This window comes from Agromyces hippuratus (genome assembly GCF_013410355.1).
Classification (GTDB): domain Bacteria; phylum Actinomycetota; class Actinomycetes; order Actinomycetales; family Microbacteriaceae; genus Agromyces; species Agromyces hippuratus.
This window is the reverse complement of the sequence record NZ_JACCFI010000001.1, coordinates 170,205-282,959: the sequence shown is the minus strand read 5'-3', so window position 1 is coordinate 282,959 and position 112,755 is coordinate 170,205. Positions and strand designations below refer to the sequence as shown.

Here is a 112,755-nt window from a genome sequence, read left to right as displayed (position 1 = left end):
CAGCGTTTTCACGCTGTCGGCCGATTCGCCCCAGTCACCGGTCGCGGCGAACACGCCGGTCGGCGCGACGATCGCGTGCAGGTACGTGAACATCGGCCGCAGCGCGTAGTCGAGTGCGAGCGAGTGGCGCGGCGTGCCTGCTGTCGCGCCGATCACGACCGGCAGCTCGGCGAGCGCCGCGCTGTCGATCACATCGAAGAACGACTTGAACAGCCCCGAGTAGCTCGTCGTGAAGATCGGCGTGACGGCGATGAGCCCGTCGGCGCCGGTCACGGCCTCGATGACGGCCTCGAGCTTCGGGCTCGGAAAGCCCGTGAGCATGTGGTTCATGATGTCGGTCGCGACATCCCGCAGCTCGAAGGTCTCGACGGTCGTGTCGATGCCCTGCTCGGCCAGCTTTGCGACGGTGGCGTCGCTCAGCTTGTCGGCGAGCATGCGCGTCGACGAGGGCTGGCTGAGTCCGGCCGACACGACGGCGAGGGTACGGGTCGTCATGGTCAGGCTCCCTTCACTGCCGCGGCGCCGAACGCGGCGCCCTTCGGAGCTGCACCCGTGTCACCGGCGGCCTTCGCGGCGTTGCGCGCAGCAACGAGCGAGTCGTGCGTCGGGGCATCCGGAACCGTCGCGGGGCGATTCTCGCCGAATTCCCTGCGCAGCACCGGCACGACCTCGGAGCCGAGCAGGTCGAGCTGCTCGAGCACGGTCTTCAGCGGCAGGCCGGCGTGGTCCATGAGGAAGAGCTGGCGCTGGTAGTCGCCGACGTAGTCGCGGAAGCCGAGCGTCTTGTCGATGACCTCCTGCGGGCTGCCGACGGTGAGCGGGGTCTGCGAGGTGAACTCCTCGAGACTCGGGCCGTGGCCGTACACCGGCGCGTTGTCGAAGTAGGGGCGGAACTCGCGCACGGCGTCCTGCGAGTTCTTGCGCATGAAGACCTGGCCGCCGAGTCCGACGATCGCCTGCTCGGCCGCGCCGTGCTCGTAGTGCTCGAACCGCTGGCGGTAGAGGGCCACCATGCGCTGGGTGTGCGAGGCGGGCCAGAAGATGTGGTTCGCGAAGAAGCCGTCGCCGTAGTACGCCGCCTGCTCAGCGATCTCGGGGCTGCGGATCGAGCCGTGCCAGACGAACGGGGGCACGTCGTCGAGTGGGCGGGGCGTCGACTGGAAGCCCTGCAGCGGCGTGCGGAACTGGCCCTCCCAGTCGACGAAGTCCTCGCGCCACAGGCGGTGCAGCAGGTTGTAGTTCTCGAGGGCGAGGTTGATGCCCTGGCGGATGTCCTTGCCGAACCACGGGTAGACGGGCCCGGTGTTGCCGCGGCCGAGCATGAGGTCGACGCGGCCGTCGGCGACGTGCTGGAGCATCGCGAAGTCCTCGGCGATCTTCACGGGGTCGTTCGTCGTGATGAGCGTCGTGGAGGTCGTGAGCTGGATCCTCGACGTCTTCGCCGCGATGTAGGCGAGCGTCGTCGTCGGCGAGGAGGAGAAGAAGGGCGGGTTGTGGTGCTCACCGAGCGCGAAGACGTCGAGGCCGACCTCTTCGGCGTGCTGGGCGATCGTCAGCACATCGGTGATGCGCTCGTGCTCGCTCGGGGTGCGCCCCGTCGTCGGGTCCTGAGTGATGTCGCTGACGGTGAAGATTCCGAACTGCATGGTTGCCCTCCTGGGCTCTTCCTCGTGGGAGATTCCGCGTTGCATGCTTTTGCATACATCTCCGACAACGGATGCCCCACGCCCACTATTCCCGATCGACCGCGATCGCGCGCACGCGAAGGGCGGGGGTGCCGGTCGGCACCCCCGCCCCGAACCGAACGAACTACCCGACGTCGCCGTGGGCGTGGCCGCCGCCGCTGCCGACGGTGCCCTCGGGGCCCGCGGGCACCGGCAGGGAGAGCCCGCCGGGAACGGGCTTGCCGACCACGCCGTTGACCGATTCGGTCGAGTAGGCGTAGGCCAGCACGGCGAACGCGATCGCGTCGACGTTCACGTCGAGTGCGTACTCGTCGACGTTGTCGAGGTCGTCGCACGCCTGGTGGTAGCACTGGTCGAGCATCTCGCCCACCTCGCCGCCCCAGATCGCCTGCTGCTCGACGGTCTTGATCGCATCGGCGCCGGTGAAGAGTCCGCCCGCGGCGATGCCGTTGAGGATGAACGCCTCGTAGTCGCTGCGACCGCTGAACTCCGCGTCGTCATACGGCACGCCGGCACCCGTGAAGTAGCTCTCGAACAGCTTCTCGATCTGCACCGAGCCTTCGGGAACCGTCACCGGCGCCTCGAAGCCCGACTCGTCACCGTCGTAGATCATGAACATGTAGTTCGGCGAGGCGATCATGTCGAAGTTGAGGTACAGCGCGATCTCGTCCTTCTGAGCCTGTGAGAGGGCCGCGACGTAGGCGGCCGAACCGAGCAGGCCGTCTTCCTCGGCGCCCCACCAGGCGAGGCGCACGGTGTTCTGCGGCTTGACCTTCGACATCTGCTGGGCGATCTCCAGCAGTGCGGCCGAGCCGCTGCCGTTGTCGCTGATGCCTGCGCCCTCACGCACCGAGTCGAGGTGCGCACCGGCCATCACGACATTGTCGTCGTTCGTGCCGGGCAGTTCGGCGATGATGTTCTTCTGGGGGCGCGGGTCGGGCGCGGGCACGAAGACGTGCGCCGACGAGCCGGGCTCGGCGAGCGCGACGCCTTGAGCGAAGCTCGCTCCGACGACCGGGATGTTGTGCGCGACCGGGGTGCCGTCGGTGCGTGACGAGGCGTCCGCGACGACGAGTCCCTCACGGTCGGGCGTGTTGCCCTGGTTGAAGATGATGACGCCCACGGCGCCCGCCTGCTCGGCGAAGAACGCCTTGTCGCCGAAGTTGCAGCTGCCGCGCTGCACGAGCGCGATCGAGCCTGCGGGGAACCCGGCGAAGTCGGCGGCCTCGCAGCCGCTCGTCGACGCCCGCGGCGGCGTGAGGTTGATGTCGACCGGAACCACCGCGGCGGTGACGTCGCCGTCGCCGCTGCCGGTGAACGCGCCGGTCGGGTAGTCGGCCACGACCGGGGTGAGCTGCGTGAGCGTCGAATCCCCGATGAAGTCGTAGTCGAACGTCTCGATCGAGACGTTCCAGCCGGCGTCTTCGAGCGTCTCGACGACGTAGTCGACACTGGCCTCGTAGCCCGGAAGGCCGGCCGCACGATTGCCGCCGTTCTCATCGGCGATCGCCTGCAGCGCCTCGAGGTGCTCCATCGCGCCGTCGGATCCGACGCACTCGAGCAGCTTCTGCACGGTGTTGTTGTTGCGGGTCTCGCAGCTCTTCGCAGCCGGTGCTGCGAAGGCGGCGCCATTGGGTATGAGCGCCAGTCCGGCGATCGCCGCGGTCGCGATCACCGCCGTCGTGGCGCGCTTGGAAAGTGTTGCAGATGGGTACATCGTCTCCCCTTCCATTCCGGTTCGTCTCCATTGACCCCCGGTCGCGGGCCAGCATATGTGGTGCGTCGCGCAGACGACAGCCCCCTTTCCGAATCGGGCGCCTCGACGCACGGATCGGGCGTGGCGCGACCGCCTCGTGGCTAGACTCGCCGTGATGGGCACGATTTCGGTCATCATTCCGAGCCTGAACGACGCGGACTTCCTCGCCGCATGCCTCGCTGCGCTCGCGAGCCAGACGCGGCGCCCCGACGAGGTCATCGTCGTCGACAACGGCTCGACGGATGCCACCCCCGACGTCGCCCTCGCGGCAGGCGCACGCGTTGTGCACGAGCCGCTGCGCGGCATCTGGCCCGCGACGGCCGCAGGGTTCGACGCGGCATCCGGTGACGTACTCGCCCGCCTCGACGCCGACTCGCTCCCCGCACCCGACTGGATCGCCGAGATCGAGCGGCGCATGGCCGAGTCGGATCGCCCCGCCGTCGTCACGAACGGCGGCGTGTTCTACGGCCGCAACGCGGTCGTGCGCTGGATCGCCCGCAACATCTACATCGGCGGCTACTTCACCGTCATCGGCGCGCTGCTGGGGCATCCGCCCATCTTCGGCTCGAACTACGCGATGCGCGCCGACGCGTGGACCCGGCTCCGCGACCTCGTGCACCGCGATCGCGCCGACGTGCACGATGACCTCGACCTCGCGTGGTGGATGCAGCCCGGTATGAACGTCGTTCGCGACCGCCGCATGCTGGTGCGCGTCTCGGCGCGCCCGTTCGACAGCTTCGACGGTCTCGCGCGACGAGTGCGCATGGCCTTCCACACGATGTCGGTCGAGTCGCGCGAGTGGCCGCCGCTGACGCGGCGCGCGGAACGCCGTCGGGCGCCCGTCTGGGTGTGGGAGGCGAGCGGGCTGCCCGCAGACCCCGATGGCGTCGACGTGGCCGAGACCGATGGTGAGGAACCGCTGCCCGCGTGACCGCGGGCAGAACGCCGCCGACGACTAGGGCGTGAGATCGGTCGCGGCGAAGAGGGCCAGCATGTCGCGCACGAGCTGATGCGGCGCCGTCTCGCACGGGCTGTGCCCGGTGGGATACACCGCGAGGTGCGCCCCGATGCCGCGTGCGAACCGCTCGTGGAGTTCGCGCGGCCAGAGGTCGTGCTCGCCCACCGCGACGAGCTTCGGAATCGCGGACGCAGCGAGATCCGCCCGCAGGTCGGGTGTCGCCATCATGAGCGCGATGATGTCGTCGACGCTCTCGCGCCGCGTCAGCGCGAAGCGTTCGCGCACGAATTCGAGCCGGCGCGGCGGCACCCGGTTGAGGTTGTTGCGAATGCCCCAGAGCATGAGCGCCGCGCCCTGCTGCGGCGAGGTGAACGAGCTGATCGGTCCGATGCGCTTGACCCCGCGGAACGCCTGGCCCGGCTCGGGAGGGGCGCTGAGGAGCGTGAGGCTCGCGAACCGATCGGGCCGTTCGAGCAGGGCGAGCTCGGCGAGTGTACCGGCGAAGCTGTAGCCCAGCACGTGCGCGGGCGCCGTGCCGTCGTCGAGCACGGCGAGCAGGTCGTCGAGGAAGAGCCGTTCGTCGTAGCGCGGGCGCGCCGGATCGAGGTTCCACGGCCCGGCTCGCCACGACTCGTACTGCCCGGCGAGATCGAAGGACTCGACCCGGTAGCCCGCCGCGGCGAAGAGCGGCATCATGAGCACGAAGTCCTCTTTGGACCCCGTGGCTCCGGGTACGAGCACGATGCGCGGGGCCGCAGGCTCCCCCAGCGCGACCCGAGCGAGCGTGCCGCTCGGCGCCGCGAACATCGAGTGCTCGGCGCCCTCGGGGAACACCCGCCAGTCGAGGTCGGGGATCGACTCGTCGGCACGGCGCGCCTCGTCGACGGCGACCTCGGAATCCGACGGAGCGTCGGCGACCGGGCCGCGTCGACGGAATGAACCGCGCGCGCCTCCGAATGCGACCACGCCTTCACGATACCGGCGACGGCCCACACGAGGTGAGGAAACCCCCCCGTCGGCGCGCCCGGCCGTCGAGCCGGCTCACACCTCGCGCAGAGCGAACACCGGGCGCGGCCACAGACTGCGCGTTTAGGCTGGAGGCATGGCTACCGTGGCGCTCACCCTTGACACCTTCGAGAAGACGATCCTCGAAGGCGGCACCGTCTTCGTCGACTTCTGGGCCGGATGGTGCGGTCCCTGCCTGCAGTTCGCACCGAACTACGAGGCTGCCGCCGAGGCCAACCCCGACCTCACGTTCGCCAAGGTCGACACCGAAGACCAGCAGCAGCTCGCCGCAGCCATGAACATCACGTCGATCCCGACGATCATGGCTTTCAAGGACGGCATCGGGGTCTTCGCGCAGGCCGGCGCGCTGCCCCGGCCGATGCTCGACGAGCTCATCTCCCAGGTGAAGGCGCTCGACATGGAGCAGGTTCGTGCCGACCTCGCCAAGCAGGAGGCCGAGGAGGCCTCGGCCTGAGCCGACGCCTCACCATGCGCGGCCGAGTCGTTCCGGCGACCGCGTGGCGCGTCACTCCACCGGTGCGGCGCCGAGCCGTTCGAGGCCGCTGAGGTCGAGTTCGACCCGGTACGGTCGCGAGTCCCCCGTGATGAGCGCCGGCACCCGCGCGTACCGGCCGCGCTCTCGCAGGCCGTCGAGCAGTTCGCGCCAGCGGTCATCGGCCGCGGGGCTGAGGAATCCGGCATGACGCGGGCGGTCGCCGCCGACCAGCTGCACGCCGATGCGGTAGCGCCGCGACAGCCAGCGGCTGGCACGGGGCACGAGCACCGCATGCTGCTCGGGGCCGCCGTGCAGCCGCGCGAGCTCGATCGCCGGCTGGTGCCGGTGCTCGTCGACCACCGGCGCGACGGCGCGCACGCCGCGCTCGACGCGCTCCGCGTCGACGAGTTCGAGCCCGTCGAGGCTCGTGAGGTCGCCCCACTGGTCGGGGTTCGATCGTCGCGACCCGCGCACGAGGCCGACGATGAGCCAGGCGACCGCCGCCGCGAGGATCGCGAGGAACGGCCAGAGCAGCCACGGCGGGCCCTCGGGGCGCACGACACCCGTGAGCAGGAGCAGCACGAACACGACGAGGTACGGGAGCGGCTCCCAGGCGAGCAGGGGCTTCGAGCGGGGCGCGGGCATTGCCTCAGGGTATCGCGGGCAGCAAGACGCCGGGTCCCGCGGATGCCTCGGCGCCCGTGATCAGCGCAGGCGCGGCATGAGCTCGGCGACCTCGTCGAGCACCGACTCGTCACCCGCATAGAGCCCGTGCTCGCGCGGCCAGTGCGCGACGACGTCGGTGAACCCGAGTTCGGCGGCACGCCCGACGGCGTCTTCGAAGGCCGCGGCGCTCGCGAGGCTGTACCGCGGCTCCGAGTCGAGCGAGAGGATGCGATCGAGGCTCGCCGGGTCGCGGTCCTGTCGCGCACAGGCGTCGTCGAGCCGTGCGCTCAACTCGGCGAGACGCTGCCACCAGGCGTCGGTGTCGTCGACGGTGGTGCCCGTCGTCACCCAGCCGTCGCCGAGCCGCGCCACGAGATCGAGGCTCTTCGGCCCCTCTGCGGCGAGGTGCAGCGGCATGCGCGGACGCTGCGCCGGCTCGCCGACCATGCGGGCACCGGACGCCGCGAACCACTCGCCCTCGAACGAGATGCCGCCCGATTCCGGCTCCTCGAAGCGCAACAGCACGTCGAGTGCCTCGGCGAACTCGACGAACCGCTCGAGGCGCTGCCGCGGCGTGCACTCGGACTGACCGAGCACGAACGCGTCGAACCCGGTGCCGCCCGAGCCGACCCCGAGCAGCAGGCGCCCACCCGAGATCTGGTCGAGCGTCGCGACCTCCTTCGCGAACGGCACCGGATGCCGGAAGTTCGGGCTCGCGACGAAGGTGCCGAGCCCGATGCGCTCGGTGACCATCGCGGCCGCCGTGAGGGTGGGCACCGTGGCGTGCCAGCGCTCCCCCGCGAGACCTCGCCACGAGAGGTGGTCGTAGGTCCAGGCGTGATCGAACCCGAGTTCCTCGGCACCGCGCCAGTAGTGCACCGCCTCGGGCCATTCGTGCTGCGGGAGGATGATCACGCCGAATCGCATGATCAGATTCTAGGCAGTGCCGACCGGGCCGTTCAGCCGGCGAGCGTCCCCACCGCGACATCGAGCGCCTGCCGCAGGTCGGCGATCAGGTCGTCGGCATCCTCGAGGCCGATCGAGAAGCGCAGGTGCCCGAAGGTCTTGAACCCGTCGGGGTAGAACGCCACCCGCGGCCCGGTCGTGCCGACGTGCACGATGAGCGACTCGTCGTGCCCGAGCGAGACGGCGGAGGTCACGATGCGCAGCGCGTCGACGAAGGCGTTCTGCACCTCGGGGCCGCCGTCGACGGCGAACGACATCACCCCGCCGTAGACGCCGTCGAACTGCGTCGTCGCCAGGTCGTGCTGCGGGTGCCCCGCGAGCCCCGGGTAGGCCACGAACGCGATGCGCGGGTCGGCGTCGAGCGCCTCGGCGACGCGCAGTGCGGTCGGGAACGTCTGGCGGAGGCGCAGCGGCAGCGTCACCGAGCCGCGCATGATGAGCCACGCGTTGAACGGGCTGATGACGCCGCCCACGTCGACCATGGCATCGGCCTTCAGCCGGCCGATGAGCTCGCGCCGGCCCGTGACGGCCCCGCCCATGGCGTCGCCGTGGCCGTTGATGTACTTCGTGAGCGAGTGCACCGAGAGGTCGGCGCCGTGATCGAGCGGGCGGAAGAACGGCGGCGGGGTGAACGTCGAGTCGACGCTGAGCAGGGCACCGGCGTCGTGTGCGATCGCGGCGACCCCCGCGACATCCGTCACCTTCGTCGTCGGGTTCGCGATCGCCTCGATGTGCACGAGACGCGTGTTCGGCCGCAGTGCCGCTCGCACCGCGTCGAGGTCGCTCGTGTCGACGAAGTCGGCCGCGATGCCGTACTTCTCGGGGAACAGCTCGGTGAAGAGCCGATAGGTCGCCTCGTACGAGACATCAGAGACGATGACGTGGTCGCCCGACTTCAGGAAGGTGAAGAACACGGCGTGCAGCGCCGCGACGCCGCTGGCGAGCACGACCGAGTCCTCGCCGTGCTCGAGCAGTGCGAGCTTCTGCTGCAGCCCGATCTGGTTCGCCCCCGAGTTGCGGGTGTAGAGCGGGCTCTCGGTGCCCGACCAGCTCATCGTCGACGGATCGTCGGGCAGCGCGTAGGAATTGGCCATCACGATGGGCGTGCGGATCGCCCCCGACCCGCCGTCGACGGCGTTGCCGGCGTGCACCGCCTGGGTCGTGTCGGCGAGTTCGGTCCAGTCGGCGCGTGTCATGCCTCGACGCTACGCCCGGCTCATCGAGTATTACGGCCGGTTTCGGGCGTCGCTACTCGCGGGCGTCGACCGCCACCGGCACGAGATCGATGTCGAGGGCGACCGCCGCGGCATCCCTCGGCCGTTCGAAGCGCACGAGCACGATGCCGCCGAGGATGAGCAGACCGCCCGCCGCCTGCAGCGGGCCGATCGCCTCGCCGAGCACGAACCACGCCACGATCGCGGCGAAGATCACCTCGGAGAGACCGAGGAACGACGACAGGCGCGTGCCCAGCATGCGGATCGCGCTGATGCCCGCGACGTAGGCGAACGCCGTCGAGACGAGGCCGACCGTCAGCACCGGCACCCACCACGGCGCGACCGTGCCGAAGTACTGCACTTCGACGAACTCCGCCGAGAACGGCACGACGCCGATGATGCCCAGGGCGCCGAGCACGATCGCGCCCACCACGAAGCCGCTCGCGGCGAGCGCGATCGGGGGCACCGAGGCATCCGCTCGCTCGCCGAGCACGTAGTAGACGCAGACGCCGACCATCGCGACGCCCGCGAGCAGCAGGCCGACGACGTCGAGCCCATCGCCGCCCGGGCCGATCACGAGGTAGAGGCCCGCGATCGCGAGCACCGAGCCCGCGATGACGACGAGCTGCGGCGCCCGGCGCTGGCGCGCCCAGGCCACGAGCACGAGGGCGACGGGTGCAAGGTACTCGATGAGCAGCGTCGTGCTGACGGGGATGCGCGCGATCGAGGCGTAGAAGGCGACCTGGGTGCCGACAACGGCGATGAGGGCGTACGCGAGCACCGTCCACCGGGCGTGCCAGAGCGGTCGCAGGTCGAACTTCAGGGCGATGAGGCCCGGCACGATCAGCGCGATCGCGGCGACGCTGATGCGGGCGAAGACTGCGGCGCCCGGCGACCAGCCCGACTCGAGGAGCGGCTTGACGACCACGCCGCCGGCGCCGAACGCGAGCCCCGCGGCGAGGCCGATCACGATGCCGATGAAGCCCTTCGAACCGCGCATCGGCGTCTCCTTCTCGTGGTGTGGATCTCGTGGCGGCGTCATGACCGAACGACGTTATGCTCGTGACAGTAGCGGCAACGGACGTCAGGAGTCAAATGATCTTCACCGATGACACGATCGCAGCGCTCGGCTTCGTGGCCGCACTGGCCGACACCGTGCCCGAGGCATCCGAATCAGGCGCGGACGAGCTCTCGACACCCGAGCAGCTCGGCGCCATCCTCGACGCCTGGTGGTACTCGGGTCGGCGCGACGGCACCGCCGCCGAAGTCGCCGAGGTCGCCGCCGCGCGCGACCGGCTGCGCGCGCTCTGGAGACTCGATCGCGACGACGCCGTGGCCGAGGTGAACGCGATCCTCGACGAGGCGAACGCCCTGCCCCGACTCGTGCGGCACGACGACCTCGACTGGCACGTGCACGCGACCAGTCAGGACGCCCCGCTCGCCTCGCGCATCCTCGTCGAGGCGGCCATGGCGTTCGTCGACGTCATCCGCGCCGACGGCATGGATCGCCTGCGCGTCTGCGAGGCCGACGACTGCGCGGGCATCTACGCCGACCTGTCGAAGAACGCGTCTCGTCGCTACTGCAGCACGCGCTGCGGCAACCGCATGGCCGCTCGGGCGCACCGCGCGCGCGCCGAGTAGCGCGGCATCGATCCACCCCATGGTTGCCCAGGGGCTCCGCTCTCGTTCAGCGTGACCGAGGGCGACATCACGTCCCCTTAGAATCGGCCGGGTGACCCGACGCCGCTCCCGCCACGACGACGACTCCGCGTCTGCGCCGACCCCTGCGGCTGCCGATCCCGCGTCGTCGATGCCCGATGACGCCCTCCGCGACGACCGGCCGCGGCACACCCCGCTCTGGGCCCTGCTCTCGGGCTGGCTGCTCGGGCTCGAGGCGTGGCTGCGCAGCCACGGCGGGCGCGGGCTCCGGCGCGGGCTCCGCCTGTTCTGGGCCGTTGTCGCCACTGCGGGCGTCGTGCTGCTGGTCGGCCCCGTCATCAATCCGCCGCTGACCCTCGACGACATCACCTCGTCGGCCTCGCACGCGACCGACGACTGGATCGCCCGCGAGTTCGCCGCGGACTACCGCATCGAGCGCGACGCCGACGGCCGGCTGCGCGCCGAGGTCGAGGAACGGATCGCGGCGAACTTCCCCGACGATGTCGCGGCGACCGGCATCCAGCGGGTGCTCGCCGCCGAATACGAGGGGCACTCGCTCGCTCCCTCGTCGATCACGGCGACACTCGACGGCGAACCCGTTGATGCCGAGATCAGCCGGAGCCCCACGCAGGTCACCGTCACGATCGACGCCGGCGAGCGGCTCACCGGCGACCACGACTTCGGACTGAGCTACCGGATGTCCGACCTCGCGTACGTCGCCGTCGACGAGGCGAGCGGCGCGAGCATCGACCTGCTGGAATGGGACGTCTTCGGCCCCTCCTGGCCCCAGGCGTTCTCGGGCCTCGACGTCGCGATCACCCTGCCCGACGAGCTCGCCGACCGGCTCATCCGCGAACCGCGCGGCAGCCTCGCCTGGACGCTCGTCGGCGGCGGCGAGTGGCTCGAGGCCGAAGCCGACGGCGAGCCGGGCCATTCGACGTACCGCCTGACGAACGAACAGAACATCCCGCCGCACGCGCAGGCCTGGTTCACCATGAGCTTCGAGGCCGGCACGTTCGAGATGCCGCCGCCGTCACCACTGTTCATCGTGCAGTCGTTCGGGCCGCTGCTGCCGCTCGCCCTGCTCGCGATCGCCCTGCTGTTCGCGCTGGCCGCACGCGCAGTGGCCTGGGCCGACGCCCGGGGGCGCCCGTGGTTCGTGGCCCAGCACGAGCCGCCGCAGGTGACCCCCGGCATCGCCGCGCACGTGCTGGGTGCGCCGCGGGCGGTCGAGCTCGGCGAGGCGCTCGAGGGGCTCCCGCGGTGGAAGCGGGCCCGCCCGGCCGAGGTCGGACGTGCCCGCGTGCAGGCCGCCCGTGCCGCGCGCCGCACCGGGCGGATCGGCGACCTGCCCCGCGCGCTCGCACGGTACTGGTTCGGCGGCGACCGGCGGAGGATCGTCGCCGACGGACTCCGCCGCGTGCCGGCGGGGTTCGTGCGCGACGCGTTCCTCGCCGCTCCCCCCGCCCTCGTGCTCGTGCAGTGGGGACTCGTGCGCCAACTCTCGCACCAGGCGAAGCTCGCCGTCGTCTGGTGGCCGGTGGCGTTCGTCATCGCCTCGACGGTCATCGCTGCGATCGTGATGTGGATCGCCTGGTCCTCGCGCCCGCTCACCCGCCGCGGGGCGCTCCTCAAGCAGCACCTGCTCGGCATCGACGCCTACGCTGACCGCACGCAGCTGCTCGACCGCGGCCCATCGAACGATCCGGCGCTCCCCTATGCCGTGCTCGCGACCGACGCGAGATCGGCCGGGCGCCGCGTGACGGCCCTGCTGGACGCCGAGATCGGCGACACCTCGGCCGAACGCGGATGGCGCACGCCCGGATACCTCACGTGGCCGCGCCTGCTCGTGATCGGCGCATCCCTCCTGCTGCTGCCCGGCATGATCGCGATGATCGCGCTCGTGCCGAACCCCTACGAGCGCGGCATCCGCTACGCCGCGTTCGACCAGGATGTGCCCGGCTCGCTCTGGACGACCGTCGAGACCGCGGACATCGTCGGCGAGCTCTCGCGGGCGTCCGACGGCCGTGCCGTGCTGCACGTCACCGAGCGATTCGAGGTCGCGTTCGATGATTCGAGCAGCCGGGTGCCGCAGTTCGCCGACCAATGGCGCAATCGTGTCGAGGGCCAGACCCTCGACCTGCGCGTCGACGCGGTGCGCATCGATGGCGACGACGTGCCGTTCGCGACCGAGCAGGTGCGCGACACGCTCCTCATGCACACGACGCTGACCGAGGTGCTGTCCGGCACGCGTGACGTCGAGGTCGAGTACACGCTCGGGTCGGCCGCCGTCGCGGCGACCGGCGACGAGGGCGGCTACGGGACTGGGCCGACCGTCGATCGCGTGCGCTGGGCGGCGCTGATCGAGAACTGGGATCTCGCCTCGTCGTGGCGCGACCACGACACCCAGGAGTTCGCCCCTACGCGGATCGAGTTCCGCGTGGCCGACGACCTGTACGCGCTCGCGACCGAGTCCGGCTGGATCACGCGCGACACCGACGCCGCCGACGAGGCGCGCGACTGGCCCGAGTCCGTCGTGCCGTTCGGCGGGGTCGACGAGGCCGTGGCCGACCTCGAAATGCACGGGGTCGAGGAGACGACCGAGCATTCGGACGGCACCCTGGTCGCCTCGGTCTCCTTCGAGGACACCGAGTTCGGCGTACCGCTCGTGCTCACCGTCGACGATCTCGGCGTGCGACTCGACTTCCCGGCGGGCACCTTCGTCGGCCCCGATGAAGACGACCGGCGCGCCTGGCAGGCGATCTCCGTACTGCCGTTCGCAGCGACGCTCGCCCTCGAGGTGCTCGCGATCCTCATCGCAGGGCTCGGCATCCTCGCCGGCCTCGCGCAGGTGCCGGCCGCGTTCCGTCCCGGCGTGTTCCGCGACCTCGTCGTCTGGTTCGCGCCCCTGGCGACGCTGACGGCCGCGGTCGGGTTCTTCTGGCTGTGCGGCGACATGGTGCCCGACCATCCCGTGCTGCCCATGCTGGGGTGGCCGCTCGTCGCGGCGATCGCCGCGGTCGTCGCCGCGCTCGTGCTGACCGCGCGCAAGCGGGCTCCCGAGGAGATCCGGGACGAACTCACCCGGGGATGACGAAAGCCCCCGGCCGGCTCGTGAGAGCTGGGCGGGGGCTTCCGCAAGAAGTTCGCGGATTCAGCGAGAGTCGATTAGCGGCGCAGGCCGAGACGCTCGATGAGCTTGCGGTAGCGGTTGATGTCCACATCGGCGAGGTAGCCGAGCAGACGACGACGCTGACCGACGAGGAGCAGCAGGCCACGACGCGAGTGGTGGTCGTGCTTGTGCTCCTTCAGGTGCTCGGTGAGGTCCTTGATTCGCTTCGTGAGGAGCGCGATCTGGACCTCGGGGGATCCAGTGTCACCGGGGTGCGTCGCGTACTCTTCGATGATCGCCTTCTTGACATCGGCTTCAAGTGCCATAGATGGGATCCCCTTTCTTCTTGTTGCGCGCTGCCCGTGGCAGAATGCCCGGGCTCTCTTTGTGCGCGGCCGTCATGACGGCAACCTCAATACTCTACCAGAGCGGATGCCTCGCGGCCGACCCCTGCACCGTGCAGCAATGGTGCCGGAGCGCCCCGATCGCTAGAGTCATCCGCATTGTCGCCGTCATGGGGCGCCGGTTCCCGAAGGGTTGTCGAACATGTTCCAGGGCTTCATCGGGTGGCATGCATTGATCATCCTCGGCGTGCTCGTGCTCTTCGCGGCGGTCGCCGTCGGGGTGCTGCTGCTCATCCGGTGCGCCGCGAAGTCGGGCAACAGCGCGGCGCTCGAGCGCGCCGGGTCGCCGCCGGGCGCGGGCGAACGGCTCGACCGGCTCGAACGGCTGCGCTCCGAGGCGAGGATCACCGACGCCGAGTACGCCGCGAAGCGCGCGGAGATCCTGCGCGGGCTCTGACCGCGACGGCCTTCGGCCACGACGACGTCGGTCTCTCGACCGCGTCGGTCTCTCGACCGCGTCGGTCTCCACCTCGTCGTCGGTGTGGCCGCTCAGCCGAGCCCGATGACGGCCTTGCCGAGCACGGCACCCGAACGCAGCCGCGCGAGCTGCTGCGGCACCTGATCGAGCGGGTGCGGGCCGTCGATGAGCGCCCGCAGCTCACCGGCTGCGGCGAGCGCGGCGATCTCGGGGAGGTCGCGGTTCGGCACGGCCGCGAGCAGCGCGATGCTGTGGGCGGGCCCGGGCTCGCCCTCAGCATCGTCATCGACACCGTCATCGACACCGGCCTGACGGACGGCGCGGCCCCCCGCGAAGAGCACTTGGGCGATACGGCGCGGGCTCCCGCCGATGTACGCAGCGCGTCCGCCGTCGGCGAGCAGTTGCTTCGCCTGCGCCGGCAGCAGTGCCCCGACCACGTCGATCACGAGATCGAAGGCGTGGCGCGAGTCGGCACCGTCGGGTGCACCCGCGGCCACGACGTCGCCACCGAGCTCGGCGAGCGCCTCGAGCTTCCACATCGCGCGCTCGACGGCGGTCACGTGGGCGCCGCCGCGCTTCGCGAGCTGGATCGCGAAGGTGCCCACTCCCCCGCCGGCGCCGACGATGAGCACGCGCCTGCCCTGCAGCGCGCCGCCCGGCGCCACCGCCTCGGCTCCTCCGAGCGCCTGCCACGCCATGCTCGCGGCCTGCGGCAGCGCAGCGGCCGTGAGGTCGTCGACCCCGGCGGGTCGCGCAACGACGGCGTCTTCACGTGCGACGACGCGCTCGGCGAAGCCGCCCCAACCCGACGCCGAGAGTTCCCCGAAGACGGCGTCGCCGACACGATGCCGGGTCACGCCTCCACCGACGGCGACGACGGTGCCCGCGACATCCGAGCCGATCACCCGCCGCTTCGGACGGAACGGCCCTTCGAGACGAACGAGCATCGCCCCGGTGGCGAGGTCGACGTCCCACGAGTTGAGCGAGACCGCGGCGACCCGCACGACGACTTCGCCGGCACCGGGCACCGGATCCGCGAGCTCGGCGAGATGCATGACCTGCTCGGGCGGGCCGTAGCGGTCGAGTACGATCGCGCGCATTCGCGGCATCCTCTCGTCGGCGTCGGGTGGTCCGAGGATACCGAGCGTCCGGCCGGGCGGCAGCCGGTCCTTGCGGCACGACCCCCGGTGCGGGATGCTGCCCGCATGCGAAAGCCAGTTCTCGTCGCGATCGGAGCGCTCGTCGTCGTCATGGGCGTCGTGTTCATGTTCCAGGGCATCGGCCTCATCGGCGGCAGCGCCATGACCGGCTCCCTGCTCTGGGCGATCCTCGGACCGATCATCGCGCTCGGCGGCGTCGCGCTCATCGTGGTCGGATTGCGGAGCCGACCGAAGAGCTGACGCCGTCGGCACGGCGGTCGGCACGGCGCCGCTTGGCACGACGGATGCCCCGGGGCAGACTGACCCCATGGGGTTCGTCATCAAGCGGGTCTACGACCGGGCCGAGCCATCCGACGGCTATCGCGTGCTCGTCGACCGACTCTGGCCGCGTGGCGTGAGCAAGGAGCGCGCCGAGCTCGATCTATGGGACAAGGACGTCGCACCCTCCTCCGAGCTGCGCACCGAGTGGCACCACGACCGCGAGCGCTTCGACGAGTTCGCCGAGCGGTACCGCGGCGAGCTCGACGCGAACGACGCCGCGCGGGCGCTCGTCGCGCTCGGCGAGGAGCACGATCGGGTCACGCTGCTGTTCGGCGCGCGCGACGAGCAGGTCAACCACGCGGCGGTGCTGCTCGAATGGCTCGGCGAGCACGGGGCATCCGTCGACCAGGGCGAATGATCCAGAGCCCGCCGCCCTACGGCGCCAGCAGGAAGATCGCCGGCCACCCGGTGTGCGCGTACACGATGACCGCGAACACCACGGCGTCGAAGAGCATGTGCACGACGAACACGTAGGTGAGCGACTTCGTGAGCTTGAACGTGTAGCCCTGGATCAGTGCGAACGGGATCGTGAGCAGCGGCCCCCACGACTGGTAGCCGAGCTCCCACAGGAACGACACGAAGACGATCGACTGCAGCAGGTTCGCCTGCCACGACGGGAAGTGGCGGCGCAACAGCACGAAGATCGTGCAGATGAAGAAGAGCTCGTCCCACGTGCCGACGGCGGCGACGCCGACGAAGAGGCGCGCGATCGTGTCGGGCTCGGTCACCGTCGGCCAGTTCGTGTAGACGCCCGAGCTGATGAAGTAGAACGGCAGGATCAGCCAGCCCGCGAGCGTCACGAAGATCAGGTAGAGCCACTGCGTGCGGTTCCAGCGCCGGCCGGTGCGCCACGGGAAGCGGATGACGTGCTCGCGGTACACGAACCGCGAGATGACGTAGGGCACGAGCACGGCGAGCCCGAGCACGACCGCGAAGCGCACGATGCCCTCGTCACTGAGGTCGGCCTTCAGCGACACCGTCGAGATGATGACCTGCCCGATGGCGATGAGCGCGAGGTCGGCGAGCAGCCGCTCGGTGCGGCCCGAGCGGTCGCAGAGCCACGCGGCGAGGAGTCCGACGGCGAGCATCGCGTAGCCCGCGATCGGCACCATGAACCCGAAGAGCAGCACCGCCGCCCCGCACACGAGCACGGCGGGCACGAGGGCGATCGGATGCGTCCGCAGCTCGGGTTGTTCGACCGTCTCCACGAGGTTCGCGCTCGGCATCGGCGGCCCGCTACTCGTCGTCGCCGAGGTCGCCGCGCCGCGACGCCTCGGCCCATCGGGAGAGGAACACGGCGCCGGCCTCGTCGTGGATGAGGTCCCCCGCGGTGAGCACGGGATACGCGGTGGCCGGGACGCCCTCGGCCGGGCGCACATCGACGTGACGTACCCGCTCGCCGCGTTCGGCGAGCCAGTCTGCCATGCGGTAGTCGCCGCGCGAGTCGCCCATCGTGCGCCAGTGCTGCGGGCGGATGCCGCGCTCCTCGAGCAGTTCGACGGCCCGGGCCGCGCCGAGGTCCTTGCCGAGTCGCACCGACTCGACGTCGGTCGAGATGATCGTCGGGTCGATGCGCCAGTGCACGCGCCCCGCGGCATCCGGTCGCTCGTCGCCCTCCCGCACGGTGCCGAAGCCCCTGGCCGCGAGCCGTTCGTGCGCGTGCGCGTCGAAGCGCGGCTGGGCCCCGAGATAGTCGTCGGATGCCACGTGCACGTGCTGCTCGACCGAGACCATCGCACGCTTCGTGTCGTCGAAGAAGGCGAACTCGTCGAAGTGCTCCTCGACGTAGGCGCGCATGTCGGCGGCGAAGTCGGCGGGCATCGCGAGCTCGAGGTCGACGAAGACCTCGCCGAGGCCGTTCCGATCGATGGCGGCCCAGACCGCCCCCTTCTCGCAGATCGCCCAGACGGGTGCGCCCGGCTCGAGGCCGGCGGCGAGCAGCGGCGGCACGACCTGCTCGGCGATGAACGCATCGGATCGCCCGGTGTTGAAGATCACGGGATTGCCGGCGTTCGCGAGGGCCGCGAGATCGCGGGCGATCGACGGGATCGCGATCGACCGGGTCACGGGGCTCGCGATGGGGCCGTCGACGTCGAGCAGAAGGCCGAGGAGCGGGGCGGTGGTCACGCATCCAGCCTATGGCGCAGTGCCCGGTGCGGCGCTCCGCCGAGGTCGACGACGGCGCGACGACTCGTGAGCGCGGTTCCGTGCCGATGTCGCCGGCAGGTGCGAGCATCGAGGCATGCAGCAGATCGTGCCTCCCTACCTGCTCGACCGCATCGCCCACGCGGCCGGCCCGCGGTTCCCGATCGCCGCCGAGGCGGCGCGGCGCGCGCTGCTGCGCGAGCCACCGGCACGTCTCGGCGTCGAGACGCCGCCCGAGCTGCCGACCGTGCTGCCCGACGCCCCGTCGACGCCCGACCGCCGCATCTCCGACGCCGAGGGCCGAGAGAAGCTGCCCGGCCGTCTCGTGCGCCGCGAGGGCGAGCGCGCCACGGGCGACGAAGCCGTCGACGACGCGTACGACGGCCTCGGCGACACGCATCGCATGTTCGACCGCGTCTTCGGCCGCGACTCGATCGACGGCGCCGGCATGCCCCTCGAGGCGACCGTGCACTTCGGCGACCGGTACGACAACGCGTTCTGGGACGGCGAGCGCATGGTGTTCGGCGACGGCGACGGCGAGGTCTTCACGGGCTTCACCGATTCGCTGAGCGTCATCGGCCACGAGCTGGCCCACGGCGTCACCGAGCACACGGCGAAGCTGCGCTACCAGGGGCAGTCGGGGGCGCTCAACGAGCACGTCTCCGACGCCTTCGGCGCGCTCGTCGAGCAGTACGCGCTCGGCCAGGATGCCGAGGCGGCGAGCTGGCTCATCGGCGAGGGCATCTTCACCGACGAGGTGCAGGGCCGGGCGCTGCGCTCGATGCTTGAACCCGGCACGGCCTACGACGACGACGTGCTCGGCCGCGATCCGCAGCCGGCGCACATGCGCGACTACATCGAGACCGACGACGACAACGGCGGCGTGCACCTGAACTCGGGCATCCCGAACCGGGCGTTCGCCCTCGCCGCGATCGAGCTGGGCGGCTTCGCGTGGGAGCATGTGGGGCGCATCTGGTACGACGTGCTCACGTCGGGGCGCCTGCCCGCCGACGCGGACTTCGCGCAGTTCGCCGCCGAGACGGTGCGGGCGGCACGTGCGCGCTTCGGCCCCGAGAGCGCAGAGGAGCGCGCCGTCGCCCGCGGCTGGGCCGCGGTCGGCATCGAGGTGCCGCCCGTCGAGTAGCGCCCATCCGGTGCTGCCCGACCGCGCTCGTCGGCCGCGGAGTACGATCAGCCCATGGACGTCATCGTGTCCCGGAGCGGTGGCCTCGCCGGCACCAGGCTCACCTGGGAGGTTCGCGTCGACGAGCAGCCCGACCCCGACGAGTGGTACATCCTCATCGACGAGATCCCGTGGGGCGAGCCGCCACCGCTGCCGCCCGAACCCGACCGCTTCGTCTACCGCATCCGCTGCGAACCGCACGAGGCGACGCTCGCCGAGCGCCAGCTCACGGGGCCGTGGCGTCAGCTCGTCGATCGGGTGCAGGAGACGACGGATCCGCAGCGCCGCGGCCCCCACGAGTCGCGGCCACCACGCCCCACGCGATGAGTCCCTGCGCCGCGAGGTAGGTCGACATGACGACGAAGTCGTGGGCGGCGAACTCGTACCCTGGCAGGAACCTGCCGAGGGCGAGCACCGAGTCGGAGACGACGAAGAACACGCCGCCGAGCACGATCCACCGGCCGTGCATCGACGCGCACATCGCCATCGTGCCGATGGCCGCGGCGTAGAGCACGATCGGGGCGGCGAGCACGCCGGCGTGCGGCAGGAGCAGGCCGAGCACGACGACCATCCAGGCCCAGTAGAGGTACGACCAGGCCGGCGGGCGGCGCCGCGCCCGCGGCATGCGGAGGAACAGCACGATGTAGGCCACGTGGGCGAGGAGGAACGAGCAGAGGCCTGCCGCGAACCATCCGTCGCCCGGGAAGCTGAGCAGCACGTCGCCGCCCCACGAGAGCGCGATGCCCGCCAGCAGCAACGGCACGGGCGGCCGCACGGGACGCACGAGGAGCACCACCGCGAGCGCGAGCAGCGGCATCAGCAACGCCTTCGTCGCCGTGACGCTCCATGCCGGGCCGAGGTACAGCAGTACGAGGTGCAGTGCCGACGCGATCAGGTACGGGGCGAACGCCATGAGTGGCGATCTGAAGCGGTTCACGTCGTCGCGCCTTTCGAGTTCCGGCCGTCGACCGGCCGCATGCCAGACTACCGAAATGCTGCTTCCGGCGATCGACGTCTCGTCCCTCACCCTCCCCGTCTCGAGCGCCGAGCTCGCGGCGCAGCGTCAGCGGGATCGCGCGGCTGCACGCACCAATCGAGGCAGGATGATCGCAGCCGCGGTCGGTCTCGGGGTGTTCGGCGTCGCATTCCTTGCCCTGTTCGTGTACGGGATCGTCGCGGCGCTCGACACGGGATGGACGTTCACCTTCGCGATCCTCGCCGCGTGGGGTGGGTTCGCGGCGATCGCGGTCGCCCGCCTCGCGAGCCTGCCCGCAGCGACGGGCGAACCGGCGAAAGCGGAGGCTCGACTGCATCGACTGGCGGAGCGGAACGGCCTCGTGTACGAGCCGAACGTCGAGCCGCGGCTGCCCGGCCACCTGTTCGAGCGCCTCGGCCGACGGCGGCGCAACTCGCGCTTCACGACGACGTCGGGGCGCACCGTCGAGGTCGGCAACCTGCTCTACCCGCAGGCGAAGGCCGGCACGTCGGTGTCCGTCACGATCCGCGCGGGCGGCGTCGCGAGCACGACGGCCGACGCCGGTTCGTACTGGCACTACGTCGCCGTGCAGCTCGACGCGCCGCTGCCCCACATGGTGCTCGAACCCGCGGCGGTAACGATGGCGAGCACTTGGCGCCGCGCATTCCCGGTCGACTTCGACGACGACCAGCACCTCTCGCTCGAGGGCGACTTCGACCGGTCCTTCCGCCTGTTCGTGCCGAAGGAGTACGAACGTGACGCGCTCTACGTCTTCACGCCCGACCTCATGGCGGCGATGATCGACGAGGCGCCCGGCATGCACATCGAGATCGTCGACGACTGGGTGATCTTCAGCCGCAACGGCCGTGCCGACTTCGCGTCCGACTCGACGTGGGCGGCGATCGAGCGCACCGCGAACCGCGCGGCATCCCGAATCGTCGAACGCGGCGGCCGCTATCGCGACGAGCGCACGGCCGGTGGAACGCCGACGGCCGGCAGGGAGACGGTGCTGCGCACCGTGGCCCCTGCCGGCCGTCGACTCGAGAGGTGAGCGCTCAGCTCACGCCGAGCAGGTCGATCACGAAGATGAGGGTCTTGCCCGACAGCTGGTGACCACCGCCCGCGGGGCCGTAGGCCTGGTGCGGGGGCACGGTGAGCTTGCGGCGACCGCCGACCTTCATGCCGGGGATGCCCTCCTGCCAACCGCTGATGAGCGCCTGGAGGGGGAAGTTGATGGACTGGCCACGACCCCACGAGGAGTCGAACTCCTCGCCGCTGTCGTACTCGACGCCGAGGTAGTGCACGTCGACGGTCGAGCCGGGCAGCGCCTCGGCGCCGTCGCCGACGACGATGTCTTCGATCACCAGCTCGACGGGAGCCGGCCCCTCGGGAGCGTCGATCTCGGGCTTGCTGTTCGTATCGGTCATACGTCAACCCAAACAGGTTCGCGGCGGCGTCGCAATCGCGGACAACCGTCCACCCCCCTCTTGCGCTGACTGCGAACACGTTGCAGTCTGGAGACCTAGAACTCGTCGCCTGGTAGAGATGTCGGCAGTGCCACACCACAGGGCGGCGAGTTTTTGTGTGCATCAGGGGCGCCGGGCGGGCGGCGGATGCCTCAGCCCAGCAGCACCCGGCGGTCCTCGACGACCGCGGCGAGCAGCCCCTGCTCCTCGACGATCGTGCGCTCGCTCGCGAGCCCGGTGGCGATGCGCTGGCGGGTGAACGCGAGGTGCGTGGCATCCGTGATGAGCTTGCGCATGACGCCGGTGCGCGGCGGAATCTGCGCCTTCGCCCAGGCCTTCGCCTGTCGCCGTCCGGCGGGCGTGGCGAGCATCTCGACCTCGGCCGGGCTGAACCAGCCCGCAGCGCCGTACTCGGCGAGCCGATGACGGGTGACCCGCACCTCCTGCCGCCGCAGCAGCACGGTGAGCACGATCGCGGCGATGAAGATCGGCACCTGCACCGTGAGGTAGAGGCCGATCGCGTCGTCGGCGAAGGTGAGCGACCCATTCCAGAGCGCGTGCAGCGCGACCGCTCCGAGGAGGCCGAGCAGGAACCATCCGACGACGCCGGCTCCCCCGCCTCGGCGGGCGCCGATGCCGATGGCGAGCCCCGTGCACGCCGTGAAGAGCACGTGCGCGAACGGCGAGAAGAGGCCGCGCACGATGAAGGTCGCGCCGAGCGTCTCGGCACCGCCCTCGACGAACGCCTCGCCGAAGTACAGCACGTTCTCGGTGAAGGCGAAGCCGGCGGCGACGGTCGCGGCGTAGACGAGCCCGTCGACTGGGCCGTCGAAGTGCGACCGCGAGAAGGCGAAGATCAGGAGCACCCCGATGCCCTTCGCGACCTCCTCGACGATCGGGGCCTGCACGACCGCCTGCAGCGCTTCGTTCGGTGCGCCGCCGGGCTCGGCGTACGCCATCGCGAGCTGCACGCCGAGGTCGACGATGAGCGCGATCGCCACGGACACGGCGGCGCCCCAGAGGAAGGCGAACCACAGCGCCCAGCGCGGCTCGGGCTCCCAACGGTCGACCCAGCGCACGGCGAGCAGCACCATCGCGAGCGGCACGAGGGCGAGGAGGGACCCGATGAGGAGGGTCGACACGCCGAGTCCGACGGCGAGGTAGGCGAGCACCAGGAGTCCGACGAACCCGGCCACGACGATGCCGATAATCGCGAAGAGCAGGCCGCCGCCGCGCGGCTTCGGCGGCGCCGTCCAGATCGGTGGCGCCGGCGACGGGTTCGGAGCGGGGTCGGGGGCTGAGTTCGGGGCCACGGAGGTCACGCGGGCAGCCTATCGAGCGGGTGCCTCCGGCGCGTCGGAAGACACGGATGCGTCGAACATGACCCCCGGGTTCAGGATGCCGCTCGGGTCGAACAGCGCCTTGATGCCGCGTTGCAGCGCGAACGAGTCGTCGCCGAGCTCGTCGGCGAGCCAGCGCCGCTTCAGCACGCCGACGCCGTGCTCGCCGGTGAGCGTGCCGCCGAGCGCGACCGCGGTGCGGAACATGTCGTCGGCCGCGGCCCACACGTGCTCGGGCACCTCGTCGCCCGTGAACACGAAGTTCGGGTGCAGGTTGCCGTCGCCCGCGTGCGCGATCGTCGGGATGTCGATGCCGTGGCGTCGGCCGATCTCCTCGATCGCACGGAACATCTCGGGCAGGCGCGAGCGCGGCACGGCGACGTCTTCGATGAGCACCTGGCCCGAGGCCGCGAGCGCGGGGTGCATCGCCCGGCGGATGCCGAGCAGGCGATCGCCCGTCGCGGCATCCGTCGACACCGTCACCCTGGCACCCGACTCGGCGAACAGGCGGGCGACCTCGGCCGCCTCGTCGGCGGCGCCGGCACCGTCGCACTGCGCGAGCAGGAACGTCTCCGACTGGGCGAGGGTCTCGAGCGGCGTGCCGGCGACGCCGTCTGCGCCGAGGTACGCGGCCACTCGTGCGAGTCCGGAGGCATCGATGAGTTCGAGCACGGCCGGCCGCAGTCGGGCGGCAGTGACGGCAGCGGATGCCGCGGCCGCGGCCTCGACGTCGGGAAGCACCGCGGCGACGGTGACCGTCTCGCCCGGCGTGATCGGCCGCAGCCGCACCGTCGCCTCGACGATCACGCCGAGCGTGCCCTCCGAACCGGTGAAGAGCGCCGTGAGGTCGTACCCCGTGACCCCCTTCACGGTGCGATGCCCGGTGCGCAGCAGCCGCCCGTCGGCGAGCACGACCGCGAGGCCGAGCACCGCCTCGCGGGTGACGCCGTACTTGGCGCAGAGGAGGCCCCCGGCGTTGGTGGCGATGTTGCCGCCGATCGACGAGATGGCGCGGCTCGCGGGGTCGGGAGCGAACCAGAGTCCGCGCGAGGCGAGCGCGTCGTTCAGGTCGCCGTTCAGCACGCCGGGCTCGACGACCGCGAGCTCGTCGGCCTCGGAGACTTCGAGCACCCGATTCATGCGCGAGAGGTCGAGCACGATGGCGCCGGGGCTCGCGATGGCCCCGCCGGCGAGGCCCGTGCCTGCGCCGCGCGGCACCACGGGAGTCGAAGTCTCGTGGGCGATGCGCATGACGGCCTGCACCTCGGCGACGGATGCCGCGTGCACGACCGCGATCGGCGGGGTCGCGCTCCGCCACCCCGAGCGGTCTTCGCGGGCGGCCTCGAGATCGGCCGATGCGGTGGAGACGGATGCCCCGAGGGCGTCTTGCAGGAGGGTCACGACGACGTGCGGCATCCCTCCACCATACGGCGCGGCGCCCATGTCCGATTCCCGCTGGTCGGTGTCGCCGGGGCGTGCGAGGCTGGTCCCATGACGAGCACCGCGACCACCGCGACCACCCGCCGCCGACTGCACGGCGACCCGCTCGACGACCCCGAGTTCGCCGAACGGTACCGGGCGATGCAGGCGCGAGACGCCCGCTTCGACGGGCAGTTCATCACGGGCGTGCACTCGACGGGCATCTACTGCCGGCCGAGCTGCCCGGCGGTCGCCCCGAAGGCGTCGAACGTCAGCTTCTACCTGACCGCGGCCGCCGCGCACGAGGCCGGGCTGCGGGCGTGCAAGCGGTGCCTGCCCGATGCCGTGCCCGGCTCCCCCCAGTGGGACCTGCGCGACGACCTCGCCGCCCGTGCCATGCGGCTCATCGCCGACGGCGTCGTCGAACGCGAGGGCGTGCCGGGGCTCGCCGCCAAGCTCGGCTACACCCCGCGGCACCTCACCCGGGTGCTCACCGGCGAACTCGGCGCCGGCCCGCTCGCACTGGCTCGCGCGCATCGCGCCCAGACCGCTCGAGCGCTGCTCACCTCGACCACGCTGCCCGCCGCCGATGTGGCGTTCGCCTCGGGGTTCGGCAGCATCCGCCAGTTCAACGAGACGATCCGCGAGGTCTACGAGCGCAGCCCGCTCGAGCTCCGCGCCGCAGCGCGCGTGCGCGAGCGGCAGCCACTGGCGTCGGGCTCCGTGACCGAGTCGGGGCTCGAGGGCGGGGTGGTGCGGCTGCGGCTTCCGGCGCGGCCGCCGTTCGATGCCGCGGGCGTCTTCGGCTGGCTCGCGGCCCGAGCCCTCGACGGCGTCGAACGAGCGGGCGACGGCCACTACGAGCGCACGCTCCGCCTGCCCGGCGGCCCCGCTGTCGTCGCCTTCTCCGCGGTGGGCGACGCCGCCTCGCCCGCGATCGAGGTCGACGCGCGCCTCGCGACCCTCGCCGACCTGCCGCCGCTCGTCGCCCGCGTGCGGCGGCTCTTCGACCTCGACGCCGACGCCGTGGCGATCGATGCCGCACTCTCCCGCGACCCGGCGCTCGAGGCATCCGTCGCCGAGACGCCCGGCATTCGCGTGCCCGGATGCCTCGATCCCCACGAGCTCGTCTTCCGCGCGCTCATCGGGCAGCAGGTCTCGGTGAAGGCGGCCCGCACCGCCCTCGCCCGGCTCGCCGCCGAGCTCGGCGAGCGCGTGGCTCCGCACGACGACGGCGCCCCGTCGACGCTCTTCCCATCGGCCGCGGCGATCGCCGAGCACGGGCCTGAGGTCCTCAGGGGTCCCGCTGCGCGGGTGCGCACCATCGTCGACGTCGCGAGTCGGCTCGAGTCGGGTTCCCTGGTCGTGGCGTCCGAGCGCGAACGCGTCGAGCTGCAGTCCGACCTGCTGGCGATTCCCGGCATCGGACCGTGGACCGCCGGCTACGTCGCGATGCGCGTGACCCGCGCCCCCGACGTGCTCCTCACCGGCGACCTGGCGCTGCGGAACGGCGCCGAACGACTGGGTCTGCCCTCGACGGCGAGCGAGCTCGCCGCCCTCGGCACGCGGTGGGCGCCCTGGCGCAGCTACGCGTCGATGCACCTCTGGCGCGCCGCGGGCACAAAGATCTGATGTCTCGGCCGGGTGTCGGCTATGATCGCCGTCATGGCGGTCACGGACGAAGCGATCCTGAAGATCAAGGCGATGATCGTCTCGGGCGAACTGCGCCCGGGCGACCGCCTCGAACCCGAGAAGGAGCTCAGTGAGCGGCTCGGATTGAGCCGATCGTCACTGCGAGAAGCAGTCAAGGCCCTCGAGGTCATCCGCGTGCTCGACGTCCGTCGCGGCGACGGCACCTACGTCACGAGCCTCGAGCCGACGCTGCTGCTCGAGGCCATGAGCTTCGTCGTCGATCTGCACAGCGACCAGTCGGTGCTCGAGATCTTCGCGGTGCGCCGCGTCCTCGAGCCGGCGACCTCGGCGCTCGCCGCCCAGAACGCGAAGCCCGAAGACCTGGCGCACCTCCACGCACTGCTCGAGGGCGTCGACGTGGCATCCGACATCGAGTCGCTCGTCGCGCACGATCTCGACTTCCATCGCGGCATCGCCGCGGCGGCCGGCAACACCTACCTCGCGAGCCTGCTCGAGTCGATGTCGAGTCACACCGTGCGTGCCCGCATCTGGCGCGGCATCACCCAGGAGGATGCGACCGGTCGCACCATCGCCGAGCACGGGGCGATCCTCGTCGCACTCGAGCAGCACGACCACGAACTGGCGCGCGCACTGACCCTGACGCACATCGCGGGCGTCGAGAACTGGCTGCGTGCAGCCCTGTGAATCCGCGCCGTCACGGCGCCGGATCGGGCGCGTTGCGACCCTCGGATCACCGTGACGAACTTGTGATCATGACTGCTTGACAATGATCTGATGTTCGCCCATCGTTGACGTGATCCTATTGGATATTTCATTTCTCAACGTGGAGGACATCATGGCTGTTCGCACCAAGGCCGCTCGCGGGCTGCTCGCAACCGCGGCGATCGCGCTCGCACTCACCACTGCGGCATGCACCAGCAAGGCCGCCGACACCGGCGCCGGCTCCGGCGAGGCGGGCGATCTCGCCTCGGTGAACGTCGCACTCGTTCCCGGCGGCTCCCACCCCTACTTCCAGCCGTGGGCAGCGGCAGGCGAAGCGGCCGTCGAGGAGTTCGGCCTCGGTTCGACCGTCTTCAACGAGACCGCCGAATGGGACCAGGCCAAGCAGAACGAGGTGCTGAACTCGCTCGCAGCCCAGGGCGTCAACGCCTTCGGCATCTTCGGCGTCTCGCCGACCGACATCAACACCACCTTCAAGATGCTGAAGGACCAGGGCTTCGCCGTCGGCTCCATCGCCTCCTGCCCCGCAGGTGACGTGAACGAGGCCGACTTCTGCCTCTCGACCGACACCGAGGTCGCCGCGTACAAGGCTGCAGTCGCCGCGATCGAGGCCATGGGCGGCACGGGCAACCTCGTGCACCTCACCGGCAACAACGTCGACTCGAACACCCAGCGTCGCATCGCCGGCGTCGAGAAGGCCGTTGAAGAGACCGGCGGCGCGGTCACGCTCCTCAGCACCGTCACCGACATCGACGTCGACCTCGGCACGGCGCAGAAGGCCGTCGCCGACCTCCTCGCGGCCAAGGGCTCCGAGATCAACGGATTCGTCTCGACCGCGTACAACCCCGCTGTCGCCTCGGCCTCCGCAGTGAAGGAGTCCGGTCTGCCGATCAAGGTCGTCGCGATCGACGACGACGCGGTCATCCTCGACGGCATCGCCGACGGTTCCGTCTCGGCGACCGTCGTGCAGAACCCGACCGGTCAGGCGTTCGTCGGCTCGTGGGTGCTCGCGCAGCTGCAGACCAAGGCCTGCACCGTCAAGGACCCGGGTGTGATCGTCGACTCGGGTTCGTTCGTCGTCACGACCGACAACGTCGAGACCTACACCGACGAGCAGGATGCGGAGTCCGACTCGATCATGGACCTGTTCGAGAACGACCTGCTCGACTGCAAGTAACCACGGAGCCGACCGACACCATGACCACCATCACTGCGGCACGCGCCTCACTCATCGACCTCGAGGTCGAGACGATGCGCACCGACGCCGTCCAGAGCTTCATCAAGCAGGAGACGATCTTCCTCGAGATCGACACTGCAGACGGGCTCACGGGTGTCGGTTACTCCTACACGATCGGAACCGGTGGTCGCGCAGTCCTCTCCATGCTGCGCGACCACCTGGTCCCCCTCCTCCCCGGACTCGACAGCAGGAACGTCGAAGGCATCTGGATGGAGCTCTTCCGTTCCACCCGCGCCACCACCGTCGGCGCGATCACCTCCCTCGCCCTCGCGGCGGTCGACACGGCGCTCTGGGATCTGCGATCCCGCCGCGCGGGCGAGCCGCTCTGGCAGGTGGCCGGCGGCTTCCGCCAGCGCGTGCCCCTCTACGACACCGAGGGCGGCTGGCTCCACCTGCCGACCGACGACCTCGTCGCCGGCGCGCTCGCATCGCAGGCGAAGGGCCTGCGCGGCGTCAAGCTCAAGGTCGGCAAGCCGTCGGTGCGCGAGGACCGCGAGCGCCTGCTCGCGGTGCGCGAGGCCGTCGGCGACGACCTGCACATCATGGTCGACGCCAACCAGTCGATGACGTCGGCCGAGGCGATCCGCCGCGCAGCGGCGTTCGAAGACGCCGACCTCTACTGGTTCGAGGAGCCCCTGCCCGCCGACGACGTGAGCGGCCACGCGCGCCTCGCCGCATCGACGAGCATCCCGATCGCGGTGGGCGAGTCGATGTACTCGATCGCACAGTTCCGCGACTACCTGCACCGCGGTGCGGCCGGCATCGTCCAGGTCGACGTCGCACGCATCGGCGGAGTGACCCCCTGGCTCAAGGTCGCGCACCTCGCGGAGGCGTACAACGTCGCCGTCTGCCCGCACTTCCTCATGGAGCTGCACGTCAGCCTCGTCGCCGCCGTGCCCAACGGCGCCTACGTCGAGCACATACCCCAGCTCCGCGGCATCACGAAGACGGAGCTCGTCATCGAAGACGGCTCCGCGGTCGCACCGTCGACGCTGGGCCTCGGCATCGACTGGGATGCCGACGAGATCGACCGGAGGCGAGTCGCATGACGCGCGGATCCAACCGACTGACCGGCGTGCTCAGCGACAACCGCGTCGGGCTCCTGCTCCTCATCGTCGTGCTCGTGGTGCTCATCGGCAGCCTCAAACCGATGTTCTTCTCCCCCGCCTTCGTGATCGGTCCGATGCTCACCAGCATCGCCATCTTCACGGTCGTCGGTCTCGCCCAGATGGTGGTGCTCTCCGTCGGCCAGATGAACCTGGCCGTCGGCGGCATGGCCGCGATCGGGGCGATGGGTTCGGCGATGGTCTTCCAGGCGTTCGACGTGCCGCTGATCGTCGGCATCGCCGTCGGCCTCGTGTTCGGCGGCGCCGTCGGCGCGCTCTGCGGCGTGCTGATCGCCTACGCCGGGGTCAACTCCTTCGTCGTGACGCTCGCGATGAGCTTCGCCCTGCTCGGCCTCGTTCCCGCCGTCTACTCCTGGGTCAGCACGGGCAACGCCATCACGGTGCAGACTCCCGGTCTCGCCGAGCTCGGCCGCTCGAAGCTCTCCGACCTCTGCATCGGCGACACCTGCGGCCCCGACGGCATCCCCCTCATCCTCTTCGTCGCCGTGGCGGCGATGATCGTGATCGGGCTCCTCTACTCGAGGTCGCGCATCGGCCGCGAGATCCTGCTGACCGGCTCGAACGATCGCGCCGCGTTGCTCTCGGCGATCCCCGTGCCGCGCCGCATCATCACCGTGCACACCCTGTCGGGCATGCTGGCGGCGCTCGCGGGCTTCATGCTCGGAGCGAGCACCGGATCGTTCACCCCCGGCATCGGCCAGGAGTTCATGCTGCAGTCGTTCCTCGGCCCGATCCTCGGCGGCACCCTGCTCGCCGGCGGGTACGTCTCCGTGATCGGCACCTTCCTCGGCATCACGATCACCGTCGTGATCCGACAGGGCCTCCTGCTCTTCGGCGTCGGCATCGAAGGACTCAACATCCTGCTCGGCACCATCCTCCTGATCGCCCTCTCCGCCGACCGCATCCGTTCGGTCGCTGGAGCCCGATCCCGTCTGCGAGCGTCGCGACAGCACTCGCCCGCTCAGTCCAAGGAAGAGGCGGTGGTGTCATGAGCGCGCGTATCGCACGACTCGCCCGCGACCAGAACACGATCCTCGCCGCGGTGATCGTCGCCGGCGTGATCGTGCTGACGATCAGTTCGAGCGGCGGGTTCCTCTCGCCGATCTCGATCGAGACGTTCTTCCAGTTCCTCGCGATCCCGATCGTCATCGGCCTCGCCCAGATGGCGGCCCTCGCCGTCAACCAGATGAACCTCGCCGTCGGCGCGATCGGCGGATTCGCCGCCTGCTCCGCAGGAGTGCTCATCGCCGACTTCGGCGTGCCCCCGTGGCTCGGCGGGCTCATCGCGATCCTCATCGGCCTGGCCGCCGGCGTGCTGAACGGCCTCATCGTCGTGCTGACCCAGATCAACGGCTTCATCGTCACCCTCGCCACGATGACCATCCTGTCGGGCGCCCAGTACGCGATCGTCGGCACCCGCACGATCACCTCCGCCTCATGGCCCGAGATCGCGGCCATCGGCACCGCGCGACCGCTCGGCATCCCGCTGATCTTCTGGATCGCCGTGGGCATCGCCATCCTGCTCTCGGTCGCTTACCGCCAGACGCTCCTCGCCCGGAACATGCTCGCGAGCGGCGGCAACCCCCTCGCCGCGACCCTCTCGGGCATCTCGAACAACCGGAGCCTCATCACCGCGCACGGCCTCTCCGGGCTCCTGTGCGGCGTCGCGGCATTCCTCGTGCTCGCCTCGCTGCCCGGCGTCAACAAGAGCATCGGCGAGGACTGGCTGCTCTCGAGCTTCGCCGCACCGATCATCGGAGGCGTCTCGCTGACCGGTGGCACCGTGGCCGTGCTCGGCACCGTGCTGGCCGCGACGATCGTCCGCCTCGTCGACAGCGCCCGCGCGCAGTTCCAGCTCGAGCCGAGCTGGGTGAACTTCGTCATCGGCGCCGTCGTGCTCGGCACGGTCGCCCTCGACCGGGTGCGCACGCGTCGCCCTGCGACCCGCCAGCGGAGCCGCCGCACACCTCCCGATGCTCCGCCCACCGCAGCATCGCGAGCCATCGATCCAGGAGCACCGGCATGACCGACACGGCCTACGCGCTCGAAGTGCGCGGCATCACCAAGACGTTCCCCGGGGTCAGAGCCCTCGACGAGGTCAACCTCCGTCTGAAGCCCGGAGAGGTGCACGCGCTCCTCGGCGAGAACGGGGCGGGCAAGTCCACGCTCATCAAGATCATCACGGGCATCCAGCCGCAGGACTCCGGCGAGCTCATCGTGAACGGCGACGCGCGGACCTTCCGCTCGGCGCACGAGGCCACCCGTGCCGGCATCGGCGTGGTGCACCAGGAGCGCAACGTCATCACGGACTTCACGGTCGCCGAGAACATCGTGCTCGGCAACACTCCCGTCAAGGGCGGTCGCGTGCAGTGGCGGGAGGTCCGCGACGGCGCGAAGCGCGTGCTCGACCTGCTCGACTTCCCGATCGACCCCGCGACGCCGACGAGCCTCCTCTCCCCCGCGCAGACGCAGCTCGTCGAGATCGCGCGCGGTCTCTACACCGACAGCGCCGTGCTGCTGCTCGACGAGCCGACGGCCTCGATCAGCGAGACCGAGTCGAAGCTGCTGTTCGATGTCGTGCACCGGCTCGCCGCACAGGGACGCGCGATCCTCTTCGTCAGCCACAAGCTCGAAGAGGTGTTCGCGCACTGCGACACCGTCACCGTCTTCCGTGACGGACGTTCCGTCGCGGAGTCGGAGCCGCTCGCGAACTACTCGAAGGACACGATCGTCGACCTGCTGGTCGGCCGCACGCTCGCCAAGCTCGAGGTGCCCGATCGCGCGCCGTCCGAGGCCGGCACCCCGGCGCTCGAACTGCACGAGGTGTCGACCGCCGGCGGCCACCGCGACATCTCCTTCGCCGTGCACCCCGGACAGATCCTCGGCATCTACGGACTCGTCGGCGCAGGCCGCTCTGAGCTCGCCAAGGCCGTCCTCGGCCTCGACCGCATCACGAGCGGCGAGGTGCGGGTCAACGGCGCCGCCGCGCAGATCCGATCGGTCGGCGACGCACTGGGTCGCTACGGCATCGGCTACGTGACGGAGGACCGGAAGGCGGAGGGGCTCTTCCTCGATCAGACGGTCGCCCGGAACCTGACGGTCACGGTGCTGAAGCGCCTGTCGAACGCATTCGGCTTCGTGCGCGAGCGCGCCGCCCGCGCGACCGCCGACGAGTACATCGCCTCGCTCGACGTCAAGGTGTCGAACCGCGACCAGCTCGTGGGCCAGCTCTCCGGCGGAAACCAGCAGAAGGTCTCGCTCGGCAAGTGGCTCGCCGCCAACACCGACATCCTCATCATCGACGAGCCCACCGTCGGCATCGACGTGCGCACGAAGGGCGCGTTCTACCAGCTGATCTGGGCCCTCGCCGAGCAGGGCAAGGCGGTGCTCGTGATCTCGAGCGATCTCGCCGAGATGGTCACCCTCGTCGACCGCATCGTCGTCATGCAGGACTTCGAGGTCACCGGCAGCGTGGCGAACACGCACGACTACGATGAGATGAGCAAATCGGTGATCCGCCTCATCCACGAAGAGCGGATCGATGTGGTGGAGGGTTGATGAGGGTCGCACTCCACTCCGTCATCCGAGCAGGAGCGATCGACGGGTATCGGTCCGAGCACGCCGTCATCCCCGACGACCTCGAGCGATCCTTCGCGCGTCTCGGCATCCACGACTGGACCATCTGGCGCTCGGGCGATCGGCTGTTCCACGTCGTCGAGTGCGACGACTTCGACGCCGCGATGCGCGAACTCGACTCCGACCCGGCGAACCTCGCCTGGCAGCAGACGATCGGCGAGTTCGTCGAGACGTTCCGCGACGCCGACGGCGACCGCGGATACGCGCCGATCGAAGAGGTCTGGGACCTCAGGCGGCAGCGCGGTGACGAGCACCGACCATGACCGGAGTCGTCGACGCGCACGCTCATGTGTGGGACACGACGCGACTGGACTACCCGTGGCTCGCGGGCCTCGACGTGCTCGATCGTCCACTCCTGCCGCGCGATCTCGACCGCGCCGACGGACAGGTGACCGCGGCGATCTTCGTCCAGGCCGGATGCGCGTCCACCCAGTCGCTCGATGAGGCGAACTGGGTCGCCGGCCTCGGCGAGGAGTGGCCCGAGCTCGCCGCCATCGTCGCGGCGGCCGATCTGCTCGACCCCGAGACGCTGGAAGCGCACCTCGACGCGCTCGACGGCATCGGCCGGGTGGTCGGCATCCGTCACCTGCTGCAGGGCGAGTCGCCCGCCGTGTTCTCCGACCCCGTGCTGCTCGAGAGCCTGCGCCTGCTCGCCGTGCGCGGCCTGAGCTTCGACGCCTGCGTCACCCACCCGCAGCTCCCCGACCTGATCGCCCTCCTCGGCGAGGTGCCGGAGCTCGACGTGGTGCTCGATCACCTCGGCAAGCCGCCGGTCGACGCCGGCATCGGCACCGAGGCCGGGCGCGCATGGGCACAGGCGGTCACCGAGCTCGCCGCCCGCCCCCGAACGACGGTGAAGCTCTCAGGGCTCGCTGCCGAGGCATCCGGAACCGAGACGTTCGACGCGAACGCCGACGCGTTCATCGAACACGGCTTCGCCGCATTCGGACCCGCGCGCTCGATGCTCGGCAGCGACTGGCCCGTGAGCCGCTACCTTGGTGCCGGGGGCACGTTCTCCGACTGGATCGACCGCGTGCACCGGGTCACGGCCGCGACCGGATCGGAACGGGAGCAGCTCGATCACGGCACCGCCCTCCGTTTCTACCGTTCGAAGACAGTGGGGCACGAATGAGCACGACGCTTCCCGAAGGGTCGCGCATCGCGCGCTCGGTGCTGTCCGACGAGACGTACGGGGTGATTCGGGACCTCGTGCTCGAACATCGCATCGCTCCCGGCAGCCGGGTCAACATCGACTCCCTCTCGGCCGAGCTCGGGGTCTCCCCGACCCCGGTCAGAGAGGCGCTGGCCCGCCTCGAATCCGACGGCCTCGTCGTGAAGGTGCCGCTTCGCGGGTACTCGACCACGCCGCTGCTGACCGTGCGCGAGTTCGTCGAGCTGACCCAGTTCCGCGTGCTCATCGAGCAGTGGACCGCCGCGCAGGCGTCGGCCTCAATCGATCCGGCGACGACCGCGGCGCTTCGCGCCGAACTCGAGACCGGGCGCGCGGCGACCGGCGCCCGTGAAGCCGGCCCCGAGGCGTTCCGCGCACTGACCGACCACGACGCCCGCTTCCACGCGCTCATCGCGAAGTCGGCCGGCAACGACCTGATCGCGCAGTCGTTCGAGCGCACGCACTTCCACCTGCACTTCCTGAGGCTCTACCTCGCGTCCCACTCCGCCGAGGTGGAGGGCGACGCCGATCATCGGCGACTGAACGCGGTGCTCGAGGAGTACGACCGGTCCGGCCAGGTCTCGCGCACGATCGACAACCATGCAGCCATCGCCGAGGCGATCATCGCCGGCGACGCGGCCGAGGCGTCGCAGCTCATGCGCGAGCACATCGAGCTCTCGCGGGTCCGCTTCCTGCCGGTCGTCGAGCTCATCGCGTCGCTGCGCTGATCCGTCGGTCGTCGATCCGGTCGCGGTCGTCGATCCGGTCGCGGTCGTCGGCTCAGGCAGGGATGAGCCCGCGCTCCTCGAGCGCGCTCCAGAGCTCGTCGGGGATCGCGGCCGCCATGTTCGCCACGTTCTGCCGCACGGCATCGGGACGCGAGGTGCCGACGACGACGGTGGCCACGAGCGGGTGCCGCAGCGGGTACTGCAGCGCCGCCGCAGGCAGTTCGACGCCGAACTCCGCGCACGTCGCCGCGAGCGCCTGCGCGCGCTCGAAGACGGTGTCGGGCACGGCGCCGTAGTCGTACGTCGCGTCACGGCGCGGCGTCGCCGTCGCGAGCAGGCCGGAGTTGAACACGGCGGCGTCGACGATGCGCACGCCGCGCTCCTCGCACGCCGGGAACAGCTCGACGAGCGCCGGCTGCTCGAGCAGCGTGTACCGCCCCGCGATCATCACGAGGTCGAGGTCGCCCTCGCGCACCGCGCGCGCCGCGACATCCGCGTGGTTGACGCCGACGCCGATCTGCCGCACGAGGCCCTCGTCGCGCAGGGTGGCGAGTGCCGGCAGGCCCTCGGCAAGCCCCCGCTCGAGGTCGTAGACGTCGGGGTCGTGCAGGAACAGCACGTCGATGCGGTCGAGGCCCATGCGCTCGAGGGATGCCTCGAGGCTGCGCCGCACGCCGGACAGGCTCGGGTCGTAGACCCGCACGTGGTCGTCGGGCACGTCGAACCCGTCGGCGAGGTCGCGGCCGCCGGCGAAGTCGGGGTTCGGCGCCAGCAGGCGGCCGACCTTCGTCGAGACGACGAACTCGTCGCGCGGCCGCTCACGCAGGAACGCGCCGAGGCGGCGCTCGGAGAGGCCGAGGCCGTAGTGCGGGGCCGTGTCGAAGTAGCGGATGCCGCCGTCCCACGCCGCCTCGAGGGCACTCCGCGCCCGGTCCTCGTCGACCTCGCGGTAGAGGTTGCCGATCGATGCGCTGCCGAAGCCGAGCGGCCCGAGGTCGACGGGCGACGCCGACCGGCTCATCGGGCGACCGCTTGCGGCTCGCGCCACGTGAACTCCGCGACGGATGCCGGGAACATCTCGGTGCCCGCGCCGGGAGCGCTCGGAGCCAGGTATCGACCGTGCTCCACGACCGTCGGGGTCACGAAGTGCTCGTGCAGGTGGTCGACGTACTCGACCATGCGCCCGTCCATCGTGCCGGAGACGGCCACGTAGTCGAACATCGAGAGGTGCTGCACGGCCTCGCAGAGTCCGACGCCGCCGGCGTGCGGGCAGACCGGAACGCCGAACTTCGCCGCGAGCAGCAGGTTCGCGATGTTCTCGTTGACGCCGCCGACGCGGGTGGCGTCGATCTGCATGACGTCCATGCCACCGGCCTGCAGCAACTGCTTGAAGACGACGCGGTTCTGCACGTGCTCGCCCGTCGCCACGCGGATCGGCGCGACGCCACGGGCGATCGCGGCATGTCCGAGGATGTCGTCGGGACTCGTCGGCTCCTCGATCCACGCGAGGTCGAACTGCGCGAGCGCATTCACCCAGCGGATGGCGTCGGCGACGTCCCAGCGCTGGTTCGCGTCGATCGCGATCGGGAAGTCGGGACCGACCGTCTTGCGCGCGATGGCGAGGCGGCGGATGTCGTCGTCGAGGTCGGCGCCGACCTTCAGCTTGATCTGCGGGAAGCCGTCGGCGACCGCCTCCCGGCAGAGGCGCTCGAGCTTCTCGTCGGAGTAGCCGAGCCAGCCGGGACTCGTCGTGTACGCGGGGTAGCCGGTCTCCTGCAGGCGCGCGACGCGCTCTGCGCGGCCGGGCTCCGCTGCGCGGAGGATCTCGAGCGCCTCTTCGGGCGTGAGCGCGTCGGTGAGGTAGCGGAAGTCGACGAGCGAGACGATCTCTTCGGGGCTCAGGCTCGCGAGGTGGAGCCACAACGGCTGGCCGGCGCGCTTCGCACGGAGGTCCCACAGCGCGTTCACGACCGCGCCGATGGCCATGTGCATGACGCCCTTCTCGGGGCCGAGCCAGCGCAGCTGCGAGTCGTGCAGCAGCATGCGCGATGCAGCGCCCATGTCGCCGAGCAGCTCCTCGACGTCGCGGCCGACGAGGTGGCCCCGGAGCGCCTCGAGTGCAGCGACCTCGACGTCGTTGCCGCGACCGATCGTGAAGACGAACGCGTGCCCTTCGAGGCCGTCTTCGGCGTCGGTCCGGATCACCACGTAGGCCGCCGAGTAGTCGGGGTCGGGGTTCATCGCGTCCGACCCGTCGAGTGCGAGCGAGGTCGGGAATCGGATGTCGTGGGTGTCGACGGCGATGATTGCGGTCATGGGGTCCTTTCGTGACAGGTTCGATCCTAAACATCGGATGTATAGGTGTCAATCTCGACGAAATGTGCCAGAATCGGCGAAGTACCTGCGAATTCGTCGGAACGATCAGACTTCAGAAAGAGCACAGCATGAGATTCGCCCGCCTCGGCAACGTCGGCACCGAGATCCCCGTCGTCCTCGACGGCGATCGCACCCTCGACCTGCGATCGATCACCGCCGACGTCGACGGCGCCTTCCTGAGCGGCGAGGGCGTCGAGCGCGCCCGCGCTGCGATCGCCTCCGGCGAGCTCCCCGAGCTTCCGGACGCCGCGAGCCTCCGCATCGGCGCACCGATCGCCCGCCCCTCGGCGGTCTACTGCATCGGCATGAACTACGCCGCCCACGCCGCCGAGTCGGGCTCCCAGCCGCCCGAGCAGATCGTCATGTTCATGAAGTCCCCGAACACCGTCGTCGGCCCCTTCGACGACGTCGCGATCCCCCGCGGCAGCGAGGAGACCGACTGGGAGGTCGAGCTCGGCATCGTCATCGGTCGCCGTGCGAGCTACCTCGACTCCCCCGCCGACGCCCGCGCCCACATCGCCGGCTTCGTGATGGCCAACGACCTCTCCGAGCGCGACTGGCAGATCGCGGTCTCGGGCGGCCAGTGGTCGAAGGGCAAGAGCGCTCCGGGCTTCTGCCCGACGGGGCCGTGGCTCGCCACGAACGACGAGCTGAACGCCGACGACGTGCGCCTGCGCAGCTTCGTCAACGGCGAGCCGCGCCAGGACTCGCGTACGGGCGACCTCATCTTCGACATCGACACGATCGTCTGGACGCTCAGCCAGTACCTCGTGCTCGAGCCCGGCGACCTCGTGCTCACCGGCACCCCCGAGGGCGTCGCCCTGTCAGGCCGGTTCCCCTACCTCGCCGTGGGCGACGTCGTCGAACTCGACATCGAGGGTCTCGGCAGCCAGCGCCAGCAGTACGTCTCCGCCTGACCCGATCGACCCCACGCAGAAGGATCACCCATGAGCAACGAATTCACCGGCCTCGTCGCGATCGTCACCGGCGGGGCCTCGGGCATCGGCGCCGCGATCGCCGACCGCCTCCAGCAGGGCGGCGCCCGTGTCGCCGTCTTCGACCTGCAACCGGATGCCGCGGCGCACGCCGATCTCGCGATCGCGGTCGACGTGGCCGACGACGCCAGCGTGCGTGCGGGCGTCGACCGCGTCGCGGCCGAACTCGGCCGCATCGACATCGTCGTGAACAACGCCGGCATCGGCGCCCAGGGCACGATCGAGTCGAACCCCGACGAGGAGTGGCACAAGGTGTTCGACATCAACGTGCTGGGCATGATGCGCGTCGCCCGCGCGGCACTCCCCCACCTGCGGAACTCCCCTGCGGCGTCGATCGTCAACACCGCCTCCATCGCGGCGACCGCCGGGCTCCCCCAGCGCGCGCTCTACAGTGCGAGCAAGGGCGCGGTCGCCGCGCTCACGCGCGCCATGGCCGCCGACCACCTGCGCGAGGGCATCCGGGTGAACGCCGTGAACCCCGGCACCGCCGACACGCCGTGGATCGGCCGCCTGCTGGCATCGGCAGCAGACCCCGCAGCCGAGCGCGCCGCCCTCGAGGCGCGTCAGCCGCACGGCCGCCTGGTGAAGGCCGACGAGGTCGCCGGCGCGGTCGCATACCTCGCGAGCCCCGCGTCGGGCTCGACCACCGGCGTCGAACTCGCCGTCGACGGCGGCATGCAGGAGTTGCGCCTCCGCCCGGCCGGCAGCTGACGCGGCATCCCGCTCGATTTGTCGACGTGGCGGTGCATCCGGCTGTGTTCGTTGTACATCGTGCACAGCCGGTTCGCCGTGCCGCCCGATAGCCTGAAGCAGTGAAGTTCGCGCACCTGAGAGCCGAAGGCCAGACGACCCCTCGGCTCGCGGCGGTGATCGCGGACGCGGCGCTGTTCCTCGACGAGTTCATGGAGCGGCCGCCGCGCGACCTGCAAGACCTCATCGAACGGGGCCCCGAGGGCCTCGCCGAGGTGCGCGAGGTCGTCGACACGGCCGTCTCGCTGGGCGCCGAGCTGACGCCGGTGGCGGCGCTGCGGCACTCCTCGGCGGTGCTGCGCCCCGCTCAGGTCATCGCGATCGGCGCGAACTACGCGGCGCACGCCTCGGAACTGAAGCTGCGCTCCGAGACCGCGATGACGATCTTCTCGCTCTGGCCGAACTCGCTCACGGCGCACGGCGCGACGACGACGTGGCCCGAAGACCTCACGACCCAGGTCGACTACGAGGCCGAACTCGGCGTCATCATCGGCCGCCCGGCCCGCGGCGTGCACGTGCGCGACGCCCTCGACTACGTGTGGGGCTACACCGTCGTCAACGACATCACGGCTCGCGACATCCAGTTCAGCGAGGCCCAGTGGTCGCGCTGCAAGTCGTTCGACGGCTTCACCCCCACCGGCCCGGTGGTCGTCACGGCCGACGAGATCCCCGACCCGCAGAACCTCTGGCTCACCACGAACCTCGACGGCAGCATCATGCAGGACGCCTCGACGAACGAGATGGTGCGCAGCGTCGCCGAGATCATCTCGCTGCTCTCGCGTTCGGCGACGATCCCCCCGGGCACTCTCATCTCGACCGGCAGCCCCGGCGGCGCGGGCTACTCCCGCAAGCCCCCGGTGTTCCTGCGCGACGGCTCGACCGTCACCGTGACCATCGAGGGCATCGGCTCGCTGACGACGCACTGCCGGGTCATCTGACCCGAGCGGTGCCGCCGCCTCGCGGCCGCGGCACCGACGGCGAGCCTCACTCCGAGGGCTCGCCCTGCAGGTCGATGAGCGGGATGGCCATCGTGATCGGGCGGATGCCCGAGAGCTTCGAGGGCTGCAGCTGCGCCATCACGGCCTCGCGGCTCATGAGTCCGGCCTCGACCACGAGGTCGGCGACGGGCCGGCCCGTCTTCAATGCGAGCTTGGCGATGTTGGATGCCTCGGTGTAGCCGATGAACGGGATGAGCGCGGTGATCACGCCGACGCTCGAGGCGACCATCGCCTCGAGCCGGTCGACGTTGGCCGTGATGCCGTCGACGCAGTTGACTCGGAGGGTCCAGCAGGCCTGGCGCATCCACGTGATCGACTGCAGGAGCGAGTGGGCGATGACCGGTTCGAAGGCGTTCAGCTGCAACTGGCCGCTCTCGGCCGCCATCATGACCGTGACGTCGGCTCCGGCGACCGCGTAGGCGACCTGGCTGACGGCCTCGGGGATCACCGGGTTGACCTTGCCGGGCATGATGCTCGAGCCCGCCTGCCGCGGCGGCAGGTTGATCTCGCCGAACCCCGCCTGCGGGCCCGACGAGAGCAGGCGCAGGTCGTTGCAGATCTTCGAGAGCTTGATCGCGCTGCGCTTGAGTGCGCTCGAGAACGTCATGAACACGCCGGTGTCGCTCGTCGCCTCGATAAGGTCGGGTGCCGACTCGAGGCGGAGCCCAGTGATCGCGCTGAGGTGGCGCACGGCGGCCGCAGCGTAGCCGGGGTCGGCCGTGATGCCCGTGCCGATCGCGGTGGCACCGAGGTTCACCTCGGAGAGGAGCTTGATGGTCTCGTTCAACCGCTCGTAGTCTTCGCCGAGCGTCGTCGCGAAGCTGTGGAACTCCTGGCCCAGAGTCATCGGCACGGCGTCCTGCAGCTGGGTGCGGCCCACCTTCAGCACCTCGTGGAACTCCTGGCCCTTGCGGCCGAACGAGACGCGCAGCAGGTCGAGTTCGCGCATCATCGACGTGAGCGAGAACGTCATCGCGAGCTTGACCGCGGTCGGGTAGGTGTCGTTCGTCGACTGGCTGCGGTTGACGTCGTCGATCGGGTGCAGCACGTCGTAACGGCCCTTGGGGAACCCGGCGATCTCGAGCGCGAGGTTCGCGATGACCTCGTTGGCGTTCATGTTCGTCGAGGTGCCCGCGCCGCCCTGGATGACGCCGACCACGAACTGCTCGTGATGCTCGCCGTCGATGATGCGCTGGCAGGCCTCGTCGATCAACGCGGCCTTCCGGTCGGTGAGCACGCCGACCTCGCGATTGGCGCGGGCGGCAGCCTGCTTGACCGAGGCGAGCGCCACGACGAGGTCGGGATAGACCGAGATCGGGCGCTTCGAGATCGGGAAGTTCTCGAGCGCACGCATGGTGTGCACACCCCAGTAGGCGTCGGCGGGAACCTCGACCGAGCCGAGCGAGTCGGTCTCGGTGCGGGTCGGCGGCTGCACACCGTTGCCGACGAGCGTCGGATCGGTGTACGTGTCGTCGGTGGACTCGGGCTCGTGCATGTCTTCCTCCACGGAGTCGTGCGCGAGTGGACGTCGAGGGTGTCGACGCCCCCGCAGCCGGCTCCATCGCCTGGGGTCTGCGCGGGGTCGCCGCGCTCGTACTCGTCAACGAGCCTATCGCCGCCGGTGCGACGAGACGAATGCGACGAAGGGCCCGGCCGTGTGCGGCCGGGCCCTTCGACGTGCCGATCGACACCACAGGAGGAGGCACCGCTCGGCGACGACGGGCGCCCCCACGCCCGCCGCCCGCTCCGATCAGACCCGGTCGGTCTCGTCGACGCCGTCGGTGGCGAGCAGTTCGCTCTCGACGGCGCCGCCGTAGCCCTCGGACTGAGGGTCGCCGTGCAGTCCCCCGGACACGGCGTACTCCTCTTCCGGCGACAGGATCAGCCGGTGCCGGCCCCACAGCGCGAAGATCGCGAGCATCACCGCGTAGACGACGCCGATGGCGATGATCGCGGGCACGAACGTCGGATTCAGCAGGAAGCCGAGGAAGATGAGCGCGGCGATCAGCGCGGCGACCACGGCCCCAGGCACGCCCCACGGGCTGACGTAGGGGCGCTTGGCGTTCGGATATCTGCGGCGGAGGATCACGAACGCGACCATCTGCAGCAGGTAGGCGAGCACCGCGCCCCACACGGCGATGTTCAGCACGATGGCGCCGGCGACCGCGCCCGCGCCCTCGGCGTCGACCTGGGCGAGCACGTCGAGCACGACGAGCGCGACGAAGCCGATGATCGCGCCTGCGACGAGGGCGACCCACGGCGTCTGGCGCTTGCCCGTGAGGGAAAGGAACTTCGGGTAGTAGCCGGCCCGCGAGAGCGAGTACATGTTGCGCCCGTAGGCGAACATGATGCCCTGCAGCGACGCGAGCAGTCCGATGAGCGCGAACAGCGCGAGCACCGCGGCGAGTTCGTCGCCGACGATGGCCCGGAAGCCGTCGAGCAGCGGCTCGCCCGCCGTGCCGGTGGCCTCGGCCCCGACGACGCCGGTGTTGAGGAACAGCACGAGCAGGCCCGTCACGATGAGCGTGGCACGGGCGATCAGGCCGGCCTTCGGGATGTCTCGGACGGGGTCCTTCGACTCCTCTGCCGCGAGCGGCAGCTCCTCGATGCCGAGGAAGAACCACATCGCGAACGGCAGCGCGAAGAGGATCGGCAGCACGCCGTGCGGCAGGAAGGCGGTCTGCCCGGCGTCGGGCACGATGTCGAAGAGCTTGTCCCACGAGAACTGGCCCGAGAAGATCGCCATCGCGCTGAAGACGAGCAGGATCGCGATCGAGATGATCGAGACGACGATCGCGAACTTGAACGAGATGCTCGCCCCGGCAGCGTTGATGCCGATGAAGACGAGGTAGAGGATCACCCACCACACCCACTGCGGCATCGAGAACCCGAGCAGTTCGCTCGTGATCGCGTCGGCGTAGGAGCCGGAGAAGAACACGATCACCGCGGTGGTCGCGACGTACTCGATCGTCTCGGCGAGTCCGGTCACGAAGCCGCCCCACGGCCCCATCGCGGCCCGGGAGAAGGAGTAGGCGCCGCCCGTGTGCGGCATCGCCGACGACATCTCCCCGATCGAGAAGATGAGCCCGTAGTACATGACGACGAGCACCGCGAAGGCGATCAGCATGCCGCCGAAGCCGGCGAAGTCGATGCCGAAGTTCCACCCCGAGAAGTCGCCCGAGATGACGGCCGCCACGGCGAGGCCCCAGAGCCCCCAGACCCCGGCCGTGCGGGTGAGCTTGCGTTTCTCGAAGTACCCGGCCTCGGCGGTCGTGTACTTCACTCCCGACACCTTCAGCGTGTCCTTGGTCATGGCGGTTCCCTTGCTCTCTCGAAGCGCGCGGCCGCAGCAGCGCGGGGGGTGGGATGCGTTGGCCTGAACTATAGGGCGCCCAATGGTTGCCCGTACAGACCTTTTTGAAATGCATGTCGATGAATCTCATCGGAACGACGGGGAATCCGACGATCATGTTCGGTCGCGCCTGTGATGTAATGGTCGGGCACACCGACCATTCACGACTCGAGGAGGCGTCAGCGGATGACGGCACCCACCGGATACCTCACCCTCGACGCCCTGCACGGTGCGGTCGCCGACGGCCACGTCGACACCGTCATCGTCGCCTTCACCGACATGCAGGGCCGGCTCGTCGGCAAGCGCGTCTCGGCGCGACTCTTCCTCGAAGACGTCGCCGCGCACGGCGCCGAGTGCTGCAACTACCTGCTCGCCGTCGACGTCGACATGAACACCGTCGACGGCTACGCCATGTCGAGCTGGGAGCGCGGCTACGGCGACATGGCGATGATCCCCGACTTCTCGACGCTCCGCATGGCGCCCTGGCTCGAGGCGACGGCGCTCGTCACGGCCGACCTGCAGTGGCTCGACGGCACCCCCGTCGAGGCCTCGCCCCGGCGCATCCTGCAGCGGCAGCTCGAACGACTCGCCGAGCGCGGGCTCACCGCCTTCGTCGGCACCGAGCTCGAGTTCATCGTCTTCGACGACTCGTTCCGCGCCGCCTGGCAGAAGGGCTACCGCGAGCTCACGCCGGCCAGCGACTACAACATCGACTACGCACTGCTCGCGTCGACCCGCATGGAACCCCTGCTCCGCGACATCCGGAACTCGATGGACGGCGCGGGCATGTACTGCGAGGGCGTGAAGGGCGAGTGCAACCTCGGCCAGCAGGAGATCGCATTCCGGTACACGGATGCGCTCGGCACGTGCGACAACCACTCCGTCTACAAGAACGGGGCGAAGGAGATCGCCGACCGGCACGGCAAGTCGCTGACCTTCATGGCGAAGTTCAACGAGCGCGAGGGCAACAGCTGCCACATCCACATCTCCCTGCGCGGCGAGAACGGCGAGGCGGTCTTCAGCGACCCGGATGCCCCGCACGGCATGTCGACCCTCTTCCGCCGGTTCCTCGCGGGCCAGGTGGCCGCGATGCGCGAACTCACGCTCTTCTCCGCGCCGAACATCAATTCGTACAAGCGCTACGTGGCCGGCAGCTTCGCCCCGACCGCGATCGCCTGGGGTCTCGACAACCGCACCTGCGCGCTGCGCGTCGTGGGACGCGGCCTCGGCATGCGCGTCGAGAACCGCGTGCCCGGCGGTGACGTGAACCAGTACCTCGCGGTCGCCGCCCTCATCGCGGCGGGTCTCGCCGGCATCGACGGCGAACTCGAGCTCGACGAGCTGTTCGAGGGCAACGCCTACGAGAGCGACGTGGCGCGCGTGCCCGCGACGCTGCGGGAGTCGGCCGAGCTCTTCGCCGGCTCGGCGATCGCCCGCGAGGCGTTCGGCGACGAGGTCATCGAGCACTACCTGAACAACGCACGCATCGAGCTCGCCGCCTACGACGCGGCCGTCACGGACTGGGAGCGGGTGCGTGGCTTCGAACGACTCTGAATCGACGACGGATGCGCCGGCCGCGGCACCGGCACCGGCACCGGTGATCGGCATCACGACCTACCTCGAGCAGGCGCAGACCGGGGTGTGGGACGTGCGCGCGTCGTTCCTGCCGAAGGTCTACATCGACGCGGTCACCGACGCGGGCGGCATCGCCGTGCTGCTCCCGCCGCAGCCCGCCGACCCCGCGATCGCGCGGGCCGTGCTCGGCACGCTCGACGGGCTCATCGTCTCGGGGGGCGCCGACGTCGACCCCGCGCGCTACGGCCAGGCGCCGCACGAGCGCACCGGCGCGCCGCGCACCGATCGCGACGAGTGGGAGGACCACCTGCTGACCGCGGCCATCGACCTCGAGCTGCCGTTCCTCGGCATCTGCCGCGGCGCGCAGATGCTGAACGTGGCGCTCGGCGGCACGCTCGTGCAGCACCTGCCCGAGGTCGTCGGCAGCGACGCGTACCAGCCGGGCCCCGCGCAGTTCGGCGAGACCGCGGCGACCGTCGAGCCCGACTCGCGCCTCGCGGCCGTGCTCGGCGACGTTGCGACTCCCCTGCCGATCCACGTCTACCACCACCAGGCGCTCGACGAGGTGGCCGACGGCCTGCGGGTCACCGCCCGCACCGACGACGGCGTCATCGAGGCCGTCGAGCTCGAGACGGTGCCGTTCGGCATCGGGGTGCAGTGGCATCCCGAAGAGAACGCCGCCGACCGCCGGCTCTTCGCCGGACTCGTCGACGCGGCGCGCGAGCACCGCGCCGCACGCTCCGCGACCGCTGCCTCCGAGGCGAACGCCCTCTCCGAAAGGACCGCCCAGTGACCCACACGATCGTCAACCCCGCCGACGAGAGCGTCGTGACCACGGTCGCCGCCGCCTCGATCGAGGACGCCGATGCGGCGATCGCCCGGGCCTCCGCCGCGCAGCGCGACTGGGCCCGACTCGCGCCCGTCGATCGTGCACGCCTCCTCCGACGATTCGCCGACGCCGTCGACGGTGCCGTCGAGGAACTCGCGGTCATCGAGATGCGCAATTCGGGGCATCCGATCTCGCAGGCACGGTGGGAGGCCGGACACGTGCGCGACGTGCTCGAGTACTACTCCGCCTCGCCCGAACGCCTCTTCGGCCGTCAGATCCCCGTGGCCGGCGGCCTCGACGTCACCTTCCAGGAGCCGCTCGGCGTCGTCGGCGTGATCACGCCGTGGAACTTCCCCATGACGATCGCGGCCTGGGGCTTCGCGCCCGCGCTCGCGGCCGGCAACGCCGTCGTGCTGAAGCCCGCCGAGTGGACCCCGCTCACGAGCATGCGCCTCGCCGAGCTCGGGCTCGAGGCGGGCCTGCCCGACGGGCTCTTCCAGGTGATCCCCGGCCAGGGATCGGTCGTCGGCCAGCGCTTCGTGACGAACGAGACCGTGCGCAAGATCGTCTTCACCGGCTCGACCGAGATCGGCAAGCAGATCATGTCGGGCTGCGCCGACCAGGTGAAGCGCGTCACGCTCGAACTCGGCGGCAAGAGCGCGAACATCGTCTTCGCCGACGCCGACCTCGAACGCGCCGCCGCAACCGCGCCGTACGGCGTCTTCGAGAACGCCGGCCAGGACTGCTGCGCGCGCAGCCGCATCCTCGTCGAGCGGAGCGTCTACGAGCGCTTCATGGAGCTGCTCGAACCCGCGGTCGCGGGCGTTCGCGTCGGCGATCCCGCCGACGAGGCGACCGAGATGGGCCCACTCGTCGCGGCCGCCCACCTCGACCGCGTGCGCTCCTTCGTTCCGGATGACTCGGAGCTCGCGTTCCGCGCCTCCGCCCCGACCGGCCCGGGCTTCTGGTTCCCGCCCACGGTGCTCACGCCGGCGCGCGACTCGCGCACCGCTCGCGAGGAGATCTTCGGCCCCGTCGTCTCCGTGTTCCCGTTCGACGACGAAGACGACGCGGTGCGCTTCGCGAATGCGAGCGAGTACGGACTCTCGGGCTCGATCTGGACCCGCGACCTGAGCCGCGGCATCCGCGTCGCCCGGGCGATCGACTCGGGCAACCTCTCGGTGAACTCGCACTCCTCGGTGCGCTACTCGACGCCGTTCGGCGGGTTCAAGCAGTCGGGCCTCGGCCGCGAGCTCGGCCCCGACGCGCCCCTCGCCTTCACCGAGACCAAGAACGTCTTCCTCGCCGTCGACTGACGACCCGAACCCTACGACAGGAGCACCATGACCGACCTTCCACGCATCGACCTCACCCAGCGCCTCGCCGGCCGTGTGGCCGTGATCACCGGCGGCGCCTCGGGCATCGGCCTCGCGACGGCCAAGCGCCTCGCCGCCGAGGGCGCGCACGTCGTCATCGGCGACATGGACGCCACCACCGGCCCGGCAGCCGCCGAACTCGTCGGCGGCCTGTTCGTGCAGGTCGACGTCACCGACGAGGCCCAGGTCGACCACCTCTTCGACGAGGCCGCCCGCGTTTACGGGTCGGTCGACATCGCCTTCAACAACGCGGGCATCTCGCCGCCCGACGACGACTCGATCGAGACGACCGAGCTGCCCGCCTGGCAGAAGGTGCAGGACGTCAACCTGAAGTCGGTCTACCTGTGCTCGCGCGCGGCGCTGCGTCACATGGTCGCGCAGGGGCGCGGCTCGATCATCAACACGGCGTCGTTCGTGGCGGTGCTCGGGTCGGCGACCTCGCAGATCTCGTACACGGCGTCGAAGGGCGGCGTGCTCGCGATGAGCCGCGAGCTCGGCGTGCAGTTCGCCCGGCAGGGCATCCGCGTGAACGCGCTCTGCCCGGGGCCGGTGAACACGCCGCTGCTGCAGGAGCTGTTCGCGAAGGACCAGGAGCGCGCCCAGCGCCGACTCGTGCACATCCCCGTGGGCCGCTTCGCCGAACCCGAGGAGCTCGCGGCGGCGGTGGCGTTCCTCGCGAGCGACGACGCGTCGTTCATCACCGGCTCGACGTTCCTCGTCGACGGCGGCATCAGCTCGGCCTACGTCACGCCGCTCTAGGCTCGAAGCATGGGCGATGCGGTGGACGACGAGCAGGTCGAGCAGGCCGAACCGGCCGAGGTGCTGAGCGCCGGGCTGCTGCTCACCCCGGCGCGACCGGCCAACGCCTTCGAGGAGACGGTGCAGCGGCTGCTGCAGTCGATCCGGCTGGGGCTCATCGGCCCCGGCGAGCGGCTGCCCGCCGAACGCGAGCTGGCCGCCATGCTCGAGGTCAGCCGCGACACGCTGCGCGAGGCGATCGCCTCGCTCGCCGAGGCCGGGTGGGTCGTGGCCCGCCGCGGACGCTACGGCGGCACCTTCGTCTCCGACGAGTTGCCCGTGGCGCTCCCCGCGTCGCCGGGCACGGCCGACGATCCGTTCGTGACCTCCGGCCGGCTCGAGGACACGCTGGCGCTGCGCTCGGTGATCGAGGTCGGCGCCGCGCGGCGGGCCGCCGAGAGCGAGCTGTCGGGCAACGATCGTGAGCGGCTCTGGCAGGCCTACGAGGAGTGCAGCGCCGCAGCGGGCGAGCAGTACCGCATGGCGGACTCCCGCCTGCACCTGCTGATCGCCGAGGTGCTCGGGGCGCCGAGCGTGATCCCCCTCGTCGCCGACGTGCGCATGCGGGTCAACGAGCTGCTCGACGGCATTCCCCTGCTCGCGCCGAACATCGCGCACTCGAACGAGCAGCACCGGGCGATCGTCGGCGCGATCCTCCGGGGCAGCCCCGACGACGCTGCAAGCGCCATGGCCGAGCACCTCGAGGGCACCGAGGCGCTGCTGCGGGGCTTCTACGCCTGAGCGGATGCCGCGGCATCCGCTCGCCCCGCCGCCGTGAACGCGGAGACGGGCCGCCTCCCGAAGGAGGCGGCCCGTCTCATGCGGGAGCTCAGAGGAACGCGAACGGCAGCATCGCGAGGCCGAAGACGATCGCGAGGAGCCCGAAGAGCACGGCGCCCGCGAGCATCACGGCGTTCAGCACGATGCCCCAGATGGCCATGGTGCGCGACGCGGGTTCGCGCTTCAGCGCCAGGATGCCGAGCACGAGCCCGGCCACCGGCACGAAGAAGGTGGAGCTCGCCACGATGGAGACGATGCCGAGCACGAGGCTCGCGATGCTGAACCCGTTCGTCTCCGCGGCCGGCGCGGCGTAGGGGTTCGGCTCCGCGAACGGCGCCTGGGTTGCGGTGTCGGTGACGGTGGTCATGTGATTGGTCTCCTGTTCGTGGATGCCCGTTGTGGGCGTGCTTCCACGCTACGGACCCGCGGAATCGCGCGGTATGGGGCTATCCCCCCGATACGATCGGATGGATCCCCACCCTTCCACTCCCATGAAACGGAGCAGCATGACTCTGCCCTGGACCATCCACGGCGACGGCAAGAACGTCAACCCCGGCGAAGTCGTCGCCCCCGGTGAGCGCCTCAGCTGGCCCCGCACGATCGGCCTCGGCGCCCAGCACGTCGTCGCCATGTTCGGAGCGACCTTCCTCGTACCGATCCTCACGGGCTTCCCGCCCGCGACGACGCTGTTCTTCTCGGGTCTCGGCACCATCCTCTTCCTCGTGATCACGAAGAACCGGGTGCCGAGCTACCTCGGCTCCTCGTTCGCGTTCATCGCGCCGATCAGCGCCGCGATGGGCGCGAAGGGCATCGGCGACCCCATGGGCGCCGCGCTCTTCGGCATCGTCGTCGTCGGCGTGCTGCTCGCGCTCGTGGGCCTGCTCGTGCAGTGGGTCGGCACGCGCTGGATCGACGTGCTCATGCCGCCCGTCGTCGCGGGTGCGATCGTCGCCCTCATCGGCTTCAACCTGGCGCCCGCCGCGAAGAACAACTTCATGCTCGCCCCGCTGACCGCGCTCATCACGCTGGCCGCCGTCATCATCGCGAGCGTCGCCTTCCGCGGCATCCTCGGTCGCATGTCGATCCTCGTCGGCGTCGTGATCGGCTACATCGCCGCGGCGATCCAGGGCGAGATCGACTTCGCGCGCATCGAGGACGCCGCGTGGATCGGCCTGCCGACGTTCCACCTGCCCGCGAACCCGTTCGCCGACGCCGCCGTGTGGGGCTTCCTCCCCGCCTTCCTGCCCGTCGTGCTCGTGCTCATCGCCGAGAACGTCGGCCACATCAAGGGCGTCGCGCAGATGACCGACCCTTCGGTCAACGCGTCGACCGGACGCGCGCTCTTCGCCGACGGCCTCGCCACGACGATCGCCGGCTTCTTCGGCGGCTCGGGCACCACCACCTACGGCGAGAACATCGGCGTCATGGCCGCGACGCGCATCTACTCGACCGCCGCCTACTGGATCGCCGGCATCGTCGCCGTGCTGCTCGGCCTCTCCCCCAAGTTCGGCGAGGTCATCAACACGATCCCGGCCGGCGTGCTCGGCGGTGTCACGACGGCGCTCTACGGCCTCATCGGCATCATCGGCGTGAAGATCTGGCTCGACAACAAGGTCGACTTCTCGAAGCCCGTGAACCAGTTCACGGCGGCCACGGCCCTCATCATCGGCATCGCGGACTTCACGTTCGCGGTCGGCGGCGTCTCGTTCAACGGCATCGCGCTCGGCACGATCGCCGCCATCGTGATCTACCACCTCATGAACGGCATCGCCAAGGCGCGCGGCACGAACTGACCGCGCGGCTCGTATCGAGCCGAAGCACGAACGACGGATGCCCCGGGGCCGATCGGCCCCGGGGCATCCGTCGTCTGAGCGGAAGGTCAGGCGAAGAGCGCCTCGATCGGTCCGCGTGCGAAGTAGACGAGGAAGCCGGCTGCGACGATCCAGAGCAGCGGGCTGATCTCGCGGGCCTTGCCCGACAGCGAACGCACGACGACCCAGGCGATGAAGCCCGCGCCGATGCCGTTGGCGATCGAGTACGTGAGCGGCATGACGGTGACCGCGAGGAACACCGGCAGCAGCACCGAGAACTCCGAGAAGTCGATGTACCGGATCTGCGCCATCATGAGCGCACCCACGATGACGAGGGCGGCCGAGGCGACCTCGGTCGGCACGATCGAGACGAGCGGCGTGAAGAACATCGCCGCGAGGAACAGCAGGCCCGTCACGATGTTCGCGAGACCCGTGCGCGCGCCCTCGCCGATGCCGGCGCCCGACTCGATGAAGACGGTGTTCGACGACGCCGACGCGTAGCCACCGGCGACGGCGCCGACGCCCTCGACGATCAGCGCGGACTTCAGGCGAGGGAAGTCGCCCTTCGCGTCGGCGAGCTGCGCCTCTTTCGAGAGACCCGTCATCGTGCCCATGGCGTCGAAGAAGTTCGTGAAGACGAGCGTGAAGACGAGCATGACGGCGGCGAGCACGCCGATGCGCTCGAAGCTGCCGAACGAGACCTGTCCGACGAGCGACAGGTCGGGCAGGCTCACGATCGAGCCGGTGAGCTCGGGCACCGAGAGGCTCCAGCCGCCCGCGTTGAACTCGTCACCGGCGAACATCGGGCCGAGGTTCCAGATCGCCTCGACGACGACCGCGAGCACGGTGCCGGAGACGAGGCCGATGAGGATGCCGCCCTTGACCTTGCGAGCAACGAGGATGCCCGTGAGCAGCAGGGTGAAGATGAAGACGAGGGTCGGCACGGTGGCCACGGAACCGGCGATGCCGAGGCCCACGGGCGGCGAAGCGGCGCCGGTCGCGGTGACGAACCCTGCGTTCACGAAGCCGATGAAGGCGATGAAGAGGCCGATGCCGACGGTGATCGCGAGCTTCAGCTGGATCGGCACGGCGTCGAAGATCAGGCGGCGGAGGCCGGTCGCGGCGAGCAGCACGATGATGAGGCCGTTGATGACCACGAGGCCCATCGCCTCGGGCCAGGTGACCTGGCCGACGACCGAGACCGCGAGGAACGAGTTGATGCCGAGGCCTGCGGCGAAGCCGAACGGAAGCCGGGCGACGAGGCCGAACAGGATCGTCATGACACCGGCGGTGAGTCCCGTGACGGCAGAGACCTGGGCGAACCCGAGCTGGTTGCCGTCGACGTCGACGCCGGCCGACAGGATGATCGGGTTGAGGATCACGATGTAGGCCATCGTCACGAAGGTGACGATGCCGCCGCGCACCTCGGTGCCGACGGTGGAGCCGCGCTTGGTGATCTCGAAGAAGCGATCGACGGGATGCCGCGGCTTCTCGCTCTGCGGTGCCGTCTCAGGGGTCGACTCGGTCGTCGTTTCAGTGGTCATCCGGGAACCTTCGATGAGGGACGCGCCCGGGTGGGCGCGACGGGTGGACTGGAGTGGCTCAGGTGAACAGCTTGATGACGTGCTCGCCGACGATCAGGTAGATGCCGTAGATCACGGCCGCGCCGCTGACGACGAAGCACGCCCACGCGCCGACGAGCGCGGCGCGCTTCTGCCCCTCGCTCAACGGGCTCTTCTTCGCCGCCTTGGCCGCCCGCTTCTCAGCCTGGCGGATCTCGGCGGGCGTCACCACGGTGATCGCGTCGGTGAACTCGGCGGGCGTGACGATGGGCGTGCGGCCCGACAGCGTGAGAAGCCGGACGCCGAGCGCGTAGGCGGAGACCACGACGATCGTGCCGATCATGGCCGAGACGAACACGAGGAGGAACGCACCCATGTCGATCACGAGGTCACCTTCTTCTTCGGCTTCGGGTTGCGCTTGATCTTCACGGCACGGCCCGAGTGGGCGACCTCGCTCACCACGTTGTGGTGGGAGACCTCGTTGCGACGCGACCAGAGGAAGATGCCGACGATCACGGAGACGCCGACGATGGTGTCGATGATGATGCCGACGACGCCGAGGTGTGCGACGACCGCGGCGAGCGCGCCCACGCCGCCCGCTGCGGGCAGGGTGAGGAGCCAACCCACGCCGATGCGGCCCGCCGTGCGCCAGCGCACCTTCGAGCCTCGACGGCCGAGCCCGGACCCGATGACCGAGCCCGAGGCGACCTGCGTGGTCGACAGCGCGAAGCCGACGTGGCTCGAGGCGAGGATGGTCGCGGCGGTCGCGGTCTCGGCGGCGAAGCCCTGGGCGGGCTTCACGTCGGTGAGTCCCGTGCCGAGGGTCTTGATGATGCGCCAGCCGCCCATGTACGTGCCGAGTGCGATCGCGATGGCGCAGGTGACGATGACCCAGAGCTGCACCTCGGCGCCGGCCGGCTGCAGGCCCGCGGCGACGAGGGTCAGGGTGATGACGCCCATCGTCTTCTGAGCGTCGTTGGTACCGTGCGCGAGGGCGACGAGCGAGGAGGAGAAGATCTGCGCGTGGCGGAACCGGTCGCGCCCGTCGGGCTTGCCGTCGTAGCGCCGCGTGATGGCGTAGGCCAGCTTCGTCGCGCCGTAGGCGATGAGCCCGGCTGTGAGCGGAGCGAGCAGCGCGGGCAGGATGACCTTCGACATCACGACCGCGAAGTCGATCGCACCGACGCCGAAGCCCACGAGCGCCGCACCGATCAGACCGCCGAAGAGCGCGTGGCTCGACGACGAGGGCAGACCCAGCAGCCACGTGATCATGTTCCACACGATCGCGCCGATGAGGCCCGCGAAGATGAGCTCGGGGGTGATGAGCACCCCGCCGTCACCCTCTTTGATGATGCCGCCCGAGATGGTCTTGGCCACCTCGGTCGAGAGGAACGCGCCGATCAGGTTCAGGATCGCGGCGAGGCCGACGGCGACCTTGGGTTTCAGCGCACCCGTGGCGATGGGAGTCGCCATCGCGCTGGCGGTGTCGTGGAACCCGTTGGTGAAGTCGAAGAAGAGCGCCAGTGCGATGACCAGCACGACGATGAGGGTGAGATCCACCGGCGTCTTTCTCTGGGATCGGCGACTCCCCGATTGAGGGAGTTCACCAGATGTTCAAGGGACGTGCCTTGCAGAAGCAAGTCCGCCATGCACGAATCGATACTACGTGACGGTGCTGCGCTCCTCCACCACAGTAGCGAGGTCGGCGCCGAACACGAAGGTGCGCCGCACCGTGCCGCCGGCGAGCACGTCGGGGAGCCACCGGCTCGCGTCGTCCCACATCTCGTCGAGCGGGATATCGCGCACATCGAACCACTCGGGGTCGAGCTCGTCGGACGGCGCGGGGTCGCCCGCCCAGCGACGGCACACGAACACGTTGGACTCCTGGCTCCACGCCTGCCGGTGCGGGAAGAGATAGCTCAGGATGCCGCGCGGCTCGAGATCGGCCGCCGCGACGACGAGACCCGACTCCTCGAAGATCTCGCGCACCGCGGCATCCGTCGCCGACTCGCCCGGCTCGAGCTTGCCGCCGGGCGCGACGAAGTAGCCCATGCCGAGCCCGTGCTTCTTGCGCCCCAGGAGCACCTCGACGCGCCCTCCGTGCTCGCGCAGGAGGTAGCAGACGCACACCTGGGGCAGCGGCACGCTCAGCCGAACAGGATCTTCGCCTCGTCGTAACGCGACTGCGGCACCCGGTTGAGGGTGCCGACCGCGTCGGCGATCGAGACGGTCTCGATGTCGGTGCCGCGGAGGGTCACCATCGATCCCCATGCGCCGTCGTGGACCGCGTCGACCACGGCCATGCCGAGGCGCGTCGCGAGCACGCGGTCGAACGCGGTCGGCTCGCCGCCGCGCTGGATGTGCCCGAGCACCGTGGCACGGGACTCGATGCCCGTGCGCTCCTCGATCATGGGCGCGATGAGTTCGGCGATGCCGCCGAGGCGCGGGCGGTTGAACGCGTCGAGGCCCTTGTGCGAGTGCGCCTCGGCCATGTCGTCGAACTTGAAGCCCTCGGCGACGACGACCAGCGGCGCCCGGCCGCGGTCGCGCACCGACTCGACCCACTCGGCGATCTGCTCGATCGACTGCGGCTGCTCGGGGATGAGGATCGCGTGCGCGCCGCCGGCCATGCCCGAGTGCAGGGCGATCCAGCCGACGTGGCGGCCCATGACCTCGAGCACCATGCAGCGCCCGTGCGAGTCGGCCGTCGTGCGCAGGCGGTCGATCGCCTCGGTCGCGATCTGCACGGCCGTGTCGAAGCCGAACGAGTAGTCAGTGGCCGCGAGGTCGTTGTCGATCGTCTTCGGCACGCCGATGACCTTGATGCCGCCCTCGTCGTACAGGCGGCGGGCCGCGGTGAGCGTGCCCTCGCCGCCGATCGCGACGATCGCGTCGATGCCGTTGCGGTCGAGCATCTCCTGGATCTTCTCGGGGCCGCCGCCCTCGCCCTCGAACGGGTTGGTGCGGCTGGAGCCGAGGATCGTGCCACCCTGCTTGGCGAGGCCGCGCACGTCGTGGCGCACGATGGGCACGATGTCCTCTTCGACGACGCCGCGCCAGCCGTTGCGGAAGCCGACGAACTCGGTGTCGTACGAGATGACGCCCTTCAACACGGATCCGCGGATGACCGCGTTGAGGCCGGGGCAGTCTCCGCCCGACGTGAGGATGCCGATCTTCATGCTCGTGGGACTCCTTGTTGCTCTGGGGATTCGTCGCCGGAGCCGCTTCATCGGGGCACGACTCCGGGAAGTCTAGCGAACCTCGACTTCCCCTTCCGACGGGTATAAGCCTGTACACGACACGACACCATCACGACGCACGACGAGGAGACCCCGCATGCCCGACACGACGCGCCCCGAACTCGATCTGACCGTCTCGCGCATCATCCGAGCCCCTCGCCGAGCGGTCTGGGACGCCTGGGCCGACCCCCGGCGCTTCGAGCAGTGGTGGGTCCCGGCGCCCGAGGTCTGCCGGGTGATCGAGATGGACCTCCGCCCCGGTGGGTCGTTCCGCACCGAGTTCAGCAAGGACGGCGCCGCGTTCGACCCGCACATCACAGGGTGCTTCCTCGCGGTCGACGACCTCGAGCGGATCGTCTGGACGGACGCGCTCGTCTCGGGCTGGCGCCCGGCCGAGGCGTCGTTCGTGACCGCCGCCTTCCGCATGCGCGACCACCCAGACGGCACCGAGTACTCCGCGACCGCGATGCACCGGAACGTCGCCGACCGCGATCGGCACGATCAGCTCGGCTTCCACGACGCGTGGGGCACAGTCACGCGCCAGCTCGCTGAAATCGCCGAGTCGCACGCCTGACGGCAGCTCCGCCTTACGGCTACAGTGCGCCGTCGAGCGCCTGCCGCAGCAGGTGCTGCAGGGCGTCCAGCTGCACCGAATCCGCAGAGCCGGGCTCGACATCGCTGCCGTCGAGCGCTCGGGCGGCGAGCCCCTGCTTCGAGTCGATGAGTTCGGCGATGCGCGCGTCGATGGTGTGCGCGGCGATGATGCGCCACGCGGTGACGGGCTCGTCCTGACCGATGCGGTGCACGCGGTCGATGGCCTGCGTCTGCTCCGCCGCGGTCCAGCTCAGTTCGGCGAGCACGACGTTCGACGCGGCCTGGAGGTTCACGCCGACGCCTGCCGCAGTGAGCGAGCAGACGGCGACGGCGACCTCGGGGTCATTGTTGAACGCGTCGATGGCGGCCTGGCGCTGCAGGGCGGTCTGGTCGCCGCGGAGCGACACGGTGCGCAGCTCGCGTGCGGCGAAGGCCGCCTCGGCCTGGTCCATGACGTCGATGTGCTTGGCGAAGAACACGACCTTGCCGACCGAGCGCGCGAGCTGGGCCGCGTAGTCGGCGGCGAGCCCGGCCTTGGCCTGACCGATGCGGCGCACCATCGTGAAGACGTTCTCGCCCGACTTCGTCGCCTTCGACTCCTCGAGCTCGGCGCTCGCGACGGCACGGATGAACTGGTCGCGCTGGTCTTCGTCGAGGTCGCCGACGCGCAGGTGCCGCGCCTCGACGAGCGCGCGGAAGCGCCCGGCGAGGCGGTTGCCGAGCTCGCGCTCGGCGGCGCGCACCGAGCGACCGAGCTCGTCGTCGAGTTCGACGGGAAGGTCGGCGATGCGCTTGGCGGGCAGGTCGGCGGCGACGTCGACCTTGCGGCGGCGCACGATGCCGAGGTCGATCACGGCGCGGCGTGCGGCGCTGTAGAAGCCGGGCTCGGCGGGCGTGAGCCCCGACTCCTCGAGCTTGCCGAGCAGCTCGGGCGACGGCTTGTCGCCCTCGATCCAGCCGAGGAACTTCCAGATGGCGCGGAAGTCGTCGACGTCGTTGATGAGCGGCGTGCCCGTGAGGGCGAGCAGCAGCGGGTCGCCGCCCGGCGCGGCACGACGGATGCGGTCGGCGAGGGCGAGCACGTTCTTCGAACGCTGCGACTGCAGGTTCTTGATGAAGTGCGCCTCGTCGACGACCATGCCCTTGAACCCGAGCGTCGACAGCCACGCCATGTGCCGGTCGAGCACGTCGTAGTTGACGATGACGACGTCGGCGAAGGCGTCGAGCGTGTCGCCGTCGCCGTGGATGACGGTCGCGCGGCGATGCGGGGTCCACCGCTCGACCTCGCGCGCCCAGTTCATCTTCACGACGTTCGGCACGACCGCGAGCAGCGGGTAGGCGCCGGCGACGGATGCCGCGAGCACCGACTGCGCCGTCTTGCCGAGGCCCGGCTCGTCGGCGAGCAGGAACGTGCGATGACCGAGCCGAGCGCTCTCGATGAAGCGCGCCTGGTGCTTCATGAGCTCGAGGCCGCGCGGCGCGAGCCGGTCGACCTTCGGCGCCTCGGGCAGCTCCATCGTGGCGGCCTGGCCGCCGGAGCCGACCTCGAACGACTTGAACAGCGGGCCGAGCAGCTCCCAGTTGGCGAGCCGGCGCACCGGCACGACCGGAGCGGCCTGCTTCGAGAAGTCGGGTGCGAGGAACGGGTTCGCGAGCTGCCGCGAGCGCACGGATGCCGGGATCACCTGGTTCTCGCTGAGCACGGGCGTCACCTCTGCCTCGCGAGTGATGATGAGCTCGTCGGGCGACAGCTCGGCACCCGACTCGAGCAGCCAGTCGCGGCGGAACCGCTGCGCGACGGTCGAGATCGAGGCGTCGGGCTCGAGCAGCGCGATGAGGCTCGTGTCGCGGGCCGCGGTCTTCGCGAGGATCTGCGCGATGCCGTCGAGTCGTTTGAGGAGCTCGGAGCGCGCGGCATCCGTGATCTCGGTGTCGGCCTTGACCCGGGCGCGCTCCTCGCGCATGAGGAGTGCGATCACCTGGAACTTCGTGCGGTTCGTCGGGCCGAGCTTGCCCTTCTGCGCCTTCTGTTCCACCTCGCGCACCTTGCGCGCGAGGATCGGGATGATCGGTGCGTCATCGTCACGCGAACGCGTGCGCTGCCGCTGCCTCGTCTGGGCCAATGGTCCTCCAGTGTCTGGGCCGAATCCGTTTGAGCCGAATCCGGCGCCCCCCTCGACATCGTGAGATGTTCGAGACCGCTCGGCGGCACCGAACTGGTCGGTGGCCCGCGGTGCGCGAATCCCGAACCGAGCAGCGCGCGAACTCGGGTTCATTCACACCCAGCTCACGCGGTCGGACGAAGAACGGATTCGTCGTGCGCAGAGCCAGTCTAACCTCAACCCCGTGCAAGATCGGCGCGACAGGCCTACCCTTGCCTCATGGACGGTCTCGCAGGTGCGGGCGACGACCTCTCGCCCGATGACGAATTCACGGTGTCGCAAGACACGGAGTTCGAGGAACTCGACGACGCTGCCGACGACGACGCGCGTTCGATCGACGACAGCCTCGACGACGAGGTGCCCGGCCTCGACGCCGAGCGCCGGGTCGATCTCGGCGACGAACCGGGGGTCGCCGCCGAGTAGCGTTCGGCGTGCGGGTGGCGCGGCATCGCGACGGTCAGACCCCGCCGCCCCCGCCTCCGCCGCCTCCGCCGCCCGCTGAGCCGCCGCCGCCGGACCCGCTCGACCCCGAGCTCGATGCCGATCCCGACCACGACGAGCTCGAGGCGGATGAGAACGACGAGATGCCCGACGCGAGCACCCCGGCGTTGAACCCGCTGGATCCGGAGTACCAGCTGGGCTCCGTGCCGACCTGCTCGTGCAGCGCTGAGAGCACCTCGGCCCATTCGCGCTCGAGGCCGAAGAGCACGGCATAGGGCAGCAGGCGCTCGTTGAGCTTCAGCACGGTCACCGGGTCGAGGGCGACGGTCGAGACCGGCGCGCCTGCGGCATCCGTCGCGGCCGCCGCATCGGATGCCGCGGGCCGCTCCACCCTGAGGGCACCGCTCGGGCTCTGCAGCACGCGGAGCCGGTCGGCCTCGGCGAGCCGGATGTAGAGACGCAGGCCCTCGAGGTGGTCGCGGAGCTCGCGGCCCTGCTCGGTGAGCGGACGTACGCTGGCGACGGCCACGAGCGTCAGCACCGCCGCGAGGAAGGCGATGCCGAAGCAGACGGCCGGCCAGAACCCGCCCATCTGGGCGTCGAGCGCGATGACGCCGAGCACGAACGAGAGGATCGCGGCCACGCCGGCGATCACGAGGAGCAGCACCCGGAGCCCGAGGGCTGGCCGGCGGCGGAGGCCCGATGCGACCACGCGCTTGCCGATCGCCTGATTGATCGCGTACAGGCGCTTGCCGAGCGCCGTGTCGTTCGCGAGCTCGCGCCGCTCACCGGCTCGGCGGTCGCGGAAGAGCGCCGACACGACCGCATCGGCATCGGGATCGGCAGGTGCGCCGCCGCCCACGTACTCGACGGCGTACTTCCTCCTGCCGGATTCGACGATGCGCAACTGACCGGCGACCGCCCGTTCGAGGATCGTCGCGGTCACGCCCTTCGCCGACGCCCCGACCAGATCGGCGGCGGCGAGCGTCGAGACGCCCGGCGGCGGCTCGTACTGGGCGATGATCGTGCCGCGCCCTGGATGGTCGCGCCACCGGGTGAGGCGCAGGAACAGCGCCGCCGCCGCGGAGAGCACGGCGATCACGGCTGCGACGGCCCCGCCGACCGCAGCGGGCGACGAGCCGAACGCCTCGTCGCGCGGCACGAAGGTGTCGGCGTCGAACGCCAGCGCCAGGGTGAGTGTCTCGAGCGGCAGCAGGTCGAGCGCCTCGGCCGTGATGACGGGCGGTTGCGACTCCTCCTGGAGCGAGTCGCAGGGCGTGCTCGAGCCCTCAGCACCGCGATAGCAGGCGACCGCGCCGGTGCGGGCCGCCTCGAGGTCGTCGCTCAGGTGCAACTCGGCGCTCACCCGCCCGAACGGCTGGGCCCAGCCGGTGCCGTTCACATCCCAGTAGAACTCGTCGACATTCGCATCGTCGGGCTGCAGCGTGACGTTGTGCTGCCGATAGCTGATGACGTAGGTCTGCTCGCCGTGCACGAAGTCGTCGGCACGGATCGTGACGTAGAGGAAGTCCCCGTCATCGTCGTCGTCGGATTCCTCGACCTCGAACGAACGCGGCGCGCCGGTGCCGTCGGAGACCGTGATCTGCTCGATGTCGGTCGGGTGCCCGCGGTAGGAGCTCGGGATCGCACGCCGGATGCCGCGGTTCTGGTCGAACTCGGGGAACCGGGCGACGAGCGTCTCGGTCGCGTCGAGCACCGAGCGGCCGCCGTCGTCGCGCGAGAGCTCGTAGACGGCGTCGAAGGAATCGAAGGTGAAGTCGTCGAGGCCGCTGGAGACACCTCCGATGACGGATGCCGCGGGCTCGGCGAGGGTTCGCGATACTGCGGCTGCTGCGGCGCTCGGGGCTGCGGTCACGACCGCTGCGGCCGGAAGCGCCGCGGCGAGCGCGGCCACGAGTCCGACGGCCGCGGCAGCGATGCCGATCAGTGCGGTTCGGGAGCGGCGCATGCACCTACGCTAGCGCGGTCGCGGGCCCCGACGACCATCCGTTCGGGGCCCGCGTCGCAGCTCATGCCCGGCGAAGGCGAAGGCTGTTCAACACCACGAACACGCTCGAGAAGGCCATCGCGGCGCCCGCGATCATCGGGTTCAGGAACCCCGCCGCCGCGAGCGGGATCGCCGCGACGTTGTAGGCGAACGCCCAGAACAGGTTGCCCTTGATCGTGCGGAGCGTCGCCCGCGCGAGGGAGATCGCATCGGCGATGGCACCCGGCTCGTCGCGCGTGAGCGCGAGGTCGCTCGCCGAAGCCGCGGCGTCGGTGCCCCCGCCCATCGCGATGCCGAGGTCTGCGGCGGCGAGCGCCGCGGCGTCGTTCACGCCGTCGCCGACCATCGCGACCCTGCGGCCTTCGGCCTGCTCGCGCCGGACGATCTCGAGTTTGCCCTCGGGGCTCACCCCGGCGTGCACCTCGTCGATGCCGAGCGCTGCGGCCACGCGAGCCGCCGGCCGTTCGGCGTCGCCCGTCACGAGCGCGGGGCGGAGGCCGAGGGCGCGGAGCCGGTCGACCGTCTCACGGGCGCCGTCGCGCACCCGGTCGCCGACCTCGATGAGCGCCCGCACCTCTCCGGCGGATCCGACGGCGACGAGGGTGTGATCGGATGCCGCCGCCCGCGCCTCGAGCGCCGCCGGCATGCGGTAGCCGAGCTCGACGAGGAACGCCGGACGCCCGGCGGCCGCGGGCACCCCGTCGACCACGCCCGAGACGCCGAGCCCGGCGTGGGCCCGGAAGTCGTGCATCTGCAGGCCGCGCCACGCCGAGCCCGAGGCATCCGCCCCGTCGACGATCGCCCGCGCGACCGGGTGCTCGGAGCCGCGCTCGAGCGCCGCAGCGAGATCCAGGGCGGCGGCACCCTCGATGCTCTCGCCACCCTCCGCGCCGTCGGCGGCCGTCACACCGGTGAGGCTCATGCGGCCGGTGGTCAGGGTGCCGGTCTTGTCGAGGAGGATCGTGTCGACGTCGCCCGCACGGTCGAGCGCCTCGGGTCCGGTGATGAGGATGCCGCGTTCGGCGCCCCGCCCGGTGCCGACGAGGATCGCCATCGGCGTCGCGAGGCCGAGCGCGCAGGGGCAGGCGATGACGAGCACGGCGACCGCCGCGGTGATGGCCTGCTCGACCGGGCTGCCGGTGGCGACCCAGACGATCGCGGTCGCCGCGGCGAGCGCGATGACGATCGGCACGAACACCGCCGAGATGCGGTCGGCGAGGCGCTGGGCGCGCGACTTGCCGAGCTGCGCGTCCTCGACGAGGCGCGCGATCTGCGCGAGCCGGGTGTCGGTGCCGACGCGCTCGGCCGCCACGACGAGGCTGCCGCCGTGCACGATCGTCGCCGCGGTCACCGACGCTCCGGGCGCCACGTCAACCGGTGCCGGCTCGCCGGTCAGCATGCTCTCGTCGACGCCGGCCTCGCCGCGCACCACGACACCGTCGGCGGCGATGCGCTCGCCGGGTCGCACGACGAAGCGGTCGCCGGGGCGGAGCGCCGCGATCGACGCCCGCTCCTCGCGCTCTTCGGCGCCCTCGCCCCGCAGCACCGAGACCTCGCGCGGCGCGAGTTCGAGGAGGGTGCGCAGCGACTGGCCGGCACGCCGCTTCGAGCGCTGCTCGAGCACCCGCCCGAGCAGCAGGATCGTGATGACGCCCGCGGCCACCTCGAGGTAGATGTCTCCCCCGGGGGCGCCGCGCACCCCGAAGGTCCACTCGTGCGTCATGCCCGGCATGCCGGCGTGCCCGAAGAAGAGCGACCAGAGCGACCAGGCGAACGCGGTGAGCGTGCCGAGCGAGACCAGCGTGTCCATCGTGAGCGAACCGTGGCGGAGGTTCACGGCCGCCGCCCGGTGGAACGGCCAGCCGCCCCAGACGACGACCGGCGCCGCGAGCATGAGCGAGAACCACTGCCAGTAGGTGAACTGCAGGGCGGGCACCATCGCGAGCACCACGACGGGCACGGTGAGCGCGGCCGACACCACGAGACGGGTCATGAGCGGGTCGGATGCCGCAGCGCTCGCCTGCCCGGCGGCGCTCGCCTCCCCCGCCTCGGCGGGCAGGACTTCGGAACCTCGAGCCGACGCACCGTGCGCTGCGGAACCGGTCTCGGCGTGTCCGCCCGGGTCTCCGAGGTTCTGCTCGGTCGGGGCCGCGGGCACATGGGCGGTGTAGCCCGCCTGGCGCACCGCCTCGACGAGTTCGTCGATCGACGTCGTCGCCGGGAATCGCACGCGTGCCTTCTCGGTCGCGAGGTTGACCTCGGCCTCGACGCCGTCGAGCCTGCCGAGCCGTTTCTCGACTCTCCCGACGCAGCTCGCACACGTCATGCCCTCGATGCCGAGGTCGATCGTGCGGGTCTCCTGCTGCAGCAAATCCGTCACTCTCCTTCATCTGATGGTCTCTCGCCGAATCCCAACAGTACCCCCCTGGGGTATCTGGCGCAAACGGGGTATCCTGTTCAGGTGATCGAGGACATCAAGAAGCGCGCACTGCACCGCACGAAGATCATCGAGGGCCAGCTGCGCGGCATCGAGAAGATGATCGACAACGACGACTACTGCGTCGACATCATCACGCTCTCCCTGGCCGTGCAGAAGTCGCTCGGCTCCCTCAACAAGCTCCTCGTCGAGAATCACCTGCGCACGCACGTGACCGAGATGTACGACGCCGGCGGCGAGCAGCGCGAGGCCGCCGTGGCCGAACTCGTGCGCATCTTCGAGCTCTCCAACAACCGGGGGTAGTCGAGCGGATGCCGCGCATCGAGCTGGTCACGGGCGACATCACCGTGCAGCAGGTCGACGCCATCGTGAACGCGGCCAACTCCTCGCTGCTCGGCGGCGGCGGCGTCGACGGCGCGATCCACGCGGCGGGCGGTCCCGAGATCCTCGCCGAGTGCCGTCGCCTTCGCGCGACCGCCCTGCCCGACGGCCTGCCGACGGGCGAGGCCGTCGCGACGAGCGCGGGCCGGCTTCCCGCGCGCTGGGTCATCCACACGGTCGGCCCGGTCTGGCCCGGCGACGGTCCGGAAGGCGACGCCGGGCGAGAACTGCTCGCCGCCGCCTACCGGAACTCCCTCGGCCTCGCCGAGTCGCTCGGAGCCGCCACCGTCGCCCTTCCCGCCGTCTCGGCCGGCGTCTACGGATGGCCCGCAACGGATGCCGCGCGCGTGGCGCTCTCGGCGGCGGCCGCCTCACCGGGGCCGGGGCTCATCCGATTCGCGCTCTTCTCCCCCACCATGCACGGCGTCTTCGCCGACGCCGCTGCCGCCCTCGGCATCGAGGTCGCATCCGCCGATTGAGCGCTCGAGATCACGTGCCCGGCGCCGTGACCGCCAGCCAGTCGTCGAGCTCGCTCGGCTCGTCGGTGATGATGCCGTCGACCCCGAGCGCGCTCACCTCCTCCCAGTGCTCGTGGCTGTTGAGCGTGTAGCAGAGCACGGCGATGCCGGCATCGTGCAGGGCCACGAGCGCCGCCGGTTGAGCCGTCACGGATTCCACGGTCGTGCCGAATCCGATGACGCCGAGTCGCTCGGCCATCGGCAGCGGGTTCGCGGGAAGCTCTCGGATGAGCATGATGCGGGGAATCGTCGGGGCGACGCGCTGCAGCGCGAACAGCGTCTCGAGGCTGAAGCTCTGCAGCACGACCCGGCCGCGAAGCCCGTGGAGCTCGATGAGTCCGGTCACCGCGCGAATACCCGCTGCACCCCAATCGGCCTTCAGCTCGATGAGGGCCCGCGCTTCGTCGCGTTCGGCGAGGGCCTCGAGGAAGGCGTCGAGCGTCGGGACGCGGGTGCCCGCGAACTCCTCGCCGTACCAGGCGCCGACGTCGAGCCGTTCGACCGCGGTGGCGTCCAGCTCGCCGATCGACCGGCTGTCTCCCGTGATGCGCTCGAGTGTCGTGTCGTGGAACAGCACGGGCACCCCGTCGCGGGTGAGCTGCACGTCGGTCTCGACGAACGCGAGTTCGTCCATGGCCAGTTCGAGCGAGGGCATCGTGTTCTCGGGCGCCGCGGCCCGGTCACCGCGGTGCCCGACCGTGAACGCCGGCTCCCCCGGCTCCCGCAGCGCCCCGAAGACGTCGATGGCGTAGACGGTCGGGGGCACCTGCGCGAACAGCAGCACGCCGGCGAGCACGCCCACCGCGAGACACGCGAGCATCGCTCGCGGGCCGCGCGACGACGGGTCGAACCGGAGCCGGCGAGGGGCGGTCGACGCGGCAGGTCGGGATTCGGAGATCTCGCCGGCGGCCTGGGCGGGCCGCCGGCGCGCCCTCGCCTGCGCGAGGGTGTCGAGCGGGTGAAGCACGGGTCGGGCCTTTCCACCGTTCGCGCGCCGTTGCGCGAGCAGTGCAGGTCACTCTAGCAACGCCGTTACCGTTTCGTTACCTCCCGTTCGCGGGTCGCGCGGCTCCGGCAGCCACCGCCAGGTCACTCCGCTGCGTCGAGATGATCGACGCGGAGCGCCGCGGCCTCGGCCTCTGCGGTGATGCGGTTCGCCATGCCGGCGAAGATGATGCCGTGGAAGGGGAAGATCGCCCACCAGTAGAGGCGACCCGAGAGGCCCTTCGGGAAGAACACCGCGCGCTGGCGGTACTCGGCACCGCCCGGCGCCGACCGTGCCTCGAGCTCCAGCCACGCCCGCCCCGGCACCCGCATCTCGGCACGAAGTCGGAGGAAGCTCCCACGGTCGATCGCCTCGACGCGCCAGAAGTCGACGGCGTCGCCGACGTGCAGCGTCTCGGGATCGCGCCGCCCCCGTCGGAGGCCGACCCCGCCGGTGAGCTTGTCCACCCAACCGCGCACCGCCCAGGCGAGTGGGAACGAGTACCATCCGTTCTCACCGCCCACGCCCTCGATGACGCGCCAGAGTTCGCGCGAAGGAGCGGAGGTCCGCCGCTCCCGTGCGTCGAGATAGACCGTGTGCCCCGCCCACTGGGGATCGCTCGGCAGGGGGTCGCTCGGGGCCCCGGCCACCTCGGCGTTGCGCCAGCTCGTCTCGACCTCACCGGCTCGTTCCCGCTCGAGTGCCAACCGTACCGCGACCCGGTAGGGAAGCAGCCCTTCCGGTGGCGGCGGAATGACCCGGTCGATGTCGTGGTCGTGCATCACGCAGTCGAATTGGAGCGATTCGATGATCGGCACGGCGATGCGACGCGGAATCGGAGTCACGAGGTTGACCCACTGCCCCGCGAGCCATGGTGTCAGTACCGGGAGCGCCGCGATCGGTCGCTGCGGCAGGCCCGCCTCGACCGCGTACCCGTTCATGAGCTGCCCGTACCGGAGGATCTCGGGGCCGCCGATGTCGAAGGCACGACTCGCATCGAGGGGCACCTCGGCGGCGGCGATCAGGTAGTACAGCACGTCGCGCACCGCGATCGGCTGGATGAAGCTGCGCACCCAGCGCGGCGCGGGCATGTACGGGAGCACCTCGGTGAGGTGGCGGATCATCTCGAACGACGTCGACCCCGAGCCGATGATCACTCCGGCCTGCAACGCGATCGTCGGCACGCCGGAGGCGAGCAGCACCTCTCCGACCTGTGTGCGCGAGCGCAGGTGGCGCGAGAGTCGCTCGTCCTCGGGGTGCAGTCCGCCGAGGTAGACGAGACGGCCGACGCCGTGCTCGCGCGCGGCCGCCGCGACATTCGCGGCGATTCGCAGCTCGGTCGATGCGAAGTCCCCGCGCCCGCCCATCGAGTGCACCAGGTAGTAGACGACGTCGACGCCCCTGGTCGCAGCGTCGACGGAGGCCCGATCGGCGAGATCGCCCTCGACGACGTCGACCTGATCGCGCCACGGCACGTCTCGCAGACGTTCGGCCCGGCGCGCGAGCACGCGGACCTCGTACCCGGCGTCGAGCAGCCTCGGCACGAGGCGTCCCCCGATGTAGCCGGTCGCTCCAGTCACGAGTACGCGCATGCGCAACCTCCCCACCTGCCGGCGAACGGCCTACGAACGTTCGTTGCCTCGACGATAGTTGCCGCTCGCCCGCGCCAGCAGATGCTGCGCCTGCGTCTCGTCGGCGCGCTGCAGCGCCGCGACGAGTCGTGCGGCCTCGCGTCCGCCGATGGTCATCACCGCACGACCGCCGCGCGAGACGATCATGCCGCCCTGCTTCGTGATGCGGTACTCGAAGGGGTCGGTCGCGAGCCGGCCCCGTTCGTCTGACGCGCCGTTGCGTCCTGCCATCGTGCTCCTATCGCAGGCTCTTCGTGTGCCAGACCGTCTTGGTCTCGGTGAACGCGGCGATGCGGCCGAGCGCCGGCGCCGCGGCATCCGCGCCCGACTCCGGTCGCAGCACGCGCTTCAGCGTGTCTGCGGCGTCGATCTCGAGCGAGACCCAGTCAAGGGCGCCCGCGCCAACGAGGTCGAGCGCATTGACGTCGGCGTGGCTCGCGAGCCACGGAGCGATCTCGGCGGGCGAACCCGTGAGCACGTTGACGACGCCCTTCGGCACGTCGCTCGTGGCGAGCACCTCGGAGAGGCTGATCGCCGACAACGGGAACCGCTCGCTCGCGATCGCCACGACGGAGTTGCCGGCGACGAGGGCCGGCGCGACCGCCGAGACGAAGCCGAGGAGCGAGGAGTCCTGCGGCACGACGACCGCCACGACGCCCGTGGGCTCGGGCACCGAGATGTTGAAGTACGGCCCGGCGACCGGGTTCGCGTTGCCGGCGACCTGGGCGAACTTGTCGGCCCAGCCCGCGTACCAGACCCAGCGGTCGATCGCCTCGTCGACCTGAGCGGATGCCGCGGCGCGCGTGACCCCCTCGGCCTCCTCGATCTCGGCGATGAACTGCGCCCGTCGCCCCTCGAGGAGTTCGGCGATGCGGTAGAGCACCTGGCCGCGGTTGTACGCGGTGGCGCCCGACCAGCCCGAGACGGCGGCCCGTGCGGCGACGACCGCGTCGCGGGCGTCTTTTCGGGAGGCCAGCGCGGCGTTCGCGAGGAACGAGCCGTCGGCGGCGAGCACCTCGTAGGTGCGGCCCGACTCGCTGCGGGGGAAGGCTCCGCCGATGTAGAGCTTGTAGGTCTTCGGCACGGCGAGGCGGCTCATCGCTTCGATCCCTTCGTGGAGGTCTTGAGCGTTCGGGCGGGCTTCGCGGCTCGGGTGCGCTTCGCGGGCGCCGAGGCATCCGCTTCGACGGCCGCGGTCGACGGCGCGGCCGCGATCGCCGCACGGCTCGTCGACGACTGGCCGATCGGGGCGGGCGCGAGGTAGGCGCCGAGCCCGTGCCGGCCGCCCTCGCGGCCGTAGCCCGACTCCTTGTAGCCGCCGAAGGGCGACGCGGGGTCGAAGCGGTTGAAGGTGTTCGCCCAGATGACGCCGGCGCGCAACTGGTCGGCGACCGCGAGGATGCGGCTGCCCTTGTCGGTCCAGATGCCCGCCGAGAGGCCGTAGGGGGTGTTGTTCGCCTTCGCGATGGCCTCGGCCGGGGTGCGGAAGGTCAGCACCGACAGGACCGGGCCGAAGATCTCCTCGCGGGCGATGCGGCTCGAGGTCTGCACTCCCGTGAAGATCGTCGGGGCGAACCAGAAGCCGTTCTCGGGGATGTCGCAGGGCGCGGTCCAGCGTTCGGCGCCCTCTGCCACTCCGATGTCGGAGAGCGTGCGGATGCGCTCGAGCTGCTCCTTCGAGTTGATCGCACCGATGTCGGTGTTCTTGTCGAGCGGGTCGCCGAGGCGGAGCGTCGACAGGCGCAGCTTCAGGCGCTCGACGACCTCGTCGTGGATGTTCTCCTGCACGAGGAGGCGCGAGCCGGCGCAGCAGACGTGCCCCTGGTTGAAGAAGATGCCGTTGACGATGCCCTCGATGGCCTGGTCGATGGGCGCGTCGTCGAAGACGATGTTCGCGGCCTTGCCGCCCAGCTCGAGCGTGACCTTCTTGTCGGTGCCGGCGACCTGCTTGGCGATCGCACGGCCCACGCCGGTCGATCCGGTGAAGGCGACCTTGTCGACGCCCTCGTGCGCGACGAGCGCTGCGCCGGTGTCGCCCGCGCCCGTGATGATGTTCACGACGCCGGCGGGCAGCTCGGCCTGCTGCAGGATCTCGGCGAAGATGAGCGCCGTCAGGGGCGTCGTCTCTGCGGGCTTCAGCACGACGGTGTTGCCGGCGGCGAGTGCCGGAGCGATCTTCCACGCGAGCATCAGCAGCGGGAAGTTCCACGGGATCACCTGCGCGGCGACGCCGAGCGAGCGGGGGTTCGCGCCGAGGCCGGCATGATCGAGCTTGTCGGCCCAGCCCGCGTAGTAGAAGAACCAGGCGGCGACGAGGGGCACGTCGACGTCGCGCGACTCCTTGATCGGCTTGCCGTTGTCGAGCGACTCGGCGACGGCGAGCTCGCGGGCCCGCTCCTGCACGAGACGTGCGATGCGGAAGAGGTACTTGCCGCGGTCGCGACCGCTCATCTTCGACCAGGTGCGATCGTAGGCGCGGCGGGCGGCGGCCACTGCGGCGTCGACGTCTGCGGCGTTCGCGTTGGCGATCATCGCGATGCGCTCTTCGGTCGCCGGGCTGATGGTCTGGAACGGTTCGCCGCGGCCGTCGACGAACTCGCCGTCGATGAAGAGGCCGTAGCTGTCGCGGAGCGAGAGGATCGCCCGCGACTCGGGGGCGGGTGCGTAGTCGAGGAAGCTCATGATGTCCGTCTCAGTCGATCGTCACGTAGTCGGCGCCGGAGTAGTGCCCGGTCGCGATCTTCTGCCGCTGCAGCAGCACGTCGTTCAGCAGGCTCGAGGCGCCGAAGCGGAAGAGGTGCGGTTGCAGCCAGTCTTCGCCGACGGTCTCGGCGACCGTCACGAGGTACTTGATGGCGTCTTTCGACGAGCGGATGCCGCCGGCCGGCTTCACACCGATGCGCTGGCCGGTCGCGAGGTGCCAGTCGCGCACGACCTCGAGCATGAGGAGGGTGACGGGCAGGGTGGCCGCGGGGGCCACCTTGCCGGTCGAGGTCTTGATGAAGTCGCCGCCCGCGAGGATCGAGAGCCACGATGCGCGGCGCACGTTGTCGTAGGTGACGAGTTCGCCGGTCTCGAGGATCACCTTGAGGCTCGCGCTCGTGCCGTCGGGCCGGGCGCAGGCCGCCTTCACGGCGGCGATCTGGTCGAAGACGAGGCCGTAGCGGCCCGCGAGGAAGGCGCCGCGGTCGATGACCATGTCGATCTCGTCGGCACCCGCTGCGACCGCCTCTGCGGTGTCGGCGAGCTTGATGTCGAGCGAGGCGCGCCCGCTCGGGAACGCCGTCGCCACCGCGGCGACCGAGATCAGGCCGTCGTCGGGGTCGCCGTGCGCACCGCCGAGGGCCTCGACCGCGTACGGCACCATGTCGCCGTAGACGCAGACGGCGGCGACGCGCGGCGTCGAGGCGTCGGACGGATCGGGGTTGACCGCCTTCGCGACGAGCGAGCGCACCTTGCCGGGGGTGTCGGCGCCTTCGAGGGTCGTGAGGTCGATGAGCTCGATGATGCGGTCGAGCGCCCACTTCTTGGAGCTCGTCTTGATCGAACGGGTGCCGAGCCCGGCAGCGCGCTGCTCGAGGCCGACGGCGTCGACGCCGGCGATGCCGTGCAGGTAGCGCCGCAGGGTCGCATCGTCGGGCTCACCGCCGAGCACGGCGATGGCCCGCTCGCGGGCGGAGACGAGGGAGGTGCCTGACATGAGAGGAGACCTGGCTTTCGTGAGTGGTGCGATGAGGCGGCGTCAGCCGTCGAGGAGATGGAGGGCGGTGGCCTCGTCGGTGACGAGCACCGAGCAGAGCCGGCTGCGCACGACCGCGTCGGCGACGGCGTGCTTGCCGGGGCCCGAGATGACGGCGATCGCGAGCTGCGCACGACGCAGTTCGTCGAGCGTGAGCCCCACGGTGCGCGCGTCGAGCGCCGGGTCGACGATGTTGCCGTCGGAGTCGATGTAGCGGCCGACGACGTCGCCGACGGCGCCCTTCTGCACGAGCAGGTCGACATCGGGCACCGAGAGGTACCCGCTCTCGACGTGCACCGAGGAGTGGTCGGCGGCACCGGCGCTGAAGAGGTAGGCGTCGGCGGAGCGGGCGAGCTCGATGACGCCTGCGACGACGCGGTCGGACTCGATCGCCTCTTTCGTCTCGAGGCGCTCGAGGATCGCGGGGCTCGGCAGCAGGGTGGCGCTGCCGCCGCCCTTCTGCGCGATGCCGACCGCGGTGGCCGCAGCGGTGCCGGGCCGGCGGTTGAGGCTCACGCCGCCGTTGATCTGCACGACGTTGACGCCGGTCGCCCAGCCCTGCCGCAGGTGCTGGGAGATCTCGAAGAGTGTGCGGCCCCAGCTCACGCCGAGCGTGCGCGGCACCGGTCGCAGGGCGGTGAGGTAGTCGGCTGCGGCCTGGGCCGTGCGCGCCTGCAGCTCTTCGGGCGAGGTCACGCCGGCGGTCGAGACGACGATGGCATCGGCGAGGCCGCGCTCGTCGCGCAGCCGACGCTCGATCGGCAGGCGCCGCGCCCGCGGGTGCAGGATCTCGATGCGGATGAACCCGCGCTGCTTCGCCTGGGCGAGGAGCCGCCCGACCTTCCACCGGGTGAGGCGAAGCGCCTGCCCGATCTCGTCTTGGGTCTTGTTCTCCTCGTAGTAGAGCTCAGCCGCCCTGATCGAGAGCAGTTCGTCGATCTCGTCCATGCGCCTCCTCGTTCCCCCTCCAGCGTAGGCACGTGGGTGCGCATCAGCAACACTCGCAGGCGATCGTGCTCATATGAGCAGAGCGGCGGATGCCGCGCGCGCTCGAGCGAGCGCCGAGCCGCGGCCGGCGCTGCGATGAGGCGTTCAGCCTCCGAGCAACGGGGGTTGATCCTGCACCCGCACGGCCGCCGCGGCCCCCGTGGGTGCGGCAGTCCTCCCGCGATGCCGCACGAGCACGACCGCGCTGATGCCCACGAGCACGATGAACGCGATCGAGAGCGCACCGAGTGCGAACCAGTTCGCATCGAGCCCGAGCACGATGCCCGCAGAGACGACCGTGATGCCGGCGGCGGCGAGCTTCGACCCGGTCTTGAGCTTCAACGCCGGTGAGAACCGGCCTCCGGGTCCGTCGCCGTCGGCGAGCAGCAGGTCGGCGAACGAGTCGATCGTCGCGAAGAGCGCCCCGCTGTAGGCGAGTGCGCACCCGAGCGCCCCCCAGAGGTTCGGTGCCTTCGGCGCCGCGACGACCTCGGCGAGTTGCAGGAAGGTGTCCATGGCACCCGGATACTACGACCGCACCGCGCCGTCGGCAACGGTGCAGCCGAGGAACCTCCGGGTTCAGGCGGTCCGTTCGTCTTCGAGGTACTGCGGGCGGGCGACGACCACGCCCGCGATCGCGGCCGGCACCGCCGAGGCGAGCAGGAACAGGATCGGCCAGGTCCATCCGCCCGTCGCCTCGTGCAGGAGCCCGACCACGAGCGGTCCGACGGCGACGATCAGGTATCCACCCGACTGCACGAAGCCCGAGAGCGCGACCGAACCGGCGTGCGTGCGCGTGCGCAGGTTGATGAGCACGAGGGCGAGCGGGAAGAGCAGCGGCCCGATGCCGGCGAGCGCGACCCACAGCCACGTCGCCCAGCCCGGCACGAGCAGCAGCCCGAGGTAGCCGACCACGAACGTCGCCACAGCGACGGCGACGAGCAGTCCGACCTTGCCGTAGCGTGCGGCGAGCAGCGGCACGAGCAGCCCAGCCGGCAGGCCCATCGCCGCGTACAGCGAGAGCAGCGCACCTGCCTCTGCCGGTGAGACGCCCGCGATGTCGTGCAGGATCGTCGGCAGCCAGGCGAACGCCGCATAGGCGTTGAAGCCCGAGACCGCGAACACGATCGTGAGCGACCACGCGAGCGGAGAGCGCAGCGCGTACCGGAGCAGGCCGGGATCGGCCTCTTCGGGCAGCGCCTCGGGGGCCTGGCGCTTCGGATGGAGGAGCATCGCGATCCACGGCACGAGCGAGATCGCCGCGACGAAGGCCCACTCGCCGAGGGAGACCCGCCAGCCCGCCGCGTCCGCCACCGGCACGGCGACGAGCGGCGGCGTGAAGGTGCTGACCGACATCGCCGTCACATAGATCGTCGTGACGAGGCCGATGCGGTCGGGGAAGTACCGCTTCACGAGCGGCGGCAGCAGCACGTTGCCCACGCCGATCGCGGCGAACGTCACCGCCGAGGCGGCCACGAGCCAGAGCGCCGAGCCGGCGAGCCCGCGACCGGCGAGCCCGACCGACAGCGCCACGAGGGCGATGACGAGCGTCAGTTCGAGGCCGAGTCGCTTCGCGACCATCGGCGTCAGGATGCCGAACAGCGCGTAGCAGAGCGGCGGCAGCATGCCGAGGAAGCCGACGACGGCCGGTGCGAGCGGCATCTCGGCCTCGAGCTGGCCGAGGATCGGCGAGAGCGACGCCACCGCCGTGCGGAGGTTGAACGCCACCAGCACGATGCCGATGAGGGCGAGGGTTCGACCCGCCCAGAGCGGTCGGGGCGGGAGCGAGATCATTCCCTCGAGTCTAGAGCCGGGGTGACTCGCGCTCAGCCGGCGAGGATCACGCGCGAGCGCTCGACGTCGTCGCGGATCGTGTCGACCAGCGCCTCGATGCTCGTGAACGCCACCATGCCGCGGATGCGCTCGACGAACTCGACGTCGACGACATGGTCGTACAGGTCGAGCTCGCGGTCGAGCACGTAGGCCTCGACCTGCTTCTTCGCGACGCCCTGGAACGTCGGGTTGTCGCCGACCGAGATCGCCGCCGGATACCGGGTGCCGGCGTCGGTGAGCCAGCCCGCGTACACGCCGTCGGCCGGGATGAGCCCCTCGGACTCGGGCGACAGGTTCGCCGTCGGGTAGCCGAGCTCGCGGCCGCGAGCTGCGCCGTGCACGACGATGCCCGTCACGGTCGGCGTGTGGCCGAGCAGTTCGGTGGCATGGCGCACATCGCCCTCGGCGAGCAGCTCGCGGATCCAGGTCGACGAGACGCGCCGCTCTCCGGCCGGGCGCACATCGTCGACGACCTCGACCGTGAAGCCGAACTTCGCGCCGAGCTCGATGAGCAGCGGCACGTCGCCGGCGCCGCGAGCGCCGTAGCGGAAGTCGGAGCCCACGAGCACGGCCTTGGCATCGAGCGCATCGACGAGCACGCGCTCGACGAACTCGGTTGCCGGCACCGAGGCGAGCGCTCGGTCGAAGGGCAGCAGCAGCGTCGCGTCGACACCGGTGGTGGCGAGCAGCTCGAGCTTCTGGCGCACGCTCACGAGGGCGTCGGGGCACTTGTCGGGCGCCAGCAGTGCGAGCGGGTTGCGGTCGAACGTGACGACGATCGTCGCGAGCTCGCGCTCCTCGGCGATGCCGCGGGCGCGGGCGATGACCGCACGGTGCCCCTGGTGCACGCCGTCGAACTTGCCGATCGTCACGACCGACGGACCGATTCCCGCCGGCACGGCGCCGAGCCCCTTGAAGGTCTTCACGAGGCATCCGCTCTCGAGGTCGGGCGGTGGCGGGCGAGCCACCACATGCCGAGTACGGGCAGCACGAGCGGGATGAACAGGTACCCGGCGCCGAACCGAGACCAAACCGTGTCGTGCGGGAAGAGTTCGGGGTAGACGATGCTGAGCGTGCCGATCACGATGACCCCCGTGAACTCGAACACGATCGTCGCCCACGCGACGCGGTACCAGGCGATGCCGGGGCGCACGAGCGCGATCGTCGCGACGATGTAGACGACCGCCGCGAGCGCCGAGAGCGTGTAGGCGAGCGGCGCCTCGTCGAACTTGGAGGCGATCTGCACGAAGGAACGCCCGGTCGCCGCGAGTGCGAGCACCCCGTAGACGGCGACGAGCACTCGCCCGATGCCGCTCATCCGTCGACCCTGTCGTGCCTCCGGCTGGGCACTGCGCACGTCACTCATCTCGATCGATTCTCTCAGACCAGCGTTCACGCCTGCTGCACGGTCCAGATCTGGAACATGCGGTAGACCATCACGCCGACGGCGAGGGCAGCGACGCCGAGGATCACCGTCGACCAGCGGTTCCGTTCGAGGAGCGCCCAGAAGGCCGCGGCGGGCGGCAGGATGAGCGCGCCGACGAGGTACGTGCCGAACTCGAGCACGCTGCCGCTCGGCTCGTTGCCGAGCGCCGGCTGCACGAACGCGACCACGACCTGCACGAGGAGCAGCACCTCGACGAGCGCGAGCGCGCCGATCGTGAGGTCGCTCGGCACCCGGCCGGCGAGCCCCATGCCGATGCACAGCAGTCCCGCCACGACGGCGACGGCGAGCTGCACCCACGTGAACCACTCGATCATGCACCGGCCTCCTGCGATTCGGCGGGCGGGAACCCGGTGACGACCTTGAGCTGACGACCGCGGGGCTCCACGATGGCGACGAGGTGGTCGGCCGGGTCGATCGCCGCGAGTACCGAGGGCGGCTGCGTCTCGGCATCGGATGCCTCGAGCCCGCCCACCGCCGCGATGTCGACGCGCTTGCCGTGGCCGAGGTCGACGGCCTGCTCGGCCGTGAGCGTCACGACGGGCAGCGCCCGCCGCGCGGCATCCGCCGGGCTCATGATGGCGCTCGCGACATCGAAGCCCTCGAGCTCGCCGGCTTCGTCGACGCTGAACCGGCCGATGCGCGAGCGTCGGAGCATCGTGAGGTGCCCGCCCGTGCCGAGCGCGGCGCCGAGGTCTCTGGCGAGGGCGCGGATGTAGGTGCCCGACGAGCACTCGACGCGGACGTCGACGTCGAGATGTCCGTCGCCGGGGCGGAAGGCGAGCGTCTCGAACGCCGAGACCGTCACCCGGCGCGACGCCAACTCGACGGTCTCGCCGTCGCGCACGCGCTGGTAGGCGCGCTTGCCGTCGACCTTGATGGCGCTGACCGCGCTCGGCACCTGCTCGATCTCGCCCGTGAGCGGCGTGATCGCGGCCGCGACGGCCGCTTCGGTGACCGCGGCGACGACGGCAGCGGGAGCGGCGTCGAGCGCCTCGCCCTCGGCGTCGTCGGTCGTCGTGTTCCAGCCGAGGCGGATGGTGGCGAAGTACTCCTTGTCGAGACCGACGAGGTAGTGCAGGAGGCGCGTCGCGCCGTTCACGCCCAGGACGAGGAGGCCGGTGGCCATCGGGTCGAGGGTGCCGGCGTGGCCGATCTTGCGCGTGCCGGCGAGGCGGCGCATGCGCGAGACCACGTCGTGGCTCGTGATTCCCTGCGGCTTGTCGACGAGGAGGATGCCGCTGTTCACGCGGTACAGGCTAACAGTCGTGCACGGTGCAGCGGCGCCGCGCACCTACGCTGGAGCGGTGAGGATCGGCATCATCGGCGCTGGAGCGCTCGGCGGCACGTTCGCGGCACTGCTCTCGAATGCCGGGCACGACGTGGAGGTCACGGCGCGCGGCGCGGGCCTCGATGCGATCCGCGAGTCGGGCATCGCCCTGAGCGGGGCGTACGGCGAGGTGCGGGCACGCGTCGCGGCCGGTGAACGGCTCACGATGCCCCCCGAGCTCGTGCTCGTCTGCACGAAGGCGCAGGACGCGGCATCCGCGATCGCGTCGAATGCCGGACTCATCGGCGACGTGCCCGTCGTGGTCGTGCAGAACGGCCTCGACGGCGTGGCGACCGCCGCGCGCCTCCTCCCCCGCGCCTCGTGCATGGGACTGCTCTCGATCATCGCCGCCAACTACACCGAACCCGGCGTCGTGCGGGTCACGACTCCGGCGACGAGCTATCTGGGCCGCGGCGACGGCCCGGCCGACGCCGAATGCACGCGCATCGCCGCGGTGCTCTCCGAGGCGGTGCCGGTCGTCGCGATCCCCGGGTTCCGCGGCGCGCAGTGGACGAAGCTGGTCGTCAACATGCTGAACGCGGTGCCCGCGATCGTCGGGCGGAGCGTGCAGGACGTCGTCGACGACCGACGTCTGCGACGCATCGTGACCGCCTCGATGCGGGAGACCGTGCGCATCGCCGTCGCGCAGGGTGTGCGCTTCGGCTCCCTGCAGGGCCTCGGCGACCGACGTCTCCGGTTCTTCGCACGACTGCCCCTCGCGATCGGGCAGGTGCTGCCGTGGTCCATGCGCGTGCGAATGGGCAGCGTGCCGAACCTCGGATCGACGCAGCAGAGCCTGCGGCGCGGCCAACCGACCGAGGTCGACTTCCTGAACGGCGCGGTCGTGCGCGAGGCATCCGCCGTCGGCCTCGACGCACCCGTGAACCGGGCGCTCACCGCGCTCGTGCAGGAGGTCGAACAGCGAGGCGCCTCGCTGCCGGCCGAGCGCGTGCTCGCCGACGTTCCCGTCTGAGCGACGCCCAGCGCACTCGTCGGAGCGGGACCCGACCGGTGAGCGGATGCCGCGGCTCCCCAGCCCGGGGCACGACGAAAGGGGGCCCGGCGAACCGGGCCCCCTTCGTCTGCAGCGAACGCTACGCGCGCTGGCGGCGGATGCGAGCCACCACGAGGAACGCGAGGCCGGCGATCACGATGATGCCCGCGACGATCGCGATCGACGTGCCGGCGAAACCGGTGCTGGCGAGACCCGTGCCGTCGGACGCGGCGGGCGAGCCGCCCTCACCGCCGCCCGGAGGAGTGGTCGGCGGGGTGGTCGTCGGCCCGGTGGCGCACTCGGGAGTGGCCTTCGGGTACGAGATGGTCACCGGAACCGAGGGGTTCACGACGAGCTCGGCCGTGATGGCACCGCGGGTCCAGGCGAAGTTGCCGTCGGTCTCGACCCACTTGCCGTCGGCGTACGCCCAGCCGGGCCATCCGTCGGCCTTGCCGTCGGCATCGACCGAGGCACCGGGCCACAGCACCTTGTCCTGCAGGGTGCCGTCGTCCTTCAGATCGCCGAGCACGATCGTCTTGGTGTTGGTGCCATCGGTCAGCACGAGCGAGACCGTGCGGGTCTTCACCGTGTTGTCGGGGTCGGTCAGCTTGACGGTGTAGCTGATCCACGGAGAGTCCGCCACACAGGTGCCGGTCGCGATCGAGCCATCGAGGGTCGGCTGCACCGGTCCCGTCGGCGTGGTGTCGAAGGTGTAGTCGACGCAGCCGAGGGTGATGCGCGTGATCACGCCGTCACCGTGGACGCCGGAACCGAGCGAGTAGCCGATCGCGTCGACCGTGGCGTCGGGGAATGCAGCGGCCCACTGGGCGACGGTGCCGAACCAGTTGGAGCCGTTGCCGCCGCCCGTGTCGGGTGCCGAGTCCTTGACGAACTGCTCCGCACTCCCGCTCAGCCACCAGTTCTGCCCGTAGACGGCCTCGCCGACGAGGATGCCGTCGACCGATCCGTCGCCGTCGGCGTCGATGACGAGCTGCAGGCCGGGCTCGATGCCGGTGGTCGCGGTGTAGTCGAGCGCGTCCGCGATCGAGGTCGCGCCCACGTCGATCAGCGGGAAGTCGGTGCCGAAGTAGCCTGCGGCCTTGTCCTCGCCGGTCGCGCCTTCCGTCCAGATGCGCAGGCCGCCGTCGACGAGCGCGTTGTGGCCGGTCTTCCTGGTCTGGCTGAGATCCCAGGTCGCGAGGTTCGTGGTGACGACCGAGGAGGTCACCTCGCACTTGCCCGGCTCGGGGGGCGTGCACGACTCGTCGGTGAAGGTGTGCTCGAAGGTCTTCGTCTTCGTGCCGTCGGTGAAGGTCTTGTCGCCCTTCACCGTCGCGGTCAGCGTCTCGACACCGGCGACCATGCCACTCGACGACCAGTCGATGTCATCGGTGTCCGTCGGCAGGTCGAACCCGTCGTCCGCGACGCCGCACTTGTCGACCCACGCCGGGGTTCCCGGGACGGTGACCTTCTCGGGCTCGGGCGTCGTCGGTTCGACATAGCTCACCGAGTAGTGACTGACCGAGTCCTTGTCGGGGTGATCGATCACGACCGTCTTCTGCGGCGGATCGACCGGGACGAAGTACTTCGTCGTGCCGGCCTTGACGCAGTAGCCGTCGATCAGCTTGTCGACGGGCGCGGTGACGGTGACCGTCTCGGGGTCGCCCGTCGTGTCGATCTTGCCGGAATCGAGCGGCTCGCAGATGAACGCCGGTTTGGCAGCCTGTGCGGGAATCGCGCCGACGGCGAGGGTCAGGGCGAGTGCGCTGACCATCGTCGCCGCGACGCGGAGTATGCGGGTGTTCCTCATCGAGTGGATCTCCTGGGGTCGGCCGGCGTTGGCCTGCGATACCAGGAGTGTCGACGGCGCGTGGAAGCGCGACCGACCGCACGCCGTCTGGGGCGACCAGCACACGGGTCCGTGCCGGTCGGGTTCAGGTGGAGCGCGGGCACGATCGCCGCGCAGAAGCGCGTCGATCGTCTCGGATGGTTCGGGATTCGGGTATCACTGCTGCCGGGGGCGGTGCAATGTCGTCAAGTATGTCGTCCGAAATGAGGACCGACCCACCGTTTCGGCTCCAGCGGTGGCGTTTCACCCCCGAACTGGGGCACCCGCACCCCGTCGGCACGATGAGGGGGCCCGGCGAACCGGGCCCCCTCAGTGTGCGCAGGCGAGCGTTACGCGCGCTTGCGGCGGATGCGAGCCACGACGAGGAACGCGACTCCGGCGAGCACGATGATGCCCGCGACGATCGCGATCGACGTGCCGGCGAAGCCGGTGCTGGCCAGGCCCGCGCCGTTCGGCTCGGACGGCGTGCTGCCCTCGCCGCCGCCCGGAGGCGTGACCTTCGGGCCGGTCGCGCACTCGGGCGTGGCCTTCGGGTACGAGATCGTCACCGGAACCTCGGGGTTCACGGCGAGCTTCGCCGTGATGTCACCGCGGGTCCAGGCGAAGTTGTCGTCGACCTCGATCCACTTGTCGCCGACGAGCGCCCAGCCGGGCCAACCATTGGCCTTGCCGTCTTCGTCGACCGAGGCACCGGGCCACAGCACCTTGCCGGTGAGGCTGCCGTCCTTCAGGTCGCCGAGCACGATCGTCTGCGTGTTGGTGCCGTCGGTCAGCACGAGCGATGCCGTGTTGCTCGTCGACTGCTTGTCGGGGTCGGTCAGCTCGACGTCGTAGGTGATCCACGGGGAGTCCGCCACGCAGGTGCCCGTCGCGAACGAGCCTGTGAGCGTCGGCTCGACGCACGGCTTGTCGTTGAGGACCCAGGGCCCGAACACCTTCGACGTCACGTCGCCCTCGAAGACGTAGCCCTTCGCCGGCGTCGCCGTCAGCGTCAGCTTGCCGTCGGCGATCGACTTCGCCCACTCCACGCCGAGGAGGTTCTCTTCGTAGTCGAGGTCGTAGTTGTCGACGCCGCACGTGTCGACGAACGTGGCCGCGGTGGGCACCTTCACGACGACGTCGCACGGCTTCTGGTTGAGCGTCCACGGGCCGAAGACCTTGACCTGCTCGTCGCCCTTGAAGGTGTATCCCTCCGCCGGGGTCGCCGTCAGCGTGAGCTTGCCGTCGACGATCGACTTCGTCCACACGACGCCGACGAGCTTGTCATTGTACTCGAGCTCGTAGTTGTCGACACCGCAGTCGTCGGAGAACGACGCCTCGGTCGGAACCTCGACGACGATGTCGCAGGGCTTCTGGTCGAGCGTCCACGGGCCGAACTCCACGACCTTCTGGCCGCCCTTGAAGGCGTATCCCTTCGCCGGCTTCGCCGTCAGGGTCAGCTTGCCGTCGACGATCGACTTCGTCCACTCGACTCCGACGAGCTTGTCGTCGTAGTCGAGGTCGTAGTTGTCGACGCCACAGGGGTCGGAGAACGACGCCGTGGGAACCTCGAGCTCGATGATGCACGGCTCGTCAGTGAAATCGAGGACCCAGCTCCGCACGTGCTTGCCGTTCGCGAAGACGTAGCCGGGCAGCGTGGTCGCGGTGGCGGTCGCCTTGCCGTCGACGACGTCGCCGATCGTCCATGCGACGCCGGTGGTCTTCTCGGGCTGCACGATGTGGTCGTTCTTCACACCGCACTCGTCGACCTTGGCCGGCTCGGCGGGCACGGGGACCTCGACGGTGCACGGAACGTCGGTGAACGTGAACTTCCAGCTCTGCTCGGTCTTACCGTTCGCGAAGACGTAGCCGGGCAGCGTGGTCGCGGTGGCGGTCGCCTTGCCGTCGACGACCTCGCCGATCGTCCACTTGACGCCCGTGATGTCGGCGGGCTTCACGATGTGGTCGTTGTCGACGCCGCACTCGTCGGCCTTGGTCGGCTCGGCCGGTACCGCGATCGGCGTCGACGGCTTCACGCAGTCCTTGTACGCGAGCAGGCTCGGGTCGCCCTGCGCGGGAACGTTGATCAGCTTGCCCTTGTTGTCGAGGTAGCTGAACGCCGGGTAGATGTCGCCGTTGTCCTGGTGATCGATGTGACCGGCCTTGAAGAAGGCCCGGACCGAGGTCTCGATGCGCACGTACGGGTTCTTCGAGCTGCCGGTCGCATGACAGAACTCGATCTTCTTGACCGGCTGCCCGCAGTTCTCCGAGTCGACGGTGATTCGGCCGGAGTTCGACTGCGTGGCTCCGTTGTCCCACTTCGCCGAGAGGTCGAGCTTGTAGGTGCCGTCGGCGACGTCGTTCTGCGTGAACGTCTTCACCTCGCGCTTGCCGAACGCCGTTCCGACAGGAACGAGCGCTTCATTCGAGGACTTGGTGATCGTCTCGACACGCTTCTCGGAGTTCTCGACGGTCCAGGTGATGTCGAAGGTTCCGGTCGCGACGTCGCACGTGGCGGTCGCGCTGATGGTGTTGTGGTGCGCGCTCGCGGGTGCGGCGACACCCACGACGGCGAGTCCCGCGCCGAGCGCGAGTGAGGTGAGGATCGCCGCGAAGCGGCGGAACGGGCGTCGTGACGACCATCGCACGCGAGTGCGGGCATCGCCGTCGGCGTGCGCCAGAGCGGCGCCGGGCTTGCTCATTCGGGTTTCTCCATCGGTCGGCCCGGCAGGGTCGTCGAATCCGAGGTGACGGCGGCGCTCAGGGCGCACAGCGGTGCCGACGGGCGCGATGCGCTCGTCGACTGACGTCGGGTGGTTCGGGTGGTGATTCGGGTTCGCGTCGCCGGGGGCTTGGCTGTGTCCCCCATTATGTCCCCCGAAACGGGGACGCGTCACCCTTTCCGCCCTTCGGGGTACAAAGTTCCTCCCGAATGGGGGACAAACGGGCCGTCGCGCGGGCGAGCGGCCGCTTCGTCAGCGCTGGTCGACGACGCGTCGAGGGTGCTCGGGGTCGGTGTCGTCGATCACGACGGATGCCGCGAGGCGCGGGTCGCTCTCCGCGTAGGCGATCCTGTCGGCGGGGTCGACCGGGTCGCCGTCGAGGGCGATCCGCACGTCCCAGAGGTCCGCGAGCCGCGGGCGCAGTACGAACCGCCCATCGAGCAGGAGCATCGCATCCTCGGGGCCCGTGATCCACTTCGGCTCCACCCACGCGTCGCGGGTCGGATCCCAGACGCGCGTCACGAATGCCGTCGAGCCGCCGAGGCGGAACGGCTCGACCAGCACGCGGCGCAGCGCCGACTCGTCGAAGCCGTAGCGGTAGTAGCGCTCGGGAGTGTCGGCGCCGAACGCCGCCTGCGCCTCGCGCGAACGGTGGAAGCCCTCCATGCTCGCGCGGAACACCGCATGGTCGCGCTCCGCGAGCACCGCCGCGAGATCGTCGGCGAGCGCCGTCTTGCCGCTCCGCAGCGGCCCGTCGATCGCGACGATCGTGCGCCCACGGCCGTGATGCTGCAGCACCTCGTCGGCGATGGAACGCAGGAAGGTGACCCGGGGCGTGGTGACGAGCCTCATGCGATGAGCCTAGCTCCGCGGCCTCCGCCTGACCGTAGGCTGGACGGATGCCCCGAACGCCAGGCCCCGATGCGATCGCCCCCGCCGTGGTCGCCTGGTTCGCGGACGCCGCGCGACCGTTGCCGTGGCGCGCCGCCGACGTCTCGCCGTGGGCGGTGCTCGTCAGCGAGTTCATGCTGCAGCAGACGCAGGTCTCGCGAGTCGTGCCCCGGTGGGAGGCGTGGATCGAGCGCTGGCCGACACCGGCCGCCCTCGCCGCGGAGCCGCCGTCGGAGGCGGTGCGTGCGTGGGATCGACTGGGCTATCCGCGCCGGGCGCTCTGGCTCCACCGCGCGGCGGTCGAGATCGTCGAGCGGCACGGCGGCGAGGTGCCCGCCGACCTCGATGCGCTCCTCGCACTGCAGGGCATCGGCCCGTACACGGCGCGCGCGATCGCCGCGTTCGCCTTCGGGCTGCGGGTGCCGGTCGTCGACACCAACACGCGACGGGTCATCGCGCGGTCCGTCTCAGGGCAGGCCGAGCCCGGGCCGCCGTCGACGAAGCGGGACCTCGCCGCGATGGCGGAGCTGCTCCCCCGCGACGACGACACCGCGCGCCGGTTCAACGCCGGCGCGATGGAACTCGGCGCGACGGTGTGCACGGCGCGGGCGCCCGAGTGCGACTCGTGCCCGATCGCCGGCTCCTGCGCATGGCGCGCCGCCGGCTATCCCGCCTACGCGGGCCCCAGGAAGGCCGTGCAGGCCCGTTTCGCCGGCTCCGACCGCCAGGTGCGTGGGCTCGTCATGCGTGAGCTGCGAGCGGCGCACCGCCCGGTCGGGCGCGCCGAACTCGAGCCCGTCTGGGCCGATTCCGCTCAGCTCGATCGTGCACTCACGACGCTCGTCGCGGACGGACTCGCCGTACGCGACGTCGAGGGCTATCGACTGCCCGAGGGCTGATCAGCGCGAGGCATCCGCCTCGTCGACGTTCTCGTCGCCGTCGAGCGTCTCGTCGTCCTCGTCGAACTCGCGGGGCTTGACGTAGGGGTCGGCCTCACCGGCGTACTCCGCGGATGCCGCGAGCTCGGCCGTCTGGGCGTCGCGCGTCTGCGCCTCGCGGAGCAGTGCGCTGATGTGCTCGGCGTTCTCGGGGATCGCGTCGGCGATGAACTCGAGCGACGGGGTGAGCCGCGCCGTGATGTTGCGGCCGACCTCGCTGCGGAGCATGCCGGTTGCAGCCGCGAGAGCCTTCGCCGAGTCCTCGCGCTCTTCATCGGTGCCGTACACCGTGTAGAAGATGCTCGCGTGCTGCAGGTCACCCGTGACGCGGACGTCGGTGATGGTGACGAACCCGAGCCGCGGATCGCGCAGCCCCTTGTCGAGCCGCTTGGCCACGATCTCCTTGATGCGATCGGCCATCTTCCTGGCCCGTGCCGGATCCGCCATGTCGTTCAGCCCTTCTTCTCCCCAGGGCGTTGCGCCCTTGGGGTCCCTGATTCTTCACTCCGGTGAATCGGGGTAGGGGTCCCTGCTCTTCACCGGAGTGAAGAATCAGGAACCCCTTCCCACGATTTACGCGCGGGGCTTCTCCCGCATCTCGATGGTCTCGATCTCGTCGCCGACCTGGATGTCGTTGAACTTGCCGAGGCCGATGCCCGCCTCGAAGTCCGTGCGGACCTCGGTGACGTCGTCCTTGAAGCGGCGCAGCGACTCGATCGCGAGGTTGTCGCCGACGACGACGCCATCGCGGATGACACGAGCCTTGGCGTTTCGCGTGATCGTTCCCGACCGCACGATGACACCGGCGATGTTGCCGAACTTCGAGGAGCGGAACACCTCGCGGATCTCGGCGACGCCCGACTGGACCTCTTCGTACTCGGGCTTGAGCATGCCCTTGAGCGAGTCCTCGATCTCGTCGATGGCGTTGTAGATCACCGAGTAGAAGCGGATGTCGACGCCCTCGCGAGCGGCGCGCTCGCGCGCCTTCGTGTCGGGGCGCACGTTGAAGCCCACGATGATCGCGTTGTCGATCGTCGCGAGGTTCACGTCGCTCTCGGTGATCGCACCGACGCCGCGGTGGAGGATGCGCAGCTGCACGCTGTCGTCGACCTCGATCTTCATGAGCGACTCCTCGAGCGCCTCGACGGCACCCGACACGTCACCCTTGATGATGAGGTTGAGCGACTCGACCTTGCCCTCTTCGAGCGCACGGGTGAAGTCCTCGAGCGAGATGCGCTTGCGCGCCTTGGCCAGCTGGGCGTTGCGCTCCGCGGCCTCTCGCTTCTCGGCGATCTGACGCGCGGTGCGGTCCTCCTCGGTGACGAGGAAGGTGTCGCCGGCGCGAGGAACGCTCGAGAGGCCCTGCACCTGCACGGGGCGCGACGGGGTGGCCTCGGCCACGGGGTCGCCGTTCTCGTCGACCATCGCACGAACGCGGCCGTAGGCCGTGCCCGCGACGATCGCGTCGCCGACCCGCAGCGTTCCCGACTGGATGAGCACGGTCGCAACCGCACCGCGACCCTTGTCGAGCTTCGCCTCGATGGCGACACCGCGAGCGTCCTTGTTGGGGTTCGCGCGCAGGTCGAGACCGGCGTCGGCCGTGAGGAGCACTGCGTCGAGCAGGTCCTGGATGCCGATGTTCTCGCGAGCCGAGACGTCGACGAACATGACGTCTCCGCCGTACTCCTCGGCGACGAGGCCGAACTCGGTGAGCTGCTGGCGCACCTTGGCCGGGTTGGCGTCGGGCTTGTCGATCTTGTTCACCGCGACCACGATCGGCACGTTCGCCGACTGGGCGTGGTTGAGCGCCTCGACCGTCTGCGGCATGATGCCGTCGTCGGCCGCGACCACGAGGATCGCGATGTCGGTCACCTGCGCACCACGTGCACGCATGGCGGTGAACGCCTCGTGACCCGGGGTGTCGATGAAGGTGATCGCGCGGTCGACGCCCTCGTGCTCGGTGTGCACCTGGTAGGCGCCGATGTGCTGGGTGATGCCGCCGGCCTCGCCCGCGACGACGTTCGCGTTGCGGATCGCGTCGAGGAGTCGGGTCTTACCGTGGTCGACGTGACCCATGACGGTGACGACCGGAGGACGCTGCTGGAGGTCTTCGTCGGTCTCGTCCTCGAGCTCCTGGTCGAGATCGATGTCGAAGCCCTCGAGGAGCTCGCGGTCTTCGTCTTCGGGCGAGACGACCTGGATCTTGTAGCCGAGCTCTTCGCCGAGCACCTGGAAGGTGGCCTCGTCGAGCGACTCGGTCGCCGTGGCCATCTCACCGAGGTGGAACAGCACCGTCACGAGCGAACCGGGGTTCGCGTCGATCTTGTCGGCGAAGTCGGAGATCGAGGAGCCTCGACGCAGACGGATGACGGTGTTGCCATCGCCGCGAGGAACGCTCACGCCGCCGAGCGACGGGGCTTCCCGCATCTCGAATTCGGCCCGCTTCGTCCGCTTCGACTTGCGCGACTTGCTCTTGCCGCCGCCACGACCGAAGGCACCGGCCGTGCCGCCGCCGGGGCCGCGGCCACGGCCGCCGCCACCCGCGGGACGCGGGCCGCCGAAGCCGCCGCCGGGTGCACCGCCGGGGCGCTGGAAGCCGCCGCCTGCACCGCCGGGACGAGCGCCTGCACCGGCACCGCCGCCGCCGGGGCGCTGGAAGCCGCCGCCGGGGCGACCGCCTGCACCGGCCGGACGCGGAGCGCCGGGACGCGGCGAACCGGGACGCGGCGCCTGCGGGCGCGGGATGTTGCCGGGGCTCGGGCGCTGGCCCATGCCCTGCGCGCTCGAGAACGGGTTGTTGCCCGGGCGCGGCTGAGCGGGGCGCGAGCCCATGCCCTGCGAGCTCGAGAAGGGGTTGTTGCCGGGGCGGGGCGTGCCGCCGCCTGCGGGGCGGGGGGCTCCGGGGCGCGGTGCAGCAGCGGCACCGGGCTTCGGGGCGCCGCCGGGCTTGGCGACATCGCCGTCGCCTTCGGCCGACGCGGCCGGCTTGGCATCCGTCGACTTCTCGGCCGCAGCCTGCGCTGCGCGCTCCTCGGCCTGCGCCTGCCGCTCGGCGACCGTGAGCGGTGCCTCGGCGACGGGGGCGGCCTCTGCGACCTCGACCGGGGCCGGAGCCTCGGGGGCGGCCGGAGCCTTCGGAGCCGGCTTCGGGCCGGGCTTGGCGCCGGGCTTCGCGGCGGACGCTGCGGGCGCCGCCGGTGCCGGAGCCGCAGGAGCCGCGGACGCGGCCGCGCCTGCGGCCTCGAGCGCCGCCTTCAGGCGGCGTGCGACGGGGGGTTCGATGGACGACGAGGGTCCCTTGACGTACTCGCCCATCTCCTTGAGCTTCTCAAGGGCGATCTTGCTGTCGACACCGAGTTCGGATGCGATCTCGTGTACGCGTGGTTTGGCAGCCACTTCTCTCCTGTTCCGGGTCCGACCCCGGACAGGGGCAGACCATCAATGACGGACGGGTCTCATTTCGAGCCGCTCATGAGTCGTTACTCATTAGTGATCACGCCGTTCAGCCTGTTCTCTACGTTGCTGGTGTCCACCTCGCCGCGAATGCGGAGTGCACGCCCGAAGGCGCGTCGCCGCTCAGCGAGTCGGTAGCACTCGAGTGTCGGATGCAGCCACGCCCCCCTGCCCGGAAGCACGGCCGCATCATCTGCGATGACGTGGGAGTTCTGGGTGACGAGTCTCAGAAGTGAGGCTCGTGGGGCACGCGAACGGCATCCGATGCACGTTCTGACGGGTTCCATCTTACACTCTGCGCTGTGCGGCCGCCGACGGCGGCCGATCGGTGGACATGGCGGCGGCCGCTCGGCGGCCGTTGGGCTCAGTCCGACTCGAGGACCGAGTCGGGCTGGATGTCGATCTTCGCGCCCGTCAGCTTCGCGGCGAGGCGGGCGTTCTGGCCCTCCTTGCCGATCGCGAGCGAGAGCTGGTAATCGGGCACGAGTGCGCGCACGGCGCGAGTCGCCTCGTCGATGACGAACGCGCTCGTGACCTTGGCGGGGCTGAGCGCACTCGCGACGAAGGTCGCGAGGTCGTCGCTCCAGTCGACGATGTCGATCTTCTCGGCGCCGAGTTCGGCCGTGACGGCGCGCACCCGCTGGCCGAGCTCGCCGATCGCGGCGCCCTTGGCGTTGACGCCGGGCTGGGTCGCGCGCACGGCGATCTTGGTGCGGTGGCCGGCCTCGCGGGCGAGCGAGACGATCTCGACGACACCCGACGCGATCTCGGGCACCTCGAGTGCGAAGAGCTTGCGCACGAGCGCGGGGTGGGTTCGCGAGACGGTGATCGACGGACCCTTGAGTCCCTTGGCGACGCTCGTCACGTAGACGCGGATGCGCTGGCCGTGCAGGTACTCCTCGCCGGGCACCTGCTCTTCGGGAGGCAGGATCGCCTCGACCGTGCCGAGGTCGATGTGCACCATGCGCGGGTTCGGACCCTGCTGGATGACGCCGGCGACGATGTCGCCCTCGCGACCGCGGAACTCGCCGAGCACGGCGTCGTCGGCGATGTCGCGGAGCCGCTGGTTGATGACCTGCTTCGCGGCGAACGCGGCGATGCGGCCGAAGTCGCTCGGGCTGTCTTCGGCCTCGCCGACGACGTTGCCCTCTTCATCGAGCTCGGGTACGAACACCGAGACGTGGCCGGTCTTGCGATCGAGATGCGCACGTGCGCCGTCGGGGTTCGCATGTCCGTGCTGGTCGGGATGGGTGTGCTTCAAGTAGGCCATCAGGATGGCCTGCTCGATGATCTCCACCAGCTCGTCGAATGGGATCTCTTTCTCGCGCTCCATCATCCGCAGCACGCTGAGGTCGATATCCATGAACCCGGCCTCCTCTATTCAGCTCTCACGCCGCTTCCCCTCGGAGCGGACAGGACTCTACGGTACCGGATGTCGCGGCACTCGGGCAGCCACGACGGACGCTCCCGACGCGCTCGACGGCTCAATCGGCGGGCGTGGGCGGGCTGTTCACCCAGACGAGCTCGGTCTCGCCGTCGCCGTCGTTGGCCACCCGGTGCGGCGTGCTGCTCGCGAACACGATGCTGTCGCCGGCGGCGAGCAGGTGGACCTCGTCGGCGAGCTCGACGCGCACGCTCCCGCGCAGCACCAGCAGCACCTCCTCGGAGTCGCCGTGCCGGTACTGGCTGGACCCGGTCGATCCCCCGGGCTCCATGGTCACGGCGTACATCTCGACGTGGCCGAACGGGGGCTCGGTGAGGAACGCCTTCGTCATGCCGTCGCTCGCGGAGAGCATTCGCCGGAGGTCGGCGCGCACGACGCGAGCCGCCGAGACGGGGCCGGGTTCGACGAGATCGGCGAGTCCGACGCCGAGGGCGTCGGCGAGGCGGCGCAGCGTCGAGATGCTCGCATTGGTACGGCCCGTCTCGAGCTGGCTGAGGAACCCCGAGGTGACCCCTGCCTGCTCTCCGAGCGCACGCTGCGAGAGCCGCCGGGCGACACGGTAGCGGCGAACCTGCTCGCCGACGTCGTTGCCGGTCACTCCCCCACCTCCAGGTCACAGATCACGGATGCCGCGGGCGCCGACCCGCCCCGATTGCGAGAGGTTGGGGGTTGACGCGCCCACGAGACATCCTGCTCAATTGCACTAAGCACCATGTTAAGCAGCACCCGTACCAAACCCACCACGGATTGCGAGGCTCTCATCATGACAGGTTCCCGCGGCACCACCCCGCTCAGTGCGCGGCTCGGCCGGATCATCCGCGCCCATGCCGAGGCAGATCGCACCGGCGTCCCCGTCGACGACGTGCTCGGGCGCGAGCCCGAGCGGCAGCACGGCGTCAGCCGGCGCGACGCGCTCATCGCCGGAGGCGCGATCGGCGCCGGCGCGGCGCTCGCCATGGCGACGCCCGCCCACGCGGCAGTGGCCAAGCCCGGCCCTGCACCGAAGGTCGTGATCGTCGGCGCCGGTCTCGCCGGCGTGCGCGCCGCCCACTGGCTCTGGCGCGTGAAGGGCATCGCCGCGACCATCTACGAGGGCAGTGCGCGAGCCGGCGGCCGGTGCTACAGCCTGCGCGGCCACTTCGACGACGGCATCGTCGTGGAGCACGGCGGCGCCCTCATCAACACCGACCACAACGCCACCCGGAACCTCGCGGCGAACCTGGGCCTGAGCCTCGACGTCGTCGCAGGTGGCAGCTACCAGGGCTGGGACGACAAGTACTGGATCGACGGCGCCGACTACCCCTACGACGACGCGAACGCCGACTGGGGCGTCGTCTACCAGGCGTTCAAGTCGGCGCTCGCGAGCGCACCGTACTGCCAGACGTACGACGATCACACCGCGGCCGGCGTCGCCCTCGACCAGTTGAACGTCGACCAGTGGCTCGCCGCGAACGTGCCCGGCGGCCTCTCGAGCAGGTTCGCGAAGCTCATGCAGTCGAACGTCATGAGCGAGTACGGCCTCGAGCCGCACGAGCAGTCGGCGCTCAGTCTCATCTACCTGCTCGGGTGGAACGCGCAGAACAGCCTCTCGCCCGTCAACGGCGCCGACGAGAAGTACTCGGTGAACGGCGGCAACGACCTCATCGTCTCCCGCATGCTCGAGGAACTGCCCGCGAACACCGTGCGCTACGGCTACAAGCTCACGGCGGTCAAGCGCAACGCCGACGGTACCGTGCGCCTCAGCTTCCAGGTCGGCAACACCACCGTCGACCAGACCGCCGACCGCGCCATCCTCGCCCTGCCGTTCACGACGCTGCGCGACTGCGACCTCAGTCAGTCCGGATTCTCGGCGCTGAAGCGGCGTGCGATCAACGAGGTCGGACTCGGGGCGAACGCCAAGGTGCACGTGCAGGTGAGCCACCGGCCGTGGGTCGAGCAGGGGTACGGCGGCGCCGCCTACACGAACAAGAGCGGGTTCCAGTGCGGGTGGGACGACACGGCCGACCACCCCCTGCCGACCGGCGTCTTCAACTTCTTCCCGTCGGGCGACCAGGTCAAGGCGTGGACGGGCAACGCCTTCGGCCCGGCGAGCGCATCGCAGGTCAACGGCCTGCTGGCACAGGCCGAGCCGATCTTCCCCGGCATGACCGCCGCGTACACCGGCAAGTCCTACCGCGACTTCTGGTGGGCGAACCCCTGGTCGAAGGGCTCCTACACGGTGCTTCGGCCCGGCCAGTACACCACGCTGTTCGGCGCCGGGTCGACGCCCGAGGGCAACGTGCACTTCGCCGGAGAGCACACGAGCGTCGAGTACTTCGGCTTCCTCAACGGCGCCGTCGTCTCGGGCGAACGGGCCGCGAAGGCGGTCGCGGCGTAGGACGGGTTCGGGGGTGACGGATGCCGCGGCATCCGTCACCCCCGTCAACTGGTGCGCGCCCCCTACGCGCGCCAGACCTGCACGACCGAGGGCCGGGGCGCGGCGACGAGCCCGCTGTCGGGGCGGTGCGACGGCACGTAGTCGGGGAAGTAGGAGGTCGGTGCGTCGACCGTGCCCTCCTCGCCCGGGTGCTGCACGGCGACGAAGACCATGCCCTCCTGGTCGTGGATGACCGGGCCGCAGGTCTCCGCATCGCGCGGAACGGAGAGGAACTGCTGCACGCGACCGCGATCGGGCCCCTCGAGCGGCACCTTGAACAGTCCGTCGTTGAACCCGATCTTGCTGGGCGCGCCGTCGGTCGAGATCCAGAGGTTGCCCTCGGAATCGAACGCGACGTTGTCGGGGCAGGAGATCGGCGAGACGAGCTCCTTCGGGAACCCGGCGAAGTAGGTGTTCCGGTCGACCGCCGGGTCGCCGCAGAGCAGCAGGATGCTCCAGCCGAACGCGGTGCCCGACTGGCCGGCGGTCTCCGTCAGCTCGATGATGTGCCCGTTTCGGTTGCCCGTCACCGGGTTCGCCTCGTCGATCGTCGCGAGGCTCCGCGACGAGTTGTTCGTGAGGGCCACGTACACCTTGCCGGTCCTCGGGTTGGGCTGCACGTCCTCCGGGCGGTCCATCTTCGTCGCGCCGACGGTGTCGGCCGCGAGGCGCGTGAAGACGAGCACCTCCTGGGTCGTCATGCCGGGGATGACGCTCTCGCCGTTCTGCGTGAGCGGGATCCACTGGCCGGTGCCGTCGAAGAGGCCGTCGGCGGGGAGCGCTCCGGTGCCGGTGATCTCGGCGACCGGCGAGTTGCCGGTGAACTTCGCGACGTACAGGTCGCCCTCGCTGAGCAGCCCGAGGTTCTTGCGGCGGGCGACGGGAGTGTTCTTCGGGTCGTACGTGCCCTTGGAGACGAACTTGTAGAGGTAGTCGTTCGTCTGGTCGTCGCCCATGTAGGCGACCGCGCGGCCGTCCTCGGCGATGATGACGTTGGCGCCCTCGTGCTTGAAGCGGCCCATCGCCGTGTGCTTGCGCGGCGTCGAGGAGGGATCCTCAGGGTCGATCTCGACGATCCAGCCGAAGCGGTTGGGCTCGTTCACGTAGCCGGCGTCGTGCGCGTCGAAGCGCGGATCGATGCGCTCGAACGTATAGGTCGACTTCGCGCTCGGCGTGGCCCGGTAGCGCTTCTGCCCGGCGGTGTCGGCGGCCCAGGCGAAGTAGCCGTCGAAGTTCTCCTCGCCCGAGAGCACGGTGCCCCACGGCGTGGTGCCGCCGGCGCAGTTGCCGAGCGTGCCCTTCACCCAGCGGCCCTCGACATCCTCGGCGGTCTTCACGAGGTCGGTGCCGGCCGCGGGGCCGGTGAGCTCGAAGACGGTGTCTGCGGTGATGCGGCGGTTGCGGCGGCCGTCGACGAGGTAGCGCCAGGGGCGGCCGAGCTTGCTGCGCCGCAACTCGACGACCGAGAAGCCGTGCGCGGCCTTGAAGATCGCTGCGCGGCGGTCGAGCTCTGCGGCATCGCTCGTCGCGGGGAACATGATGCCCGGGTTGACGTACTCGTGGTTGTTCACGAGCACGCCGGTGCGGCCGCTCCGGTCGGCGATGACATCGAGGTAGTCGCAGTTGTAGCCGAACTGGCCGGCCTGCGCCTCTGGCGTCTGGTTGTCGAAGTCGAGCGCCGGCACGCCCGAGAACAGCGGGTCGCCCCAGCGGATGATCGGCGCCCACGTGTAGCCCGCCGGCACGGTGAAGTCGTCGACGATCTTCGGCACCGGCGAGATGGCGTCGAAGGGCAGGCGCGCCCCGCCGCCCGAGGCTCCGCCGCCGGGCGCAGCGACAGCGGTTCCGGCCGGGGTCGCGGCAGCGAGCGCGATGCCCACGGCGCCCGCGGCACCGAGTCCGAGCAGCGCGCGACGCGACAGCGCGGCGGACGCGATCTCGCGGAAGGCGGGGTTCGATGACGTGTTGCACTCGGGGCCGAGACACGCGTTGCCGCACTTGAAGTGGCACGTCACCGGCGAACGCTTGCCTCGCACGTGATCGGCCATCGGAAGCAGCTGGATGTCGGTGATCGTCACGGATCGGTCCTCACGTTCGTGGTCGGGATTCCACTCCGCAGAGTGCTCGCGGAAACCGAATCCGCGTGGGACGACGGTTGAACGCGCGGTGAACCCGCGATGAACTCGCCGCCTCAGGACGCGACTCCACCGCACCTCGCTCGCGTCACCGCGCTCCGGTTGCCCCTCCGGTCGGCGCACCCGCCCCGGCGCGCCGTCGCCCAGTGCCTGAGACGGCCTCGCAATACTGGAGCGCATGGACACCGTGAACGAATGGGTGCTCGCCGGCGGCGATGTGCTGTGGACCTGGATCGTGCTGCCGGTGGTGGTGATCCTCGGCGTGTACTTCACCGCCCGCTCCGGGGTGGTGCAGTTCCGGCTGATCCCCGAGATGTTCCGCACCTTGACCGACAAGACGCCGCGCGACGCTGCCGGCGTGCCGCAGTCGGTGTCCGCGTTCCAGGCGTTCACCATCTCGGCCGCATCCCGCGTCGGCGTCGGCAACATCGCCGGTGTCGGCACCGCGATCGCCATCGGCGGGCCGGGCGCGATCTTCTGGATGTGGCTGATGGCCTTCGTCGGCGGCGCGTCGAGCTTCGTCGAGTCGACGCTCGGCCAGCTGTTCAAGGTGCGAGACCGGGACGGTTTCCGAGGCGGCCCGGCCTACTACATGGAGCGCGGGCTGCGCGCCCGCTGGATGGGCATCCTCTTCGCGATCGTGCTCATCGTCTGCTTCCCGTTCGCCTTCTCCTCGCTCCAGGCCAACACCATCAGCGCGACGGTCACGTCGACGATCAGTCCCGACGGCGCCCCCGGCTGGGTGGCGTGGGCCGTCGGCCTCGTGCTCGCCGCGCTCACCGGGCTCGTGGTGTTCGGTGGCGTGCGCCGCATCGCCTCGGTGACCCAGGCGGTCGTGCCCCTCATGGCCCTGCTCTACCTGCTGCTCGGCCTCGTCATCGTCGCGATGAACATCACGAGGCTCCCCGAGGTGTTCGCCTCGATCTTCACCGAGGCGTTCGGCTTCAACGAGGTCGTCGGCGCCACACTCGGCATGATCGTGCTGACCGGCGTCAAGCGCGGCATGTTCTCGAACGAGGCGGGGCTCGGCTCCGCCCCGAACGCGGGCGCGAGCGCCGCGGTGACGCACCCGGTCAAGCAGGGCCTCGTGCAGACGCTCGGCGTCTACTTCGACACCTTCCTCATCTGCTCCATCACGGCGTTCATCATCCTGGTCTCGAACCCCGACCTCGAGAACGCCACCCGCGGCATCGGGCTCACGCAGAACGCGATCGTGTCGAACTTGGGCGCATGGTCGAGCATCGTGCTGAGCATCATCATCTTCCTGCTCGCGTTCAGCTCGATCCTCGGCAATTACTACTACGGCGAGTCCAACATCGAGTTCATCACCCGCCGACGCTCGGTGCTGTCGGTGTACCGCGTACTCGTGGTCGTCGCGATCTTCGTCGGCTCGGTGGCATCCTCCGACCTGATCTGGAACACGGCCGACGGCATCATGGGCATCATGGCGCTCATCAACCTCGTGGCGATCGCGCTGCTGTCGGGCGTGGCGTTCCGGCTGCTGCGCGACTACACCCGGCAGCGCCGGTCGGGCCGCAACCCGGTCTTCACCCGCGCGCTGCTGCCCGATGTCGGCGGCATCGAGTGCTGGGAGGACGAGCTGTCGGTCACCGGTCCACTCGACCTCGCGACCCTGCGGCACGAAGCCGAGAAGCACCGCGACCACCTGCACGAGTCGCGCGAACAGCACTGAACCGCTCGCTCCCACCGGGTGGGAGCGAGCGGTTCAGGAGACCTGCCGCCGTCAGGCGAGTGCTGCCGGGACCTCGCCGATCGCGACCTGCGTGCGCTCGCCCGTCGCCCGATCCCAGACCTCGACGACGCCGTCGGCGACGCCGCGACCGACGATCACGATCTTCGGCACGCCGATGAGCTCGGCATCGCCGAACTTCACGCCGGGCGAGACCTTCGGGCGGTCGTCGAAGAGCACGTCGAGACCGGATGCCTCGAGCTCGGCCACGATCGTCTCGGCCGCGTCGAACACCGCCTCGTCGCGACCAGTCGCGACCACGTGCACGTCGAAGGGCGCGACGGCCGGCGGCCAGACGAGGCCCTTGTCGTCGTTGTTGTCTTCGGCGATGATCGCGAGGATGCGGGTGACGCCGATGCCGTACGAGCCCATGGTGACGGTGGCGAGCTTGCCGTTCTCGTCGAGCACCTTGAGCCCCAGTGCCTCTGCGTACTTGCGGCCGAGCTGGAAGACGTGGCCGATCTCCATGCCGCGGGCGAGTTCGACCGGGCCCGAGCCGTCGGGCGCGGGGTCGCCGGGCAGCACGTTCGACGCCTCGACGGTGCCGTCGGCGACGAAGTCGCGGCCGGCGACGAGTCCGAAGACGTGCTTCTGGTCGACGTTCGCGCCGGTGATCCACTCGGTGCCGTCGACGACGCGGGGGTCCACGAGATAGCGGATGCCGGTCGCGGACTCCTCGCCGAGCACGGCGCCGGTCTCCGACCAGGGGCCGATGTAGCCCTTCACGAGGCCGGGATGCTTCGCGAAGTCGGCCTCGGTCGCGGGCTCGACCTCGCCCGGGGCGAACGCGACCTCGACGCGCTTCATCTCGACGTCGCGGTCGCCGGGCAGGCCGATCACGACGAGCTCGCGCGTGCCGTCGGGCGCGACGACGGCGAGCACGACGTTCTTCAGGGTGTCGGCCGCGGTCCATGCGCGCCCGTCGGGACGCGGGTACTCGGCGTTCGCGAGGTCGACGAGCGTCGAGATCGTCGGCGTGTTCGGTGAGTCGAGCACGATCGGCGCCGGCAGTCCGTCGAACGGGATCGGCTCGGGCACGACGGTCTCGAACGCCTCGACGTTGGCGGCGTAACCGCCGCCCGAGCGCACGAAGGTGTCTTCGCCGACGGGGGTCGGGTGCAGGAACTCCTCGCTCTTCGAGCCGCCCATCGCGCCGGCATCCGCCTTGACGATGACGTACTCGAGGCCGAGGCGCGTGAAGATGCGCTCGTAGGCGTCGCGCTGCGCCTGGTAGCTCGCGTCGAGGCCCTCGTCGGACACGTCGAACGAGTACGCGTCCTTCATCGTGAACTCGCGGCCGCGCAGGAGACCGGCGCGAGGCCGGGCCTCGTCGCGGTACTTGTCCTGGATCTGGTAGATCGCCAGCGGCAGGTCCTTGTACGAGTTGTACAGGTCCTTCACGAGCAGCGTGAAGGCCTCTTCGTGCGTCGGCGCGAGGAGGTAGTCGGCGCCCTTGCGGTCCTGCAGGCGGAAGAGGGCGTCACCGTACTCGGTCCAGCGACCGGTCACCTCGTAGGGCTCGCGCGGCAGCAGCGCCGGGAAGTGCACCTCGTGCGCGCCGGCCGCCGTCATCTCCTCGCGGATGATCGCCTCGATCTTCGCCTTCACGCGCAGGCCCAGCGGCAGCCATGCGAAGACGCCTGGCGCCTGGCGCCGGATGTAGCCGGCGCGCACGAGCAGGCGATGGCTCGTGACCTCGGCGTCGGCGGGGTCTTCGCGGAGCGTACGGAGGAAGTAGTTCGTCAGGCGTGTGGGCACCCGACGATTCTACTGAGCACTCGGATGTCGCTCGCCCCGCGAGTGCCGCGGAGACTCAGGTGAGGTCGACGTCGACCACTTCGACGCCGCTCTCGGCGAGGTGGCGGGTGACCTGGTCGGCCCAATTGATGAGGTCGAACAGCGCGGTGTCGAGGCTCTCGAGCACCTCGAGCACACGGGGGTGCACATCGCCGTCTTCGAACTCCTCGATGAGGTGGTAGGCGTCGTCGCGGGCGTTGGCAGCGTTCTCGAGGTGGCGGCTGTTGATGGTCATCCTCGAATTCTATCGGCGGTGGGTGCATCACGAGATCGGTTCGCAAGGATCACGAGGTCGCCCTCCCGCGGTGGAGCCGTAGAGTGGCCCGATGGATCAGCAGCGCTGGCAGAAGCTCCTCGAATGGCCGCTCGCCCTCGCCGCAGTCGCGTTCCTGATCGCATACTCGTGGCAGGTAATCGGCAACCTCAGCGGACCGCCTGCGGTCGTCGCCGAGACGATCATCTGGACGACGTGGGCGCTCTTCCTCGTCGACTACCTAGTGAACCTCTCGCTCGCACCGCAGCGGTTCAAGTGGTTCTACACGCACCTCCTCGACCTTGCGATCGTCATCCTTCCGATGCTCCGCCCCCTCCGACTCCTTCGACTCGTGACGATCCTCGCGGTGCTACAGCGCACGGCCGGCGCCGCGTTCCGTGGGCGGGTCATCATGTACGTGGCCGGCGCTTCGGCACTGCTCGTCTGGGTGGCCGCGCTTGCTGTGCTCGACGCGGAGCGCGGCAACGACGGATCGATCCAAGACTTCGGTCAGGGGCTCTGGTGGGCGTTCGTCACGATCACGACTGTGGGCTACGGCGACTACTTCCCTGTCACACCGACGGGGCAGTTGGTCGCTGTCGGCGTCATGATCGGGGGCATCGCGCTCATCGGTGTCGTGACCGCCACTCTCGCATCGTGGATCGTGGAGAAGGTCGGCGCAGCCAACGACGCCGAACAGGTCGCGACCAAGGCGCACATCGATGAACTGATCCGCGAGGTGCGATCCCTGCGCGAGGAGCTCAAGAGGGACTAGCCGCCGGGTTGGTGACGGCCGGCCGGGGCATCCGATCGCCCGGCTGCTCGTAGGCTGAGGCGCATGCCGAGCCGCAGAACGCACGTCACGGAATCCGTCGCGCAGAGCGAGCTGGCGGTCGCCCTCGCTCGGCTCCGCGCCGAGCTCGACGTGCCCGAGTCGTTCGCGCCCGAGGTGCTCGCCGAGGCCGAGTCGGCGCGTGCGGCGGTTCCCGGAACCGACCTGCGCGAACTCGCGTTCGTCACGATCGATCCGCCCGGTTCGACCGATCTCGACCAGGCGCTCTGCATCGAGCGCCGGGCCACCGGCTTCCTGGTGCACTACGCGATCGCGGATGTCCCGGGCTGGGTGGTCCCGGACGGCGCCGTCGACCTCGAGGCCCGGCGTCGGGGCCAGACCCTGTACGCCGCCGACGGCCGGGTGCCGCTGCATCCCGTGGTGCTCAGCGAGGACCGCGCCTCGCTGCTGCCGGGTGCCGACCGGAGCGCCTTCGTCTGGGCGTTCGGGCTCGACGAGCGCGGCACGGTGACGTCGACCGGGCTCACCCGTGCGATGGTGCGCTCGCGCGAGCAGCTCACGTACGAAGAGGCGCAGGCCCGCATCGATGCCGGCGACGGCGACTCCTCGCTGGCGCTGCTGCGGGAGGTCGGGCGGCTGCGCATCGAGCTCGAGCGCGCCCGTGGCGGCGCGAGCCTCAACTCCCCCGACGAGGAGATCGTGCGCACCGAGGGCGGCGGCTACTCGCTCGAACGCCGGCACCCGCTGCCGGTCGAGGAGTGGAACGCGCAGTTGTCGCTCATGACGGGCATGGCGGCCGCGCAGCTCATGCTCGCGGGGCGCATCGGTGTGCTCCGCACCATGCCGAAGCCGAGCGAGGAGCGCATCACGGCCTTCCGGGCGCAGACGCGCGCACTCGGCCGCCCGTGGCCCGAGTCGATCTCGTACGGCGAGTACCTCCGCGGCCTCGACCGCGACGACCCCGCCGCGCTCGCGGTGATGCAGGCGGCATCCGGGCTCTTCCGCGGTGCCGGCTATCTCGCCGTCGACGGCGACGTGCCGGCAGATCCGATCCAGTCCGCGCTCGCGGCGCCGTACGCGCACGTCACCGCGCCGCTGCGCCGTCTCGTCGATCGATGGGGGCTCGTCGTCTGCGAGGCGCTCTGCGCCGGGCGCGAGGTGCCCGAGTGGGCGCGCTCCTCGCTCGGAGAGCTGCCGTCGCTCATGGGCGCCTCGTCGCAGCGGGCGAGCCGGCTCGACGCCGAATCGATCGCACGGGTCGAGGCCGCGCTGCTGAGCACGCGGGTCGGCGAGCGGTTCACCGCGACCGTGCTCGAGGTGCGCGGCGATCGAGCGATGCTCCAGCTCGCCGACCCCGCGGTCATCGCGACGTGTCCGGCGCCCTCCGGGGTTCGCGCGGGAACCGCGCTCGAGGTCGAGCTGCTCGCGGCCGACATCGCCACGGGCACGATCGAGTTCCGGGCGGCCGGAGTCGCCTGACCTGTCGGGCCGCTCGCGGCGCTCGTCAGACGCCCTCGACGTCCTCCTCGTCGTCGAGCGCGAACGCCTCGAGGTCGCCCTCCGTCGCCGTCGCGGCATCGTCGGTGCCCTCATCCGCGGCATCGTCGAGGCTCTCGTCCGCGCCGTCGTCGGTGCCCTCGTGCAGGGTGCCCATGCCGTCGGGGTAGCCCGCCGTGTCCGGGTACTCGAACTCGCTGCCGTCGCCGCTCATCACGGTCTCCTCTCGCGAACCGGATGCCCGGGGCATCCGCTGCCGCCCACGATACGCTCGGGCGGCGCACGCGACTACGGGGTGACGACCTCGGGCGTGCCGACCGGCGCGTCGGCGCCCATCTCGTCGGCGATGCGGTTGGCCTCCTCGATGAGGGTGGCGACGATCTCGGACTCGGGCACGGTCTTGATGACCTCGCCCTTCACGAAGATCTGGCCCTTGCCGTTGCCGGATGCCACGCCGAGGTCGGCCTCGCGGGCCTCGCCCGGACCGTTGACGACGCAGCCCATGACGGCCACGCGGAGCGGCACGGTCATGCCCTCGAGTCCGTCGGTGACGTCGTTCGCGAGCTTGTACACGTCGACCTGCGCGCGACCGCACGACGGGCACGAGACGATCTCGAGCTTGCGCTCGCGGAGGTTCAGCGACTGCAGGATCTGCAGGCCCACCTTGACCTCTTCGACCGGCGGAGCCGAGAGCGAGACGCGGATCGTGTCGCCGATGCCCTCGCTGAGCAGGATGCCGAACGCCGTGGCGGACTTGATCGTGCCCTGGAAGGCGGGGCCGGCCTCGGTCACGCCGAGGTGCAGGGGCCAGTCGCCGCGCTCGGCGAGCAGGCGATAGGCCTTGACCATGACGATGGGGTCGTTGTGCTTGACCGAGATCTTGAAGTCGTGGAAGTCGTGCTCCTCGAAGAGGCTCGCCTCCCACACCGCCGACTCGACGAGGGCCTCGGGCGTCGCCTTGCCGTACTTCTGGAGCAGTCGGGGGTCGAGCGACCCGGCGTTCACGCCGATGCGGAGGCTCACGCCCGCCGCTTTCGCCGCGGCAGCGATCTCGCCGACCTTGTCGTCGAACTTGCGGATGTTGCCGGGGTTGACGCGAACGGCGGCGCAGCCGGCGTCGATCGCCTGGAACACGTAGTTCGGCTGGAAGTGGATGTCGGCGATGACCGGGATCTGGCTCTTCTTCGCGATGATCGGCAGTGCCTCGGCGTCGTCGCGGCTCGGCACGGCGACACGCACGATGTCGCAGCCCGATGCCGTGAGCTCGGCGATCTGCTGCAGCGTGGCGTTGATGTTCGTCGTGGGCGTCGTCGTCATCGACTGCACGCTCACCTGGGCGTCGCCGCCGACGAGCACCTTGCCCACCTTGATCTGGCGGGACTTGCGTCGCGGGGCCAGTACCTCAGGGACTTTGGGCATTCCGAGATTCACAGCAGGCACGTGACGAGTCTACTTCTGCGCGGAGGGTCGGCGGCTCTGAGGTAGCATCCGCCGGCTCGCCGATCGCTACGCGCAGCCCTCGGCGACGACGTAGGGCGCGCCGATCCAGCTGACGGTGCCGTCGTCTTCGACGCCGTCGGGCGGCCCGCCCATCGAGTCCCAGTTCGCGAGCGCGACGCCGTATTCGCGCTCCACATTCCCGCCTTGCCATTCCACGTACTCGTCGATGGTGACGACGTCGACCCCCTGTCCCACGCACGTCCAGTCATCGGCATCGAAGCCGGGAGCGAGATCGGCGAGGTTGTCACCGGCCTGGTAGCCCGAGGGTGTGGTGAGTTCGACGTCGTCGTACGTCGGTGCGTCGAAGTACACGGAGAACCGAGGCCACGACATTCCGATCGACTCCGCCTCGCGACGGGCTTCGTCGTAGTGCCGCTCTTCGATCTCGACGTCGCCCCAGACGTGCGATGTCGCCGGCGGCGTGTGGTTGGTCCCCGAACGCTCCTCGTCGACGGGCGCCGCACCGAACACGATCGAGAGCGCATCGACGACGCCCGCCGGCTGGTCGAGGTAGTGGAACTGCTCGACCAGCGCGCCGTCGCGATCGCGGAGGTCGAGGGTCTCGGCGGTGGCGACGAGCGCGACCACTCCGTCGAGGGGATCGGCCGCAGGCGTCGGAGTCGGAGTGAGCGGCGGGTTCGTGGTCGCCGTTGGTGCGGGTGGAACGGGGGCAGCCGAGCAGCCCGCGAACAAGGCGGCCGCGAGCGCGAACGCCCCGGCGAGCGCGATGGCGCCGCGTACCGTCGTGAAATGAACCATGATCCTCCGCTTCGTCGCTCCGACCAGTATCGGGCAGGCTGCACGCGACGAGCGTCAGCGTCTGCCCTGATGCGGCGGCAGGCGACCGCCGATCCGGCGGCGCGCGACGCGCGGCGCGGTCGATGTCCGGATGCTCGACGTGCGGCGAACGCCCGCGGTTCTCGAGCTCGATCCCACCCCGATGCGGGTTCAGTCGATGATGAGCGGCGGCTCGGTGGCGGCGACGACCTCGTCGACCGTCACCCCGGGCGCGCACTCGACGAGCCGCAGACCCTCGGGCGTCACGTCGATGACCGCGAGGTCGGTGATGATGCGGTGCACGACCGCGCGCCCGGTGAGCGGCAGCGAGCACTCGTTCACGATCTTCGCGGAGCCGTCCTTCGCGACGTGCTCCATGAGCACGATCACCTTGCGGGCGCCGTGCACGAGGTCCATCGCACCGCCCGGGCCCTTCACCATCTTGCCCGGGATCATCCAGTTGGCGAGGTCGCCGGCGGCCGAGACCTGCATCGCGCCAAGGATCGCGGCATCGATCTTGCCGCCGCGGATCATGCCGAAGCTCGCCGCCGAGTCGAAGTACGCAGCGCCGGGCAGCACGGTCACCGTCTCCTTGCCCGCGTTGATGAGGTCGGGGTCGACCGCATCGTCGGTCGGGTACGGACCGACGCCGAGGATGCCGTTCTCGGACTGCAACAGGATCGTGATCCCGTCGGGCACGTAGTTCGGCACGAGCGTCGGCAGGCCGATGCCGAGGTTGACGTACGAACCGTCGGCGAGCTCGCGGGCGGCCCGTGCGGCCATCTCGAAGCGGGTCAGTGCCATCTCAGTTCCCCTCCCGCACGGTGCGGCGTTCGATGCGCTTCTCGATGTCGGAACCGACGACCACGATGCGGTCGACGTAGATGCCGGGCAGGTGCACGGCGTCGGGGTCGAGTTCGCCGGCCTCGACAATCTCCTCGACCTGCGCGATGCAGATGCGCCCGGCCATCGCCGCCAGCGGCGAGAAGTTGCGCGCCGACTTGTCGAAGACGAGGTTGCCGTAGCGGTCGCCCTTCAGCGCGTGCACGAGCGAGAAGTCGGTCGTGATGGCCTCTTCGAGCACGAATTCGCGGGGCACGCCGCCGACGTCGAACGTCTGCACGGGCTTCGCGGGGCTCGCGACGGCGATGGAGCCGTCGGTGTTGTAGCGCCGAGGCAGCCCGCCCTCGGCGACCTGCGTGCCGACACCGGTCTGGGTGAAGAACGCGGCGATGCCGCTTCCCCCGGCCCGCAGTTTCTCGGCGAGCGTGCCCTGCGGCGTGAGCTCGAGCTCGAGCTCGCCCGAGAGGTACTGCCGTTCGAACTCCTTGTTCTCGCCGACGTACGACGAGGTCATCTTGGCGATGCGCTGCTTCGCGAGCAGCACGCCGAGCCCCCAGTCGTCGACGCCGCAGTTGTTCGAGACGACGGACAGCCTGTCGACCCCGGCGTCGAGCAGGGCCTGGATCAGCACCATCGGGATGCCGCAGAGCCCGAATCCGCCCACGGCGAGACTGGCTCCTGGCGGGATGTCGGCGACCGCCTCGTGAGCGGACCCGACCACCTTGTCGAGTGTCATGTTCGCGACCTCCATGTCGACGTGCTGCTTCACGGGTGGAATCTCCGGTGAATACTCACTAACTGAATCGTAGAATGGTTCCATCGCGCAAGAGCCGCGCACTGACGAAGGAGTCCTGAACATGTCCCTACCCGACGTCGTCATCATCGCGGGCGCGCGCACGCCGTTCGCACGCATCAACGGCAACCTCGCGGACCGGACGGCGGTCGAGCTCGGCACCGTCGCGATCCGCGGCGCCCTCGAGAACGCCGGGGTCTCCCCCGCCGACGTCGACGCCGTGATCATGGGCCAGGTGCTCCAGGCCGGTGCCGGCCAGAACCCCGCGAAGCAGTCGGCCGTCGCAGCCGGCATCCCGTGGCGGGTTCCCGCCACCACGGTCAACAAGGTCTGCCTGTCGGGCCTCGTCGCGATCACGGATGCCGCGCGGCTGATCCGTCTCGGCGAGGCATCCGTCGTCGTGGCCGGCGGCCAGGAGTCGATGACGAACGCCCCGCACCTGCTGCCCGGCTCGCGTCGCGGCCAGGCCTACGGATCGTGGGAGATGCTCGACCACGCCGCCCACGACGGCCTCACCGACGCCTTCGACCGTGAATCGATGGGCGCCTCGACCGAGCGCTTCAACGGCCGATACGAGATCACGCGAGCGGCACAGGACGAGATCGCAGCGGCCTCCCACGTGCGCGCCGGCGCCGCGCAGGCCGACGGCGTCTTCGCCGACGAGATCGTGCCGGTCGAGATCCCGCAGCGCAAGGGCGACCCCGTGGTCGTCGCCGAAGACCAGGGCGTGCGCCCCGACTCCACGGTCGAGGTGCTCGCGAGGCTGCGACCGGCGTTCAGCGCCGAGGGCTCGATCACGGCGGGCAACTCCTCGCCGCTCTCCGACGGCGCAGCGGCCGTCGTCGTGGCGAGCCGTGAGTGGGCCGAGTCGCGCGGGCTCCCCTGGCTCGCACTCGTCGGCGCTGCCGGACAGGTCGCCGGTCCCGACAACTCGCTGCACGCGCAGCCCGCCAACGCCATCGCCGCGGCCCTCGAGAAGTCCGGCGGCACCGCGGCCGAACTCGACCTCGTCGAGATCAACGAGGCGTTCGCCGCGGTCTCGCTCGAGTCCGCCCGCGAGCTCGGCATCGGGGCCGAGATCGTCAACGTGCACGGCGGCGCGATCGCACTCGGACACCCCATCGGCGCGTCCGGGGCACGGCTCGCGCTGCACGCCGCGCTCGAGCTCTCCCGCCGCGGCGAGGGTCGGGCGGCCGTCGCACTCTGCGGCGGCGGCGGTCAGGGCGAGGCGCTGCTGCTCTCGCGCTGAGCCCCGCCGACTCGTCCGCCTCCGCCGCACCGGGCGGCGCCTGTGGCAGCATTAGCCACCGGCGCCGCCCGCGCGCCGACGGGAGGGGCGCAGCATGGCCGATCGCGAGACGAGCGACACGGGCTCGGCGGGTGACCCGGGTGCCGCGGTATCCGTTCACCCGCCCCTCGACCACCGGCTGCGGCGCATGGTCGGCCGCGACCCCGATGAGCCGCACCGCACCGCGACGCCGCTCGAGCTGCTCTTCGACCTGACCTTCGTCGTGGCGTTCAGCCAGGCCGGCACGCAGGCCGCGCACCTGCTCGAGCTCGGGCACTTCATGCCGGCGTTCATCGGGTTCACGATCGCCGTCTTCGCGATCTGCCTCGCCTGGATCAACTACTCGTGGCTCGCCTCGGCCTACGACAACGACGACGTCTTCTTCCGCGTCGCGACCATGGTGCAGATGCTGGGCGTGCTCGTGCTGGCGCTCGGCCTGCCGCCGATGTTCCACTCGATCGACGAGGGCGAGCACCTCGACAACGGCGTGGTGGTCGCCGGCTACGTCGTCATGCGGGTCGCCACCGTGGCGCTGTGGCTGCGGGTCGCGCGCCACGATCCGGCGCACCGCCGCAGCGCGCTCGCCTACGCGACGGTCGTCGGCATCATCCAGGTCGGCTGGGTGACCACCATCTTCATCAACCCGGCGCTGCCCGTCATGCTCGGCATCTTCGTCGTGCTCGGCACCCTCGAACTGCTCGGCCCGTACGTGATCGAGCGCCGCGTCGGCGGCACGCCCTGGCACGCGCACCACATCGCCGAGCGCTACGGCCTGCTCGTCATCATCACGCTCGGCGAGGTGGTGCTCGGCACGATCCTCACGATCTCGGCCGTGGTCGAGCGACAGCACGCCTGGAGCATCGACGCGGCGCTCGTCGCCTTCGGCGGCACGGCGCTCGCCTTCGGCATGTGGTGGGTGTACTTCACGATGCCGTCGGCGAAGGTGCTGCATCGGTTCAGGAGGCGCGCCTTCACGTGGGGCTACGGCCACCTCGTGATCTTCGGATCGATCGCGGCGACGGGTGCCGGGCTGCATGTGGCGGCGTTCGAGATCGACGGCACCGCGCACATCGGCGAGGTTGCGGCCATGCTCACGGTCGCACTGCCCGTGGGCGTCTTCCTCGTCGCGCTCTTCACGATCTACTCGCTGCTGCTGCGGGAGTTCGACCGCTTCCACATCCTGCTCTTCGTGCTCAGCATGGCGGCGCTCTGCGTCGCGGTGCTGGCCGTCGTCGCCGGAGCGAGCATGGCGGTCGGCATCGTGCTCACCGCGTGCGCACCGCTCGTCGTGATCGTCGGCTACGAGACCGTCGGGCATCGGCACCAGGCTGAGGCGCTGCACCGGTCGCTCGACCGGTAGCACCGCGCACGAGGCCGGCGACGCGTTCGAGGGGCGGATGCCGCGGCATCCGCCCCTCGAAGCGGCCTCAGGAGGCGTTCGGCCGGTTCGCGCGCAGCACCTCGAGGCGTGCGCGATACTCGGTCTCGTCGATGTCGCCCTTGGCGAATCGCTCGGAGAGGGTCGACTCGGCGCTTCCGTTGCGCACCCACGGCGGCCCGTACGAACCGTCGGGGCCGCCGTGAGCCCAGTAGCGACGACGGTTCCGCGTGACCAGGAAGATGATCAGTCCGATGACGAGGAACCAGAAGATCGGAATGAGGAAGAAGACCCATCCGAACCCGGCCGCCCATGGGCCGGCGTGAGTGACCACCGCGGTGGTGGCGAGGGTGGCGAGCATGAGGTGTCCCTTGATCGTTGCGGCCTGCGGTTCAGGCCGTCGATGTCGAGTCTCGCGAGCCGGCCGTCTCCGCGAATCCGCCCGGCGGAGACACTTCGCCTGCTCCCCCGGGAGCAGTCCGGGATGCCGCGGCTACTGCCAGCCCGGAGCGACGAGCCCCGACTCGTAGGCGACCACCACGAGGTGCACGCGGTCGCGGGCGGCGAGCTTCGACATGATCCGCGAGACGTGCGTCTTCGCGGTCAACGGGCTCAGCACCAGCCGTTCTGCGATCTCGTCGTTCGTGAGGCCGAGTCCCACGAGTCGCAGCACCTCGCGCTCCCGATCGGTGAGCGCGGCGAGCAGTGCCTTGTCGGGCGCATCCCTGAGTCCCGTCGACATGCGCTCGAGGAGTCGCTTCGTCACGCCGGGCGAGAGCAATGCCTCGCCGCTCGCGACGACCCGCACGGCACGGATCAGGTCGACGGGTTCCGTGTCCTTCACGAGGAATCCGCTCGCCCCCGCGCGCACGGCCCTCGCGACGTACTCGTCGAGCTCGAAGGTCGTCACGATGACGACGTGCACCCCCGCGAGCCTCGGGTCGGCGGCGATCTGCTCGGTCGCCCAGAGTCCGTCGCCGTCGGGCATGCGGATGTCCATGAGCACGACGTCGACCGGCTCCCGCCGCACGAGTTCGAGCAGTTCGGTGCCGCTCGACGCCTCGCCGACGACCTCGACGTCGTCTTCGGCCGCGAGCAGCGCGCGGAAGCCGGCGCGCACGAGCACCTGGTCGTCGGCGAGCGCGACCCGGATCATGCCACGCCTCCCCATGGGAGGCGTGCGGTGACGCGCGTGCCGCCGAGCGGCGATGCGCCGAGCTCGACGGAGCCGCCGAGGAGCGCGGCGCGCTCGCGCATGCCCAGGATGCCGCTGCCCTCGCCGTGATCGGCTGCGTCGACGTCCCCGGCACCCGCGACGACGACCTGCCCGGCGCCGTCGTCGTCGATCGTGAGCACGAACTCGTCGCCAGCGCGTTCGACCGTGACGACCGCATGCGTGGCGCCCGCATGCCGCACGACGTTGGTCAGCGCCTCCTGCGCGATGCGATAGGCGGCGAACTGCACGGCCCGCCTCGGCGGCTCCGAGAGCCGGTCGTCGAGTCGTGCGTCGAGCTCGGTCGAACGGACGCCGCGCACGAGCCTCGGCAATTCGGCGAGCTCGGCCTGCGGCACGAGCGGGGCATCGCCGTCGCGGATGACGCCGAGCACCGTGCGCACCTCGTCGAGCGCCGACTTCGAGGTCTCCTTGATGCTGCCGAGCGCCGTGCGCGCCTGCTCGGGGTCGCGGTCCATGAGGTGCAGGCCCACGCTCGCCTGCACGTTGATCTGCGACAGGGCGTGCCCGATCACGTCGTGCAGTTCGCGGGCGATGCGCACCCGCTCGCGCTCCTCGGCGCTCTGGCGGCGACGCATCGCCTCGGCGCGGAACGCCGACGCCCGCGCACGACGCACGCGCACGAACCAGCCGATGCCGAAGCACACGGCGAGCGCGAGCGTCGTGAACGCGATGCGGAACGGATGCCACGTGGTGCCGACGACCGAGGCCAGCACGATCGCCGCGACCCACGCCACCACGACGGAGGCGACCGCCCAGACGACGGCGCCGCGCGCGACGGCCAGCACGATCGCGAACCCCACGGCGATGTACGGCGGCCCGAGGTCCGGTGCCAGCACGAGGTCGGCGAGCGCGGCGGCGGAGACCACCGCGACCGTCGGTCCCGGGTATCGCCGTGCCCCGATCAGCGCGAGCGGACCGGCTGCCGCGAGTGCGACCTGGCCGAGACCCGCGGCCCACCCGACCTGCGTCCACACGGCGATGCCGATCGCGGCGGGCACCTGCACGAGGAGGCTTATGACGACCGGCGCGAACAGCACGAAGCCCGGCGGCGGCCGGAAGCGTTCGGGGCGACCGTCCCACTGGGGCACGGGCATGCCCAGATCGTATCGCCGGCGCCGGCCGCCCGAATCGGCCCCGCGAAGACTCACTCGCTACTCCCTGCGGAGTACGAGCCGGTTCGTGCCGCGGAGCGGGCGATCATCGGTGCGATCAGAAGAGCTGCACCGGCTTGACGATGTCGGCGTAGATCAGGAGCGCGCTCATCGCGCCGAAGACGACGACGACCGCGAGCGTCACCGGCATGAGCTTCGCGAGGTCGACGGGCCCCGGGTCGGGGCGCCGGAAGAGCTTCGCGAATCCACGACGGATGCCCTCCCAGAGCGCACCGGCGATGTGCCCGCCGTCGAGCGGCAGCAGTGGGATGAGGTTGAAGACGAAGAGCGCGATGTTCAGCGACCCGAGGATGCCGATCATGGTGGCGGCCTTGGAGGCGATGGGGATCTCGTCGATCGTCGCGATCTCGCCGGCGAGGCGGCCGACGCCGACGACCGACATCGGGCCGTTGGGGTCGCGCTCCTCGGGGCCGAAGGCGGCATTGGCGACGTCGATGATGCGCTGCGGCAGGTTCAGGATGATGCCGGCGACGCCGGCCACGTTCTCGCCCACGGCGGGCAGCACGGCGGTGACCGGCTGCTGCACGACCTCGGTCGCCGGGCTGATGCCGACGAACCCGGCTGCCTCGGTCAGCTCGGCGCCCGAGGCATCCGTGACGACCTGGCCCTTCTCGTCGAGCACGTACCGCTCGCTGAGCATCGGGGTGACCTCGAGTTCGACGGTCTCGCCGTCGCGCTCGACGACGAACGCGACGGGCTCATCGGGGTGGGCGCGGATGATCGCCGTCGACTCGTTCCACGACTCGACGGGCTCACCGTCGACCGAGACGATGCGGTCGCCCGGTTCGATGCCGGCTGCGGCGCCCGGCGCGGCCGCGTCTCCGGGCTCGCACGTCTGCCGTTCGCTCGTGGCGGGCAGCGCGCACGCCGACACCGAGCCGACGGTCGTCGATGCCTGGGCGACGCCGAATCCCATGAGCAGGATGCCGAAGAGCAGGATCGCGAGCAGGAGGTTCATGAACGGCCCGCCGAACATGACGATGATGCGCTTCCACACCGGCAGCAGGTAGAACGCGCGGTGCTCGTCGCCCGGCGTGATCGACTCGGTGCTCGAATCGCGGGCGTCCTGCACGAGCCCGCGGAAGAAGCCGGTGCTGTCGGCGTGCACGCGTTCGCCCTTGGCCGGGGGGAACATGCCGATCATCGAGATGTAGCCGCCGAGCGGGATGGCCTTGACGCCGTACTCGGTCTCGCCCCTCTTGCGCGACCAGATGGTCGGGCCGAAGCCGATCATGTACTGGGTGACCTTGACGCCGAAGATCTTCGCCGGCACCAGGTGCCCGATCTCGTGCAGGCCGATCGACACGGCCAGGCCGATCACGATGATGACGACGCCGATGATGAAGGCGAGCACGGAATCCACGGACGCAAGCGTAGTGCCGCCGGCTTCGAGTGCGCTGTCGGTCGGCTGTGAGCTCGGCGAGCGGTGCCTGGACCCCGGAGGGATCAGCCCGAGATGCGGGCGATGCGGGTCTCGGCTGCTCGACGAGCGCTGCGCTCAGCCTCTCCGAGCGAGGCGACCGAGAGGGCGGCATCGGATGCCTCGTGGTGCTCGACCACGTCGCGCACGGTGTCGACGATGTCGAGGAAGCCGATGCGCCCGGCGTGGAACGCGGTGACCGCCTCCTCGTTGGCCGCGTTGAAGACGGCGGGGTACTCGCCGCCGGCGCGACCCACCTGCTTGGCGAGCGCGACCGCGGGGAACGCCTCGCCGTCGAGCGGCTCGAACGTCCATTCCTGCGCGCGCGTCCAGTCGAGCGGGGCGCCGACCGCGGCGACTCGGTTCGGCCAGTCGAGGCCCAGGGAGATCGGCAGGCGCATGTCGGGCGGCGAGGCCTGCGCGATCGTCGAGCCGTCGACGAACTCGACCATCGAGTGCACGATCGACTGGGGATGCACGACGACGTCGATGCGGTCGTACTCGACGTCGAAGAGCAGGTGCGCCTCGATCACCTCGAGTCCCTTGTTGACGAGCGTCGCCGAGTTGGTCGTCACGACGAGGCCCATGTCCCAGGTGGGGTGCGCGAGCGCCTCGGCCGGCGTGACCGCCGTGAGCTCGTCGCGCCGGCGCCCGCGGAACGGGCCGCCCGAGGCGGTCAGCACGAGCCGGCGCACCTCGTCATCGGTGCCCGAGCGCAGCGCCTGCGCGATCGCCGAGTGCTCGGAGTCGACCGGGACGATCTGACCGGGCTTCGCGAGGCGGGTCACGAGGTCGCCGCCGACGATCAGCGACTCCTTGTTGGCGAGGGCGAGGGTCGTGCCGCGTTCGAGCGTCGCGAGCGTCGGCCCGAGACCGACCGAACCCGTGATGCCGTTCAGCACGACGTCGGCGTCGACGTCGCGCACGAGCTGCTCGGCCTCCTCGATGCCGACCGCCGTGTGCTCGACCCCGAACTCCGCGGCCTGCGCCTCGAGGAGCGCGCGATTGGACCCCACAGCGAGCCCGACGACGTCGAACCGGCGAGGGTTCGCCCGGATGACGTCGAGGGCCTGAGTGCCGATGGAACCGGATGAGCCGAGGATGATGACGGAGCGCACGTCCCCACTGTATGGGAGAACGCGCGGGCACGTCAGGAGAGCACGGCCACCGTCGCCGCCCGGTTCCCGGGCACGTCGATGTCGTGGAAGCGGATGCCGCGCCATCCGGAACCGAACTCGGGCGGACACACCTCGATGCGGCCGACCCCGCCGTCGTCGCTCGGGAGCGTGAGGGCGAGCCGCGACGGCTCGATGAACTCGGTGTGGCCGACGGCGCGCAGCAGGGCGGACTTGCGCGCCCACAGGGTGGCCCGGGCGATCGCCCGCGCCGCCGGGTCGAAGCGGTCGAGCGCGGCCCGCTCGCTCGCGTGGAACGCCGCCTCGTCGATGACGGCGCCCGTCTCGAGTGCGGCCGACTCGATGCCGACCCCGACCGGATGCCTCGTGGCCGCTGCGCCCACGACCGCGTCGCCGAACACGGCGACATCGGCGTACCAGGTCGCACCCGACGGGGTGAGCGGGTAGGCGACCGACGGCCGGCCGTGCCGCGCCCCGCATTCGGCGCAGGCGTGCACGAGTTCGACGTCGTCGGCGGGCACGCCGGTGGCATCCGCGAGCAGCCCGCAGAGCACGGTGTCGGCCGCCGGGCCCCGGCGCCCGCGCATCACCACCACGACGCGCACGCCCGAGGCCTCGAGCTCGATGAGCTCGCCCTCGGTCGCGACGTCCATGCCCCCATCTTCTCGCACCGGCGCCGAACTCCTCGACGCGCGGGCCGATCCGATATGCCGCGTCGTGCATGTCGCCGCGCGTAGGGTCGAACGGTGACAGAGATCGAAGGCGACGCCGTGCCAGCTCCAGTGCGGCAGGGACCGCTCTACCGCATCGTCCGAGGCTTCCTCCGACCGCTCGTGCGACTCGTCTACCGGCCGAAGATCACCGGGGCGCAACACGTGCCCATGCGGGGCCCCGTCATCCTCGCCTCGAACCACCTCTCCTTCGTCGACAGCATCGTGATCCCGCTCGCATCGCCGCGACCCGTGCAGTTCCTCGCGAAGTCGACCTACTTCACCGGCACCGGGTTCTCGGGTTGGGTGTCGCGCACCTTCTTCGGCGCGATCGGCGCCGTCGCAGTCGAACGCGGCGCGGGTTCGCAGGCCCAGGAGGCCCTCGACGCCGGCCGTCGCATCCTCGACGCCGGCAACGCCTTCGCCCTCTATCCCGAGGGCACCCGTTCGCTCGACGGCCGCCTCTACCGCGGCCGCACCGGCGTGGCATGGCTCGCGCTGACGACCGGCGCGAAGGTCGTTCCCGTCGGCCTCATCGGCACCGAGCAGATCCAGCCCGTCGGGGCGAAACTGCCGCGAGTGCGCCCGGTGACCGTGCGCTTCGGGGAACCGCTCGACCTCAGCCGTCACGGCCAGGCCACCTCGGGCCGCGCCCGACGGGCAGCGACCGACGAGATCATGGCGGCGATCCACGCCCTCAGCGAGCAGGAGCTCGCCGGCGTCTACAACGAGACCCCGCCCCAGGGCGCGCTCGCCAAGCTCGCCGACCGGGTCGTGCCGCGCGAGCGGATCTGACCGGATTCCCAGCCGCTCCCGGCCTCGCCCCGGTATCGTCAGTCCGATGCGCCCCGCTTCGATCATCAGCCGCGTCGCCGCGACGGTGGCCGTCGTGCTCGCACTCGCGGCGTGCACCGCGCCGATCGACGTGCAGCGGGCAGCCGCAGGTCGCGTCGATGCCACCGCCGTCGTCGATCTCCCGATCCCCCCGGCGACCGAGTTCGACCCCGGGTACATCGTGAGCGACGACTCGTTCTACGACAGCGGCGCGATGAGCGAAGACGAGATCCAGGCCTTCCTCGAGGGGGTCGACTGCCGCCCCGAAGACCGGGTGCCGTGCCTCGCCGACTTCATGCAGAGCACCACGACCCAGGCGGCCGCGGGCCCCGGCCACTGCACCGAGTATCGCGGCGGCATCCGCGAACGGGCGAGCCGCATCGTCGCGAAGGTCGCCGCGGCATGCGGTGTGAGCCCGAAGACCCTGCTCGTGCTGCTGCAGAAGGAGCAGTCGCTGCTCACCCGGCCGAGCGAGTCGGGCTACCTCCGCGCGACGGGCTACGGCTGCCCCGACACGGCCGACTGCGACACCAAGTACTTCGGCTTCTTCAACCAGGTCTACAACGCCGCGTGGCAGTTCCGGCAGTACACCGAGCAGCCCGACCGCGCCTACCGCATCGGTGCGATCGATGTGGGGTTCCATCCGGATGCCGCGTGCGGCGCGTCATCCGTCGCCATCGCCAACCAGGCCACGGCGAACCTGTACAACTACACGCCGTACCAGCCGAACCCGGCCGCAGTGGCCGACCCCGAAGTGGGCGACGGCTGCTCCGCCTTCGGCAACCTGAACTTCTGGCGGCTCTGGCACCGCTGGTTCGGCGACCCGCAGGCCGAGCGCTACCCCGGGTTCCTGCCGCCGTGCAGCAGGCTCGTCGGCGGCCACGCCTGCCCGATCCCCGAGGCCACCCTGCCGACCGTGCCGCCGGTCGGGCTGCGCGCCGACTGACGTCTCACGTCGTCTCCTCAGACGGCGGAGGCGACGGTCACGACCGGTTCGTGGCGTACGGGGAAGGCGACGGAGGCGGCGATGAAGCACTTCTCCGAGGCCTCGACGTGGAGCGCGACGGCGAGCTCGAGCATCGAGGCATCCGCCACCTCGATCTGCGGCCGCAGCACGACCTCGACGAATGCGCCGCCGCCCCTGCCGTCCTCCCGCATGAGACCGACGGGCCGATCGGAGTAGCCGCGCACGACCACGCCGTG

Annotated in this window: 108 protein-coding genes (2 of these 108 running past the window's edge); 43 read left to right on the top strand and 65 right to left on the bottom strand. The window is 70.5% G+C overall.

All coding sequences use genetic code 11. From position 1 onward, the window contains the following. The 3 genes from BJY17_RS01285 to BJY17_RS01275 all read right to left on the bottom strand — a co-directional run. Positions 1-495, bottom strand: partial view of an FMN reductase gene (locus BJY17_RS01285; protein ID WP_056013718.1) — the 5' portion only. 135 nt of this gene lie to the left of the window's left edge; only the first 495 of its 630 coding nucleotides appear in the window; its start codon is at positions 493-495; its stop codon lies off the left edge, out of view. Between the two features lie 2 nt (positions 496-497). Further along, positions 498-1,646: an LLM class flavin-dependent oxidoreductase gene (locus BJY17_RS01280; RefSeq protein ID WP_179549779.1), complete on the bottom strand. Its 1,149-nt coding sequence runs from the start codon at positions 1,644-1,646 to the stop codon at positions 498-500. Positions 1,647-1,809: 163 nt separating this feature from the next. Beyond that, on the bottom strand, positions 1,810-3,402 hold the full coding sequence (locus BJY17_RS01275) for a M28 family peptidase (RefSeq protein ID WP_179549778.1): 1,593 nt from the start codon (positions 3,400-3,402) through the stop codon (positions 1,810-1,812). 154 nt (positions 3,403-3,556) lie between these two features. Here BJY17_RS01275 and BJY17_RS01270 point away from each other — a divergent pair, with 154 nt between their 5' ends. Continuing rightward, positions 3,557-4,372: a glycosyltransferase family 2 protein gene (locus BJY17_RS01270; protein WP_179549777.1), complete on the top strand. Its 816-nt coding sequence runs from the start codon at positions 3,557-3,559 to the stop codon at positions 4,370-4,372. 24 nt (positions 4,373-4,396) lie between these two features. Here the strand turns inward: BJY17_RS01270 and BJY17_RS01265 are convergent, their stop codons facing one another. Then, positions 4,397-5,254 (bottom strand): alpha/beta fold hydrolase, encoded by an 858-nt coding sequence (locus tag BJY17_RS01265; protein WP_322789895.1) that lies wholly within the window; start codon positions 5,252-5,254, stop codon positions 4,397-4,399. 247 nt (positions 5,255-5,501) lie between these two features. On the opposite strand from BJY17_RS01265, the gene BJY17_RS01260 reads away from it, so the two are divergent. Continuing rightward, complete coding sequence (locus BJY17_RS01260) at positions 5,502-5,879, top strand: thioredoxin family protein (RefSeq protein ID WP_179549776.1); 378 nt, start codon at positions 5,502-5,504, stop codon at positions 5,877-5,879. Positions 5,880-5,930: 51 nt separating this feature from the next. Here BJY17_RS01260 and BJY17_RS01255 read toward each other — a convergent pair whose 3' ends face one another. Genes BJY17_RS01255 through BJY17_RS01240 form a run of 4 tightly spaced genes read right to left on the bottom strand, consistent with a single transcriptional unit; the run spans position 5,931 to position 9,746 of the window. Continuing rightward, the gene (locus tag BJY17_RS01255) at positions 5,931-6,545 is read right to left on the bottom strand and encodes a hypothetical protein (protein ID WP_179549775.1); all 615 of its coding nucleotides are present in this window, start codon (positions 6,543-6,545) and stop codon (positions 5,931-5,933) included. A gap of 60 nt (positions 6,546-6,605) precedes the next feature. Continuing rightward, entirely contained in the window at positions 6,606-7,493 is an 888-nt protein-coding gene (locus tag BJY17_RS01250) for an LLM class flavin-dependent oxidoreductase (RefSeq protein ID WP_179549774.1), read from the bottom strand. A gap of 32 nt (positions 7,494-7,525) precedes the next feature. Beyond that, complete coding sequence (locus BJY17_RS01245) at positions 7,526-8,728, bottom strand: trans-sulfuration enzyme family protein (protein WP_179549773.1); 1,203 nt, start codon at positions 8,726-8,728, stop codon at positions 7,526-7,528. A 52-nt stretch (positions 8,729-8,780) separates the two neighbouring features. Next, positions 8,781-9,746: an EamA family transporter gene (locus tag BJY17_RS01240; RefSeq protein WP_179549772.1), complete on the bottom strand. Its 966-nt coding sequence runs from the start codon at positions 9,744-9,746 to the stop codon at positions 8,781-8,783. Between the two features lie 95 nt (positions 9,747-9,841). Between BJY17_RS01240 and BJY17_RS01235 the strand changes: the two genes are divergently transcribed. Both BJY17_RS01235 and BJY17_RS01230 read left to right on the top strand, forming a co-directional pair. Continuing rightward, on the top strand, positions 9,842-10,387 hold the full coding sequence (locus BJY17_RS01235; protein ID WP_179549771.1) for a CGNR zinc finger domain-containing protein: 546 nt from the start codon (positions 9,842-9,844) through the stop codon (positions 10,385-10,387). Positions 10,388-10,478: 91 nt separating this feature from the next. Next, on the top strand, positions 10,479-13,499 hold the full coding sequence (locus tag BJY17_RS01230; RefSeq protein ID WP_179549770.1) for a DUF2207 domain-containing protein: 3,021 nt from the start codon (positions 10,479-10,481) through the stop codon (positions 13,497-13,499). A gap of 74 nt (positions 13,500-13,573) precedes the next feature. On the opposite strand, the gene rpsO is transcribed toward BJY17_RS01230, so the two are convergent. Beyond that, entirely contained in the window at positions 13,574-13,843 is a 270-nt protein-coding gene (gene rpsO / locus BJY17_RS01225) for a 30S ribosomal protein S15 (RefSeq protein ID WP_056658110.1), read from the bottom strand. 220 nt (positions 13,844-14,063) lie between these two features. Here rpsO and BJY17_RS01220 point away from each other — a divergent pair, with 220 nt between their 5' ends. Beyond that, the gene (locus BJY17_RS01220) at positions 14,064-14,318 is read left to right on the top strand and encodes a hypothetical protein (RefSeq protein ID WP_179549769.1); all 255 of its coding nucleotides are present in this window, start codon (positions 14,064-14,066) and stop codon (positions 14,316-14,318) included. 92 nt (positions 14,319-14,410) lie between these two features. On the opposite strand, the gene BJY17_RS01215 is transcribed toward BJY17_RS01220, so the two are convergent. Next, complete coding sequence (locus BJY17_RS01215) at positions 14,411-15,439, bottom strand: NAD(P)-dependent alcohol dehydrogenase (protein ID WP_179549768.1); 1,029 nt, start codon at positions 15,437-15,439, stop codon at positions 14,411-14,413. A gap of 105 nt (positions 15,440-15,544) precedes the next feature. Here BJY17_RS01215 and BJY17_RS01210 point away from each other — a divergent pair, with 105 nt between their 5' ends. Both BJY17_RS01210 and BJY17_RS01205 read left to right on the top strand, forming a co-directional pair. After that, complete coding sequence (locus BJY17_RS01210) at positions 15,545-15,739, top strand: hypothetical protein (protein WP_179549767.1); 195 nt, start codon at positions 15,545-15,547, stop codon at positions 15,737-15,739. Positions 15,740-15,806: 67 nt separating this feature from the next. Further along, positions 15,807-16,178 carry a DUF488 domain-containing protein gene (locus BJY17_RS01205; protein WP_179549766.1) on the top strand — a complete coding sequence of 124 codons (372 nt, stop codon included), beginning with the start codon at positions 15,807-15,809 and terminating at the stop codon, positions 16,176-16,178. A gap of 16 nt (positions 16,179-16,194) precedes the next feature. Here the strand turns inward: BJY17_RS01205 and BJY17_RS01200 are convergent, their stop codons facing one another. Together BJY17_RS01200 and BJY17_RS01195 are read right to left on the bottom strand one after the other, a co-directional pair. Continuing rightward, the gene (locus BJY17_RS01200) at positions 16,195-17,046 is read right to left on the bottom strand and encodes a CPBP family intramembrane glutamic endopeptidase (RefSeq protein WP_179549765.1); all 852 of its coding nucleotides are present in this window, start codon (positions 17,044-17,046) and stop codon (positions 16,195-16,197) included. Between the two features lie 10 nt (positions 17,047-17,056). After that, positions 17,057-17,947: a hypothetical protein gene (locus BJY17_RS01195; protein ID WP_179549764.1), complete on the bottom strand. Its 891-nt coding sequence runs from the start codon at positions 17,945-17,947 to the stop codon at positions 17,057-17,059. A gap of 115 nt (positions 17,948-18,062) precedes the next feature. Between BJY17_RS01195 and BJY17_RS01190 the strand changes: the two genes are divergently transcribed. Both BJY17_RS01190 and BJY17_RS01185 read left to right on the top strand, forming a co-directional pair. Further along, a complete protein-coding gene (locus BJY17_RS01190; RefSeq protein WP_179549763.1) occupies positions 18,063-19,109 on the top strand; it encodes a M4 family metallopeptidase in 1,047 nt (348 codons plus the stop codon). A gap of 54 nt (positions 19,110-19,163) precedes the next feature. After that, positions 19,164-19,475: a protealysin inhibitor emfourin gene (locus tag BJY17_RS01185; RefSeq protein WP_179549762.1), complete on the top strand. Its 312-nt coding sequence runs from the start codon at positions 19,164-19,166 to the stop codon at positions 19,473-19,475. Here BJY17_RS01185 and BJY17_RS01180 read toward each other — a convergent pair. Next, positions 19,375-20,085, bottom strand: a complete 711-nt coding sequence (locus BJY17_RS01180) for a lysoplasmalogenase (RefSeq protein WP_179549761.1) — start codon at positions 20,083-20,085, stop codon at positions 19,375-19,377. The genes BJY17_RS01185 and BJY17_RS01180 overlap by 101 nt on opposite strands. A 55-nt stretch (positions 20,086-20,140) precedes the next feature. Between BJY17_RS01180 and BJY17_RS01175 the strand changes: the two genes are divergently transcribed. Further along, on the top strand, positions 20,141-21,175 hold the full coding sequence (locus BJY17_RS01175; protein WP_179549760.1) for a hypothetical protein: 1,035 nt from the start codon (positions 20,141-20,143) through the stop codon (positions 21,173-21,175). Between the two features lie 4 nt (positions 21,176-21,179). Here the strand turns inward: BJY17_RS01175 and BJY17_RS01170 are convergent, their stop codons facing one another. From BJY17_RS01170 to BJY17_RS01160, 3 genes are all read right to left on the bottom strand, one after another. After that, on the bottom strand, positions 21,180-21,551 hold the full coding sequence (locus BJY17_RS01170; protein ID WP_179549759.1) for an FKBP-type peptidyl-prolyl cis-trans isomerase: 372 nt from the start codon (positions 21,549-21,551) through the stop codon (positions 21,180-21,182). A 191-nt stretch (positions 21,552-21,742) separates the two neighbouring features. Further along, a complete protein-coding gene (locus BJY17_RS01165; RefSeq protein WP_179549758.1) occupies positions 21,743-22,912 on the bottom strand; it encodes a PrsW family intramembrane metalloprotease in 1,170 nt (389 codons plus the stop codon). A 9-nt stretch (positions 22,913-22,921) separates the two neighbouring features. Further along, positions 22,922-24,346 carry an FAD-binding oxidoreductase gene (locus BJY17_RS01160; RefSeq protein ID WP_179549757.1) on the bottom strand — a complete coding sequence of 475 codons (1,425 nt, stop codon included), beginning with the start codon at positions 24,344-24,346 and terminating at the stop codon, positions 22,922-22,924. Between the two features lie 75 nt (positions 24,347-24,421). Here BJY17_RS01160 and BJY17_RS01155 point away from each other — a divergent pair, with 75 nt between their 5' ends. The 10 genes from BJY17_RS01155 to BJY17_RS01110 all read left to right on the top strand — a co-directional run bounded on the left by BJY17_RS01155 (position 24,422) and on the right by BJY17_RS01110 (position 34,621). Next, positions 24,422-25,981, top strand: a complete 1,560-nt coding sequence (locus tag BJY17_RS01155) for a DNA-3-methyladenine glycosylase 2 family protein (protein WP_179549756.1) — start codon at positions 24,422-24,424, stop codon at positions 25,979-25,981. Between the two features lie 33 nt (positions 25,982-26,014). After that, positions 26,015-26,686 carry a FadR/GntR family transcriptional regulator gene (locus BJY17_RS01150; RefSeq protein ID WP_179549755.1) on the top strand — a complete coding sequence of 224 codons (672 nt, stop codon included), beginning with the start codon at positions 26,015-26,017 and terminating at the stop codon, positions 26,684-26,686. 151 nt (positions 26,687-26,837) lie between these two features. Next, positions 26,838-27,899, top strand: coding sequence for a sugar ABC transporter substrate-binding protein (locus tag BJY17_RS01145; protein ID WP_179549754.1), 1,062 nt, complete (start codon positions 26,838-26,840; stop codon positions 27,897-27,899). Positions 27,900-27,919: 20 nt separating this feature from the next. Continuing rightward, positions 27,920-29,008, top strand: coding sequence for a mandelate racemase/muconate lactonizing enzyme family protein (locus BJY17_RS01140; RefSeq protein ID WP_179549753.1), 1,089 nt, complete (start codon positions 27,920-27,922; stop codon positions 29,006-29,008). After that, entirely contained in the window at positions 29,005-30,078 is a 1,074-nt protein-coding gene (locus tag BJY17_RS01135) for an ABC transporter permease (RefSeq protein ID WP_179549752.1), read from the top strand. The genes BJY17_RS01140 and BJY17_RS01135 overlap by 4 nt, the downstream gene beginning before the upstream one ends. Beyond that, entirely contained in the window at positions 30,075-31,112 is a 1,038-nt protein-coding gene (locus BJY17_RS01130; RefSeq protein ID WP_179549751.1) for an ABC transporter permease, read from the top strand. Before BJY17_RS01135 ends, BJY17_RS01130 begins: the two co-directional genes overlap by 4 nt. Beyond that, positions 31,109-32,644 (top strand): sugar ABC transporter ATP-binding protein, encoded by a 1,536-nt coding sequence (locus tag BJY17_RS01125; RefSeq protein ID WP_179549750.1) that lies wholly within the window; start codon positions 31,109-31,111, stop codon positions 32,642-32,644. The genes BJY17_RS01130 and BJY17_RS01125 overlap by 4 nt, the downstream gene beginning before the upstream one ends. Then, positions 32,644-32,985 carry an L-rhamnose mutarotase gene (locus BJY17_RS01120; protein ID WP_179549749.1) on the top strand — a complete coding sequence of 114 codons (342 nt, stop codon included), beginning with the start codon at positions 32,644-32,646 and terminating at the stop codon, positions 32,983-32,985. The genes BJY17_RS01125 and BJY17_RS01120 overlap by 1 nt, the downstream gene beginning before the upstream one ends. Continuing rightward, a complete protein-coding gene (locus BJY17_RS01115; RefSeq protein ID WP_179549748.1) occupies positions 32,982-33,854 on the top strand; it encodes an amidohydrolase family protein in 873 nt (290 codons plus the stop codon). Before BJY17_RS01120 ends, BJY17_RS01115 begins: the two co-directional genes overlap by 4 nt. Next, a complete protein-coding gene (locus tag BJY17_RS01110) occupies positions 33,851-34,621 on the top strand; it encodes a GntR family transcriptional regulator (RefSeq protein ID WP_179549747.1) in 771 nt (256 codons plus the stop codon). Before BJY17_RS01115 ends, BJY17_RS01110 begins: the two co-directional genes overlap by 4 nt. Positions 34,622-34,673: 52 nt before the next feature. Here the strand turns inward: BJY17_RS01110 and BJY17_RS01105 are convergent, their stop codons facing one another. Both BJY17_RS01105 and BJY17_RS01100 read right to left on the bottom strand, forming a co-directional pair. After that, entirely contained in the window at positions 34,674-35,642 is a 969-nt protein-coding gene (locus BJY17_RS01105) for an aldo/keto reductase (RefSeq protein ID WP_179549746.1), read from the bottom strand. Beyond that, positions 35,639-36,937 (bottom strand): L-fuconate dehydratase, encoded by a 1,299-nt coding sequence (locus BJY17_RS01100; protein WP_179549745.1) that lies wholly within the window; start codon positions 36,935-36,937, stop codon positions 35,639-35,641. Before BJY17_RS01100 ends, BJY17_RS01105 begins: the two co-directional genes overlap by 4 nt. A gap of 128 nt (positions 36,938-37,065) precedes the next feature. Here BJY17_RS01100 and BJY17_RS01095 point away from each other — a divergent pair, with 128 nt between their 5' ends. The 3 genes from BJY17_RS01095 (at position 37,066) to BJY17_RS01085 (ending at position 39,680) form a co-directional block, all read left to right on the top strand. Beyond that, entirely contained in the window at positions 37,066-37,914 is an 849-nt protein-coding gene (locus BJY17_RS01095) for a fumarylacetoacetate hydrolase family protein (protein ID WP_179549744.1), read from the top strand. A 30-nt stretch (positions 37,915-37,944) separates the two neighbouring features. Then, positions 37,945-38,703, top strand: coding sequence for an SDR family NAD(P)-dependent oxidoreductase (locus tag BJY17_RS01090; protein ID WP_179549743.1), 759 nt, complete (start codon positions 37,945-37,947; stop codon positions 38,701-38,703). A gap of 101 nt (positions 38,704-38,804) precedes the next feature. Next, positions 38,805-39,680 carry a fumarylacetoacetate hydrolase family protein gene (locus BJY17_RS01085; RefSeq protein WP_179549742.1) on the top strand — a complete coding sequence of 292 codons (876 nt, stop codon included), beginning with the start codon at positions 38,805-38,807 and terminating at the stop codon, positions 39,678-39,680. A 46-nt stretch (positions 39,681-39,726) separates the two neighbouring features. Here the strand turns inward: BJY17_RS01085 and BJY17_RS01080 are convergent, their stop codons facing one another. Continuing rightward, positions 39,727-41,235, bottom strand: coding sequence for an aspartate ammonia-lyase (locus tag BJY17_RS01080; protein ID WP_179549741.1), 1,509 nt, complete (start codon positions 41,233-41,235; stop codon positions 39,727-39,729). 255 nt (positions 41,236-41,490) lie between these two features. Continuing rightward, complete coding sequence (locus BJY17_RS01075) at positions 41,491-43,053, bottom strand: amino acid permease (protein WP_179549740.1); 1,563 nt, start codon at positions 43,051-43,053, stop codon at positions 41,491-41,493. 225 nt (positions 43,054-43,278) lie between these two features. Between BJY17_RS01075 and BJY17_RS01070 the strand changes: the two genes are divergently transcribed. The 5 genes from BJY17_RS01070 to BJY17_RS01050 are packed head-to-tail and all read left to right on the top strand — an operon-like array spanning position 43,279 to position 48,411. Further along, positions 43,279-44,646, top strand: a complete 1,368-nt coding sequence (locus tag BJY17_RS01070; protein WP_179549739.1) for a glutamine synthetase family protein — start codon at positions 43,279-43,281, stop codon at positions 44,644-44,646. Continuing rightward, positions 44,627-45,460, top strand: coding sequence for a gamma-glutamyl-gamma-aminobutyrate hydrolase family protein (locus tag BJY17_RS01065; RefSeq protein WP_179549738.1), 834 nt, complete (start codon positions 44,627-44,629; stop codon positions 45,458-45,460). The genes BJY17_RS01070 and BJY17_RS01065 overlap by 20 nt, the downstream gene beginning before the upstream one ends. After that, entirely contained in the window at positions 45,457-46,812 is a 1,356-nt protein-coding gene (locus tag BJY17_RS01060) for an aldehyde dehydrogenase family protein (protein ID WP_179549737.1), read from the top strand. Before BJY17_RS01065 ends, BJY17_RS01060 begins: the two co-directional genes overlap by 4 nt. Before the next feature lie 27 nt (positions 46,813-46,839). Continuing rightward, positions 46,840-47,631, top strand: a complete 792-nt coding sequence (locus BJY17_RS01055) for a 3-oxoacyl-ACP reductase (RefSeq protein ID WP_179549736.1) — start codon at positions 46,840-46,842, stop codon at positions 47,629-47,631. A gap of 9 nt (positions 47,632-47,640) precedes the next feature. Then, positions 47,641-48,411: a FadR/GntR family transcriptional regulator gene (locus BJY17_RS01050; protein ID WP_179549735.1), complete on the top strand. Its 771-nt coding sequence runs from the start codon at positions 47,641-47,643 to the stop codon at positions 48,409-48,411. A gap of 88 nt (positions 48,412-48,499) precedes the next feature. Here the strand turns inward: BJY17_RS01050 and BJY17_RS01045 are convergent, their stop codons facing one another. Beyond that, the gene (locus tag BJY17_RS01045; protein ID WP_218889833.1) at positions 48,500-48,817 is read right to left on the bottom strand and encodes a DUF4190 domain-containing protein; all 318 of its coding nucleotides are present in this window, start codon (positions 48,815-48,817) and stop codon (positions 48,500-48,502) included. Positions 48,818-48,956: 139 nt separating this feature from the next. On the opposite strand from BJY17_RS01045, the gene BJY17_RS01040 reads away from it, so the two are divergent. Further along, positions 48,957-50,243: a uracil-xanthine permease family protein gene (locus BJY17_RS01040; protein WP_179549734.1), complete on the top strand. Its 1,287-nt coding sequence runs from the start codon at positions 48,957-48,959 to the stop codon at positions 50,241-50,243. Positions 50,244-50,329: 86 nt separating this feature from the next. Here BJY17_RS01040 and BJY17_RS01035 read toward each other — a convergent pair whose 3' ends face one another. The 5 genes from BJY17_RS01035 to BJY17_RS01015 all read right to left on the bottom strand — a co-directional run bounded on the left by BJY17_RS01035 (position 50,330) and on the right by BJY17_RS01015 (position 55,002). Beyond that, the gene (locus tag BJY17_RS01035) at positions 50,330-51,805 is read right to left on the bottom strand and encodes an NCS2 family permease (protein ID WP_179549733.1); all 1,476 of its coding nucleotides are present in this window, start codon (positions 51,803-51,805) and stop codon (positions 50,330-50,332) included. A 58-nt stretch (positions 51,806-51,863) separates the two neighbouring features. Beyond that, complete coding sequence (locus BJY17_RS01030; RefSeq protein WP_179552652.1) at positions 51,864-52,199, bottom strand: peptidase; 336 nt, start codon at positions 52,197-52,199, stop codon at positions 51,864-51,866. Between the two features lie 5 nt (positions 52,200-52,204). After that, the gene (locus BJY17_RS01025; protein WP_179549732.1) at positions 52,205-53,383 is read right to left on the bottom strand and encodes an inorganic phosphate transporter; all 1,179 of its coding nucleotides are present in this window, start codon (positions 53,381-53,383) and stop codon (positions 52,205-52,207) included. 102 nt (positions 53,384-53,485) lie between these two features. Then, positions 53,486-53,968, bottom strand: coding sequence for an 8-oxo-dGTP diphosphatase (locus BJY17_RS01020; RefSeq protein ID WP_179549731.1), 483 nt, complete (start codon positions 53,966-53,968; stop codon positions 53,486-53,488). Between the two features lie 2 nt (positions 53,969-53,970). Further along, a complete protein-coding gene (locus BJY17_RS01015) occupies positions 53,971-55,002 on the bottom strand; it encodes a 6-phosphofructokinase (protein ID WP_179549730.1) in 1,032 nt (343 codons plus the stop codon). A gap of 157 nt (positions 55,003-55,159) precedes the next feature. Here BJY17_RS01015 and BJY17_RS01010 point away from each other — a divergent pair, with 157 nt between their 5' ends. Further along, positions 55,160-55,636: an SRPBCC family protein gene (locus BJY17_RS01010; protein WP_179549729.1), complete on the top strand. Its 477-nt coding sequence runs from the start codon at positions 55,160-55,162 to the stop codon at positions 55,634-55,636. Positions 55,637-55,655: 19 nt separating this feature from the next. Here BJY17_RS01010 and BJY17_RS01005 read toward each other — a convergent pair whose 3' ends face one another. Next, the gene (locus BJY17_RS01005) at positions 55,656-57,779 is read right to left on the bottom strand and encodes a DEAD/DEAH box helicase (protein WP_246303629.1); all 2,124 of its coding nucleotides are present in this window, start codon (positions 57,777-57,779) and stop codon (positions 55,656-55,658) included. 258 nt (positions 57,780-58,037) lie between these two features. Between BJY17_RS01005 and BJY17_RS01000 the strand changes: the two genes are divergently transcribed. After that, the gene (locus BJY17_RS01000) at positions 58,038-58,241 is read left to right on the top strand and encodes a hypothetical protein (protein ID WP_179549727.1); all 204 of its coding nucleotides are present in this window, start codon (positions 58,038-58,040) and stop codon (positions 58,239-58,241) included. 34 nt (positions 58,242-58,275) lie between these two features. Here BJY17_RS01000 and BJY17_RS00995 read toward each other — a convergent pair whose 3' ends face one another. Together BJY17_RS00995 and BJY17_RS00990 are read right to left on the bottom strand one after the other, a co-directional pair. Then, complete coding sequence (locus BJY17_RS00995) at positions 58,276-60,228, bottom strand: DUF2207 domain-containing protein (RefSeq protein ID WP_179549726.1); 1,953 nt, start codon at positions 60,226-60,228, stop codon at positions 58,276-58,278. Between the two features lie 61 nt (positions 60,229-60,289). After that, positions 60,290-62,593: a heavy metal translocating P-type ATPase gene (locus BJY17_RS00990; RefSeq protein WP_179552651.1), complete on the bottom strand. Its 2,304-nt coding sequence runs from the start codon at positions 62,591-62,593 to the stop codon at positions 60,290-60,292. Between the two features lie 135 nt (positions 62,594-62,728). Here BJY17_RS00990 and BJY17_RS00985 point away from each other — a divergent pair, with 135 nt between their 5' ends. Then, entirely contained in the window at positions 62,729-63,007 is a 279-nt protein-coding gene (locus BJY17_RS00985; RefSeq protein WP_179549725.1) for a metal-sensitive transcriptional regulator, read from the top strand. A gap of 8 nt (positions 63,008-63,015) precedes the next feature. Then, positions 63,016-63,564 carry an O-acetyl-ADP-ribose deacetylase gene (locus BJY17_RS00980; RefSeq protein ID WP_179549724.1) on the top strand — a complete coding sequence of 183 codons (549 nt, stop codon included), beginning with the start codon at positions 63,016-63,018 and terminating at the stop codon, positions 63,562-63,564. 10 nt (positions 63,565-63,574) lie between these two features. On the opposite strand, the gene BJY17_RS00975 is transcribed toward BJY17_RS00980, so the two are convergent. The 13 genes from BJY17_RS00975 to truB form a co-directional block, all read right to left on the bottom strand. Beyond that, positions 63,575-64,570: a glycerophosphodiester phosphodiesterase gene (locus tag BJY17_RS00975; RefSeq protein ID WP_179549723.1), complete on the bottom strand. Its 996-nt coding sequence runs from the start codon at positions 64,568-64,570 to the stop codon at positions 63,575-63,577. Positions 64,571-64,692: 122 nt separating this feature from the next. Then, positions 64,693-66,180, bottom strand: a complete 1,488-nt coding sequence (locus tag BJY17_RS00970) for an SDR family oxidoreductase (protein ID WP_179549722.1) — start codon at positions 66,178-66,180, stop codon at positions 64,693-64,695. Positions 66,181-66,210: 30 nt separating this feature from the next. Further along, entirely contained in the window at positions 66,211-66,450 is a 240-nt protein-coding gene (locus BJY17_RS00965; protein ID WP_179549721.1) for a hypothetical protein, read from the bottom strand. A gap of 7 nt (positions 66,451-66,457) precedes the next feature. Next, complete coding sequence (locus BJY17_RS00960) at positions 66,458-67,318, bottom strand: aldehyde dehydrogenase family protein (RefSeq protein WP_179549720.1); 861 nt, start codon at positions 67,316-67,318, stop codon at positions 66,458-66,460. Then, positions 67,315-68,901, bottom strand: a complete 1,587-nt coding sequence (locus BJY17_RS00955) for an aldehyde dehydrogenase family protein (protein WP_179549719.1) — start codon at positions 68,899-68,901, stop codon at positions 67,315-67,317. The genes BJY17_RS00960 and BJY17_RS00955 overlap by 4 nt, the downstream gene beginning before the upstream one ends. A gap of 10 nt (positions 68,902-68,911) precedes the next feature. Next, positions 68,912-69,919: a deoxyribose-phosphate aldolase gene (gene deoC / locus BJY17_RS00950; protein ID WP_179549718.1), complete on the bottom strand. Its 1,008-nt coding sequence runs from the start codon at positions 69,917-69,919 to the stop codon at positions 68,912-68,914. Between the two features lie 42 nt (positions 69,920-69,961). After that, positions 69,962-70,906 carry a sugar-binding transcriptional regulator gene (locus BJY17_RS00945; RefSeq protein ID WP_179549717.1) on the bottom strand — a complete coding sequence of 315 codons (945 nt, stop codon included), beginning with the start codon at positions 70,904-70,906 and terminating at the stop codon, positions 69,962-69,964. A gap of 144 nt (positions 70,907-71,050) precedes the next feature. After that, on the bottom strand, positions 71,051-71,461 hold the full coding sequence (locus tag BJY17_RS00940; protein WP_179549716.1) for a hypothetical protein: 411 nt from the start codon (positions 71,459-71,461) through the stop codon (positions 71,051-71,053). 63 nt (positions 71,462-71,524) lie between these two features. Next, a complete protein-coding gene (locus BJY17_RS00935; RefSeq protein WP_179549715.1) occupies positions 71,525-72,739 on the bottom strand; it encodes an MFS transporter in 1,215 nt (404 codons plus the stop codon). Positions 72,740-72,771: 32 nt separating this feature from the next. Then, a complete protein-coding gene (locus BJY17_RS00930) occupies positions 72,772-73,704 on the bottom strand; it encodes a bifunctional riboflavin kinase/FAD synthetase (RefSeq protein ID WP_179549714.1) in 933 nt (310 codons plus the stop codon). Further along, on the bottom strand, positions 73,701-74,096 hold the full coding sequence (locus BJY17_RS00925; RefSeq protein WP_246303628.1) for a hypothetical protein: 396 nt from the start codon (positions 74,094-74,096) through the stop codon (positions 73,701-73,703). Before BJY17_RS00925 ends, BJY17_RS00930 begins: the two co-directional genes overlap by 4 nt. Before the next feature lie 74 nt (positions 74,097-74,170). Continuing rightward, positions 74,171-74,539 carry a hypothetical protein gene (locus tag BJY17_RS00920; RefSeq protein ID WP_056658255.1) on the bottom strand — a complete coding sequence of 123 codons (369 nt, stop codon included), beginning with the start codon at positions 74,537-74,539 and terminating at the stop codon, positions 74,171-74,173. Beyond that, positions 74,536-75,471, bottom strand: coding sequence for a tRNA pseudouridine(55) synthase TruB (truB, locus tag BJY17_RS00915; RefSeq protein WP_179549712.1), 936 nt, complete (start codon positions 75,469-75,471; stop codon positions 74,536-74,538). Before truB ends, BJY17_RS00920 begins: the two co-directional genes overlap by 4 nt. A 58-nt stretch (positions 75,472-75,529) precedes the next feature. On the opposite strand from truB, the gene BJY17_RS00910 reads away from it, so the two are divergent. Further along, the gene (locus tag BJY17_RS00910; RefSeq protein ID WP_179549711.1) at positions 75,530-76,525 is read left to right on the top strand and encodes a ketopantoate reductase family protein; all 996 of its coding nucleotides are present in this window, start codon (positions 75,530-75,532) and stop codon (positions 76,523-76,525) included. 121 nt (positions 76,526-76,646) lie between these two features. On the opposite strand, the gene BJY17_RS18270 is transcribed toward BJY17_RS00910, so the two are convergent. The 3 genes from BJY17_RS18270 to BJY17_RS00895 form a co-directional block, all read right to left on the bottom strand. Beyond that, complete coding sequence (locus BJY17_RS18270) at positions 76,647-78,356, bottom strand: hypothetical protein (protein WP_218889830.1); 1,710 nt, start codon at positions 78,354-78,356, stop codon at positions 76,647-76,649. Positions 78,357-78,724: 368 nt separating this feature from the next. Beyond that, positions 78,725-81,076 carry an InlB B-repeat-containing protein gene (locus tag BJY17_RS18265; RefSeq protein ID WP_218889829.1) on the bottom strand — a complete coding sequence of 784 codons (2,352 nt, stop codon included), beginning with the start codon at positions 81,074-81,076 and terminating at the stop codon, positions 78,725-78,727. 273 nt (positions 81,077-81,349) lie between these two features. Beyond that, on the bottom strand, positions 81,350-81,949 hold the full coding sequence (locus BJY17_RS00895) for a nucleoside/nucleotide kinase family protein (RefSeq protein WP_179549710.1): 600 nt from the start codon (positions 81,947-81,949) through the stop codon (positions 81,350-81,352). Positions 81,950-81,996: 47 nt separating this feature from the next. Between BJY17_RS00895 and BJY17_RS00890 the strand changes: the two genes are divergently transcribed. Continuing rightward, positions 81,997-82,887 (top strand): A/G-specific adenine glycosylase, encoded by an 891-nt coding sequence (locus BJY17_RS00890; RefSeq protein WP_179549709.1) that lies wholly within the window; start codon positions 81,997-81,999, stop codon positions 82,885-82,887. Here the strand turns inward: BJY17_RS00890 and rbfA are convergent, their stop codons facing one another. From rbfA to BJY17_RS18850, 5 genes are all read right to left on the bottom strand, one after another. Then, on the bottom strand, positions 82,888-83,373 hold the full coding sequence (rbfA, locus tag BJY17_RS00885; RefSeq protein WP_179549708.1) for a 30S ribosome-binding factor RbfA: 486 nt from the start codon (positions 83,371-83,373) through the stop codon (positions 82,888-82,890). Positions 83,374-83,499: 126 nt separating this feature from the next. Next, positions 83,500-86,322: a translation initiation factor IF-2 gene (infB, locus tag BJY17_RS00880; protein ID WP_179549707.1), complete on the bottom strand. Its 2,823-nt coding sequence runs from the start codon at positions 86,320-86,322 to the stop codon at positions 83,500-83,502. Between the two features lie 83 nt (positions 86,323-86,405). Then, positions 86,406-86,666 carry a YlxR family protein gene (locus tag BJY17_RS00875; protein WP_179549706.1) on the bottom strand — a complete coding sequence of 87 codons (261 nt, stop codon included), beginning with the start codon at positions 86,664-86,666 and terminating at the stop codon, positions 86,406-86,408. Positions 86,667-86,743: 77 nt separating this feature from the next. Further along, the gene (gene nusA, locus BJY17_RS00870; protein WP_179549705.1) at positions 86,744-87,742 is read right to left on the bottom strand and encodes a transcription termination factor NusA; all 999 of its coding nucleotides are present in this window, start codon (positions 87,740-87,742) and stop codon (positions 86,744-86,746) included. Between the two features lie 121 nt (positions 87,743-87,863). Then, on the bottom strand, positions 87,864-88,421 hold the full coding sequence (locus tag BJY17_RS18850) for a helix-turn-helix domain-containing protein (RefSeq protein ID WP_179549704.1): 558 nt from the start codon (positions 88,419-88,421) through the stop codon (positions 87,864-87,866). A gap of 165 nt (positions 88,422-88,586) precedes the next feature. Here BJY17_RS18850 and BJY17_RS00860 point away from each other — a divergent pair, with 165 nt between their 5' ends. Beyond that, complete coding sequence (locus BJY17_RS00860) at positions 88,587-90,200, top strand: flavin monoamine oxidase family protein (protein WP_179549703.1); 1,614 nt, start codon at positions 88,587-88,589, stop codon at positions 90,198-90,200. Between the two features lie 62 nt (positions 90,201-90,262). Here the strand turns inward: BJY17_RS00860 and BJY17_RS00855 are convergent, their stop codons facing one another. Then, positions 90,263-92,287, bottom strand: a complete 2,025-nt coding sequence (locus tag BJY17_RS00855; RefSeq protein ID WP_179552648.1) for a PhoX family protein — start codon at positions 92,285-92,287, stop codon at positions 90,263-90,265. 265 nt (positions 92,288-92,552) lie between these two features. Here BJY17_RS00855 and BJY17_RS00850 point away from each other — a divergent pair, with 265 nt between their 5' ends. Then, positions 92,553-94,067, top strand: coding sequence for an alanine/glycine:cation symporter family protein (locus tag BJY17_RS00850; protein WP_179549702.1), 1,515 nt, complete (start codon positions 92,553-92,555; stop codon positions 94,065-94,067). A 51-nt stretch (positions 94,068-94,118) separates the two neighbouring features. On the opposite strand, the gene BJY17_RS00845 is transcribed toward BJY17_RS00850, so the two are convergent. After that, entirely contained in the window at positions 94,119-95,882 is a 1,764-nt protein-coding gene (locus tag BJY17_RS00845) for a proline--tRNA ligase (protein WP_179549701.1), read from the bottom strand. A 55-nt stretch (positions 95,883-95,937) separates the two neighbouring features. Further along, a complete protein-coding gene (locus BJY17_RS00840) occupies positions 95,938-96,156 on the bottom strand; it encodes a hypothetical protein (RefSeq protein ID WP_056013941.1) in 219 nt (72 codons plus the stop codon). A 91-nt stretch (positions 96,157-96,247) separates the two neighbouring features. Between BJY17_RS00840 and BJY17_RS00835 the strand changes: the two genes are divergently transcribed. Further along, positions 96,248-96,949, top strand: a complete 702-nt coding sequence (locus BJY17_RS00835) for a potassium channel family protein (protein ID WP_179549700.1) — start codon at positions 96,248-96,250, stop codon at positions 96,947-96,949. Positions 96,950-97,012: 63 nt separating this feature from the next. Next, positions 97,013-98,446: an RNB domain-containing ribonuclease gene (locus BJY17_RS00830; protein WP_179549699.1), complete on the top strand. Its 1,434-nt coding sequence runs from the start codon at positions 97,013-97,015 to the stop codon at positions 98,444-98,446. Between the two features lie 25 nt (positions 98,447-98,471). Here BJY17_RS00830 and BJY17_RS00825 read toward each other — a convergent pair whose 3' ends face one another. From BJY17_RS00825 to BJY17_RS00805, 5 genes are all read right to left on the bottom strand, one after another. After that, the gene (locus BJY17_RS00825; RefSeq protein ID WP_179549698.1) at positions 98,472-98,678 is read right to left on the bottom strand and encodes a hypothetical protein; all 207 of its coding nucleotides are present in this window, start codon (positions 98,676-98,678) and stop codon (positions 98,472-98,474) included. A gap of 74 nt (positions 98,679-98,752) precedes the next feature. After that, positions 98,753-99,883, bottom strand: coding sequence for a flavodoxin-dependent (E)-4-hydroxy-3-methylbut-2-enyl-diphosphate synthase (gene ispG, locus BJY17_RS00820; RefSeq protein WP_179549697.1), 1,131 nt, complete (start codon positions 99,881-99,883; stop codon positions 98,753-98,755). 87 nt (positions 99,884-99,970) lie between these two features. Further along, positions 99,971-100,723, bottom strand: coding sequence for a hypothetical protein (locus BJY17_RS00815; RefSeq protein ID WP_179549696.1), 753 nt, complete (start codon positions 100,721-100,723; stop codon positions 99,971-99,973). A gap of 189 nt (positions 100,724-100,912) precedes the next feature. Then, positions 100,913-101,545, bottom strand: coding sequence for a CoA transferase subunit B (locus BJY17_RS00810; RefSeq protein ID WP_179549695.1), 633 nt, complete (start codon positions 101,543-101,545; stop codon positions 100,913-100,915). A 1-nt stretch (position 101,546) separates the two neighbouring features. After that, on the bottom strand, positions 101,547-102,320 hold the full coding sequence (locus BJY17_RS00805) for a CoA transferase subunit A (protein WP_179552647.1): 774 nt from the start codon (positions 102,318-102,320) through the stop codon (positions 101,547-101,549). A gap of 121 nt (positions 102,321-102,441) precedes the next feature. Between BJY17_RS00805 and BJY17_RS00800 the strand changes: the two genes are divergently transcribed. Then, a complete protein-coding gene (locus tag BJY17_RS00800; protein WP_179549694.1) occupies positions 102,442-103,626 on the top strand; it encodes an acetyl-CoA C-acetyltransferase in 1,185 nt (394 codons plus the stop codon). 94 nt (positions 103,627-103,720) lie between these two features. Further along, on the top strand, positions 103,721-105,025 hold the full coding sequence (locus tag BJY17_RS00795; protein WP_218889828.1) for a low temperature requirement protein A: 1,305 nt from the start codon (positions 103,721-103,723) through the stop codon (positions 105,023-105,025). Positions 105,026-105,092: 67 nt separating this feature from the next. Here the strand turns inward: BJY17_RS00795 and BJY17_RS00790 are convergent, their stop codons facing one another. The 6 genes from BJY17_RS00790 to BJY17_RS00765 form a co-directional block, all read right to left on the bottom strand. Beyond that, a complete protein-coding gene (locus BJY17_RS00790; protein WP_179549693.1) occupies positions 105,093-105,404 on the bottom strand; it encodes an SHOCT domain-containing protein in 312 nt (103 codons plus the stop codon). A 132-nt stretch (positions 105,405-105,536) separates the two neighbouring features. After that, a complete protein-coding gene (locus BJY17_RS00785; RefSeq protein WP_179549692.1) occupies positions 105,537-106,199 on the bottom strand; it encodes a response regulator transcription factor in 663 nt (220 codons plus the stop codon). Next, complete coding sequence (locus BJY17_RS00780; protein ID WP_179549691.1) at positions 106,196-107,374, bottom strand: sensor histidine kinase; 1,179 nt, start codon at positions 107,372-107,374, stop codon at positions 106,196-106,198. The genes BJY17_RS00785 and BJY17_RS00780 overlap by 4 nt, the downstream gene beginning before the upstream one ends. Before the next feature lie 115 nt (positions 107,375-107,489). Beyond that, positions 107,490-108,815 (bottom strand): M50 family metallopeptidase, encoded by a 1,326-nt coding sequence (locus BJY17_RS00775; protein ID WP_179549690.1) that lies wholly within the window; start codon positions 108,813-108,815, stop codon positions 107,490-107,492. Between the two features lie 83 nt (positions 108,816-108,898). Further along, positions 108,899-109,990, bottom strand: coding sequence for a 1-deoxy-D-xylulose-5-phosphate reductoisomerase (gene dxr / locus BJY17_RS00770; RefSeq protein WP_179549689.1), 1,092 nt, complete (start codon positions 109,988-109,990; stop codon positions 108,899-108,901). Positions 109,991-110,022: 32 nt separating this feature from the next. Further along, entirely contained in the window at positions 110,023-110,661 is a 639-nt protein-coding gene (locus BJY17_RS00765) for a 4'-phosphopantetheinyl transferase superfamily protein (protein ID WP_179549688.1), read from the bottom strand. 93 nt (positions 110,662-110,754) lie between these two features. Between BJY17_RS00765 and BJY17_RS00760 the strand changes: the two genes are divergently transcribed. Next, a complete protein-coding gene (locus BJY17_RS00760) occupies positions 110,755-111,513 on the top strand; it encodes a lysophospholipid acyltransferase family protein (RefSeq protein WP_179549687.1) in 759 nt (252 codons plus the stop codon). Between the two features lie 46 nt (positions 111,514-111,559). Further along, entirely contained in the window at positions 111,560-112,498 is a 939-nt protein-coding gene (locus BJY17_RS00755) for a hypothetical protein (RefSeq protein ID WP_179549686.1), read from the top strand. A 17-nt stretch (positions 112,499-112,515) separates the two neighbouring features. Here the strand turns inward: BJY17_RS00755 and BJY17_RS00750 are convergent, their stop codons facing one another. Further along, positions 112,516-112,755, bottom strand: the 3' end of a protein-coding gene (locus BJY17_RS00750; protein WP_179549685.1) for an OsmC family protein. It continues 243 nt past the right edge of the window; the window shows 240 of its 483 coding nt (coding positions 244-483); its start codon lies off the right edge, out of view; it ends in the stop codon at positions 112,516-112,518.

Excerpts from the sequence above, each read along its gene's own strand:
- BJY17_RS01280 (WP_179549779.1), bottom strand. The coding sequence starts at position 1,646 with ATGCAGTTCGGAATCTTCACCGTCAGCGACATCACTCAGGACCCGACG.
- BJY17_RS01275 (WP_179549778.1), bottom strand. The coding sequence starts at position 3,402 with ATGTACCCATCTGCAACACTTTCCAAGCGCGCCACGACGGCGGTGATC.
- BJY17_RS01270 (WP_179549777.1), top strand. The coding sequence starts at position 3,557 with ATGGGCACGATTTCGGTCATCATTCCGAGCCTGAACGACGCGGACTTC.
- BJY17_RS01260 (WP_179549776.1), top strand. The coding sequence starts at position 5,502 with ATGGCTACCGTGGCGCTCACCCTTGACACCTTCGAGAAGACGATCCTC.
- BJY17_RS01255 (WP_179549775.1), bottom strand. The coding sequence starts at position 6,545 with ATGCCCGCGCCCCGCTCGAAGCCCCTGCTCGCCTGGGAGCCGCTCCCG.
- BJY17_RS01250 (WP_179549774.1), bottom strand. The coding sequence starts at position 7,493 with ATGCGATTCGGCGTGATCATCCTCCCGCAGCACGAATGGCCCGAGGCG.
- BJY17_RS01245 (WP_179549773.1), bottom strand. The coding sequence starts at position 8,728 with ATGACACGCGCCGACTGGACCGAACTCGCCGACACGACCCAGGCGGTG.
- BJY17_RS01240 (WP_179549772.1), bottom strand. The coding sequence starts at position 9,746 with ATGCGCGGTTCGAAGGGCTTCATCGGCATCGTGATCGGCCTCGCCGCG.
- BJY17_RS01235 (WP_179549771.1), top strand. The coding sequence starts at position 9,842 with ATGATCTTCACCGATGACACGATCGCAGCGCTCGGCTTCGTGGCCGCA.
- rpsO (WP_056658110.1), bottom strand. The coding sequence starts at position 13,843 with ATGGCACTTGAAGCCGATGTCAAGAAGGCGATCATCGAAGAGTACGCG.
- BJY17_RS01220 (WP_179549769.1), top strand. The coding sequence starts at position 14,064 with ATGTTCCAGGGCTTCATCGGGTGGCATGCATTGATCATCCTCGGCGTG.
- BJY17_RS01215 (WP_179549768.1), bottom strand. The coding sequence starts at position 15,439 with ATGCGCGCGATCGTACTCGACCGCTACGGCCCGCCCGAGCAGGTCATG.
- BJY17_RS01210 (WP_179549767.1), top strand. The coding sequence starts at position 15,545 with ATGCGAAAGCCAGTTCTCGTCGCGATCGGAGCGCTCGTCGTCGTCATG.
- BJY17_RS01205 (WP_179549766.1), top strand. The coding sequence starts at position 15,807 with ATGGGGTTCGTCATCAAGCGGGTCTACGACCGGGCCGAGCCATCCGAC.
- BJY17_RS01200 (WP_179549765.1), bottom strand. The coding sequence starts at position 17,046 with ATGCCGAGCGCGAACCTCGTGGAGACGGTCGAACAACCCGAGCTGCGG.
- BJY17_RS01190 (WP_179549763.1), top strand. The coding sequence starts at position 18,063 with ATGCAGCAGATCGTGCCTCCCTACCTGCTCGACCGCATCGCCCACGCG.
- BJY17_RS01185 (WP_179549762.1), top strand. The coding sequence starts at position 19,164 with ATGGACGTCATCGTGTCCCGGAGCGGTGGCCTCGCCGGCACCAGGCTC.
- BJY17_RS01175 (WP_179549760.1), top strand. The coding sequence starts at position 20,141 with ATGCTGCTTCCGGCGATCGACGTCTCGTCCCTCACCCTCCCCGTCTCG.
- BJY17_RS01170 (WP_179549759.1), bottom strand. The coding sequence starts at position 21,551 with ATGACCGATACGAACAGCAAGCCCGAGATCGACGCTCCCGAGGGGCCG.
- BJY17_RS01160 (WP_179549757.1), bottom strand. The coding sequence starts at position 24,346 with ATGCCGCACGTCGTCGTGACCCTCCTGCAAGACGCCCTCGGGGCATCC.
- BJY17_RS01155 (WP_179549756.1), top strand. The coding sequence starts at position 24,422 with ATGACGAGCACCGCGACCACCGCGACCACCCGCCGCCGACTGCACGGC.
- BJY17_RS01150 (WP_179549755.1), top strand. The coding sequence starts at position 26,015 with ATGGCGGTCACGGACGAAGCGATCCTGAAGATCAAGGCGATGATCGTC.
- BJY17_RS01145 (WP_179549754.1), top strand. The coding sequence starts at position 26,838 with ATGGCTGTTCGCACCAAGGCCGCTCGCGGGCTGCTCGCAACCGCGGCG.
- BJY17_RS01140 (WP_179549753.1), top strand. The coding sequence starts at position 27,920 with ATGACCACCATCACTGCGGCACGCGCCTCACTCATCGACCTCGAGGTC.
- BJY17_RS01135 (WP_179549752.1), top strand. The coding sequence starts at position 29,005 with ATGACGCGCGGATCCAACCGACTGACCGGCGTGCTCAGCGACAACCGC.
- BJY17_RS01130 (WP_179549751.1), top strand. The coding sequence starts at position 30,075 with ATGAGCGCGCGTATCGCACGACTCGCCCGCGACCAGAACACGATCCTC.
- BJY17_RS01125 (WP_179549750.1), top strand. The coding sequence starts at position 31,109 with ATGACCGACACGGCCTACGCGCTCGAAGTGCGCGGCATCACCAAGACG.
- BJY17_RS01120 (WP_179549749.1), top strand. The coding sequence starts at position 32,644 with ATGAGGGTCGCACTCCACTCCGTCATCCGAGCAGGAGCGATCGACGGG.
- BJY17_RS01115 (WP_179549748.1), top strand. The coding sequence starts at position 32,982 with ATGACCGGAGTCGTCGACGCGCACGCTCATGTGTGGGACACGACGCGA.
- BJY17_RS01110 (WP_179549747.1), top strand. The coding sequence starts at position 33,851 with ATGAGCACGACGCTTCCCGAAGGGTCGCGCATCGCGCGCTCGGTGCTG.
- BJY17_RS01105 (WP_179549746.1), bottom strand. The coding sequence starts at position 35,642 with ATGAGCCGGTCGGCGTCGCCCGTCGACCTCGGGCCGCTCGGCTTCGGC.
- BJY17_RS01100 (WP_179549745.1), bottom strand. The coding sequence starts at position 36,937 with ATGACCGCAATCATCGCCGTCGACACCCACGACATCCGATTCCCGACC.
- BJY17_RS01095 (WP_179549744.1), top strand. The coding sequence starts at position 37,066 with ATGAGATTCGCCCGCCTCGGCAACGTCGGCACCGAGATCCCCGTCGTC.
- BJY17_RS01090 (WP_179549743.1), top strand. The coding sequence starts at position 37,945 with ATGAGCAACGAATTCACCGGCCTCGTCGCGATCGTCACCGGCGGGGCC.
- BJY17_RS01080 (WP_179549741.1), bottom strand. The coding sequence starts at position 41,235 with ATGCACGAGCCCGAGTCCACCGACGACACGTACACCGATCCGACGCTC.
- BJY17_RS01075 (WP_179549740.1), bottom strand. The coding sequence starts at position 43,053 with ATGACCAAGGACACGCTGAAGGTGTCGGGAGTGAAGTACACGACCGCC.
- BJY17_RS01070 (WP_179549739.1), top strand. The coding sequence starts at position 43,279 with ATGACGGCACCCACCGGATACCTCACCCTCGACGCCCTGCACGGTGCG.
- BJY17_RS01055 (WP_179549736.1), top strand. The coding sequence starts at position 46,840 with ATGACCGACCTTCCACGCATCGACCTCACCCAGCGCCTCGCCGGCCGT.
- BJY17_RS01050 (WP_179549735.1), top strand. The coding sequence starts at position 47,641 with ATGGGCGATGCGGTGGACGACGAGCAGGTCGAGCAGGCCGAACCGGCC.
- BJY17_RS01045 (WP_218889833.1), bottom strand. The coding sequence starts at position 48,817 with ATGACCACCGTCACCGACACCGCAACCCAGGCGCCGTTCGCGGAGCCG.
- BJY17_RS01040 (WP_179549734.1), top strand. The coding sequence starts at position 48,957 with ATGACTCTGCCCTGGACCATCCACGGCGACGGCAAGAACGTCAACCCC.
- BJY17_RS01035 (WP_179549733.1), bottom strand. The coding sequence starts at position 51,805 with ATGACCACTGAAACGACGACCGAGTCGACCCCTGAGACGGCACCGCAG.
- BJY17_RS01030 (WP_179552652.1), bottom strand. The coding sequence starts at position 52,199 with ATGGGTGCGTTCCTCCTCGTGTTCGTCTCGGCCATGATCGGCACGATC.
- BJY17_RS01015 (WP_179549730.1), bottom strand. The coding sequence starts at position 55,002 with ATGAAGATCGGCATCCTCACGTCGGGCGGAGACTGCCCCGGCCTCAAC.
- BJY17_RS01010 (WP_179549729.1), top strand. The coding sequence starts at position 55,160 with ATGCCCGACACGACGCGCCCCGAACTCGATCTGACCGTCTCGCGCATC.
- BJY17_RS01000 (WP_179549727.1), top strand. The coding sequence starts at position 58,038 with ATGGACGGTCTCGCAGGTGCGGGCGACGACCTCTCGCCCGATGACGAA.
- BJY17_RS00995 (WP_179549726.1), bottom strand. The coding sequence starts at position 60,228 with ATGCGCCGCTCCCGAACCGCACTGATCGGCATCGCTGCCGCGGCCGTC.
- BJY17_RS00990 (WP_179552651.1), bottom strand. The coding sequence starts at position 62,593 with ATGACGTGTGCGAGCTGCGTCGGGAGAGTCGAGAAACGGCTCGGCAGG.
- BJY17_RS00980 (WP_179549724.1), top strand. The coding sequence starts at position 63,016 with ATGCCGCGCATCGAGCTGGTCACGGGCGACATCACCGTGCAGCAGGTC.
- BJY17_RS00970 (WP_179549722.1), bottom strand. The coding sequence starts at position 66,180 with ATGCGCGTACTCGTGACTGGAGCGACCGGCTACATCGGGGGACGCCTC.
- BJY17_RS00965 (WP_179549721.1), bottom strand. The coding sequence starts at position 66,450 with ATGGCAGGACGCAACGGCGCGTCAGACGAACGGGGCCGGCTCGCGACC.
- BJY17_RS00960 (WP_179549720.1), bottom strand. The coding sequence starts at position 67,318 with ATGAGCCGCCTCGCCGTGCCGAAGACCTACAAGCTCTACATCGGCGGA.
- BJY17_RS00955 (WP_179549719.1), bottom strand. The coding sequence starts at position 68,901 with ATGAGCTTCCTCGACTACGCACCCGCCCCCGAGTCGCGGGCGATCCTC.
- deoC (WP_179549718.1), bottom strand. The coding sequence starts at position 69,919 with ATGTCAGGCACCTCCCTCGTCTCCGCCCGCGAGCGGGCCATCGCCGTG.
- BJY17_RS00945 (WP_179549717.1), bottom strand. The coding sequence starts at position 70,906 with ATGGACGAGATCGACGAACTGCTCTCGATCAGGGCGGCTGAGCTCTAC.
- BJY17_RS00940 (WP_179549716.1), bottom strand. The coding sequence starts at position 71,461 with ATGGACACCTTCCTGCAACTCGCCGAGGTCGTCGCGGCGCCGAAGGCA.
- BJY17_RS00935 (WP_179549715.1), bottom strand. The coding sequence starts at position 72,739 with ATGATCTCGCTCCCGCCCCGACCGCTCTGGGCGGGTCGAACCCTCGCC.
- BJY17_RS00925 (WP_246303628.1), bottom strand. The coding sequence starts at position 74,096 with ATGAGCGGCATCGGGCGAGTGCTCGTCGCCGTCTACGGGGTGCTCGCA.
- BJY17_RS00920 (WP_056658255.1), bottom strand. The coding sequence starts at position 74,539 with ATGATCGAGTGGTTCACGTGGGTGCAGCTCGCCGTCGCCGTCGTGGCG.
- BJY17_RS18270 (WP_218889830.1), bottom strand. The coding sequence starts at position 78,356 with ATGAGGAACACCCGCATACTCCGCGTCGCGGCGACGATGGTCAGCGCA.
- BJY17_RS18265 (WP_218889829.1), bottom strand. The coding sequence starts at position 81,076 with ATGAGCAAGCCCGGCGCCGCTCTGGCGCACGCCGACGGCGATGCCCGC.
- BJY17_RS00895 (WP_179549710.1), bottom strand. The coding sequence starts at position 81,949 with ATGAGGCTCGTCACCACGCCCCGGGTCACCTTCCTGCGTTCCATCGCC.
- BJY17_RS00890 (WP_179549709.1), top strand. The coding sequence starts at position 81,997 with ATGCCCCGAACGCCAGGCCCCGATGCGATCGCCCCCGCCGTGGTCGCC.
- rbfA (WP_179549708.1), bottom strand. The coding sequence starts at position 83,373 with ATGGCGGATCCGGCACGGGCCAGGAAGATGGCCGATCGCATCAAGGAG.
- BJY17_RS00875 (WP_179549706.1), bottom strand. The coding sequence starts at position 86,666 with ATGGAACCCGTCAGAACGTGCATCGGATGCCGTTCGCGTGCCCCACGA.
- nusA (WP_179549705.1), bottom strand. The coding sequence starts at position 87,742 with ATGGATATCGACCTCAGCGTGCTGCGGATGATGGAGCGCGAGAAAGAG.
- BJY17_RS00860 (WP_179549703.1), top strand. The coding sequence starts at position 88,587 with ATGACAGGTTCCCGCGGCACCACCCCGCTCAGTGCGCGGCTCGGCCGG.
- BJY17_RS00855 (WP_179552648.1), bottom strand. The coding sequence starts at position 92,287 with ATGGCCGATCACGTGCGAGGCAAGCGTTCGCCGGTGACGTGCCACTTC.
- BJY17_RS00850 (WP_179549702.1), top strand. The coding sequence starts at position 92,553 with ATGGACACCGTGAACGAATGGGTGCTCGCCGGCGGCGATGTGCTGTGG.
- BJY17_RS00840 (WP_056013941.1), bottom strand. The coding sequence starts at position 96,156 with ATGACCATCAACAGCCGCCACCTCGAGAACGCTGCCAACGCCCGCGAC.
- BJY17_RS00835 (WP_179549700.1), top strand. The coding sequence starts at position 96,248 with ATGGATCAGCAGCGCTGGCAGAAGCTCCTCGAATGGCCGCTCGCCCTC.
- BJY17_RS00830 (WP_179549699.1), top strand. The coding sequence starts at position 97,013 with ATGCCGAGCCGCAGAACGCACGTCACGGAATCCGTCGCGCAGAGCGAG.
- BJY17_RS00825 (WP_179549698.1), bottom strand. The coding sequence starts at position 98,678 with ATGAGCGGCGACGGCAGCGAGTTCGAGTACCCGGACACGGCGGGCTAC.
- ispG (WP_179549697.1), bottom strand. The coding sequence starts at position 99,883 with ATGCCCAAAGTCCCTGAGGTACTGGCCCCGCGACGCAAGTCCCGCCAG.
- BJY17_RS00815 (WP_179549696.1), bottom strand. The coding sequence starts at position 100,723 with ATGGTTCATTTCACGACGGTACGCGGCGCCATCGCGCTCGCCGGGGCG.
- BJY17_RS00810 (WP_179549695.1), bottom strand. The coding sequence starts at position 101,545 with ATGGCACTGACCCGCTTCGAGATGGCCGCACGGGCCGCCCGCGAGCTC.
- BJY17_RS00805 (WP_179552647.1), bottom strand. The coding sequence starts at position 102,320 with ATGACACTCGACAAGGTGGTCGGGTCCGCTCACGAGGCGGTCGCCGAC.
- BJY17_RS00800 (WP_179549694.1), top strand. The coding sequence starts at position 102,442 with ATGTCCCTACCCGACGTCGTCATCATCGCGGGCGCGCGCACGCCGTTC.
- BJY17_RS00795 (WP_218889828.1), top strand. The coding sequence starts at position 103,721 with ATGGCCGATCGCGAGACGAGCGACACGGGCTCGGCGGGTGACCCGGGT.
- BJY17_RS00790 (WP_179549693.1), bottom strand. The coding sequence starts at position 105,404 with ATGCTCGCCACCCTCGCCACCACCGCGGTGGTCACTCACGCCGGCCCA.
- BJY17_RS00785 (WP_179549692.1), bottom strand. The coding sequence starts at position 106,199 with ATGATCCGGGTCGCGCTCGCCGACGACCAGGTGCTCGTGCGCGCCGGC.
- BJY17_RS00780 (WP_179549691.1), bottom strand. The coding sequence starts at position 107,374 with ATGCCCGTGCCCCAGTGGGACGGTCGCCCCGAACGCTTCCGGCCGCCG.
- BJY17_RS00765 (WP_179549688.1), bottom strand. The coding sequence starts at position 110,661 with ATGGACGTCGCGACCGAGGGCGAGCTCATCGAGCTCGAGGCCTCGGGC.
- BJY17_RS00755 (WP_179549686.1), top strand. The coding sequence starts at position 111,560 with ATGCGCCCCGCTTCGATCATCAGCCGCGTCGCCGCGACGGTGGCCGTC.